Annotated in this window: 102 protein-coding genes, 5 tRNA genes, 1 other RNA gene and 1 pseudogene (1 of these 109 cut by a window edge); 70 read left to right on the top strand and 39 right to left on the bottom strand. The window is 49.3% G+C overall.

The features are described from left to right. Window positions 1-11: 11 nt before the first annotated feature. Together EZMO1_RS10920 and EZMO1_RS10925 are read right to left on the bottom strand one after the other, a co-directional pair. Complete coding sequence (locus tag EZMO1_RS10920) at window positions 12-704, bottom strand: hypothetical protein (RefSeq protein ID WP_034873222.1); 693 nt, start codon at window positions 702-704, stop codon at window positions 12-14. Between the two features lie 136 nt (window positions 705-840). Continuing rightward, window positions 841-1701: a universal stress protein gene (locus EZMO1_RS10925; RefSeq protein ID WP_034873223.1), complete on the bottom strand. Its 861-nt coding sequence runs from the start codon at window positions 1699-1701 to the stop codon at window positions 841-843. Window positions 1702-2164: 463 nt separating this feature from the next. Here EZMO1_RS10925 and EZMO1_RS10930 point away from each other — a divergent pair, with 463 nt between their 5' ends. Further along, a complete protein-coding gene (locus EZMO1_RS10930) occupies window positions 2165-3955 on the top strand; it encodes a hypothetical protein (RefSeq protein WP_034873224.1) in 1791 nt (596 codons plus the stop codon). A gap of 170 nt (window positions 3956-4125) precedes the next feature. Beyond that, window positions 4126-4770 (top strand): MiaE family protein, encoded by a 645-nt coding sequence (locus EZMO1_RS10935; RefSeq protein ID WP_051789455.1) that lies wholly within the window; start codon window positions 4126-4128, stop codon window positions 4768-4770. Window positions 4771-4814: 44 nt separating this feature from the next. Here the strand turns inward: EZMO1_RS10935 and EZMO1_RS10940 are convergent, their stop codons facing one another. Together EZMO1_RS10940 and EZMO1_RS10945 are read right to left on the bottom strand one after the other, a co-directional pair. Beyond that, window positions 4815-5534 carry a UDP-2,3-diacylglucosamine diphosphatase gene (locus EZMO1_RS10940; protein WP_034873225.1) on the bottom strand — a complete coding sequence of 240 codons (720 nt, stop codon included), beginning with the start codon at window positions 5532-5534 and terminating at the stop codon, window positions 4815-4817. Beyond that, complete coding sequence (locus EZMO1_RS10945; protein WP_034873226.1) at window positions 5535-6026, bottom strand: peptidylprolyl isomerase; 492 nt, start codon at window positions 6024-6026, stop codon at window positions 5535-5537. A gap of 307 nt (window positions 6027-6333) precedes the next feature. Here EZMO1_RS10945 and EZMO1_RS10950 point away from each other — a divergent pair, with 307 nt between their 5' ends. The 3 genes from EZMO1_RS10950 (at window position 6334) to EZMO1_RS10960 (ending at window position 10484) form a co-directional block, all read left to right on the top strand. Next, window positions 6334-8004 carry a glutamine--tRNA ligase/YqeY domain fusion protein gene (locus EZMO1_RS10950; protein WP_034873227.1) on the top strand — a complete coding sequence of 557 codons (1671 nt, stop codon included), beginning with the start codon at window positions 6334-6336 and terminating at the stop codon, window positions 8002-8004. An 86-nt stretch (window positions 8005-8090) separates the two neighbouring features. Then, window positions 8091-9473 (top strand): cysteine--tRNA ligase, encoded by a 1383-nt coding sequence (cysS, locus tag EZMO1_RS10955; protein ID WP_244886747.1) that lies wholly within the window; start codon window positions 8091-8093, stop codon window positions 9471-9473. A 423-nt stretch (window positions 9474-9896) separates the two neighbouring features. Continuing rightward, window positions 9897-10484, top strand: coding sequence for a hypothetical protein (locus tag EZMO1_RS10960; RefSeq protein WP_034873229.1), 588 nt, complete (start codon window positions 9897-9899; stop codon window positions 10482-10484). A 96-nt stretch (window positions 10485-10580) separates the two neighbouring features. Here EZMO1_RS10960 and folD read toward each other — a convergent pair whose 3' ends face one another. Further along, window positions 10581-11435: a bifunctional methylenetetrahydrofolate dehydrogenase/methenyltetrahydrofolate cyclohydrolase FolD gene (folD, locus tag EZMO1_RS10965; RefSeq protein ID WP_034873230.1), complete on the bottom strand. Its 855-nt coding sequence runs from the start codon at window positions 11433-11435 to the stop codon at window positions 10581-10583. Between the two features lie 371 nt (window positions 11436-11806). Here folD and EZMO1_RS10970 point away from each other — a divergent pair. From EZMO1_RS10970 to EZMO1_RS11015, 10 genes are all read left to right on the top strand, one after another. After that, a tRNA-Pro gene (locus EZMO1_RS10970) sits at window positions 11807-11883 on the top strand. A gap of 112 nt (window positions 11884-11995) precedes the next feature. Then, a tRNA-Arg gene (locus EZMO1_RS10975) sits at window positions 11996-12072 on the top strand. Window positions 12073-12117: 45 nt separating this feature from the next. After that, window positions 12118-12193, top strand: a tRNA-His gene (locus EZMO1_RS10980). Between the two features lie 97 nt (window positions 12194-12290). Then, window positions 12291-12375 (top strand) — tRNA-Leu (locus tag EZMO1_RS10985). Window positions 12376-12645: 270 nt separating this feature from the next. After that, window positions 12646-13989 carry a trigger factor gene (tig, locus tag EZMO1_RS10990; protein ID WP_034873231.1) on the top strand — a complete coding sequence of 448 codons (1344 nt, stop codon included), beginning with the start codon at window positions 12646-12648 and terminating at the stop codon, window positions 13987-13989. 234 nt (window positions 13990-14223) lie between these two features. After that, window positions 14224-14859 (top strand): ATP-dependent Clp endopeptidase proteolytic subunit ClpP, encoded by a 636-nt coding sequence (gene clpP, locus EZMO1_RS10995; protein WP_169740810.1) that lies wholly within the window; start codon window positions 14224-14226, stop codon window positions 14857-14859. A 295-nt stretch (window positions 14860-15154) separates the two neighbouring features. After that, window positions 15155-16465, top strand: coding sequence for an ATP-dependent protease ATP-binding subunit ClpX (clpX, locus tag EZMO1_RS11000; protein WP_034873232.1), 1311 nt, complete (start codon window positions 15155-15157; stop codon window positions 16463-16465). A 743-nt stretch (window positions 16466-17208) separates the two neighbouring features. Then, window positions 17209-19626, top strand: coding sequence for an endopeptidase La (gene lon, locus EZMO1_RS11005; protein ID WP_051789457.1), 2418 nt, complete (start codon window positions 17209-17211; stop codon window positions 19624-19626). A 585-nt stretch (window positions 19627-20211) separates the two neighbouring features. Beyond that, complete coding sequence (locus EZMO1_RS11010) at window positions 20212-20487, top strand: HU family DNA-binding protein (protein ID WP_034873233.1); 276 nt, start codon at window positions 20212-20214, stop codon at window positions 20485-20487. A 258-nt stretch (window positions 20488-20745) separates the two neighbouring features. Beyond that, window positions 20746-22650, top strand: a complete 1905-nt coding sequence (locus EZMO1_RS11015) for a SurA N-terminal domain-containing protein (protein ID WP_034873696.1) — start codon at window positions 20746-20748, stop codon at window positions 22648-22650. Between the two features lie 115 nt (window positions 22651-22765). On the opposite strand, the gene EZMO1_RS11020 is transcribed toward EZMO1_RS11015, so the two are convergent. The 3 genes from EZMO1_RS11020 to EZMO1_RS11030 form a co-directional block, all read right to left on the bottom strand. Next, window positions 22766-23326, bottom strand: coding sequence for a tRNA-specific adenosine deaminase (locus tag EZMO1_RS11020; protein ID WP_034873234.1), 561 nt, complete (start codon window positions 23324-23326; stop codon window positions 22766-22768). Window positions 23327-23395: 69 nt separating this feature from the next. Beyond that, the gene (locus EZMO1_RS11025) at window positions 23396-24097 is read right to left on the bottom strand and encodes a class I SAM-dependent methyltransferase (protein ID WP_034873235.1); all 702 of its coding nucleotides are present in this window, start codon (window positions 24095-24097) and stop codon (window positions 23396-23398) included. Between the two features lie 77 nt (window positions 24098-24174). Then, window positions 24175-24642, bottom strand: coding sequence for an Lrp/AsnC family transcriptional regulator (locus EZMO1_RS11030; RefSeq protein WP_034873236.1), 468 nt, complete (start codon window positions 24640-24642; stop codon window positions 24175-24177). A gap of 362 nt (window positions 24643-25004) precedes the next feature. Here EZMO1_RS11030 and hppD point away from each other — a divergent pair, with 362 nt between their 5' ends. From hppD to EZMO1_RS11050, 4 genes are all read left to right on the top strand, one after another. Continuing rightward, a complete protein-coding gene (gene hppD / locus EZMO1_RS11035) occupies window positions 25005-26105 on the top strand; it encodes a 4-hydroxyphenylpyruvate dioxygenase (RefSeq protein ID WP_034873237.1) in 1101 nt (366 codons plus the stop codon). Then, window positions 26105-26899 (top strand): phenylalanine 4-monooxygenase, encoded by a 795-nt coding sequence (gene phhA, locus EZMO1_RS11040; protein WP_034873239.1) that lies wholly within the window; start codon window positions 26105-26107, stop codon window positions 26897-26899. The genes hppD and phhA overlap by 1 nt, the downstream gene beginning before the upstream one ends. A 130-nt stretch (window positions 26900-27029) precedes the next feature. Beyond that, on the top strand, window positions 27030-28349 hold the full coding sequence (locus EZMO1_RS11045; RefSeq protein WP_034873241.1) for a YfiM family lipoprotein: 1320 nt from the start codon (window positions 27030-27032) through the stop codon (window positions 28347-28349). 123 nt (window positions 28350-28472) lie between these two features. Further along, window positions 28473-29318 carry an alpha/beta hydrolase gene (locus EZMO1_RS11050; protein WP_051789461.1) on the top strand — a complete coding sequence of 282 codons (846 nt, stop codon included), beginning with the start codon at window positions 28473-28475 and terminating at the stop codon, window positions 29316-29318. Between the two features lie 240 nt (window positions 29319-29558). Here EZMO1_RS11050 and EZMO1_RS11055 read toward each other — a convergent pair whose 3' ends face one another. The 5 genes from EZMO1_RS11055 to EZMO1_RS11075 all read right to left on the bottom strand — a co-directional run bounded on the left by EZMO1_RS11055 (window position 29559) and on the right by EZMO1_RS11075 (window position 35254). Further along, window positions 29559-30314, bottom strand: a complete 756-nt coding sequence (locus tag EZMO1_RS11055) for an IS5 family transposase (protein WP_034873242.1) — start codon at window positions 30312-30314, stop codon at window positions 29559-29561. A gap of 287 nt (window positions 30315-30601) precedes the next feature. Beyond that, window positions 30602-31353, bottom strand: a protein-coding gene (locus EZMO1_RS25510; RefSeq protein ID WP_413783203.1) for an IS5 family transposase whose coding sequence is annotated in 2 segments (ribosomal slippage) — window positions 30602-31027 and window positions 31030-31353 — 750 coding nt in all. Because the reading frame shifts where the segments join, the coding sequence is not laid out codon by codon here. A gap of 22 nt (window positions 31354-31375) precedes the next feature. Continuing rightward, window positions 31376-32737 (bottom strand): hypothetical protein, encoded by a 1362-nt coding sequence (locus EZMO1_RS11065; RefSeq protein WP_034873246.1) that lies wholly within the window; start codon window positions 32735-32737, stop codon window positions 31376-31378. Between the two features lie 83 nt (window positions 32738-32820). Continuing rightward, a complete protein-coding gene (narL, locus tag EZMO1_RS11070; RefSeq protein WP_034873247.1) occupies window positions 32821-33456 on the bottom strand; it encodes a two-component system response regulator NarL in 636 nt (211 codons plus the stop codon). Continuing rightward, window positions 33449-35254: a histidine kinase gene (locus tag EZMO1_RS11075; RefSeq protein WP_051789463.1), complete on the bottom strand. Its 1806-nt coding sequence runs from the start codon at window positions 35252-35254 to the stop codon at window positions 33449-33451. Before EZMO1_RS11075 ends, narL begins: the two co-directional genes overlap by 8 nt. 248 nt (window positions 35255-35502) lie before the next feature. Between EZMO1_RS11075 and napF the strand changes: the two genes are divergently transcribed. The 15 genes from napF (at window position 35503) to serS (ending at window position 48423) form a co-directional block, all read left to right on the top strand. Continuing rightward, window positions 35503-36024 (top strand): ferredoxin-type protein NapF, encoded by a 522-nt coding sequence (gene napF / locus EZMO1_RS11080; RefSeq protein ID WP_051789465.1) that lies wholly within the window; start codon window positions 35503-35505, stop codon window positions 36022-36024. Next, window positions 36021-36299, top strand: a complete 279-nt coding sequence (locus tag EZMO1_RS11085) for a chaperone NapD (RefSeq protein ID WP_051789466.1) — start codon at window positions 36021-36023, stop codon at window positions 36297-36299. Before napF ends, EZMO1_RS11085 begins: the two co-directional genes overlap by 4 nt. A 34-nt stretch (window positions 36300-36333) precedes the next feature. Beyond that, on the top strand, window positions 36334-38838 hold the full coding sequence (napA, locus tag EZMO1_RS11090) for a nitrate reductase catalytic subunit NapA (protein ID WP_034873248.1): 2505 nt from the start codon (window positions 36334-36336) through the stop codon (window positions 38836-38838). Window positions 38839-38899: 61 nt separating this feature from the next. Beyond that, window positions 38900-39361 (top strand): nitrate reductase cytochrome c-type subunit, encoded by a 462-nt coding sequence (locus EZMO1_RS11095; protein WP_145912568.1) that lies wholly within the window; start codon window positions 38900-38902, stop codon window positions 39359-39361. A gap of 10 nt (window positions 39362-39371) precedes the next feature. Next, window positions 39372-39959 (top strand): NapC/NirT family cytochrome c, encoded by a 588-nt coding sequence (locus EZMO1_RS11100; protein WP_034873250.1) that lies wholly within the window; start codon window positions 39372-39374, stop codon window positions 39957-39959. 52 nt (window positions 39960-40011) lie between these two features. Beyond that, window positions 40012-40683, top strand: coding sequence for a cytochrome c biogenesis heme-transporting ATPase CcmA (gene ccmA, locus EZMO1_RS11105; protein ID WP_051789467.1), 672 nt, complete (start codon window positions 40012-40014; stop codon window positions 40681-40683). Next, a complete protein-coding gene (gene ccmB / locus EZMO1_RS11110; RefSeq protein ID WP_082211663.1) occupies window positions 40683-41399 on the top strand; it encodes a heme exporter protein CcmB in 717 nt (238 codons plus the stop codon). Before ccmA ends, ccmB begins: the two co-directional genes overlap by 1 nt. Window positions 41400-41405: 6 nt before the next feature. After that, window positions 41406-42167 carry a heme ABC transporter permease gene (locus EZMO1_RS11115; protein ID WP_034873251.1) on the top strand — a complete coding sequence of 254 codons (762 nt, stop codon included), beginning with the start codon at window positions 41406-41408 and terminating at the stop codon, window positions 42165-42167. Between the two features lie 5 nt (window positions 42168-42172). Next, entirely contained in the window at window positions 42173-42376 is a 204-nt protein-coding gene (gene ccmD / locus EZMO1_RS11120; protein ID WP_034873253.1) for a heme exporter protein CcmD, read from the top strand. Continuing rightward, on the top strand, window positions 42373-42816 hold the full coding sequence (ccmE, locus tag EZMO1_RS11125) for a cytochrome c maturation protein CcmE (RefSeq protein ID WP_034873255.1): 444 nt from the start codon (window positions 42373-42375) through the stop codon (window positions 42814-42816). The genes ccmD and ccmE overlap by 4 nt, the downstream gene beginning before the upstream one ends. Beyond that, window positions 42813-44807, top strand: a complete 1995-nt coding sequence (locus tag EZMO1_RS11130; protein ID WP_051789469.1) for a heme lyase CcmF/NrfE family subunit — start codon at window positions 42813-42815, stop codon at window positions 44805-44807. The genes ccmE and EZMO1_RS11130 overlap by 4 nt, the downstream gene beginning before the upstream one ends. Further along, window positions 44804-45337: a DsbE family thiol:disulfide interchange protein gene (locus EZMO1_RS11135; RefSeq protein ID WP_034873256.1), complete on the top strand. Its 534-nt coding sequence runs from the start codon at window positions 44804-44806 to the stop codon at window positions 45335-45337. The genes EZMO1_RS11130 and EZMO1_RS11135 overlap by 4 nt, the downstream gene beginning before the upstream one ends. Further along, on the top strand, window positions 45334-45807 hold the full coding sequence (locus EZMO1_RS11140; RefSeq protein ID WP_086936409.1) for a cytochrome c-type biogenesis protein: 474 nt from the start codon (window positions 45334-45336) through the stop codon (window positions 45805-45807). The genes EZMO1_RS11135 and EZMO1_RS11140 overlap by 4 nt, the downstream gene beginning before the upstream one ends. Beyond that, a complete protein-coding gene (ccmI, locus tag EZMO1_RS11145; protein ID WP_034873257.1) occupies window positions 45804-46985 on the top strand; it encodes a c-type cytochrome biogenesis protein CcmI in 1182 nt (393 codons plus the stop codon). Before EZMO1_RS11140 ends, ccmI begins: the two co-directional genes overlap by 4 nt. 157 nt (window positions 46986-47142) lie before the next feature. Continuing rightward, a complete protein-coding gene (gene serS / locus EZMO1_RS11150; RefSeq protein ID WP_034873258.1) occupies window positions 47143-48423 on the top strand; it encodes a serine--tRNA ligase in 1281 nt (426 codons plus the stop codon). Window positions 48424-48561: 138 nt separating this feature from the next. Here serS and EZMO1_RS11155 read toward each other — a convergent pair. From EZMO1_RS11155 to EZMO1_RS11165, 3 genes and pseudogenes are all read right to left on the bottom strand, one after another. After that, window positions 48562-49624, bottom strand: a pseudogene (locus EZMO1_RS11155) (IS701 family transposase). After that, a complete protein-coding gene (locus EZMO1_RS11160; protein WP_034873261.1) occupies window positions 49621-50337 on the bottom strand; it encodes a cupin domain-containing protein in 717 nt (238 codons plus the stop codon). The pseudogene EZMO1_RS11155 and the gene EZMO1_RS11160 overlap by 4 nt, the downstream one beginning before the upstream one ends. 137 nt (window positions 50338-50474) lie before the next feature. Next, complete coding sequence (locus tag EZMO1_RS11165) at window positions 50475-51881, bottom strand: MATE family efflux transporter (protein WP_034873262.1); 1407 nt, start codon at window positions 51879-51881, stop codon at window positions 50475-50477. 384 nt (window positions 51882-52265) lie between these two features. Here EZMO1_RS11165 and cysG point away from each other — a divergent pair, with 384 nt between their 5' ends. Beyond that, the gene (gene cysG, locus EZMO1_RS11170; protein ID WP_034873263.1) at window positions 52266-53660 is read left to right on the top strand and encodes a siroheme synthase CysG; all 1395 of its coding nucleotides are present in this window, start codon (window positions 52266-52268) and stop codon (window positions 53658-53660) included. A gap of 356 nt (window positions 53661-54016) precedes the next feature. On the opposite strand, the gene EZMO1_RS11175 is transcribed toward cysG, so the two are convergent. The 3 genes from EZMO1_RS11175 to EZMO1_RS11185 all read right to left on the bottom strand — a co-directional run bounded on the left by EZMO1_RS11175 (window position 54017) and on the right by EZMO1_RS11185 (window position 57379). After that, window positions 54017-54520: a glycine zipper 2TM domain-containing protein gene (locus EZMO1_RS11175; protein WP_034873264.1), complete on the bottom strand. Its 504-nt coding sequence runs from the start codon at window positions 54518-54520 to the stop codon at window positions 54017-54019. A 221-nt stretch (window positions 54521-54741) separates the two neighbouring features. After that, window positions 54742-56019, bottom strand: coding sequence for a peptidoglycan DD-metalloendopeptidase family protein (locus EZMO1_RS11180; RefSeq protein ID WP_034873265.1), 1278 nt, complete (start codon window positions 56017-56019; stop codon window positions 54742-54744). 211 nt (window positions 56020-56230) lie between these two features. Further along, the gene (locus EZMO1_RS11185) at window positions 56231-57379 is read right to left on the bottom strand and encodes a pyridoxal phosphate-dependent aminotransferase (protein ID WP_034873266.1); all 1149 of its coding nucleotides are present in this window, start codon (window positions 57377-57379) and stop codon (window positions 56231-56233) included. Between the two features lie 310 nt (window positions 57380-57689). On the opposite strand from EZMO1_RS11185, the gene uvrB reads away from it, so the two are divergent. The 5 genes from uvrB to EZMO1_RS11210 all read left to right on the top strand — a co-directional run bounded on the left by uvrB (window position 57690) and on the right by EZMO1_RS11210 (window position 63820). Continuing rightward, complete coding sequence (uvrB, locus tag EZMO1_RS11190; protein ID WP_034873267.1) at window positions 57690-59696, top strand: excinuclease ABC subunit UvrB; 2007 nt, start codon at window positions 57690-57692, stop codon at window positions 59694-59696. 74 nt (window positions 59697-59770) lie between these two features. Continuing rightward, window positions 59771-59847: transfer RNA gene (locus EZMO1_RS11195), tRNA-Val, on the top strand. Between the two features lie 506 nt (window positions 59848-60353). Beyond that, window positions 60354-61661, top strand: coding sequence for a class I SAM-dependent methyltransferase (locus EZMO1_RS11200; protein WP_034873268.1), 1308 nt, complete (start codon window positions 60354-60356; stop codon window positions 61659-61661). Between the two features lie 277 nt (window positions 61662-61938). After that, window positions 61939-62994, top strand: coding sequence for a glycoside hydrolase family 18 protein (locus tag EZMO1_RS11205; protein ID WP_034873269.1), 1056 nt, complete (start codon window positions 61939-61941; stop codon window positions 62992-62994). Between the two features lie 139 nt (window positions 62995-63133). Then, window positions 63134-63820 (top strand): NYN domain-containing protein, encoded by a 687-nt coding sequence (locus EZMO1_RS11210; RefSeq protein WP_034873270.1) that lies wholly within the window; start codon window positions 63134-63136, stop codon window positions 63818-63820. A gap of 51 nt (window positions 63821-63871) precedes the next feature. Here EZMO1_RS11210 and EZMO1_RS11215 read toward each other — a convergent pair whose 3' ends face one another. The 4 genes from EZMO1_RS11215 to EZMO1_RS11230 all read right to left on the bottom strand — a co-directional run bounded on the left by EZMO1_RS11215 (window position 63872) and on the right by EZMO1_RS11230 (window position 66957). Continuing rightward, window positions 63872-64276, bottom strand: coding sequence for a hypothetical protein (locus EZMO1_RS11215; RefSeq protein WP_051789472.1), 405 nt, complete (start codon window positions 64274-64276; stop codon window positions 63872-63874). Between the two features lie 341 nt (window positions 64277-64617). Then, window positions 64618-66168 (bottom strand): transposase, encoded by a 1551-nt coding sequence (locus EZMO1_RS25515; RefSeq protein WP_082211531.1) that lies wholly within the window; start codon window positions 66166-66168, stop codon window positions 64618-64620. Window positions 66169-66225: 57 nt separating this feature from the next. Then, window positions 66226-66603, bottom strand: a complete 378-nt coding sequence (locus tag EZMO1_RS11225) for a metal-dependent hydrolase (protein ID WP_034873718.1) — start codon at window positions 66601-66603, stop codon at window positions 66226-66228. An 87-nt stretch (window positions 66604-66690) separates the two neighbouring features. Continuing rightward, window positions 66691-66957, bottom strand: coding sequence for a hypothetical protein (locus tag EZMO1_RS11230; RefSeq protein WP_034873271.1), 267 nt, complete (start codon window positions 66955-66957; stop codon window positions 66691-66693). Window positions 66958-67129: 172 nt separating this feature from the next. Between EZMO1_RS11230 and EZMO1_RS11235 the strand changes: the two genes are divergently transcribed. After that, window positions 67130-68167 carry a LacI family DNA-binding transcriptional regulator gene (locus tag EZMO1_RS11235; RefSeq protein ID WP_034873272.1) on the top strand — a complete coding sequence of 346 codons (1038 nt, stop codon included), beginning with the start codon at window positions 67130-67132 and terminating at the stop codon, window positions 68165-68167. A 38-nt stretch (window positions 68168-68205) separates the two neighbouring features. Here the strand turns inward: EZMO1_RS11235 and EZMO1_RS11240 are convergent, their stop codons facing one another. After that, window positions 68206-70617 (bottom strand): ATP-dependent helicase, encoded by a 2412-nt coding sequence (locus tag EZMO1_RS11240; protein ID WP_034873273.1) that lies wholly within the window; start codon window positions 70615-70617, stop codon window positions 68206-68208. A gap of 280 nt (window positions 70618-70897) precedes the next feature. Here EZMO1_RS11240 and EZMO1_RS11245 point away from each other — a divergent pair, with 280 nt between their 5' ends. The 5 genes from EZMO1_RS11245 to EZMO1_RS11265 all read left to right on the top strand — a co-directional run bounded on the left by EZMO1_RS11245 (window position 70898) and on the right by EZMO1_RS11265 (window position 77065). After that, window positions 70898-72325 (top strand): transposase, encoded by a 1428-nt coding sequence (locus EZMO1_RS11245; RefSeq protein WP_145912468.1) that lies wholly within the window; start codon window positions 70898-70900, stop codon window positions 72323-72325. Between the two features lie 248 nt (window positions 72326-72573). Further along, window positions 72574-73122 carry a hypothetical protein gene (locus EZMO1_RS11250; protein WP_034873274.1) on the top strand — a complete coding sequence of 183 codons (549 nt, stop codon included), beginning with the start codon at window positions 72574-72576 and terminating at the stop codon, window positions 73120-73122. Between the two features lie 206 nt (window positions 73123-73328). After that, a complete protein-coding gene (locus EZMO1_RS11255; RefSeq protein ID WP_051789474.1) occupies window positions 73329-73778 on the top strand; it encodes a putative signal transducing protein in 450 nt (149 codons plus the stop codon). A gap of 358 nt (window positions 73779-74136) precedes the next feature. Further along, window positions 74137-75387 (top strand): NupC/NupG family nucleoside CNT transporter, encoded by a 1251-nt coding sequence (locus EZMO1_RS11260; protein ID WP_034873722.1) that lies wholly within the window; start codon window positions 74137-74139, stop codon window positions 75385-75387. 232 nt (window positions 75388-75619) lie between these two features. Next, window positions 75620-77065, top strand: coding sequence for a hypothetical protein (locus tag EZMO1_RS11265; protein WP_034873275.1), 1446 nt, complete (start codon window positions 75620-75622; stop codon window positions 77063-77065). Here the strand turns inward: EZMO1_RS11265 and EZMO1_RS11270 are convergent. Next, entirely contained in the window at window positions 77010-77687 is a 678-nt protein-coding gene (locus tag EZMO1_RS11270) for an NrtR DNA-binding winged helix domain-containing protein (protein WP_051789476.1), read from the bottom strand. The genes EZMO1_RS11265 and EZMO1_RS11270 overlap by 56 nt on opposite strands. A gap of 179 nt (window positions 77688-77866) precedes the next feature. Between EZMO1_RS11270 and EZMO1_RS11275 the strand changes: the two genes are divergently transcribed. After that, entirely contained in the window at window positions 77867-78535 is a 669-nt protein-coding gene (locus EZMO1_RS11275; RefSeq protein ID WP_034873726.1) for a nicotinamidase, read from the top strand. Window positions 78536-78540: 5 nt separating this feature from the next. After that, a complete protein-coding gene (gene pncB, locus EZMO1_RS11280) occupies window positions 78541-79785 on the top strand; it encodes a nicotinate phosphoribosyltransferase (RefSeq protein WP_201772141.1) in 1245 nt (414 codons plus the stop codon). A 53-nt stretch (window positions 79786-79838) separates the two neighbouring features. Here the strand turns inward: pncB and EZMO1_RS11285 are convergent, their stop codons facing one another. Further along, the gene (locus EZMO1_RS11285) at window positions 79839-82610 is read right to left on the bottom strand and encodes a M60 family metallopeptidase (RefSeq protein WP_034873276.1); all 2772 of its coding nucleotides are present in this window, start codon (window positions 82608-82610) and stop codon (window positions 79839-79841) included. 296 nt (window positions 82611-82906) lie between these two features. After that, window positions 82907-84031 (bottom strand): ISAs1 family transposase, encoded by a 1125-nt coding sequence (locus EZMO1_RS11290; RefSeq protein ID WP_034873277.1) that lies wholly within the window; start codon window positions 84029-84031, stop codon window positions 82907-82909. 278 nt (window positions 84032-84309) lie between these two features. Between EZMO1_RS11290 and ffs the strand changes: the two genes are divergently transcribed. The 4 genes from ffs (at window position 84310) to recR (ending at window position 87940) form a co-directional block, all read left to right on the top strand. Then, window positions 84310-84406: signal recognition particle sRNA small type (gene ffs / locus EZMO1_RS11295), an RNA gene on the top strand. A gap of 382 nt (window positions 84407-84788) precedes the next feature. After that, window positions 84789-86942 (top strand): DNA polymerase III subunit gamma/tau, encoded by a 2154-nt coding sequence (dnaX, locus tag EZMO1_RS11300; RefSeq protein ID WP_034873278.1) that lies wholly within the window; start codon window positions 84789-84791, stop codon window positions 86940-86942. 53 nt (window positions 86943-86995) lie between these two features. Next, window positions 86996-87322: a YbaB/EbfC family nucleoid-associated protein gene (locus EZMO1_RS11305; protein WP_034873279.1), complete on the top strand. Its 327-nt coding sequence runs from the start codon at window positions 86996-86998 to the stop codon at window positions 87320-87322. Between the two features lie 18 nt (window positions 87323-87340). After that, on the top strand, window positions 87341-87940 hold the full coding sequence (gene recR / locus EZMO1_RS11310; protein ID WP_034873280.1) for a recombination mediator RecR: 600 nt from the start codon (window positions 87341-87343) through the stop codon (window positions 87938-87940). A gap of 310 nt (window positions 87941-88250) precedes the next feature. Here the strand turns inward: recR and flhA are convergent, their stop codons facing one another. The 8 genes from flhA to EZMO1_RS11350 all read right to left on the bottom strand — a co-directional run bounded on the left by flhA (window position 88251) and on the right by EZMO1_RS11350 (window position 95419). Further along, window positions 88251-90359, bottom strand: a complete 2109-nt coding sequence (gene flhA, locus EZMO1_RS11315; protein WP_051789478.1) for a flagellar biosynthesis protein FlhA — start codon at window positions 90357-90359, stop codon at window positions 88251-88253. A 13-nt stretch (window positions 90360-90372) separates the two neighbouring features. Beyond that, a complete protein-coding gene (gene flhB / locus EZMO1_RS11320; protein WP_051789479.1) occupies window positions 90373-91530 on the bottom strand; it encodes a flagellar biosynthesis protein FlhB in 1158 nt (385 codons plus the stop codon). Next, on the bottom strand, window positions 91527-92294 hold the full coding sequence (gene fliR, locus EZMO1_RS11325; protein ID WP_034873281.1) for a flagellar biosynthetic protein FliR: 768 nt from the start codon (window positions 92292-92294) through the stop codon (window positions 91527-91529). The genes flhB and fliR overlap by 4 nt, the downstream gene beginning before the upstream one ends. A 3-nt stretch (window positions 92295-92297) precedes the next feature. After that, window positions 92298-92567: a flagellar biosynthetic protein FliQ gene (locus EZMO1_RS11330; protein WP_034873282.1), complete on the bottom strand. Its 270-nt coding sequence runs from the start codon at window positions 92565-92567 to the stop codon at window positions 92298-92300. A gap of 63 nt (window positions 92568-92630) precedes the next feature. Beyond that, window positions 92631-93326 carry a flagellar type III secretion system pore protein FliP gene (gene fliP, locus EZMO1_RS11335; RefSeq protein ID WP_051789551.1) on the bottom strand — a complete coding sequence of 232 codons (696 nt, stop codon included), beginning with the start codon at window positions 93324-93326 and terminating at the stop codon, window positions 92631-92633. A 137-nt stretch (window positions 93327-93463) separates the two neighbouring features. Beyond that, window positions 93464-93883: a flagellar biosynthetic protein FliO gene (gene fliO / locus EZMO1_RS11340; RefSeq protein WP_222842223.1), complete on the bottom strand. Its 420-nt coding sequence runs from the start codon at window positions 93881-93883 to the stop codon at window positions 93464-93466. A gap of 5 nt (window positions 93884-93888) precedes the next feature. After that, window positions 93889-94230: a flagellar motor switch protein FliN gene (fliN, locus tag EZMO1_RS11345; protein ID WP_051789482.1), complete on the bottom strand. Its 342-nt coding sequence runs from the start codon at window positions 94228-94230 to the stop codon at window positions 93889-93891. 142 nt (window positions 94231-94372) lie between these two features. Then, complete coding sequence (locus EZMO1_RS11350; protein WP_034873283.1) at window positions 94373-95419, bottom strand: FliM/FliN family flagellar motor switch protein; 1047 nt, start codon at window positions 95417-95419, stop codon at window positions 94373-94375. A 528-nt stretch (window positions 95420-95947) separates the two neighbouring features. Between EZMO1_RS11350 and EZMO1_RS11355 the strand changes: the two genes are divergently transcribed. From EZMO1_RS11355 to EZMO1_RS26200, 10 genes are all read left to right on the top strand, one after another. Beyond that, window positions 95948-96784 (top strand): MotY family protein, encoded by an 837-nt coding sequence (locus EZMO1_RS11355; protein WP_082211667.1) that lies wholly within the window; start codon window positions 95948-95950, stop codon window positions 96782-96784. 70 nt (window positions 96785-96854) lie between these two features. Next, window positions 96855-98276 carry a sigma-54-dependent transcriptional regulator gene (locus EZMO1_RS11360; RefSeq protein ID WP_082211669.1) on the top strand — a complete coding sequence of 474 codons (1422 nt, stop codon included), beginning with the start codon at window positions 96855-96857 and terminating at the stop codon, window positions 98274-98276. Between the two features lie 265 nt (window positions 98277-98541). Beyond that, entirely contained in the window at window positions 98542-98799 is a 258-nt protein-coding gene (gene fliE, locus EZMO1_RS11365; RefSeq protein ID WP_222842224.1) for a flagellar hook-basal body complex protein FliE, read from the top strand. A gap of 18 nt (window positions 98800-98817) precedes the next feature. After that, window positions 98818-100428: a flagellar basal-body MS-ring/collar protein FliF gene (gene fliF / locus EZMO1_RS11370; protein ID WP_145912570.1), complete on the top strand. Its 1611-nt coding sequence runs from the start codon at window positions 98818-98820 to the stop codon at window positions 100426-100428. Further along, window positions 100428-101450 carry a flagellar motor switch protein FliG gene (locus tag EZMO1_RS11375; RefSeq protein WP_034873285.1) on the top strand — a complete coding sequence of 341 codons (1023 nt, stop codon included), beginning with the start codon at window positions 100428-100430 and terminating at the stop codon, window positions 101448-101450. Before fliF ends, EZMO1_RS11375 begins: the two co-directional genes overlap by 1 nt. Before the next feature lie 46 nt (window positions 101451-101496). Further along, on the top strand, window positions 101497-103014 hold the full coding sequence (locus EZMO1_RS11380; protein ID WP_034873286.1) for a FliH/SctL family protein: 1518 nt from the start codon (window positions 101497-101499) through the stop codon (window positions 103012-103014). Window positions 103015-103095: 81 nt separating this feature from the next. After that, complete coding sequence (gene parM, locus EZMO1_RS11385; RefSeq protein ID WP_034873287.1) at window positions 103096-104082, top strand: ParM/StbA family protein; 987 nt, start codon at window positions 103096-103098, stop codon at window positions 104080-104082. A gap of 181 nt (window positions 104083-104263) precedes the next feature. Beyond that, the gene (fliI, locus tag EZMO1_RS11390) at window positions 104264-105622 is read left to right on the top strand and encodes a flagellar protein export ATPase FliI (RefSeq protein WP_034873288.1); all 1359 of its coding nucleotides are present in this window, start codon (window positions 104264-104266) and stop codon (window positions 105620-105622) included. A gap of 61 nt (window positions 105623-105683) precedes the next feature. Then, a complete protein-coding gene (locus tag EZMO1_RS11395; protein WP_034873289.1) occupies window positions 105684-105977 on the top strand; it encodes a TIGR01212 family radical SAM protein in 294 nt (97 codons plus the stop codon). A gap of 110 nt (window positions 105978-106087) precedes the next feature. Continuing rightward, window positions 106088-106270, top strand: coding sequence for a hypothetical protein (locus tag EZMO1_RS26200; RefSeq protein WP_145912571.1), 183 nt, complete (start codon window positions 106088-106090; stop codon window positions 106268-106270). A gap of 206 nt (window positions 106271-106476) precedes the next feature. Here the strand turns inward: EZMO1_RS26200 and EZMO1_RS27295 are convergent, their stop codons facing one another. Continuing rightward, window positions 106477-106626 (bottom strand): hypothetical protein, encoded by a 150-nt coding sequence (locus tag EZMO1_RS27295; RefSeq protein WP_222842225.1) that lies wholly within the window; start codon window positions 106624-106626, stop codon window positions 106477-106479. 196 nt (window positions 106627-106822) lie between these two features. Here EZMO1_RS27295 and EZMO1_RS11405 point away from each other — a divergent pair, with 196 nt between their 5' ends. From EZMO1_RS11405 to EZMO1_RS11425, 5 genes are all read left to right on the top strand, one after another. Then, on the top strand, window positions 106823-108319 hold the full coding sequence (locus EZMO1_RS11405) for a WD40 repeat domain-containing protein (protein WP_034873291.1): 1497 nt from the start codon (window positions 106823-106825) through the stop codon (window positions 108317-108319). Between the two features lie 391 nt (window positions 108320-108710). After that, complete coding sequence (locus EZMO1_RS11410; protein ID WP_061509462.1) at window positions 108711-110036, top strand: WD40 repeat domain-containing protein; 1326 nt, start codon at window positions 108711-108713, stop codon at window positions 110034-110036. Between the two features lie 205 nt (window positions 110037-110241). Then, on the top strand, window positions 110242-111510 hold the full coding sequence (locus tag EZMO1_RS11415) for a WD40 repeat domain-containing protein (protein ID WP_034873294.1): 1269 nt from the start codon (window positions 110242-110244) through the stop codon (window positions 111508-111510). Between the two features lie 249 nt (window positions 111511-111759). After that, window positions 111760-111942, top strand: coding sequence for a hypothetical protein (locus EZMO1_RS11420; RefSeq protein ID WP_034873295.1), 183 nt, complete (start codon window positions 111760-111762; stop codon window positions 111940-111942). Next, window positions 111920-112351 carry a flagellar export protein FliJ gene (locus EZMO1_RS11425; protein WP_034873296.1) on the top strand — a complete coding sequence of 144 codons (432 nt, stop codon included), beginning with the start codon at window positions 111920-111922 and terminating at the stop codon, window positions 112349-112351. The genes EZMO1_RS11420 and EZMO1_RS11425 overlap by 23 nt, the downstream gene beginning before the upstream one ends. Window positions 112352-112384: 33 nt before the next feature. On the opposite strand, the gene EZMO1_RS11430 is transcribed toward EZMO1_RS11425, so the two are convergent. From EZMO1_RS11430 to flgA, 3 genes are all read right to left on the bottom strand, one after another. Continuing rightward, complete coding sequence (locus EZMO1_RS11430; RefSeq protein WP_034873297.1) at window positions 112385-112870, bottom strand: flagellar protein FlgN; 486 nt, start codon at window positions 112868-112870, stop codon at window positions 112385-112387. Between the two features lie 33 nt (window positions 112871-112903). Next, window positions 112904-113188 (bottom strand): flagellar biosynthesis anti-sigma factor FlgM, encoded by a 285-nt coding sequence (gene flgM, locus EZMO1_RS11435; protein ID WP_051789487.1) that lies wholly within the window; start codon window positions 113186-113188, stop codon window positions 112904-112906. A gap of 148 nt (window positions 113189-113336) precedes the next feature. After that, the gene (flgA, locus tag EZMO1_RS11440; RefSeq protein WP_034873298.1) at window positions 113337-114128 is read right to left on the bottom strand and encodes a flagellar basal body P-ring formation chaperone FlgA; all 792 of its coding nucleotides are present in this window, start codon (window positions 114126-114128) and stop codon (window positions 113337-113339) included. Between the two features lie 332 nt (window positions 114129-114460). Between flgA and flgB the strand changes: the two genes are divergently transcribed. The 3 genes in view from flgB to EZMO1_RS11455 are tightly spaced (at most 35 nt apart) and all read left to right on the top strand, a layout consistent with a single transcriptional unit that may run on beyond the window. Next, complete coding sequence (gene flgB, locus EZMO1_RS11445; RefSeq protein ID WP_034873299.1) at window positions 114461-114850, top strand: flagellar basal body rod protein FlgB; 390 nt, start codon at window positions 114461-114463, stop codon at window positions 114848-114850. A gap of 35 nt (window positions 114851-114885) precedes the next feature. Further along, window positions 114886-115296 (top strand): flagellar basal body rod protein FlgC, encoded by a 411-nt coding sequence (gene flgC / locus EZMO1_RS11450; protein WP_034873300.1) that lies wholly within the window; start codon window positions 114886-114888, stop codon window positions 115294-115296. Continuing rightward, window positions 115296-115343, top strand: the 5' end (the start) of a protein-coding gene (locus EZMO1_RS11455; RefSeq protein WP_051789489.1) for a flagellar hook assembly protein FlgD. 891 nt of this gene lie beyond the right edge of the window; the window shows 48 of its 939 coding nt (coding positions 1-48); its start codon is at window positions 115296-115298; the stop codon falls past the right edge of the window. Before flgC ends, EZMO1_RS11455 begins: the two co-directional genes overlap by 1 nt.

Raw genomic sequence — 115343 nt, forward strand, 5'->3', positions numbered from 1 at the left:
AGGGTTTGTTGTTATAAGCCGATTTGTGCAATCTTTGATTTGGTTACTATTTGGGATGTTTGTGTATCTATTGTCGCGTGATAATCTACACCTTGTTGCTCGTAGATGACGACCAGCTGATTGTTATTGAGAAACTTATGCCCATGAAGCTTATTGATATTTGTTTCAATTTCTTTGTACTTTGAGCCATCAGGATCAGATAAAGCAATCGTTTTGATGTCCTCATCAGTGATAAATCCATCATCGTTTGTGTCTGCTTTTGCAATGGTAAAAAATATAGCTTTAACAATACTTTTACTATTATCCGCTTCCTTGTTTGAAAGCAGTCTGTAGTCTGTTATTAAACTTTCATTATCATTAAAGAGCCAGGAAGATGAGTTTTTTCCAGCGTTTATGAAAAGCATATTTCTCTGTGAAGAAGATGATTTGTTGTAATATGATTTTGTATAACTTTGTTGTGAAATTAATGGCGCAATAAGATGATCACCATCATTGATATCCTCTATGTACCCAATCATGAAGCCTTCACCGGTTACCTTTTCGGAATCAGTTTTTACAACATTGGTGATGGATCTTTCAACAACAATTTCTTTAAAAACTTTATAGGAGATAAATGACAGAACTGCTATTGCCAACGTGCTTGCGACAGCCAGTACCAGTCCATTATATTGCCAGATAACCCTGAAAAATTTACTTTGCTGCACAATATCTCCACTAGTTCAGAACTGTCTTACAACGATACAAACTACCCAGCTTAAAAAGTAGACGGGATTGCCCGGAGTGCAAGGCGAGGCAGGGTAAGGGGAACCGCCTTCAGAATTGGGGCGGTTCGTGAGGTGGTCAACGTTCCAGTTCGCGTTCCAGCGGAATCATATGGTGTCGGGGCTGTACTACCAGCAAGTCGGTATCAATGTCTGAAATCAGCTGTTCTGCGGTGTTGCCAAGGGCTACGGCGGGCAGGCCGGTTCTGGCCTGGGTGCCCATGACCAGCAGGCTGACCTGCAGCTCGCGACTTAATTCGGGTATCAGTGATTCGGCCGGCCCCGGACGGACGTGGATGTCTTTGGGCATGATGCCGTAATTTTTGGCGTATTGCTGGCAGTGACTGAGGTAGCGGTCTTTGTCCGTAGTGCCATCGCCCTGATCCTGAATGGCGAGCATAGTGGTTGGATGAGCGGTGGACAGATGCAGAGTAGCACCGTACACGTCGGCACTGATTCGGGCGTTTTGCAGAATAGCCTGATTCAGCTGATGATGGTGTTTGTCGTCCGGATCACCGTTAACCGCTGCAAGCATATGAGAGCCGTGATAGGTGCGGTCATGGCGAACCAGTAGAACAGGCACCCGGCACTGGCGCAACAGGTTCCAGTCATCGGGGGTGGAAAAAGCGCTCAGCAGCCCCCCCTCGGGTTTGTAGTCTTTGATGACCAGATGGCAGCGTTCCATCTGGCGTACATGGATGATGGTATCCACCAGAGTCTTGGACCACTTTTCCTGAGTGTGGACTTCAATACCCTGATCCCTGATTCTGGCGGAAAAGGCTTCAAGTTTTTCTCTGGATGCCTCCGATGGTTTTGGATTAGCTGACAATACGTGGAGCTCTGATCCTGTTGCCTTTACAATATCTACGGCACGATTCAGAGCGATCTGTTTTTTCTTGCGCGTATCAATCACAACAAGAATTTTGGCGACTCCCCGCATGGTTCTGACACTCCATTTTCTGTTATTTGACTCTGATCTTACCCAATAAAAAAAGGCAAACGATTGATCTGTGTCAATTAAAATGTCGGTGATTAGGAGTAGCGACGGCGAGTTGCAATGGTGTAACCAGAACTTATACCAATTCCCCTTTCTAAACATGAATTGTGCAGCCATTCTGAATCACGGGAGCTGCATTGGAACTCCTCGCAATCCCCAAAGAGCACAAGTAGCTCGCTATTACTCGTCGTTCCGCCTTTATGCCCTTCAGGGTATTGTCCCGCGACCCGGAATGGCTTGCTCATGGTCATATTTAGAAAGCGGAATTGGTATTACACCAGCCATGGGTTGTCACGCTTGCCCGATAGACGTCTGATCAATTTCAGGGTTATGAATGAACAGGATTTGACATGGCAGGATCTTCACCAATACTTGAGCTGGTTTCAGCTTACCCTGTGAACGACCTATGGCACGCTTTCTGATTAGTGTTATAAAACTTCTGGCGTTTATCAGTTCTTTTATTCCGGTGTCGGGTTATAGCGGGTCTGGCTCCTATACGCACAGCTGCCCTGACGATCAGGAAGTGCGTCTGGTTTTGCTGATAACCGGGAGCTTCGAAACGGGCAGGGGGCTGCAGTCTCAGCTTGCTGTTGGCCTTTCCGTCTCGGGTGACTTGCCTGATAACAGATTCTCTCGTCTGGTTTCTGGCTGTGATGAACTGTGGGGCGATCGTTCACCGAGTATCTGTCACCTGTATCTCAAAGACCCGTTGTGGTTTGGTCTCGGGAACATGCCCTGCCCGGTATCATTTGAAAATACCGATAGAACCCTGAAAATCGGCTGGTTCAGCGGTGAGGTCCAGAAAGAAATGACAATCCATACTGGTCAAATCTGGATACCGCAGGGACTCAGGCTTATGGTTGGTCTTTCCACTGCCGTTGCTGAAAAGTCTTCCGCTGATACAACTGATACAACTGATACAGGCAATAAACCAGAAGTTGATAGTCACCTGACCGCTACGAATGACAATCACTTTCCGCCCGGGGACGGTTTTGCAATGATTGACAACACGGTTTTCAACCGTCTGCCCTCTGCAGTTGTCAATAAGGACTCAACCCTTGACGGGCTGGATATTTTTTCTTTGTCCCGGTTTCAAAAAGGTTTAATACAACGCGGAGTTGACGCTGGAGCTGGTGTCTTTTTGTCTGGGCAGCAAAAGCAAATACCTCACAGGTTGCAGTGGTTATTAGAGTTAAGGCGTTCAAGCTTGGGGGGAACGTTGGTGAGCTACATGTATCCGGGTAGTTCGTCAGATGCTCCCGGCTTGGATCAGTTAGCTGAAGATATTGTCAAGATTTTAGGTGAAAGCATGATACAGACCATTGCTGAAAATTTTGATTTCCCGGGCGCAAGTGCTTTAGGGATCGTAAAGCATTTACTGGTGGAAAATAATCATGATAAGAATCTTGTTTTGTCAATTTTTCAGGATGTTGGTACAGACCAGAGAGAGGCAGAGCCACAGGGAGCGTGTGGTGGCTCGTATGAACCAGGTATTGATAAACTGGTCAGTAAATATGGGGAGAACCTTGAAGAGATTGTTAAACGGGGGTCAATCTGGCCAAAAAATACGCCGGTAAGCGAAATCATTATTCAACTTAAAAAGTCCTTTAGTGGTTCATTGACAGCCGTTGAAAGCTATCTTGAAGACGAGTTTTCTAAACCGGATGCATCTGAAGAAGATGATCCTTTCAGACGAGAAAACACCGAAAATCCATCATTATCCAGTGACTTGGGTGGGAACCTTCTTGATAGGAGAGGAAAGAGAGAAATGAGGAAAAGGAGGAGAGGGAGGAGAGGGAGTGAAGAAGAGAGGGAATCAGACGATGAGTTCTATCTTTTACCAAGTGAGTTTGCAAATTTAGGCTTTGAAGACGTGCCTAAGGTCTTGCCCGAGGAAGACATGAAAAAGCAGGCATATGAAATGTTGCTTGGGGCTCAAGGAAGTAAGGATATTGATGCCACTATGTTTGCACAAGGTTTTTATAAATCTTGGCGCCTCTTTCTGGAACTTTTGCCAGAGGATGAGGATGTGAGGGGAGTTTTTTCTATGAGAGAAACAGGTGAAATGGATGAAGAATTTATGACCATTCTAGTGATCAATAACCTTAAAGAGATCATTAGATATCTGAAGACTCAGCAAACTCATGACCTTAGAGAGCTATTACTTAAGATTATTAAAAAGAATAACTTGTATTAACCTGTTCTGTGCTTTCAAACATTCCCAGAAAAACCGTTAACAGCATTGCATGACCCGATAAGCATGACTATAGAGTCTGGCTGGACTGGGTTACTATAGCAGTCTTTGAGCCATTATCAGTGCATCGACCGTCGCTGGTCTGATAATAAATGCAGTATGGGAATATAAATATGTTAAGAAATAACCTGTCAGCTCCTTTGTCGGACCTGTTTCCGGATCTGGCGGCTTTTTTAGGTTGCGGAACACCGGGTGAATGGATAGAAAAAGCATTAGAAAATTCAGATATCTTATTGATTGATCATGCAAACTGTGAAAAAAAGGCGGCCTCTACAGCATTAAATCTGATGTTCAAATACATTCATCATGAAGATCTGCTAAACAAAATGTCGCGGCTGGCACGGGAAGAGCTGCTGCATTTTGAGCAGGTGCTGGCCCTGATGAAGAAAAGGAATGTCCATTACCGGCCGTTATCGGCTTCCCGCTATCCGGGGTTGATGCGAGAGCAGGTGCGTCCCCGGGAGCCCGGGCAGTTGGTGGACATTCTGGTTGCGGGTGCGTTTATTGAGGCTCGCTCCTGTGAACGGTTTCACAAACTGGCCTTTCATGTGGACGATGAGCTGGCAAAATTCTACCGCTCACTGCTGTTGTCGGAAGGGCGGCATTTCAAGGATTATTTGATGCTGGCTGAAAATATTGCCCAAACGGATATCTCCGATCGGATTGCCGTATTTGCTGCCATTGATCAGCAGGCGGTTGAATCAGACGATCAGCAGTTTCGTTTTCACAGTGGCAAGCCTGCGTTGAAAATCTGCTGATTCTTCTGTGTGAAGTGGCTCGCGAGCCGGGCGCTGTTAAGTGGTCAGAGGCTGAACCGTTCTTGAAGCAAGCCCTTGTCACTGGGCAGAACCCAGCCAAACTGATCCCAGTCTCCCAGAACAATGCGCTGACCAGTGCCTGCTGATAATGGCACGGTGTGGGTGTCCGGACGGTGTGTATGTCCGTGTATCAGGGTTTTTACCTGATACTGTTCCATGACCCGAATCACTTCGTCATGGTTAACATCCATGATCTCCAGACTTTTACCGGTTTTCGCTGCCTTACTATTAGAACGGATGCGAGCCCCCAGCTTTTTGCGATAGCTCAGAGGAAGCAGGCGTAAGAATCCCAGTACCAGCGGATGGCGAATCCGTCGTCGATACTTCTGGTATTGTTCATCATCGGTGCATAACAGATCGCCATGCATCAGCAGGATTTTTTCACCGTTCAGCTCAATCGTGCAGGGGTCATTGAGCCAGCGAGCTCCGGTCCGTTTGAGGAACTGACGACCTACTGCAAAGTCACGATTGCCGGGCATGAAGAACAGTTGGTGGCCTGCGTTGGTATACTGCCTGAGTTTGTCGGCAATGTTCCGGTGGAACGGCTCCATGGCATCATCCCCGACCCAGTACTCAAAGAAATCGCCAAGAATGTAAAGTGCGTCGGATTTGGGTGCCTGCTCATCCATAAATCGCAAAAACGCCCGGGCAATGTCCGGGCGTTCGGGCGTCAGGTGCAGGTCGGAAATGAACTGCGCCTGCATTTAGACCAGTTCCGCAGACTCAATAACAATGTCTTCAGCCGGTACATCCTGATGGCCGGCACGGAATGTGGTTTTGGCGCCTTTGATCTTGTCAACGATCTCGGTACCTTCTGTCACCTTACCGAATACACAGTAGCCCCAGCCATCCTGGGTTTTGGCGGAGTGGTTCAGGAAGCCGTTGTCAGCGACGTTAATAAAGAACTGACAGGAGGCAGAGTGAGGATCCATGGTACGAGCCATGGCGATGGTGTAACGATCGTTCTTGAGGCCGTTGTCGGCTTCGTTTTCAATGGCGGCATTGGTGGACTTCTGAACCATGCCCGGCTCGAAGCCGCCGCCCTGAATCATGAAGCCGTCGATGATGCGGTGAAAAATAGTGCCGTCGAAATGACCGCTTTTCACATACTCTTCAAAGTTTGCAGTCGTTTTAGGCGCTTTTTCAGCGTCCAGTTCCAGCTTGATGTCGCCGAAATTGGTGTGCAGTACAACCATGTGGTTACCGTCGTTTCAATGGATTGTTTCAGTAAATAACTGTGCCCTGAGAACATCTACAGGGTTCAGGGCAGGAGAGTCAGCCATTTTAGGCGTTTATGTCGTCGGTGTAAAAGCCGTTGGTGGCGTCTTTGGTTATCTGGTTGAACCGTCAGTGATTATAATGGTAGTCTCGCATGTTTGAAAAAGTTTCATGAATTTGATGCTGGGCTACTCTCCATTAGTTCTGAGCTATCAGAACTGCACCATTAGAACTGCGAGAGCATCGTGAGTAGTCGGGTATCTCCCTCCCAAGATACTGGTTGCAATGAGCACAACAGACAAACCAAGTAACTTTCTGGAGCAGATCATTGAAAAAGATCTGGCCGAAGGTGTAGTAACTTCTATCCATACTCGTTTCCCGCCAGAGCCGAACGGCTTTTTGCATGTCGGGCACGCGACTTCCATCTGTTTAAACTTTGGTCTGGCCGAGAAATTCGGTGGCCAGTGTAATCTGCGTTTTGACGACACCAATCCTGAAAAGGAAGAGCAGAAGTACGTTGACAGCATCCAGGAAGATGTGAAATGGCTTGGTTTCCAATGGAGTGGCGAGGTTCGCTATGCCTCCAGCTACTTCGATACCTTTTATGAGTGGGCTGTTCACCTGATCAGGGAAGGCAAGGCTTACGTGGATCATCAGGATGCCGGGTCCATGGCCCGTAACCGTGGTGACTTTAAAACTCCCGGTGTGGAAACGGCTGACCGCAAACGCTCTGTCGAAGAGAATCTGGCCGAGTTTGAAAAAATGCGTGCCGGTGAGTACGAAGAAGGCAGCTGCAGTCTGCGTGCCAAAATTGATCTGCAGCACCCGAACATGAATATGCGTGATCCGGTGCTGTACCGTATCCGCAAACAGAGCCATCATCAGACCGGTGATAAGTGGTGCATTTATCCAAGCTATGACTTTGCCCATGGTCAGGAAGATGCTATCGAAGGCATTACGCACTCTATCTGTACCCTGGAGTTTCAGGATCACCGTCCGTTGTACGAATGGTTTATCGAGAATCTGCCGGTGCCCCATAAGCCGCGCCAGTTTGAGTTTGCCCGTACCAACCTGAACTACACCATTACCTCCAAGCGCAAACTGAAGCGTCTGGTGGATGAAAATTTTGTGACGGGTTGGGAAGATCCCCGCATGCCAACGGTCTCCGGTATGCGTCGCCGTGGTTACACTCCGGCCTCTATTCGCAAGTTCTCCGACATGGTGGGCGTTAGTCGTACCGATGGTATTGCCGACATTTCCATGCTGGAACACGCTATTCGTGACGATCTGAACCAGAATGCACCGCGTGGTATGGCGGTACTGAATCCATTGAAAGTGGTCATTACCAACCTGCCCGAAGGTGAAGTGCAGGAGATGACGGCGCCGATGCATCCGAGTAAGGAGTTGGGCGAGCGTACTCTGCCGTTTACTCGTGAGCTTTATATTGACCGTGGTGACTTCACCGAAGATACGACCTTGTCCCGCAAAAAGTTCAAGCGTCTGGTCAAGGGTGAATATGTTCGTCTGCGCAGCGCTTACGTGATTAAAAATGACGAAGTGATTAAAGACGAGAACGGTGAGATTGTTGAAATTCACTGCTCCTATGTGCCGGGTACCGTGGGTGAGAATCCGCCGGAAGGTGTTAAGCCACGCGGAGTGATCCAGTGGGTATCAGCCTCCCATGGCAAGCAGGTTGAACTGCGTATGTACGATCGTCTGCTCACGCACGAAGCACCGGACAAGGGTGAAGAAGACTTTATCACCCATATTAACCCGAACTCTCTGGAAGTGAAGCAGGCCTGGGTTGAACCGGGTCTGGCGGATGCTGCGCCGGAGCAGGGCTTCCAGTTTGAGCGTGAAGGTTACTTTGTGGCGGATCGTTACGATCACAGCCCTGAGCACCCGGTATTCAACCTGACCATCGGACTGAAAGATACCTGGGCCAAGAAGGTCTGAGGATAGGATGCACAGCAGCCTTCAGTCATTAATGGTGGCTGTGGGTTGCAGAAACTGCCTGAATGACAGGCTACAGGACATTGAAAGTGCTGCAGATTTACAACACCCTGACGCGTAAAAAAGAGCCGTTTCAGCCGATTGATGAAAACCATGTTCGCATGTATGTGTGTGGCATGACGGTATACGACTTCTGTCATATTGGTCACGCCCGTACTGTGACCGCGTTTGATGTGGTAGCCCGCTACCTTCGGGCGAAAGGTTACAACCTGACTTACGTGCGTAATGTGACTGATATCGATGACAAAATTATCAGGCGTGCCATTGAAAATGGCGAGACCATTGATGTACTGACCGATCGAATGATTGCTGCCATGCGTGAGGACTTTGAACGTCTGGGTAATCTGCCTCCGGACCAGGAGCCACGTGCAACCGAGCATGTGCAGGGCATGATCGATATGATCAGCGGCCTGATTGAGAAAGGCTTTGCCTATGCGCCGGGTAATGGTGATGTTTACTACCGTGTGCGCAAATTCGAGGGTTACGGCAAGTTGTCAGGCAAGGTTCTGGAAGAGCTGGAAGCCGGTGCCCGTATCGACGTGGATCAGAGCAAGGAAGATCCTATGGATTTCGTGCTCTGGAAAGGCGCTAAAGTAGGCGAACCGTTCTGGTCATCCCCGTGGGGCAATGGTCGCCCTGGCTGGCACATTGAGTGCTCTGTGATGGGTAAGTGCTGCCTGGGTGATACGTTCGATATTCACGGTGGCGGTTCTGACCTGAAGTTCCCGCACCATGAAAATGAAATTGCCCAGTCTGAAGCACACAACGGTGCAACCTTCGTTAATACCTGGATGCATTCCGGGGCGATTCGTATCGACAATGTGAAGATGTCCAAGAGTCTGGGTAACTTCTTTACCATCCGCGAAGTGCTGGAGCAGTTCCCGGATGAAGTGGTGCGCTACTTCCTGATCTCTTCGCACTACCGCAGTCCGGTGAACTACTCTCAGGAAAGTCTGAAGGAAGCGGCTGTCCGCCTGGAACGTCTGTATACGGCCTTGAAAGGTCTGAAGCTGGATGGTGTTGAAGCTGTGGCTGGTTCCGAGTTCGAGCAACGTTTCTTTGCAGCCATGGATGATGACTTTAATACGCCGGTGGCTTTGGCGGTTCTGTTCGATCTGGTGCGTGAGCTGAACCGGGTTCGTGCCGACGATGAACAGCAGGCATTGCCGCTGGCGGCATTGCTGGTGAAGCTGGGTGGTATTCTGGGTATTGTTCAGGGAGAGGCTGAAGCATTTTTGAAGTCAGGCAGCGATGTGGATGAAGCCTGGGTCGAGACTATGATTCAGAAGCGTGCCGATGCCAAGAAAGCCCGTGACTTTGCGGAATGTGACCGCATTCGTGATGAGCTGGCTGCGCAGGGTATTAGCTTGCAGGATGGCCCTCAGGGAACGACCTGGCGAGTGGAGCGCTAAGTCAGTCATTAACGACATTTGTTGTTTCTTAAACGCCTGTGAAGTTTTTTGCAGGCGTTTTTTTATACAGCTTTTCTGGTTCTGTGATTTTGCGCGTTAATAATTGTTAATTTAAGTCAAAGTTTGTGGGTTGCTTTTGTGGTAGGTTTTGATCCAGGGGGTGAAGGATTGCCTCAGAAATGGTTAGAAGCTGTTCACGATCTTATTGAGGGCTGCAAATGTCGATAAATTGCCCCTGCTTTTTGATCTCATTCGTTGCGTAGCACCACTACGCGCCTCATGAGATCAAAAAGCAGCAACAATTTCTCACCATTTTCGCTTTCCTCAAAAGATCATGAACAGCTTCTTAGAAAAAAGTGGGTATAAGATAACGTTATTCTGAATTGATTTGGCTGTAGCAGGCCGGATAGGGGGAAAGGGTCTATGAGTGGGGGGTTGCAGTTGCCGGTTCTTCTGCTCAACAAGGCAGATTTTAAATCGACGATTTCTATTCACAACAAACGTTGGCACTGCATTGATATCAGCCCTGTTACCTGTATGCCGCCGGGTATTCTGGTGGTGAGGATGACCTACCGCAATAATTTTAATTTCAAAATATACGCTTACAAAACCTACAATCTCAGCAGTGACCGGCACTATGAAGTGAAAGCCATTAACGCTCTGGCAGGTTACGAGTTATATCGTTTGACTTCCCAGGTGGCGACTCGATGTCCGGTGAATTATGTGATGTCTTATCAGGTGTTGCTGGAAGACGAAGGTCTGAAGGCTGTGCTTGACTCGTCAGAGAAGACGGAAAATTACTACAAGCTCACTCATATTAATGAGCGTGTAACGGTCTTTCTGCCAAAAATCTCCATTGATGTTGTCAGGGAAGTGGGAAAAACCGGCGGTAAGGATGTTTCTACGCTGGGTGGGCTGATTAATAACACTGAAGGTTTGCATCAGTTGGATGCCATGTTGTCAGAATATAATGCAGCCTATGCCGAATGGAAGAACAGTCTTTCCGCTTGAACTTGTTTACTCATTGCGGGGAGAAGGGCAGCGACATCAATGAGGATATTCGCTGCCAGCAGTAGCCCTGGGAGGCTGTCCGAGAAGATGCATGCATCAGTCGTGAAGATGCTCGGCGGCGTACAGGGTATTTTCCAGTAAGGTGGCGACGGTCATCGGGCCGACCCCTCCGGGAACGGGCGTAATCCAGCCTGCTTTCTGGCTGGCGCTGTCAAATTCAATGTCGCCCACCAGTCGGCCGTCGTCCATGCGGTTAATGCCGATATCAATGACAATCGCACCGGGTTTAACCCATTCTCCTTTAATAAGACCCGGTTTGCCCACCCCGACAACCAGAATGTCAGCCTGTGACACGACTTCCTCCAGATTACGGGTAAAGCGGTGGGCCGTGGTGGTGGTACAACCTGCCAGCAGAAGCTCCATGGTCATCGGACGCCCGACAATGTTGGAGGCACCAATAATGACTGCATTCTTGCCACGGATCGGTTCGCCAGTGCTTTCCAGCAGGGTCATTACACCTTTAGGAGTGCAGGGGCGCAGTAGCGGGATGCGCTGTACCAGTCGGCCAATATTGTAGGGGTGGAAACCGTCCACATCCTTGTCAGGGCGTATGCGTTCAATCACCAGATCGGTATTAATGTGTTCCGGGAGAGGGAGCTGTACCAGAATGCCGTCGATGGTCGGGTCATCGTTCAGTGTATCGATCAGTTCCAGCAGTTCGCTTTCCGAGGTGGAGGCCGGCAGGTCGTGAGAGACGGACAGAAAGCCCACCCGTTCACAATCTTTTCGCTTTTTGCCCACGTAGACTCTTGAAGCAGGGTCTTCACCGATCAGAATAACAGCCAGCCCCGGTGCTCTGAGGCCTTGTCCGGTTCTTTCTCTGACCTGATCAGCAATGGTCTCGGTCAGCGTATTGGCAATGGATTTGCCATCAATAATTGTCGCGGTCATGTTCGTCATGTTTAACGGATTTAGTCTTATCAGCAGACAAGTGCATCATTTTAACAGCCGCGGGCAGTGTTAGGCAGAGTTGTTGGCAGAATAATTGCGGTTGTTTACAACTAAACGACTGTGTAAGATTGGCGCGTCTTCTCAACAGGTACTTTTGTTGTGAGCATTTGTTGTGAGTAGTGGCCTGATTATCTGGATGATTGGTTTTTACTGAATTATCAGAAGGTTAACCCAACAGGTTGCAGGCAATGGTCTGGATAAAAGAGCATTGACGGCAAGGTCTGATCTGGGTAACATGCGCCGCATCACTGACAAGCGACAGCGCGAAAGTTGATCCGCTGTTTTGCAGGCATGTTAGGTTGATGATGTATCGGGGTATAGCGCAGTCTGGTAGCGCGCCTGCTTTGGGAGCAGGATGTCGGGAGTTCGAATCTCTCTACCCCGACCATATTTTTAAAGAGTACTTCAGGTCGGAGTGTTCTTGAGCGATTTGAAGATCGTTCGGAAATAAGTCGGTTGATTTAATTTTCTGGTTCGGTATTGTTTAAAGCGTTCAGTTTGCGCCCGTAGCTCAGCTGGATAGAGCAACGGCCTTCTAAGCCGTCGGTCACAGGTTCGAATCCTGTCGGGTGCGCCATACCTTCTTAAATTAAGATGTGATGGCGAAGTTAAAAAGTTAATGGTGGGCATAGCTCAGTTGGTAGAGCTCTGGATTGTGATTCCAGCGGTCGTGGGTTCGAGCCCCATTGTCCACCCCAATTTAAACTACATATAGTCTGTAGTAACAATCAAATGTGTATGTCTATCAGTATGCATTTGTACAAAGTTAGATAGCAGCGCAGTAAAGTGCTCTATGCGGATGTGGTGGAATTGGTAGACACGCTGGTTTTAGGTACCAGTGCCGCAAGGCGTGAGAGTTCGAGTCTCTCCATCCGCACCAGTTGACTATACGGGGATAAGCTTGCTTATCCCCTTTTTTTGTATCGGAGAAATGCCCGGTTACCAGACGGGTGGTATGGCTACCGCTAGTCCGTTGTTTCACTATTGAAAGGCCTCAACAGGGAAATGGCGTGAGAGTGTAAAAAGATGCGTAAAGGTGTCGGTGTGCGTGCTTCTTTTGTGCGTATCTGGTGCATCGGTTGCGGTCTTTTGCTAGTCTATGCCGCTTTATCGCAAATTCGGTAATCAGGTCCAGTATTGAGGAACACAAATGCAAGTCTCCCTTGAAACGACTTCCGGTCTGGAACGTCGCCTGACCATCGTCATTCCAGCTGAGAAAGTAGACGGTGAAGTCGCCAAGCGTCTGAACGATATGTCCCGCCGTGTGCGTCTGGATGGTTTCCGTCCGGGTAAAGTACCTGCCAAGGTAATGAAGCGCCGTTACGGTCTGGGTGCTCGTCAGGAAGTTCTGGGCGAACAGATGCAGCAGGCATTTGTTGAAGCAGTGACTCAGGAAAAGCTGAACCCGGCTGGTGCGCCGACTGTTGAGCCAAAGGCTGACGAAGAAGGCAAGGATTTCGAATTCGTTGCGACCTTCGAAGTTTACCCTGAAATCGCGCTGGGTGACTTTGCTTCCATTGAAGTTGAACGCCCTGTTGCTGATGTTAAAGACGCTGACATCGACGAAATGGTTGAAACTCTGCGTAACCAGAGCAAAACCTTTGAAGACGTTGAGCGTGCTGCTGAAAACGGCGACCAGATCGTATTCGATTATGTTGGCACCAAAGGTGGTGAAGAGTTCGAAGGCGGTAAAGCTGAAAACTCTACACTGGAACTGGGCTCTGGCCGCATGATTCCGGGTTTTGAAGACGGTCTGGTGGGTGTTTCCGCTGGCGAAGAAAAGACTCTGGAACTGACTTTCCCTGAAGAGTATCACTCTGAAGAGCTGAAAGGTCAGGCGGTTGAGTTTGCCTGCAAGGTACACAAGGTTCAGGCTGCTTCCATGCCAGAACTGAACGACGAATTCTTCGCTCGTTTTGGTGTGAGTGAAGGTGGTCAGGAAGCGTTCCGCGCTGAAGTTCGCAAGAACATGGAGCGTGAACTGCGTCAGGCTGTTAAAGGCAAGGTGAAGAACCAGGTAATGGACGGCCTGCTGGCAACCAACGAGATTGAAGTACCTTCTCCTCTGGTGGCTCAGGAAATCGATCGCATGCGTGAGCAGGCGGTTCAGCAGTTTGGTGGTGCGCAGGGCGGTTTCGATCCTAAGCAGCTGCCAGCAGAGCTGTTTGAAGCAGACGCCAAGAAGCGTGTTGCCCTGGGCCTGATCGTTGGTGAAGTGGTTAAGCAGCGTGAAGTGAAGGTTGACGACGACCGCGTTCGCGCCATGATCGAAGAAATGGCTTCCGCTTACCAGGAGCCTCAGCAGGTGATCGACTGGTACTACAGCAACGAACAGCAGCTGTCTCAGGTGAAGTACGTGGTACTGGAAGAGCAGGTAGTTGATACCGTTCTGGAAAATGCCAAAGTATCTGAAGCTGAAGTGAGCTACCAGGACGCTATCAAGCCTGCTGCTCCGGAAGCCGCTGAAGAGCAGGAAACTGCTGAAGAAGCCTGATCTCCGGGCTGCGATTTAGGAAAAGTTTCTGGTGGTCTGTAAAAAAGCTTTTGAAACAGACCGCCGGTTTGAGGCATTCTTAAATCAATACGGCGTTGTCCGGAAAGCAAACACGGAATGTTGAGTTCTGTTTTCTAAGGTTGTAGCGGTGATTGCCGTTTAAACTAAGACAGCGTCATGCGACCCGCACTGCGGGTCGCTTCTCTTCGACTTGGCAAGGAGTTACGACAGGATATGTCCAGACTGATTGAACCATCCTCCATGGCCATTACCAACTCTGGCCTGGTACCGATCGTTGTTGAACAGTCCGCCCGCGGCGAACGTTCATACGACATCTATTCACGTCTGCTCAAGGAACGGGTAATCTTCCTGGTAGGTCAGGTTGAAGACCATATGGCAAACCTGATTGTTGCCCAGATGCTGTTTCTTGAGTCGGAAAACCCGGACAAGGATATCCACCTCTATATCAATTCACCGGGCGGCTCGGTGACTGCAGGTATGTCAATTTACGACACCATGCAGTTCATCAAGTGTGATGTGTCAACCATGTGTATTGGTCAGGCCTGCAGCATGGGTTCCCTGCTGCTGACGGCGGGTGCAAAAGGTAAGCGTTTCGCGCTGCCGCACTCCCGTGTCATGATTCATCAGCCACTGGGTGGCTTCCAGGGTCAGGCGTCCGATATTGCGATTCATGCCCAGGAAATGATGACCATCAAATCCCGCCTGAATCATGTGTTGTCCAGTCATACCGGACAGCCTATTGAGGTGATCGAGAGAGATACTGACCGTGATAACTTCATGAGTGGTGAAGAAGCGGTTGAGTACGGTTTGATTGACAAAGTCCTCACGAATCGGGCAGCGGCCGAGTAAGTCGCATTGTATCCGGTGGGTGGATTTGTCAGGCAGCCGATTTCAGGTCATCTCTTCTGGCAGCCATCTTTTCTGGCAATAATAGTATCAGGCAGGCGTGTCACCCGGGGTGACATGCCTGTTTTACGTTTAGACAGTTATGAATCAGCGGACTGGCGGCCTGACTTCAGGGGCTGGTCATCCGGTAAGAACCGAAGCGGTTTTTTACAGACTTTTCCGGACAGGGACTTGAAAAAGCACCATAATGCCTGCATCTTGTTCCTATTAGGTGCTGTTTCTACATCAGGGTAATCGAATGACCGACGAAACAAGCGGTAAGGGAGAGGACAACGGCAAGTTGCTGTACTGCTCTTTCTGCGGAAAAAGCCAGCATGAAGTGCGCAAGCTGATTGCCGGTCCATCCGTATTTATCTGTGACGAGTGCGTTGACCTGTGCAACGACATTATTCGGGAAGAGATTCAGGACAGTGATACCGAAACCTCTTCCGACCAGCTGCCGACACCTCGCGAGATCAAGGCGATTCTTGACGAGTATGTTATCGGTCAACCGCGGGCCAAAAAGGTACTGTCGGTAGCTGTTTACAACCACTACAAGCGCCTGCGCTTTGGTGATGATAAAGCTTCAGAAAGCAAAGACAAAAACAAGAACGATGTAGAGCTGGGCAAGAGTAACATCATGCTGTTGGGTCCGACCGGTAGTGGTAAAACACTGCTGGCTGAAACTCTGGCGCGTCTGCTCAACGTACCGTTTACCATGGCAGATGCCACGACTCTGACCGAAGCAGGTTATGTGGGTGAAGACGTTGAAAACATCATCCAGAAGCTGCTGCAGAAGTGTGACTACGATGTAGAAAAAGCCCAGATGGGTATTGTCTACATTGACGAAATTGACAAGATTTCCAGAAAATCGGATAACCCGTCCATCACTCGTGATGTCTCCGGTGAAGGTGTTCAGCAGGCTCTGCTGAAGCTGATTGAAGGCACCGTGGCTTCCGTTCCGCCGCAGGGTGGCCGTAAGCATCCACAGCAGGAATTCCTGCAGGTGGACACTTCAAATATCCTGTTTATCTGTGGTGGTGCTTTTGCCGGCCTGGATAAGGTGATTCGTGACCGTACCGACAAGACCAGTATTGGCTTCTCGGCGGAAGTGAAGAGCAAAGATGACAAGAAGGATCTGGGTGAAACCTTTAAAGAGGTTGAACCGGAAGATCTGGTGAAATTTGGTCTGATTCCTGAGTTCATTGGCCGTCTGCCTGTGATCGCCACTCTGGAAGAACTCGATGAAGATGCTCTGGTGCAGATTCTGACCGAGCCGAAAAACGCCCTGACCAAGCAGTACCGAAAGCTGTTTGAAATGGAAAGTGTAGACGTCGATTTCCGTGACGATGCCCTGCGTGCGGTTGCGAAAAAAGCCATGGAGCGCAAGACTGGTGCTCGTGGTCTGCGTTCTATTCTGGAAGGTGTTCTGTTGGATACCATGTACGATATTCCTTCAGAAGACACCGTTTCCAAGGTCGTGATTGATGCGTCTGTGATTGAAGGTAAATCAGAACCTCTGCTGATTTATGAAAACACAGAAGCTAAAGCGTTGCCTGATAACGGGTAATGCCGCTCGCTGAGCAATGGGCTGTGTTTTGCTCCTTGCTTTCAGAGTTTGTCGAATAAAGCCGGGTAGTGGCGTTCTTCTTTGAAGGCGTTTACTGTCCGGTTTTTTTATCTCTTCTATTTTGTATTTCTTTCTGGTTCGTTTCTCTACCTGTAGTCAAAACAACCATATTTCTCATGGCTGTATGAAAATACCGTCAGTAGTATTCAATAAAAATTACCGGAATGGAAAAAACGACGACTGACCTGTTATTATACCAATTCCGCTTTCTAAATATGACCATGAGCAAGTCATTATGGGTCACGAGACAATGCCCTGAAGGGCATAAAGGCCGAACGACGAGTAATAGCGAGCTACTTGTGCTCTTTGGGTATTGCGAGGAGTTCCAACGCAGCTCCCGTGATTCAGAATGGCTGCGCAATTCATGTTTAGAAGGTGGAATTGGTATTAGTCCGCTGCAGATAAAAGCATTGTAGGCAGGGTCTCGTGTCTGATTAGCTTCATATTAAATGAAACAGGTGGTTCATAGAGCTGAACCACTTTAAAAAGCCACGGTCTAAACGGTGCGGACTATTGTAATTTCACAAGAAAACCCGCATCTTTGCAGGTAAGAGCCTGCCGATTTGTATGATGGCTCAATCGCTGCAGGTACTTGCTGACTGTTTCACCCGCCTTGAATCTATCAAGTGCCGGTCAATTCGGGTCAGCTCACGTTGTGAAGCCGTTAATAGGGGAGCTGAATCATGGATAATAACGATACTGTACATTTGTCAGAGCCCTTCGATCTGCCGTTGCTGCCATTGCGGGATGTAGTTGTTTACCCGCATATGGTCATTCCTTTATTTGTCGGGCGTGAAAAATCCATTCTGGCTCTCGATGAGGCAATGTCGAAGGGCAAGAAAATACTGTTGTTAGCCCAGAAAAACGCACAGGTCGATGATCCTGCCGAATCCGAATTGTTTTCAGTAGGAACGGTAGCCAGTATTCTTCAGTTGCTGAAGTTGCCTGATGGCACCGTAAAAGTGCTGGTGGAAGGTGAAAAACGAGTCAATGTCGAAGAGCTTTATGATGTTGACGGTTATGTGATGGCTTCCATTCAGATGACCACAACACCTTACATCAGCGAGCGTGAAGGTGAAGTACTGATTCGTTCACTGATGTCCCAGTTTGAGCAGTATGTACAGCTGAGCAAAAAAGTTCCCAATGAAGTCCTGACTTCGTTGTCCGGTATTGATGAGCCCTCCAAGCTGGTGGATACCATTGCGGCTCACATGCCCATGAAGATCGAAGACAAGCAGAAAGTGCTGGAAATCGAAGATCTGGGTGATCGTCTTGAATACCTGATTGGTATCATGCAGGGCGAAATGGACTTTATGCAGGTTGAGAAAAAAATCCGTGGTCGCGTGAAAAAGCAGATGGAACGCAGCCAGCGCGAGTACTATCTCAACGAGCAGATGAAGGCGATTCAGAAAGAGCTGGGTGATATGGATGAAGCACCCAACGAACTGGATGAGCTGAAAGAGAAAGTTGAAATGGCGGGAATGCCCGCTGAAGCCAAAGAGAAAACACTGGCCGAGCTGAACAAGCTGAAAATGATGTCGCCGATGTCTGCCGAGGCAACGGTGGTGCGTGGTTATATCGACTGGATGATCTCTGTGCCCTGGAAAAAGCGCAGTAAGGTTCGTCACGATATGAAGCGTGCCCAGGATATTCTTGAAAACGAACACTTTGGTCTGGAAGAAGTCAAAGAACGTATTCTGGAATACCTCGCGGTTCAGAAGCGGGTCAAGAAGATCAAAGGGCCGGTTCTGTGTCTGGTCGGTCCTCCGGGTGTGGGTAAAACCTCTCTGGGTGAGTCCATTGCCCGGGCGACCAATCGTAAATTTGTGCGAATGGCGCTGGGTGGCGTTCGTGATGAAGCTGAAATACGCGGTCATCGTCGTACTTATATTGGTTCCATGCCGGGCAAGCTGATCCAGAAAATGTCAAAGGCAGAAGTGCGTAACCCGCTGTTCCTGCTGGATGAGATCGACAAGATGGGTTCCGATATGCGTGGCGATCCTTCTTCCGCCCTGTTGGAAGTACTGGATCCGGAACAGAACAATTCGTTCAACGATCACTATCTGGAAGTGGATTACGATCTGTCGGATGTAATGTTTGTCTGCACCTCCAACTCCATGGATATTCCGGCACCCCTGTTGGATCGTATGGAAGTGATTCGAATCCCGGGTTACACCGAAGATGAAAAGGTGAATATCGCGATTCGGTACCTGGTACCCAAACAGATCAAAAACAGCGGTCTTAAGACCAAAGAGCTGACGTTTGAAGATGATGCCCTGCGTGACATCATCCGTTACTACACCCGCGAAGCGGGTGTGCGCGGACTGGAACGCGAGATTGCCAAGATTTGCCGTAAGGCGGTGAAAGATGCCACTTTGTCTGTAGAAGATCGTCTGGATGTGGTGACACCGGAAGCCCTTGAGTACTTCCTGGGTGTGCGCAAGTTCACGTTCGGTCGGGCAGAAGACCAGGATCAGGTCGGGCAGGTAACCGGATTGGCCTGGACGCAGGTGGGTGGCGAGTTGCTGACCATTGAATCCATGGCGGTATCCGGTAAAGGTCAGATTACCAAGACCGGTTCTCTGGGTGATGTCATGCAGGAGTCGATTCAGGCGGCATTGACGGTGGTTCGCAGTCGCTCCAAATCTCTGGGCATCGATCCGGAATTTCATCAGAAGAATGATATCCACATTCATGTGCCCGAAGGTGCGACGCCGAAAGACGGGCCCAGTGCCGGTATTGGTATGTGCACCGCGCTGGTGTCTGTACTGACAGGTATTCCGGTCAAGGCTGAAGTGGCTATGACGGGCGAGATCACCCTGCGAGGACAGGTGCTGGCCATCGGTGGACTGAAAGAAAAACTGCTGGCTGCCCACCGGGGCGGTATCAAGAAAGTGGTGATTCCAGAGGAAAACCGCCGCGACCTCAAGGAGATTCCTGACAACATCAAGGAAGATCTGGAAATAATCCCGGTTCAGTGGATCGACCAGGTGTTGGAAGTGGCTTTGCAATACACCCCGGCATCTCTGCCAGAACCGTCCGAGTCGGTAAAAGCCGAAATCAAATCCGAAGAACCTGACAAACTGATCAAAACTCACTGATTGACTGTGTGCGTCAGTCCCTGTTTTGGGGCTGACGTGCAGTAATGACGCGGGTTTGCTTGTTGACAGAGCCACAAAGGCGTTGGTATAACAAGCCGCTACCTCAAGCCGCAGACCGAGATGTCCTGTGTGAAAGGGCTACTGTAACCATATTGTCACAGTTACGGGTAACCTTTTTAGCAAGTTTTTAGTATTTTCAGGCATTTAGCCCCGGAAAACAGGCGTTATCTAGTACGTTGTTCTATTGCATTGCACCAGTGCCTCGTATTAAGGTGGATGTCGGTTTTTTGCAGTCATACTGTCTGCAGTACTGGACTCTCATCTGTTTGGAACAGGGTTCAGTCGTCCTGCCTGCCGTACTTGTCCAATTTTTATCATCAGGTTGCGACAGACAGGACAAAAATGACGGTGAATCGCATTGTCACGGGTTTTTGCTGAGTATCGTCGGGTGTATCTGCTTGTGTTTTCAGCAAAAATCGCGCAGCATAGCGAAACACTTATTGGGTCAGGCATTCGGGACGTTTGCGTTTCTGATTGTCTCTAGCCAAACGGCTACAAAGCATCCTACAAAGAAGGGGAATTCGAGTGAACAAGTCCGAGCTGATTGATTCCATCGCGGCATCTGCAGACATCCCAAAGGCGCAGGCTGGACGTGCGCTGGACGCTATGATCAACACGGTTACCGATGCACTGAAAAACGGTGAGCAGGTTGTTCTGGTGGGTTTTGGTACTTTCGCAGTTAAAGATCGTGCGGCCCGTACCGGTCGTAACCCTCAGACTGGCGAGCCTATTGAAATCGCTGCTGCCAAGATCCCTAGCTTTAAGGCTGGTAAGGCTCTCAAGGACGCGGTTAACGTTTAATTCGCGCTGGGTAGAGGCCTGTTTTCAGGCTTCGCAGAACCTAAACACCGGATGCTGGCAGAGATTGGCATTGACACTGTCTTTGAATATAATCTCAGTTACATCCAAAAAGGCGCATCAGTCGATGCGCTTTTTTTTTAACTCGAAGGCCAGTGGTTTACCTGTGCCTGTTCGGGGCGAACAGTAAACTTGGGCGTCTGGCCGCACTACTCAAGTCTCAGACAACAGCCCACAACGAGCTTGGAACATGAGGTTGATATGCTCCAAACAATGAGGGAAAAGTCGAAAAGCTGGATCACCTTTGTGGTGGTCGGCGTGATCGCCTTTATGATGGCCATAACCGGCCTCGAAACGCTTGCACCTAATCCTAATAGCAGCGATGTTGCCAAGGTCAACGGTGAAGAAATCAGCCGTTTTCAGCTGAGTCAGTCGGTTGACCAGCAGCGTCGTGCCATGATTCAGCAAATGGGCGATCGCTTTGACCCGGCCCTGATTGACGACAAGGTTTTGCAGGAAAGTGTCCTGAATAACCTGATTGAACGCACACTGCTTCTGCAGGCTGCCAAGTCTGGCAAAATGGACGTGAGCGATACGAGCCTTGATCAGCTGATTCTTTCTATTCCCGAATTTCAGCAGGACGGTCAGTTTAATCAGGAACGTTTCCAGATGGTGCTGCGCAGTGTGGGTATGACGCCTCTGCAGTTCCGTTCCGTGCTGCGTGAAGATATTCTGATGAACCAGATGCAGTCTGGCATTGCAGGCAGTGAGTTCGTCACCGCAGCGGAAATCAGACAGCTCAACAGTCTGGAGCGTCAGACCCGAGATATCGCCTGGCTGACCCTTGAAGCTGAAAAGGTGCGTAACAGCATCCAGCCTTCTGAAGACGAAATCAGCACTTATTATGAAGCCCATTCCGAACGTTTCATGACCGATGAGCAGGTGGTGATTCAGTATGTGGAAATGAAAAAGGCTGACCTGAAAGGTGATATTGCGATCAGCGATCAGGAACTTCGTGATGAGTATCACCGCTATACGGATCAGCTGAAAGAGACCAACCGTGACAAGCAACAGGTTTCTACCATTCTGATCGAAACCGGTGACAAGCGTGATCTGGCTGCCGCTGAAGAGCGTGCTGCAGAAGTTGAAGCCAAACTGGCTGCCGGTGAGTCTTTTGCCGAGCTGGCAAAGACCTACTCGGATGACCCGATTACTGCTCAAAAGGGCGGTGATATGGGCATGGTTGAAGCAGGCTTCTTTGGTGATGCATTCGATGATGCCCTTGCTGAACTGGAAATCGGTCAGGTGTCTGAGCCGGTTGAAACCGAGTTCGGTTTACAGATTCTGACGGTGACTGCTCGCGAAAAAGCCACTATCCCGGCTTTTGATGAAGTGAAAGCACAGCTGCTCAGCGATATGCAGGCTCAGGAAGTGGACGTACTGTTTCTGGACCAGAGTCGCCTGCTGGCGGATATCAGCTTTGAAGCATCAGACCTGACTCAGCCTGCGGAACAGCTGGGACTGGAGATTAAAGTCTCTGAGCCCTTTGGTCGTCAGGGCGGTAGCGATGAAATTACCTCTAACGCGCGAGTGATTGCAGAAGCGTTTGACGAGGAAGTGCTGGATCTTGGTGCGAACAGTGAGCTGATCGAGATCAATCCGGAAGAGGTACTGGTGCTGCGTGTGAAAGATCACAAACAACCAGAACTGAAGCCTCTGGATCAGGTTCGTGACAGCATTGTTCAGTCCCTGAAAGAAGAGAAAACCCGCGAACAGCTGCAGGAGCAGGCTGAACATCTGATTGTTGAACTGCAGGAAGGCATGGACAGCAAGAAAGTCGCTGCTGATGCCGGTCTGGAATGGTCCGAGTCTGACAAGGCTGCCCGTAATCAGCCGGGTGTTGCCCGTCAGCTTCTGGTCACTGCGTTCAAGATGCCGCATCCGGCTGAAGGTGAACAGTCTTTTGACCGTACCGAGCTGCCTAATGGTGATGTTGCCGTGATCGCTCTGAACAGTGTGCATCCTGGTGAAGCTGCCATTGATGATGAAGATCAGGCACGTATGATGGCGAGCTACATTGCTGCAGGTAATGGTCGGGTCGTGTTTGACCAGTACGTTCGCAGTCTGAAAGATGATGCCAAGATCAAAATCTATGAAGATGACTGATCATCAGGCACGCTGATAAAGCATCATTTTGACCAGATAACAAAAAGCCGGACATGTTCCGGCTTTTTGTTGTTTGCACGTTCATTATGTTCAGGTGACGTGTTCTGCTTTGCACCTATTCGACTGGATCATCAAGATCCAGCAGCCAGTCACCTGCCATCCAGTAATCGTCCAGATCCAGTGACATGACCGGCGTATCGCCTTCTTCCTTCAGTTCCCTGCCTTCACGGAATGACTCCAGACAGTCTTCTTCAATAACCTGACCGATAAGTTCGGGTCTGTGCTCTTCAGTGACCGACTCAAGCATCTGTTGTGCAGTAAAACTGAAATCGCAATCCCAGATCTGTTTAATGCCTGCTCTGGATGCACCGTAGATAATGCGGGAAATGTTAATACCACTGCATCTGGCCCAGATAATGGCAGCCATGGCACCGGAATCCGGTTCGGCATTGGTCACCAGAGTCAGTTTCTGTTCCGGCTTGCAGTGGTAGTTACCTGCCAGCATATGCATAGCCAGTCCTTCAGCCGTATACAGAGGGCTGATGTGCATGGCATTGGCAGCAGTCACCAGAATTTGACCGCAGGGGTCAATAATGCAGCAGGCAAATGGGCAGACCGGGTTAGCGGTTATGCCCAGCTCGATCAGCTCACCCATCAGCTCTTCATATTCTTGCATGGTTTCTCTCACTAAAAGTCCACAGAAAGTCAGAGACAAAGATAGTTCAGAAACGCTGGCCGGTATGGGTCAATCGAGCTTTTTACATTCGAAGAAGATAAAGTTTGGATGGGTGGACAGGTAGGCATAATCCTCCGGATGCTGTTCTTTCATAGCTTCTGAGGGCTTTCCTTCTTCAAGATTGGCAACACATAGGCCGGCTTTTTGGATAGATTCAAACAGTTCGGTCAGAGAGCGTCGGTAGAACTGAACCGTTACAGGCTTGCCAATGGTGTCCCACTCCTCGGTGACCAGTTCCCGTTTGAAATAATTGCCGGATGGCGAAGCGCTGAAATCAACCATCGGGTGATGAGTCGAGAAGAAGAAAGAGCCATTGTCTTTTAAAACCCTGCGAACCTCGGTAAACAGTGGTAGCAGATCTTCAAGGTAATGGATGGTGAGCGGGCAGACAACGATATCGGCTGACTGATTCTGCTCCTGTGGTAATCCGTGGTTAAGGTCTTGTTGGTAAGCGGTTAGGGTATCGCCGAATTGTTGCTGAACCAGTTGTACCATTTCGGCTGAAATGTCTGTGGCACGAACAGTGGCACCGTGTTCAATAAAATGTTTGCAGTAAGCTCCCGGGCCGCAGCCTAGATCAAGGACGGCCTTGCCGCCCAGTTCAGGCAACATTGATAACATGGAAGGGCGCTCAAGCAGGGCATTGTATATGTTCTTCTGAATCGCCCGTGCATAATCCTCTGCATGGACGGTATACATTAAGTCTTTCATATTGGTCGATAATCATCGGTCGTTCAAAAGGGCGGCGTAGTATATCAAATAGCCGAATGGGTATTAGCCTTTACTCATCAGACAATGGGTAACCGGGTTGACGATTTAATAGAAGACAGTGCCAGAGCAGTTTTTACCTGGCTGACACCGGGAAGGTTCATCAGCTGGTTCATAATGAAGTCTGTCAGTGCCTGGCGATTGGGCGCAACCACTTTCAACAGGTAGTCACCGTCGCCGGTAATGGCATGGCATTCCAGAATGGTATCCAGAGCGTTGATCGTGCTGTTAAAGGTGTGAGTGGTTTGTTCGTCGTGTTTTTCCAGCTGGATGGTAATAAAGGCTTCAACATCCAGCCCCAGTGCCTGTGGGTTTAACAGTGTCACCTGACTGCGAATATAGCCCTGTTCTTTCAGACGACTGATTCGCCGTGAACACTGGGATGCAGAGAGGCTGACCTTTTCAGCCACTTCCGACAATGATTTTGCATCCCCGGTTTGCAGTGCATCCAGAAGTCTCAGGTCGTATGAATCAAGCTGTTCAGGCATCAATCTGCTTATCCTCTTGAAGCGGCCTCTGAAGTAATGATTAACCAGAAAGTCGCTTTATGCATTGCTTTTATCTGCAAGGCTGAAAAATACAAACGCCTTGCATTATCGTGCTTAACTACCACTCAGTTCGCAACCCTTTTGTATCGGTTGGCCGATATACTGCTATTAAGTGCTCTGGCAAAAACGATAGACAGCAGCCCTGTTAAATCCCTCTGCTATGCTAATCGTTGTTTGTTTTGCCTGTTTGGTATTTCTGGCACCTGCCTGATGTCATTTCAATCGACGGGATGCGAAATAACAAAAAGAATGCGACAACAGCATTTAACGTTACGGGTATCCCGTTTCAGTGAGGGTATTTCATGAAGGAATCGAACCGAACGCAGTTAATTACTGACACTAATCCCATGGGCACGGATGGCTTTGAGTTTGTCGAATTTGCTTCTGCCAATCCACAAGATCTTCACCAGCTGTTTCGTAGTTTTGGTTTTGTGCCTGTTCGGAAGCATAAATCCAAAGACGTCACGCTGTATCAACAGGGCGATATCCGCTTTCTTGTTAATGGTGACCCCGAACTGTTTGGGCGAGCGTTTTTTGAACGTCATGGTCCCTGTGCCTGCAGTTTTGGAATTCGGGTAGCCGATGCCGATTATGCCTTTGAGCGGGCTATTTCGCTGGGAGCCGAGTCCGGAGAGTCTGAATTCAGTGTGCAGGGACGGTCAGTGCCCTGTATCAAAGGCATCGGTGACAGTCATCTTTATCTTGTGGATCGTTACGGAGACGATGGCTCTATTTTTGACGATGAGTTCGAGCTACTGGGATCTGCTGAAAACGTTGACGCCGGTGTCGGTCTGGACATACTGGATCACCTCACCCATAACGTTGCCAAGGGCGATATGGATAAATGGGCTGGTTTCTATGAACGCCTTTTCAATTTCAGGGAAATCCGTTTTTTCGATATTGAAGGCAAGTTGACCGGCCTGAAATCCCGTGCTTTGACCAGCCCCTGTGGCAAGGTAAAAATTCCCATCAACGAATCGTCTGACGACAAGAGCCAGATTGCCGAGTTTATTGAACAGTATAACGGCGAAGGCATTCAGCACATTGCCCTGACCAGTCGCAACATTTTCGACACTGTTGACCGTATGAGGGAACTGGGTACCGGATTTATGCCATCGCCGCCGGATACGTATTATGAAATGCTTTCCGAGCGGCTGCCCTGGCACGATGAAGATGAAAGTGCATTGCATCGCCGTGGTATTCTGCTGGATGGTGGCCAGACTAATGCTTCAGGCGATGGTTTACTGTTGCAGATTTTCACGAATACGGTGATTGGCCCGATTTTCTTTGAGATTATCCAGCGCAAGGGCGATGAGGGTTTTGGTGAAGGTAACTTCAAGGCGTTGTTTGAAAGTATTGAGCGAGACCAGATTCGTCGGGGAGTTCTCAGGGACGAGCCATAATGAAATATTCAAAATACACCGCTAGAAAACCTGACGACACAGGGTTTATTCATTACCCGAACGAAGAGCACGAAACCTGGAAGATTCTGTATAACCGACAAATGGAAATACTTCCGGGACGTGCCTGCGACGAGTTTATTGAAGGACTTGAGCTGTTAGAACTGTCAGCGGATAACATCCCGCAGCTGCCGGATATTTCGAATGCGCTGGCGAAAGTGACCGGGTGGGGCGTGGCGCAGGTGCCTGCCCTGATCTCGTTTGACCGTTTCTTCCGTTTGTTGGCAGATTGCCAGTTTCCGGTGGCAACGTTTATCCGAACCCGTGAGGAGCTGGACTATCTGGAGGAGCCGGATATTTTCCATGAAATCTTTGGGCATTGCCCATTGCTGACCAATCCGGCTTTTGCTTCCCTGACCCAGACCTTTGGTAAAGTGGGTGTGGGAGCCAGTAAAGAAGAAAGGGTTTATCTGGCAAGGTTATACTGGTTTACCGTGGAGTTCGGATTGCTTGGCGGCTCCGGTAAACACCGGCAGGGTCGTCGAATTTATGGTGGAGGGATTCTTTCCAGCTACAAGGAAACCCTTTCCTGTCTCGGTTCAGAGCCGGTACACCAACCCTTTGAAGTAAACCGGGTGCTTCGGACACCTTACCGAATTAATATTGTGCAACCGGTTTATTTTGTCATTAATGCACTGTCTGACCTGCAGGTTCTTGGAGAGTCTGATCTAATAAGTCTGGTCAGGGAAGCCATGAAGCAGCCGATGTATGAGCCTTTGTTTAAAGCATTAGACTGAGTTGTTCCCTACATTTCTCATTATTTGTTCAAGCCGGGTATGAATTCGTCGTGCCTGGTACTTTCCCGCTAAAAACGGCCGATACCTTCAACAGAAGTAACGTATAAACGTTAATTGTCGGGAGCCGGTTATGGGTTACCTTTTTAAAGCCATTGCTGGATTGTTGCTTTTATTGCTGCTTTTACTGCTGCTTTTGTTCGGGGCCACTTTTGCGTCGCTGATAATGATCCTTGAGGCTGAACCGTCTGTACAGGGGTGGAAAGGTTCTTCACCTTCCATTGAAAGGGCCGAGCACTGGATTGCACAGGTTCAGTCGGATATGGACTCGAACAAACTGTTTCGTGCCGAGATCAATCAACAGGATCTTCGCTCACTGATTTTTTACTCGTCCAGCCGCCTGAATCAATATGGCCGCGACAGAGCCAAAGTATACGGCGCAGATACGATGTTTACCGATGATCGGCTGGTTGTGAGGATCAGTTCACAGTTCGACATTGATAAGGCAAGGTTTATCAATGTCGAACTGGTGTTTTCAGATCATGAGGGACTGCCGCGCTGGGAGTATATGATGGTGGGTAATTTTACTCTGGCTGGTGAGTCTATAAGCTGGCTTTGGAGCGAATTGCTATTACCTCTGTTACCGGCAAAACGTGAGCGCTTGTGGCAAACAGTGACGGGGGCTATTAAAGAGTTTGATATTCTGCCTGACAAAGCGGTGCTGGTTTACCGCTCGAATAAAGAACTGAAAGAGACCCTTAAAGCCCAGGCCGCAGAACTGATTCTCGGAGATGAAGACGAGAGGCAGGCTATTGAATTGTATCTTAGTGTTCTGGCAGCTTCAGCGGCACAATCTTCCCTTTCTGATCTACCTATGTCGCATTTGTTGCGTACTCTGGTTGGACTGGCGGTAGCGCGAAGTGGGCAGAGCAGTGCGGTGGATGAAAATCGTCGTATGATTCGGGCGTTTGCGATTCAGGTGGCGGACTCGTCAGTACGGTCTTTACTGGGCCCCGGTATCAAACCGCAGCAGCTTGATCGACCCATTGTGCTTAGAGGGCGTTTTGATCTTGCCCAGCATTTTATGGTGAGTGCAGCACTGGCATTGACACTGGACGAACAAACGGCTCTGAACATTGGCATCGACAAAGAGAAGAAAGATGCCAAAGCCGGTGGTAGCGGCTTCAGTTTTTCAGACTTGATGGCTGACATGGCGGGCATCCGTTTTGCTTCTGCATTGACTGGCAGTGAAGAGCAGGCCAGGAAAGCACAACAGTTTCTGCTAAAGAATCGTGGTGAACAAACCTTTATGCCGGAAGTGTTATGGCTCCCGCAGGGGCTGACAACGGCAGTGTATTCCGACCTGATTCGTCATCCGCTTTACCCTGCGATGCTTGATCGTATTGTTCAGCGTTTACAGAGTCTGCCACTGCTGGTGGCTGTTGGCGAATAAGAGCGAATGGCTCACACCTGACTCAACACTCCTGACATAGCCCTTCAGCTGTAATACACTAATGCGCTTTGTTGATGATTAAGAAGGTTAAGCCGTTGAACAATTGGCTGACAGGAGTGTGCTATGCAGCCCAGAGAGATTGAGATCAATACGGGGCGAATGGTATTTTCCGGTCTCGAATGGGGTGATCCTGAGGCAAAGCCGGTGCTGGCTTTGCATGGCTGGATGGATAATGCAGCCAGCTTTACCCCTGTTGCTCCGCTGTTAAAAGGTATTCGGCTGATTGCTGTTGATATGGCCGGACATGGCCGTTCACAGCATCGTCCGGCTGATATGGACTATTGTATCTGGAATTATGTTGAAGACATTATTGATATTGCAGATACACTGGATTTACAGAATGTCAGCCTGATCGGTCATTCACTGGGAGCAGTGGTTTCGGTGATGGTCTCAACAGTTCTGGAATCCCGGGTTGAGAAACTGATTTGTATTGACGGATTGTATCCATGGCCGCGCAAAGCGGAAGACGCTCCGACGGTTCTGTCAGACTATATCGAACAACGAAGAGCCTTTCGTAAAGGTAAAACACTGAATCGTTTTAAAACCATGGAGCACGCTGTTCGAATCCGTTCGTTCGGGCAATTCCCCGTCAGTCGAGAATCTTCAGCGATGTTGGTAGAACGGGCACTCTATCTGGATGGCGATGCCTGGACCTGGCGCACTGACCCAAGGCTGACGCTGTCTTCACCTCTGCGTTTTACACCAGAACAGGCCATGTCGTTTGTGGACGCCCTGAGGTGTGAGGCGCATATGTTTTACGCAGAGAAGGGTGTTGTTGATTCTATTGTCGGCCACAGCACCGAACGATTCCCCAATGTTTGCTTCCACTCTGTTGAAGGCACTCATCATTTTCATATGGATGGGTCAACAGAATTTGTAGCCGAGCGGGTTAATGATATTTTGAATTAACTTCTGACTATTTCGCATGTAAAAAAACAGACACCCGGCGAATAGCTTTCGAGTGTCTGTTTTAAGAAATATCAGCTCTCATCCATCAAGAATCAGAATCGTCTATACACCTCTCTGACTACGAGTAGCATCATTACAGTTGTTGATTTTGATAGTGCCTGCCTGTTGCTTGCACTATCAGCTCTTTTTTCTGTGGTGGCGACAGCATGGTTTTTAGCAGGCTTAGGTTCTGTTGACGTTTCATCGTAGCCACAACATGATAGCTACGATGGCCAGCATTCCTAAATAGTTGATGGCTTTTTTCTCAAAACGACTCGATACACGGCGATAATGCTTTATTTTTCCAAACATACACTCAACACCATGCCTCTCTTTGTATAGCCACCAGTCACAATCATGTGGCTCTCGACGATTTGCCTTTGGAGGTATAACTGCCTGTATATTTCGCTCTGCAAGCCACTGGACTAAGTAATCTGAATCATAGCCTTTGTCGGCAAGCAAAGCTTCTGTGCTGATGTTTTCCATAAGAGGTATAGCCTCTTTGATATCTGCCGCCTGACCTGGAGTAATGATAAACCGAACAGGTAAACCCAATGCATCAGTCAAAGCATGGACTTTACAGCTAAAACCGCCTTTTGAGCGACCCATGGCTTCATCTTCAGCAGTACTGTTTTTAGCCCCGGCAGCACAGGCATGTGCGCGGATAACAGTGCTATCAATTGAGACGTGCTGATAGTCTGCATCTTGTGCAATTGACTCTAAAAGCCCCGTCCAGATTCCATAGCCACACCAACGGGAGTAGCGTTTAAAAACAGAGTTCCACTGTCCTCTTTCTTTTGGTAACTGTCGCCATTGTGCACCCGTTCTGAGTATCCAGAGAACAGCTTCAATAAAAGCCCGACATTTGTCATGCTGACCAATGCGTACTTGAGGGAAGCTGCTGAGTAGAGAGAGGATATTAAGCCACTGATCGTCCAGTAATCGAGTTCTGTCCATGCCAAAAAGCGTGACATTCTACTTCCATCTGGCTTATGTCAACAGAACCTAAGGCTTGACCAGTAATTTTTATAGGCATTACTTTTTTTTTCAGGTGGGCACCCAATACCTAAGATTCTTGTAGGTAAACCTTTTTTTAGGTTAGAAAGAAGCTCTGTTTCTTTAACTTCAAACTTTATTTTATTTTGGCTTGTTAAGTTGATATTTTGGAAGTGACTATCCCAGCTGCCATTCGAATCAATTAAATAACCACTCAAGTTACTTGAGTCATTAGGGGGCGTTCTCAATTACGCCAACCAGACCAAAGAAGCTGTCAACTGAAGCATTCCCAAGTAATTTCGACCCAACCGTTCGTATCGGGTTGCGATTCTCCGGAAGTGCTTCAGCTTTTGAAATAACCTTTCTACAAGATTGCGCTCCTTGTAAAGCTCTCTGTCATAGAGCCTTGGTTGCAGCCTTCCTTTTCTCGGCGGGATAACCGGTTCAGCCCCTATACAGCCGATAGTCAGAATGAATGCATCTGAGTCATAGCCTTTATCTGCAAGAACATAATCTGCAGAAAAAGCCTCTATTAATGCATTTGCCTGACCATATTCTGATGCTTGACCTGCTGTCAGTATTAAGCGAACCGGATTTCCCAGAGCATCTACAGCAGAATGGATTTTAGTCGTCAGACCACCTCTTGATTTGCCAACGGCCTCATCATCTTGAGCTGTTTTTTTGGTGCTCCATGCTGATGAACTCGAGCAATACTGCCGTCTACCATCAGATACTCAAGATCCTTATCCTTGGAAAGCTCTTCAAAGATGTCGCCCCACGTTCCCTTGTGGCACCAATGGTTATAGCGAACATAAACTCTGTGCCAATTTCCGAAAGATTTTGGTAGGTCTCTCCATGGTGCTCCAGTTCTGGCAATCCACAGAACAGCTTCGAGAAACTTGCGATTATCCTTGGCTGTTACTCCACAGTCTGATGATTTTCCTGGCAGGAGGTCTTTGATTCGATTCCATTGATCATTGCGGAGAACTGTACGAGGCATAGTGAACCAAAAAAGCCGCAAACTATACCTCAAACATGCATACTTGAGCTAATTGAGAACGCCCCCTAGCTGTAAATGGTATTATTTTTTTAGGTGTCAGTTTTTTTTGTCGATCATCCACCAGAACAATATCTTTATTAATAGTTTTAAACTGCTTTAATAAAAGTCTGAGTGTATTATCCGGCAGATTATCTCTGATAATAAGCTGCTTGCACCCTTTTGCCAGTTCTTCCAGCGGGTTGTACGAAATGACATTTCCATTGTCGTCCAGTACTGTTTTGTTATGCAGTAATTCAATTTTGCTTTTATCAATCAGTGCATACGTTGAGTTGGGAATATATTCACCGGTCAGAGCCTTGAGTTCGGCTTCCATGCATTCGTGAGATGAGTTAACGCGGAACAGCTTCAGTGATGGTGGTAAAGAAATCCACTGACCGTTTGCTTCATAACCGCCGCATCTAAGTGCTTCTGATAACTTTTCAGTCAATGCCGGATTGTCCCAGGGGGCATCTTTTATAACCAGTTGTCTGTTTTCTTTAACAGTAGCCATAATGCCATCGATATACCGGACTTCTCCCTTTTCATCCGGAGCAAAGCCGCCAAACAGCTTTTCCTGAAAGTCATCATTATCAAAGCATTCAATCACCGATTCTTCATGGTATGAGTTGCCTTCTGAAAGCACGGGTATCTTGCTTTGAAGGAGTGCGTTGTTATCGGTTGCCGGGGAGGGTGTCACCGGAACCGATTTCAGGTTAAAGCGTTTAAGTCGGCGCCAGCAGTCCGGTCCGACCATTCGTCCGGTGCTGTCATCCATTAACGCAACAATACGAATGTTCTTGCCTATAGGCTTACCTCGAAATTTGGACGGTACGGCCAACAGTTCGTTCAGGCCAGCAATTTGCCCAGCCGTCATGGTGGTCAGGTCAAGCACCACGGTGACGGGCTCTTGTTTGTAAAGTCGTCCTGTTTCTTTTCTGATAGAACCATTTTCTGATATCAGGGTATGAACCAGTCTCTGATCTTCCAATTGTGCCGGAGAGCTGATGTAGAAGACATTTTTCTGATTTTGACTTTTGTATTGATTTCGAAGGTTATCCAATAGGGTTTGACGGTCTGAGTCATTTTCAATAAAGACCAGAGTACGAAGTTTATGGCGAAGGCTATTAATCAAGCTTTTTAGTGAGCGGGAGGCTGGTTTTGCAGCCGCTGGAGTCGTTACTTCATCAAGACGGTCTGAGCGGGAAGCAGGCGAAGCGGCTTGATTCACCTGAACACCCGGTGAATACTGAATATTTCCCTGTATGGATGTAATGCCGCTGTCCATATCAAACACTGCCTTGCTTTCGTCTTCCTGATCAAAACTTTGACCGGAAAGGCAGGGCAATGTTGCACTTTAGACAGTAGACCTGCTGACAATGTAGTTAGTTATATTGACCAGCAAGAGAAGGTTTCAAGTATTCAGAGCGCTTACTCTACATGATTAATAAACCAGACCGCAGCTTCCACCCGCGACCGGCATCCGAGCTTGCGCAACAGTCGCTTAACATGAACCTTAACGGTACCTTCACTGATCGCCATTTTTCGTGCAACGACTTTGTTGGTGTCTCCTTCAGCGATAAATCGCAATGCTTCCTGTTCTTTTGGTGTCAGCAGATCCAGCTTGTTGTTCATTTCGGACTGCGGGCGCAGAACCGATGCCAGAATCTCTGCCAGCCGGTCATCCACGGCCAGCTTGCCGGATGCCGCTTTGGCAATGTTGTCCAGCAGGTCATCCGGTTCCATATCTTTTAGCAGATAACCATCGGCTCCGGCACGAAACATGGCCGCCACATCATCCTTATGTTCCGATACCGTCAGCACCACGACTTTTGTGAAAATATTTCGTGCCCGCATCAGCTTCAGGGTTTCCAGACCATCCATGCCTTTCATGTTCAGATCCAGCAGGATCAGGTCCGGTGCCAGAGTGTCTGCCAGTTCAATGCCTTCTGCACCATTGCCTGCTTGACCGACCACTTCCAGCATGTCTTCGTCGTTGATCAGCTGTGCAAGACCCTTTCTCAGCAGAGGGTGGTCGTCTATCAGCAATACTCTGGTTTTAGTCATTAGACGTTTCCTTGTTGGCAAATTGCAGTTTTACCCGGGCACCGCCTGCGGGTGACGTTTCAAACGTCAGTTGTCCGCCTAATGTCATGGCGCGTTCCTGCATAATAGTGGTGCCATAATGACCGCTGTGACTGGCAGAAGGGGTTTCACGGAAGTCAAAGCCTTTGCCATTATCGTCTATGACGACATGCACTTCCCGATCCTCATGGTTTTTACAGGTTATTTTTACATCAGTGGCCTGGGAGTGTTTGATGGTATTCACCAGGGCTTCACGAATAATCTGCAGGATATGAATTTGCTGATGGGCGTCCAGTGGCAAATATCGAAGCTGATAATCAAGATGGAAATGGATGGTATCAGAACGCTTCTCAAATTCGGTCAGCGTGCCCTGAATGGCTTCTTCCAGACTCCCCTGTGAAATATTCAGGCGGAACGTGTTAAGCAGCTCTCTCAACTGGCGGTAAGCGCTGGCAATGCCTTCTTTGAGTTCATCAACAATGCCATCAATGGCCTCAGTGGTATGGTGCTTTGATAACTGGCGCTGCAACCGGGCGACCTGAATTTTCTGGAAGGACAGGGATTGCGCCAGCGAGTCATGGAGTTCCCGGGCAATTACCGAACGTTCTTCCATCAGCAGCAACCGGTGTTCCTGAACCTGATAGCTGCTGCGATACAGTGAACTGGCAACGATGTCACAGAAGGTGGTCATCCATTGGCAACTGTCGTTAGACAGATTTTCCCGATCACTGGCAATGATGCGCAGGTAGCCGTACTGCCTGCCCTTGAATCTCAGAGGAAATTGCTGGTCGTCAACAGACGACGGATGACACTGATGACATTGTTTCTGCTGACAGCATGCATTGTCGGGATTATTATCAGGATCAATACGACGCAGGCTGATTTTTCCGGCATTGCTGTTGATGCACAGGTAACAGCTTCTGAGATTCAGCAATGTTTTCCACTGTGACAGATGGGACTCAAGGGTTACCCGGTCATAGGGGTTGATGCCAATGGTCTGTGACGCATCATAAAGTAGCTGCAGGGCGGTGTTTGACACTTCCAGAGATTGGGTCTTCTGCCTGACCTGTTCTTCCAGTTGACCGTACAACTGGTCGAGTTCATTTGCCATGTTGTTAAACGTGCTGGTCAGCTGCCCCAGTTCATTCGGGTTGTTGTAGTTGAGTGCCACAGCATCGAACTGCCCTGTACGCACTCTTTCCGCAGCAAGGCTCAGTGCTTCAATAGGCAACAGCAGGTGTTTACCAATATAACGGATGGCAACGATACCAATGCATAACATGCCGAACATTGACAGCAAGGTATAAATAAACAGCGTTCTCAGTTTTTGCTCGGTGTCGTTTTGTAAGGCAAATACCAGCGCATCAATCCGGTCAACATAATCCGGCACATAACGAATAAACTCCGGGTGTGAGTCCAGAGACTCCAGCAGTGGCCGCATATGGCCGAACCACTCCTGCCTTAGCAACCGATAACGCTTTCCCAGTTGATTATTAAGCTCTGCCAGCACGGTCAGAGACGGGTTGTTGATGCTCTTGTCGTAGATATCAATCAGCAAACCCAAAGATTCGGTATCAGTCAGCTCAGGGATGAGGATCTGTTCAGACAGTCGCCAGGATTGCATGCGCAGAGAACCGGAAACATTAATGGCTTCGGCATCCGACTTGGTCGCCAAGGCAAACCAGAGAGAGGCCATGACGCTGGTGAATCCCAGCAGGCCAACACTGATGATGACAACCAGTGCTTTGGTTCTGAGAGGGTGAGACGACAACGGGTTCATACTTCCAGGCTAAAGAGTGGTTGGTCAAAATTGATTCAAGTCAATAAACGGTCAATTTGTTGGCCGTACCTCTAATAACCCTGTCCACAGGCTATCAGAAAGCATAAATAGCATGACAGCTTCGTGTATCAAACCCAAGCCGGATTGATAGTGGCTTTTATGTACCTCTAAAGAGGTATGGCTGGGTATTACCCCCTATGTATGGCGCGCTTTTCAGGGCTTTTATGGTGTTTAAAACTTATTAATATATGAACAAAATGTTCAGTATCAACATCATGAAGTCACAAGCCAGTCTGTCCCGTCGCCGGTTTTTACGAGGCAGGTTTAATCACGAACAAACCGTTCGTCCACCCTGGAGTATCAATGAGGCAGCATTCCTCGATACCTGTACACGGTGCACGGAATGTATTGAACGCTGCCCGAATGATTTGTTGAAACAAGGCAGTGGTGGTTTTCCGGAAGCCGACTTTTCAAGTGCTTTCTGCAGTTTCTGTGGTGAATGCCAGCAGGCTTGTCCGGTGGGGGCTTTATCCGATTCTTCAAACAGTCCATGGGCACTCAAGCCTGTGATCGGTGAAAGCTGTCTGGCGACAGCCGGTGTTTATTGTCGTACCTGTGCAGAAACCTGTGACTACGAAGTGATTGAGTTCCGGCTGCGTGTGAACGGCATGGCTGAACCTGATGTTAATCCCGATTTATGCCGGGGCTGTGGTGAATGCTCATCATCCTGTCCGGTTATTGCCATTGAGCTGAAACAACGACACCCATGAAGCACTCTACTATCGATCCGGTCAATGACAAGGCTTTCACCATCGCAGGACTGGTGGTTCATACACTGCCAGGTTGCAGTGCCAGTGTTGCAGACACTCTGAATGGTTTTGCCGGTGTCGAGGTACATCAAGCGGATCCAACGGGAAAGCTGGTGGTCACTGTCGAAGAGCAGGCTGGCGAGAAAACCATGATCGATACGATCAGCCGTATTAACCAGACGCAGGGTGTGATGTCAGCCGCGCTGGTGTATTCCCATCAGGGAACTGAAGACTGAATTCTAAATAACGTCACTGCTCAGGGAGTGAAACATGAAACAAAGTCGTCGTGACTTTATTAAAAGCAGCGCCGTAGCTGCTACCGCTGCGGCGGCCGGGGTCAGTGTACCGGCTTCTGCCAGCCAGCTGATTGCCAGCAGCAAGGATTCTGAAGTTAAGTGGGACAAAGCGGCGTGCCGTTTCTGTGGTACAGGTTGTTCGGTGCTGGTGGGTACCCAGAATGGTCGGGTAGTGGCCACTCAGGCTGATCCCGAATCTCCGGTTAACCGGGGTATGACGTGTATCAAGGGTTACTTCCTGTCCAAAATTATGTACGGCAAGGATCGTATTGAAACCCCTTTGCTGCGTATGAAAAACGGCCAGTTCGACAAGAACGGTGACTTTACACCGATCAGTTGGGATCAGGCGTTTGATATCATGGCCGAGAAGTGGAAAGCCGCTATCGCCAAAAACCGTAATTCTGACGAGATGCCAGCCGTTGGCATGTTCGGCTCCGGACAGTGGACGGTCTGGGAAGGTTATGCGGCTGCCAAGCTGATGAAAGCGGGCTTCCGTTCCAACCATATTGATCCTAACGCACGACACTGTATGGCTTCTGCCGTGGTGGGCTTTATGCGCACCTTTGGCATGGACGAGCCGATGGGTTGCTACGACGATTTTGAGCACGCCGACGCCTTTGTGCTCTGGGGTGCCAATATGGCAGAAATGCACCCGGTACTCTGGGCGCGTCTGACCGCCCGTCGTCTGGGTCATCCTCATGTCAAAGTAGCGGTAATGTCTACCTACAAACACCGTTCTTTTGAACTGTCCGACAACTCCATCATTTTCACCCCGCAGACGGATCTGGCCATTGGTAACTACATTGCCAACTACATCATTCAGTCCGGCAGCGTGAACGAAGCGTTTGTTAAGAAGCATACGCACTTCCGCCGTGGTGTCACCGACATCGGTTATGGTCTGCGTCCGGATCATGAGCTGGAGAAGAAAGCGGCTAATCCGGGCAATGGTGATTCCACACCGATGTCGTTTGAAGAGTATGCCGAGTTTGTCAGTGAGTACACCGTTGAGAAAGTCTCTCAGCTGTCTGGTGTTCCGGAACACAATCTGGAAGAACTCGCCAAGCTGTATGCCGACCCGAAGGTAAAAGTGGTGTCTCTGTGGACCATGGGCGTTAATCAGCACACCCGGGGTGTGTGGATGAACAACCTGATTTACAACATCCACCTGCTGACCGGCAAGATTTCCGAGCCGGGTAATGGTCCGTTCTCCCTGACTGGTCAGCCTTCTGCCTGTGGTACAGCCCGTGAAGTCGGCACTTTTGCCCATCGTCTGCCAGCGGACATGGTGGTGAATAACAAAGCACACCGTGATATGGCCGAGAAAATCTGGCAGCTGCCGGAAGGTACTGTACCGGGTACTGTGGGTTACCACGCGGTGCTGCAGAACCGAATGTTGAAAGACGGCAAGCTGAATGCTTACTGGGTGATGTGCACCAATAATATGCAGACAGCGCCCAATATTAACAATGAAAGCCTGCCGGGCTATCGCAACCCGGACAACTTTATTGTGGTGTCCGACCCTTACCCGACCGTAACCGGACAGGCTGCCGACCTGATTCTGCCAACCGCCATGTGGGTTGAAAAAGAAGGCGCCTACGGCAACGCCGAGCGCCGTACCCAGATGTGGTACCAGCAGGTGCAGGCTCCGGGTGAATCCCGTTCTGACCTGTGGCAGCTGATGGAGTTCTCCAAGCGCTTCAAAGTGGAAGAGGTCTGGTCAGACGAACTGCTGGAAAAAGCGCCGCACCTGCGTGACAAAACCCTGTTCGACGTGCTGTTCGCCAACGGTAAGGCCAATGAGTTCCCGTTGGATGAAATCCCTGAAGAACGTCTGAATCAGGAATCCCGTGATTTTGGTTTCTATGTCCAGAAAGGTCTGTATGAAGAGTACGCGACTTTTGGTCGTGGCAAGGCGCACGATCTGGCGGACTTTGAGGTGTATCACCAGACCCGTGGTAAACGCTGGCCGGTAGTGAATGGTGAAGAAACCTTATGGCGCTACCGTGAAGGTTACGACAGCTATGTGAAAGAAGGCGAAGGCGTTAACTTTTACGGCAAGCCTGATGGTAAAGCATGGATCTTTGCTCTGCCTTACGAGCCGCCCCATGAATCTCCGGATGAAGAATATGACCTGTGGTTGTCTACCGGACGAGTGCTGGAACACTGGCATTCCGGTTCCATGACCCGTCGTGTACCGGAGCTGCATCGTTCCTACCCTGATGCACAACTGTTTATGCATCCTGATGATGCTGCAGAGCGAGGCCTGCGCCGGGGAGAAGAAATCAAGGTAATTTCCCGCTATGGCGAAGTGCGCACCCGTGTAGAAACCAAAGGGCGTAACCGTATGCCAAAAGGTCTGACCTACATGGCGTTCTTCGATGCGAAACAACTGGTGAACAAGCTACTGGTGGATGCTACCGATCCGTTGTCCCGGGAAACGGACTTCAAGAAAACTGCCGTGAAAGTGGTAAAAGCCTGATTCAGGGAATTTGGAAGACTTCCATTGTCGTAAGGCCGGAAGTCTTCGCAGAAGATCAAGAGTGAAACAGACAATGAAAAAACTATTGAGTATCGCACTGGCAACAGCGATCAGCAGTATGGCGGTGGCGGATTTTGTCAACACCGATGAGCTGGGTGGTCTGGAATCCCTGCGCAGTGTCAATATCAGTGAAGAAGCGCCTGCAGAGCCTATGGCAAAAGTGATGGAAGGCAAGCGTTACGATCTGGAATTTGTGGAAATGCCACCGCTGGTACCGCATCAGATTGATCGTTCCCAGACCGATCTGAATGCCAACACCTGCCTGCAGTGCCACAGTTCCAATAATGCCAGCAAGTGGGGTGCAACCCGTGTTGCAGTGTCTCACTACAAAAACCGTGATGGTGAACAGCTGTCGGCTGTATCCCCGGATCGTTACTTCTGTCTGGCCTGCCACGTGCCTCAGCATGACTCGAAACCATTGAAGGAAAACACCTTCGAGCCGGTTCAGTCACTCAAGCCGTAAGGAGAGATTCATGGCAAAGGAATCGTTGATAAAACGTTGCTGGACTCTGCTTCGCAGCCCGTCCAGTAAAATCTCCATGGGCGTACTGCTGGCTTTCGGTTTTGTGGCTGCGCTGGTGTTTCAGGGCACCTTTACTGCGGTGCTGGACTACACCAACAGCATGGAATTCTGTGTCAGCTGTCACACCGATGACGCTTATCCGGAATTTCAGGCGACTGCCCACTATAGCAATGCTTCCGGTGTTCAGGCAGATTGTGCCAGTTGCCATATGCCGGCTGACTTTGGTCCGGGCATGCTGCGCAAAGTGCAGGCCAGCAAAGAAGTCTGGGCGCACCTGACCGGCAAGGTAGACACACCGGAAAAGTTCAACGCTCATCGTCGTACAATGGCCGAGCGTGAATGGGATCGTATGATGGCAAATGACTCCCGGGAGTGCCGTGCCTGTCATACCGAGAGTGCCATGGACCTGTCGCTGCAGTCGCTGGTGGCCCAGGACGCCCATACCCGCGCTCAGGAAACCGGTGAAACCTGTATCGAATGCCACAAAGGCATTGCCCACGAGCTGCCGAATATGAGCGGTGTACCGGGCTGGGATTAATCTGTAAATCGTCAGGGCGAATTTTCGCCCTGCACCCTTGAGGTAATTCAACGTGCTTGACGTGATCAACCTGTCAGCAGAGCGGGATGACCGTGTACTGTTCTCGAACCTTTCGACGTCTCTGGCAGGGGGTGCGTTACTGCAGGTTGAAGGGCCCAATGGTGCCGGAAAAACCACACTGCTGAGAATGCTTGCGGGTCTGTCAAACGACTATTGTGGCGACATACTCTGGTGTGGTGAACCACTCAGGCAGCGTTACAGCGAGTTCAGGCTGAACAGTTTTTATTTTGCCCATCGTCCTGCGGTAAAAGCAGAGCTGACGGCAGTAGAAAACATCCGCTGGCGCGCGGCATTACGTAATGAACATTATTCTGATGATGACGTGTATCAGGCTCTGAACCATGTTTGTCTGTCAGGCTTTGAAGATGTGGTCTGTAGTCAGCTGTCGGCGGGGCAGCATCGTCGTGTTGCACTGGCTGACCTGTCTTTAAGCAATGCGGCACTGTGGATTCTGGATGAACCGTTTACTGCCATAGACATTGATGGTGTGGCATGGCTTGAAACCCTGCTGGCTGAGCAGGTTGCCAGTGGCGGCAGTGTCATCATTACCAGTCACCAGAAGCTGTCATCCCTGTGCGGATCAGTATCCCGTATTAACCTGTCTGATTATCAGCACCTGCCTGACCGTGAAGCATCCGAACAGGAATCCGGGCTGTTTTTTTGATGATGTCGTTTAATTTCTCCACACCTTCCGAACCTTCACTCAAAGGTGGCAAAGCCTTTGTGACCCTGTTGAAAAGGGACCTGACACTGGCATTGCGCTCTCCCGGTCAGACCCTGAACCCGATGGCTTTTTATCTGATGGTGGCGAGCCTGTTTCCCATGGGTATCACCCCCAATCCACAGACACTGGCGCAGCTGGCAGGAGGCATTGTCTGGATTGGCGCACTGCTGGCGGTGTTGCTGTCACTGGATTCACTGTTTAAGTCAGACAGTGATGACGGTTCGCTGGATCAGTTATTGCTGTCGCCGCACCCTTTGCCTCTTCTGGTGCTGGCAAAAGTCACTGCTCACTGGTTGACGACGGGTGTCGCTTTGATTGTAATGGCGCCAGTGCTGGCACTGATGCTGCATCTGCCTGCTCATGCATTTTCTGCGCTTTGCCTGAGTTTGCTGCTGGGCACACCGCTGATGAGCCTTGTGGGTGCCATTGGTGCGGCACTGACCGTAAAGGTTCAGCGCGGAGGTGTTCTGCTGACCCTGTTGTCAATGCCACTTTATATCCCTGTTCTGATTTTTGGTACCGGAGCGGTTCGGGCAGCTATGGACGGATTGCCTTACTTCGGGCACCTGTTATGGCTGGCCGCTTTGCTGGTTCTGGCCTTATGCCTTGCACCTCTGGCTATTGCCGCGTCGTTAAGAATTCTGGTGGACAGTTAAGAAAGTATGAGTTCAACCTTGATTAAAAAATGGTTTCACAGCATTGCCTCGCCCCGGGGTTTTTATCAGTTCAGTGGTCGTCTAATGCCTTGGCTGGCAGCCATTACCGGTCTGTTAATGGTCACTGGCCTGGTATGGGGCTTACTGTTTACCCCGCCTGACTATCTGCAGGGCAACAGCTACCGGATTATTTTTATTCATGTGCCCGTGGCGTTTCTGGCCTCGGCGGCGTATGTGATGATGGCTGCTGCCGGAGCCGTTACCCTGATCTGGCGCATTAAACTGGCTGATGTGTTGTTAAAGGCAGCAGCACCTGTTGGCGCCTCTTTCTGTTTTCTGGCGCTGGTGACCGGTGCCATCTGGGGTAAACCGACCTGGGGGACCTGGTGGATCTGGGATGCGCGCCTGACCTCGGTACTGATTCTGCTGTTTCTTTATTTCGGTGTCATCGCCCTGCGCGGAGCCATCGCCAGTGAGCACAGTGCTTCCAAAGCCTGCGCTGTACTGACGCTGGTGGGTGTGGTGAATATTCCGATTATCAAATTCTCGGTGCAGTGGTGGAATACGCTGCATCAGGGCGCGACCCTGACACTCACTGAAAAGCCGTCGATGGCTCCCGAGATGCTTTATCCGCTGCTGATCAGTATTGCCGGATTTTATCTGTTCTTCCTGCTGGTACTGTTGCTGCGAATGCGCACTGAAATTCTGAACCGTGAGCGTCGTACTCAATGGGTTCAGACGCTGACTGGCAACGGACTGGAGAAATAAACACGATGTATTTTGATAATTTAGCCAGCCTGCTGCATATGGACGGACATGGTTTGTTTGTCTGGTCCGCCTACCTGATCAGTCTGGTGGTTGTGCTCTGGAATCTGGTCAGTCCATTAGTTGCCCACCGACGGGTACTCAAAACAATCAAACGACAAAAATTGTTGACTAACCGTCGTCCAATAAGGCTTCAGGGAGAGATGTCATGAATGCTATTCAACGTCAGCGACTGGTTCTGGTCGGCTTATTGGTGGCTGGTGTCACCGTGGCAATAACACTGGTTTTGTTTGCCCTGAGTGAAAATATTAATCATTACTACTCACCGGCCCAGATGGCTGCCGGTGAAGCGCCGGCTGGGCAGCGTATTCGTGGTGGCGGCGTGGTGGTAGAAGGCTCGGTGCAGCGCGCGGCGGATGGCCTGACGGTGTTTTTTGACATTACCGATGGTGCGGCCACCGTCCCCATGGAATTCACCGGACTGCTGCCGGATCTGTTCCGTGAAGGGCAGGGGGTCGTAGGTACCGGACACCTGAACGAAGCAGGACGATTTGTTGCCGAAGAACTGCTGGCACGACATGACGAGAACTATACGCCGACGGAAGTGCAACGGGCACTGGACGAGGCCGAGTCTCAGGAGGCGCTGCAATGACGCCCGAGCTTGGCTTATTTGCCCTGATAATTGCCACCTGTCTGGCCGTTATCCAGAGTATTGTACCGCTGGTGGGCAGTTATTCCGGCAATGCCCGCTGGATACAGTCAGGGCGCTCACTGGCTACCGGACAGTTTGTGTTCGTGCTGCTGTCTTATGCGGCGCTGGTACACGCCTTTCTGACCAACGATTTTTCGGTCGCCTATGTGGCCAATAATTCCAATACCTTGCTGCCAACCGTCTATAAAGTCACTGCCACCTGGGGTGGGCACGAAGGTTCTCTGTTGTTCTGGATGCTGACACTGGCTGGCTGGGGTCAGATTGTAGCGTTGCGCAGTCATCGTTTGCCGAATGAACTGTCGGCGAGGGTGCTGGCCGTTATCGGTATGGTCAGTGTTGGTTTTCTGTTGTTTATTCTGCTGACATCCAACCCGTTCGAACGCATTCTGCCTTACCCGCCAGTGGATGGTTCAGACCTTAACCCGCTGTTGCAGGACTTTGGCATGATTCTGCATCCGCCGACTTTGTACATGGGTTATGTCGGCTTTGCCGTTGCCTTTGCCTTTGCTATTGCTGCCCTGTTGGGGGGCGAGCTGGACAGTGCCTGGGCGCGCTGGGCCAGACCCTGGACGACAGTGGCATGGTCATTTCTGACGCTGGGTATTTCTCTGGGCAGCTGGTGGGCTTACTACGAACTTGGTTGGGGTGGCTGGTGGTTCTGGGATCCGGTCGAGAATGCCTCGCTGATGCCATGGCTGTCCGGAACGGCATTGATGCATTCACTGGCCGTGACTGAAAAACGCGGCCTGTTTAAAAGCTGGACCCTGCTGCTGGCAATCTGCACCTTCTCCCTGAGCCTGTTTGGTACATTCCTGGTGCGATCCGGTGTACTGACTTCGGTGCATGCTTTTGCCAGTGATCCTACCCGTGGACTGTTTATTCTGATTTATCTGGTGGTTGTCGTTGGTGCCTCGCTCACCCTGTTTGCTTTCAGGGCTCCGGCAGTCAGAAGCAAAATAGGTTTTCGACTGTTGTCCCGCGAAACCATGTTGTTGCTTAACAATATATTGTTAATGACCGCCTGTGCGACGGTTCTGCTGGGTACTTTATTCCCGCTGATTCTGGATGCGCTGGATATGGGCATGATTTCTGTGGGACCGCCGTATTTTAATGCGCTGTTTGTGCCACTGTCTCTGCTGCTGGCACTGACACTGGGGCTGGGTATTGTTTTGAACTGGAAACAAAACCCAGCCCGGTGGCTGATGGCGCAGGTGCGCTGGATTGTTCCGGTTTCAGTACTCGGCGGGGTGTTGATCAGTGCTCTGTATGGAGAAGTGTTCCTGCTTATTGAAGCAGTCGCCATGGCACTGGTGCTATGGATGATGCTGACCATTGGCAGGGATATCAGAAATAAAACCCGTCATGCCGGATTCGTCGCCGGACTGAAAAAGCTGAAGCCGGCCTGGTACGGTATGCATCTGGCGCATTTTGGTCTGGCAGTGACGTTTATTGGTGTGGCTTTAAGCGCCGGTTATTCTCTGCAGAAAGATGTGCGTATGTACCCCGGTGATACGGCACAGCTGGGCAACTACACCTATCGTCTGGACGATGTTGTGGTCAAGCAGGGACCGAATTATGTCTCCGATTTTGGCTACATCACCGCACTGAAAGACGACAAGCCGGTGGCTGTTCTGAACCCTGAGAAGCGCCTCTATCTGGTGCAGAATATGCCAATGACCGAAGCGGGCATCAGCCCAGGTCTGACCCGCGACTTGTATGTGGCACTGGGTGAACCTCTGGGTGATGGCAGCTGGGCGGTGCGTTTGCATGTGATGCCGTTTGTACGAATGATCTGGCTGGGTTCCATTTTTATGGCACTGGGTGGCTTCCTTGCCATTGCTGACCGGCGCTACCGGGTGCGAAAAACCCGACGCGCCGGAAAACGACAACACGACAATGGTTCTAATCAGCCTGCAGGAGCCATGGCATGAAGCGATTTATTCCTCTGCTGGTCTTTGCTGCGCTGGCGGTACTGTTGTATGTCGGGTTGCAGCAGGACAATAAATCGGTACTGCCAACCGCTCTGTTGAATCGGCCGATGCCTGAATTCAGTTTGCCATCGCTGCTGGAGCCAGAGCAGACGTTAAGCCTTGCTGACATGCCCGATGAATCATTCTTGCTGAATGTCTGGGGCAGCTGGTGTCCGGCCTGCAAGGTTGAGCATCCTTATCTGGTGGAGCTGGCGGGACAGGGTGTTCCTATCGTTGGCGTGAATTATAAAGACGATCGACAGGATGCCCTGCAATGGCTTGAGCGGCTTCACGATCCTTACCGGTTCAGTCTGGTAGACGCCGATGGACGTTTTGGTATCGAACTGGGTGTGTATGGCGCGCCCGAGACTTTTCTGGTAGACCGTAAGGGGATTATTCGCTATCGCCATGTTGGCGTGGTGAACCGGCAGGTCTGGGAACAGGATCTCCTGCCGCGCATAAAGACTCTGGAAAAGGAGCATGATCAGTGATCAGGACGTTATTAAAGACTTTGGGCGTATGTCTCTCGCTGTTTTTTAGCGTATCTGCCGTGGCGGCGATTGGTGTTTATGATTTTGATGAGCCGCAGCAGCGCGACCTGTTTAACCGGCTGAATGAAGAACTACGTTGCCCAATGTGCCAGAACCAGTCACTGGCGGATTCCAATGCGCCCATTGCCCGGGATTTGCGTCAGGAAGTGTATCGACTGATTACCGAAGAACAGGCCGATGAACAAGGTGTCATTACGTTTATGCTGGATCGCTATGGCGATTTTGTCCTGTATCGCCCGAGACTGGATAGCAGAACCTTACTGCTCTGGTTCGGGCCACTGCTGATTTTGTTGATGGCGCTGTTTGCACTGATTCGCATTGTCAGGAACAGCAAACAACCTTCTGATGAGGAGCCGCTGGATGATTGTCATCAGCAAGAGCTCGACAAGTTGCTGGGTAGAGAGAAATGATGTTTGAACTCTGGCTGATGATTTTCATTCTGGCATTGGCTGGCATGGGGTTTGCGCTGTATCCCATGCTGGGTCGTATTAAACCGGTGTCGGATGTCTCCAGTAAAGAATCCAATGTCGCCTACTTTCGGGAGCAGGAAGCAGAGCTACAGGCACAGGTAGAGCAGGGGCTGCTGACGGAAACGACAGCAGAACAGATGCGTTCCGAGCTTGAGAAAAAGCTGTTGAACGATGTTTCAGGCAGTGGGCAAAGAGCAGGGCTTGAACTGGGCAACAGCAAAGCCATTGCATTGTTTCTGGCGGTACTGATGCCGCTGACAGCTGTACCTTTATATATGAAACTGGGCGCGACACCTGAACTGAAAATCAGTCAGCTGATTCAGCAGTCGGGTGTCCCTTCCGGCGAGCTGGTGGAAGCACTGGAACAGTGGCGTGAAAAACGCCCGTATAATTCGCAGGCACTTTATATGCTGGGCAGTCGTTATCTGTCTGCGGGTGACACTGACAGGGCGGTTGACGCCTTTCAACAGCTTTATCTGGCAACCGGTGGAGCGCCTCAGGCGAGTGCCGAACTGGCCCAGTCGCTGTATGTCGCTGCGGATTATCAGATGACCGATGAGGTGCGTCGTTACTATCGGGAAACCCTGCACAATGATGACAACAATGCCATTGCTCTTGGCCTGAATGGTATCGATGCGTTTGCAAACGGAGACTACAACGAAGCCATTAGAGTCTGGAACCGGGCGTTGGGCGTTGAAGCCGATGTCGGTGTGCGTCAGTCCATTATGGACGGCATTAGCGAAGCGCGTGCCAGATTGGGCATGCCGTCACCGGAAGTGCGTATCAATCTTTCATTGGCTCCAGAGTTAGGTGAGGAGCTGGGTGAATTACCGGCGGACACCCGGGTGTTTATTTTTGCCCGTGAAAGCGATGGCAGTTCCCATCCGGTGGCTGTGATTCCCATGAATGTGGCAGACTTGCCGGGTGAATTTGTACTGGATGACAATGCCACTCGTATGATGGGCGGTACTTCGCTGGCAGGCATCAGCCATCTGGACATTATTGCCCGGATCAGTTTATCCGGTGATGTGTCGCAGGGTGATTATCAGGCTGATGCAAGGGCGGTTGACGTGTCTTCCGGTGAAACACTAGAACTGGTACTTCAGCCTCTGGGTTAGCGATTGTCATACAGGCACCTGCCAATATCGAATGTGACGCTGGCATGGTGTATTATCCCGCTTTAATGCTTAATTCTGATCAGGGTTGAATACCATCAACCCTCTGGTTTCTCTGGATAGAGCATAATTTCATTGAATATTGAAATTAGGATTAGAGATGTTAGATCCCAAGTACGTTCGTAGCAATCCTGAAGAAGTCGCTGCGATATTGCGTAAAAAGCACTTCGAGCTGGATGTGGAACGACTGACCGCCCTGGAAGAGCGTCGGAAGTCCCTGCAGGTTCGCACCGAGCAGCTGCAGAGTGAACGTAAGTCGGGTTCCAAGGAGTTCGGCAAAATCAAGGCGCAGGGCGGTGACATTGCCGAGCTGAAAGCCAGAATGGACAAAATTGCTGCGGAAGTGAAAGAGTCCGAACAGGAACTGGCTTCCCTGCAGGTAGAAATCAACCAGCTGCTGCTGGAAGTGCCTAACCTGCCGCACGAATCCGTGCCGGAAGGCAAGGATGAAGACGATAACGTTGAAGTTCGCACCTGGGGTACTCCACGTACATTCGACTTCGACGTTAAAGACCATGTGGACCTGGGCGCACCTCTGGGGCTGGATTTTGAAACCGGCACCAAGCTGTCTGGCGCGCGCTTCACCCTGATGCGTGGTCAGATTGCCCGTCTGCATCGTGCCATCGCCCAGTTCATGCTCGACGTTCAGACCTCTGAACACGGTTACGAAGAAGTGAATACGCCAGCACTGGTACACGATACGGCTCTGCTGGGTACCGGTCAGCTGCCTAAGTTCAGTGAAGACCTGTTCCGGACGGAAGTATCTGAGGACGGGCAAAAGCCGTTCTACCTGATTCCAACTTCTGAAGTGACCCTGACCAACATTGTCAGCGATTCCATTGTTGATGTGGATCAGCTGCCCCTGCAGTTCACGGCGCATACCCTGTGTTTCCGCAGTGAAGCCGGTAGTCATGGTCGTGACACCCGTGGTCTGATTCGTCAGCATCAGTTCGAAAAAGTTGAAATGGTGCAGGTAGTGCATCCGGATCAGTCTTTTGATGCTCTGGAAAAGATGACCGGTCACGCTGAAGCCATTCTGCAGAAGCTCGAACTGCCTTACCGTGTGGTGGCTCTGTGTGGTGGTGATCTGGGTTTTGGTGCCACCAAAACCTACGATCTGGAAGTGTGGGTGCCAGCCCAGGAGAAGTACCGCGAGATTTCTTCTGTCAGCAACTGCATGGATTTCCAGGCGCGTCGTATGAAGGCTCGTTTCCGCAATCCGGAAACCGGCAAGCCGGAACTGCTGCACACCCTGAACGGTTCAGGTCTGGCGGTAGGTCGTACGCTGGTGGCGGTGCTGGAAAACTATCAGAATGAAGACGGTTCCATTACTGTGCCGGAAGTATTGCGCTCTTACCTTAAGGCAGAATTACTGGCTTAAAACGCTGTTTGAGAAGCGCCTGAAGCAGCTAATGCTGCTTCAGGGGCAACCAGCCGGCATCATAGAGTTCTCTTGTGTTTTTTATTATTGGCACTTGGCTGCGCTTTAAGTAGCCTTGTGGAGTACCAAATATATAACTCATGTTACGCACCCCTTCATCGACTGAAGTTTCTGGAACGATGATTTCAATGCAGTGAGATAAAGCTTTGCCCGCAACTCAAAATGGTTTAAATCAAGCTTATTAGCCAGCACCTCGAGACGAAATGCCGAATATATCGACATAAACAGATGATTACTCTGCGTCAAAACTGTATAAGTCGGTGACTTGGCCATTGACGCATTAGATTTGAGTGTTTTATGGAAGACTTCAACTTTCCACCGTTTTTTGTAGATCGCCTTCAAAGCCTCTGCGTCACACTCAAGATCACTGCATATCAGATAGAGAATGCCCTTACTGCCTCTTGTTTGTAAAGACCTGCCGGAACAGCAGAACGGGGAAGTCCACGCCTGCAATCCAGCCTTTGATAGGCTTTTCTTCTGAGAAATCAATGGAATCTATGCGCTGTGAGCGCCCCCGACTTTTATCTTCCTCACTCAGCGAAACCTTCCGGTTTGACTTGCTGGCCATGACAAAATGCTTATCGCATTCGTGTCGTATATACAGCATGTTGTCGTTAGAACAGAACCAGCTATCTGCCAGCACGTAACGAAATTTGAGCTGATTATCACAGCAAACTTTCAGCATCTCCCGAAAGTCTTCGTTCTTGGTGGTTTCAGCCTTGCGTTTAACTTTTTTAGTTTTTACGTCGGAGTATTGAATAGGCTTTTCGATAAGCTTGTAGGCCACGGGAATAGAGATATCACCGACATGGTAAACAAAGTTGAGAAGGTTGATACCTTTTACCGAACGACCAAAGGTGTGATCAAAGTGCCATGCAATCAGGTCGTTCTCATCAGTGTAGAGTTTCTCCTGAATAGTGTCGTCGGCAATAAGTACTCCATCATCGCGCTCTTCCTGACGCACAACGGCTTTAACATGGTGCCAAAGAGTCTTACTGTCGAAGTGATTACGGGACAGAAGGCGTGTTACCTGATCATGGCTGTATGCGCCGTCCAGCAAAGATGACAGCTGTGTAGCTGTCGTTTTGCCGAATGAGGACAGCAGGTAATCGCTATACAGCTCAAACAGCTCTGTGTTCATGCTCTAAAGCATGGCAGATTTTTCTGGGTGCGTAACATGAGTATATAAGAGTAACTGTTGGTGTATATCGAAAGAAAAATGGTACCTTCGTTTATTGTGTGGAGTTCGTGCAAATTGTCTTTTTTTACACCAAAGTAAGACACCTCACCTTCACTTAGCCACATGTCTTTAGTTTTTTGAATAACCACTTTTGATAGATTGGGTAATGAAATAATATCGAAGTTCAGGCTTCTTAGTTGGCCTTTAACAATAACTATGACAGCATTGCTATTCAGATGATTATGAAGAACCATCTTGTCATTAGGCGGTATATAGAAAAAACCGGCAGCCACATGATCATTTTTAAGGCCGTCAAGACCAAAATCTGACAGGAACTCCTCACTCAATCCATTAAGGATTTTAGCGCAATATGGTTGGCTGTTAATTTTATTGTCAAGACTCTCCTTGTCATATTGTTCACATTGCGTAGTTTTTTTCAGATGCTCAAAATTCTTCACTACTGCTCTCATGTCTGGATGCCCAACAAGCCCACTGGACAGATGGGACAGTCCAGTCAGGTAACCGGTCTCCATATCAGGGTTAAGATTATACCCTGTAAAAAGCTGATCCATACCCTGCATGAAGCTTTCAGGTGTTACTTCCCCAAAGTTGTAAGCAAACACTGAATTACTCAGTAGCAACAGGCAGGATAGCTTCCATTTCTTGATATTCATATCAATTGCTCTTTAGTTACTGACATGATTCTCAGACTTTCACTGTGGTTGGATTTGGTTACCCAGTAAAGGAGAATGACTTTTCGAGCTTCTGAGAAAGTATACTTTTATGGCCTTTTGTCAAATTCGTAGCAGCTTTAGTCATGAGCAACCAGCTCTGTTGGTGCTTTATCCTGAATAAGGTTATTCAGCCATTTTTTCGAAACGACACGTATCAACACCAGAATGGATTTGGTGATTTCTTCACCAAGGCTACAGATAAAGACCAGAAGCAGCGGCCAGTGCCACCAGTTGGCAGCGAAGTAGGCCAAAGGCAGGCCTACGCCCCACATACCAACGATATTAATATAAACAGAGGCTTTTACATCGCCGCCAGAGCGTAACAAGCCAATGATGCCGGTGAAATTGATCACTCGTAATATCAGCGCCAGACCGGATGCAATCATGACATGGGCTGCCATCAGCATGGTGGACTCGTCAAAGTCGCCGAACAGGCTGACGATGTCATACCGGAAGAACACCATGAGTAAACCAATAGACAGCGCCGTCAGCGGTGCCAGCGTCAGCATAAGCAGGCCTTGTCGCCAGGCTCGTTGAAACTGGCTTGCGCCCAGATCCTGACTGAGGATGATTGATCCGCCAATACCGAATCCGATAAACAAAGACATCAGAATGGCTTCAATGGAGGATATGGCACTCATAACGGCCAGCTCATTGACGCCCATGCTCGCATAAATCAGGTTATAAAGAACGACACCAAAAGCCCAAAGGCCGTCCTGCAGAATAATCGGTATTGAAATCTGGTAGTAACGCTTCAGCTCGGTTTTTTTCATTGCCTGACGAATGTCGTCCAGTGCAGGTATGAGAAAAGTACGCTTGTGGCGGATATAACCGACCAGTAACAGTGTCTGGAACAAACGGGAAAGTGTTGTGCCCCAGGCCGAGCCTGCAACGCCCATGGCAGGAAAGCCCAATGCGCCGAAGATCAGAACATAGTTCAGGGCAATGTTGACCAGTATGGCGTAGAAGCCAATCCGGGTAGGGGTCTTGGCATCGTTGGCTGCACGCAGCGCAGACTCTAATGGAACGACAATCGCTGCACAGATAATAGAAGGCGCGGTAATCAGCAGATAAGTACTGCCAAGCTCCAGCAACTCGGCGTCACTGCTGGCAAGTCCCAGAATTTGTTCAGGGAATAACATGTACAAGACGATGAAGGGCAGGCTGACAGCAAGAGAAGTCAGTATTGCCTGACTCAATGTACGACGAAGTCCGCCTTTATCACCTGCACCAATGAATTGCGATGCCAGTACGGTCATACCACTGCCCAGTGCAGCAGTCAGAATCAGGTTGAAGAAGAAGATACGGTTGCCCAGGCCGACGGCGGCTACCGCTGTTTCACCCAGTCGGCCGACCATCATGATGTCGATCAGGCCTAACAGTGAAAACATCATGGCCTGAATGGAGACAGGAATGGCAAGATTCCAGAGTTTACGGAAAAAGGCTTTATTTTCAGCCGGATGTGATGTGAATGCCTGAATCATGCAGATCCTTCGCAGGTTGCCCTGAGTGCTTCCTGAAGTGTTATTGGTCGTTTTAATACAGCGATTAATCCGTAGGGCTGGGTGCGTACGGATGGTCGCACGGACAATGATTGTCGGCGGGTATTATAAGAACTGGAGCTGAATTAATAATCTGGTTGCTTGCCGCAGAATGTGTGGTGTTATCCGTATCCCTCAGTTTTTGCATGGACAGAAGGTTATTTCCTTAAATCGATATTTCATTTCTACAGCAGGTGGTGTACTGATACACTGCCGCCAGTGTATTGATGGATCGAACACTTTCGCTCGTCTATTCGCCTGAGCCTTTGTTGGTAAAAAGTGATAATAGTTGGCAGGAAGTGATAATAATAAAGAAGAGGTACCCCCTTGGATTACCTTCCCCTGTTTCTGGAGGTGCGACATCGCCGTTGTTTGATTGTTGGCGGTGGTGATATTGCACTGCGTAAAGCCAGGCTTCTGAAGAGTGCCGGAGCTCATATCCGTATGGTGGCACCTGACATTCTGCCAGAGTTATCTGAACTGCTGGCTGAGCCTCATCACCAGCTGGAGAAACGCTGGTATAAGACCGATGACCTGAACGACGTTTGTCTTGTGATTGCGGCAACGGATGACAAAGCCATCAACACCAGAGTGGCTGCCGAGGCCAATGCACGAAACCTGTTTACCAATGTTGTGGATGATGCCGATACCGGTTCAGCAGTTATGCCTGCCATTGTTGACCGGTCGCCGGTGATGGTGGCGTTTTCTACGGGTGGTAAAGCACCCGTTCTGGCAAGGTTATTGAGAACCCGTCTGGAAACATTGCTACCTGCCGGTTATGGGCGGTTGGCAGAGCTGGCTGGCGAATTCAGACGGGCGGTGGGTGAACGGTTCAGTCATATTAATGATCGTCGTTATTTCTGGGAAAAAGTGCTGGAAGGCCCGGTGGCTGAAAAGGCTCTGGCGGGTGATCTGGAGAATGCCGGTCAGTTGCTTCTGGATGAATTGCAGGCCAGTGAACCGGCACAAACGGGAGAAGTCTATCTGGTGGGCGGAGGTCCCGGAGACCCTGACCTGCTGACGTTTAAAGCGGTTCGTCTGATGCAGCAGGCCGATGTGGTTCTGCATGACCGGTTGGTGTCTGAAGGCGTACTGAATTTGTGCCGTCGTGATGCGGATTACATTTATGTTGGCAAGAAGCGTGACCGTCACACGTTGCCACAGGATGATATCAATCAGCTGCTGGTGGAACAGGCAAAGCAGGGAAAGCGTGTGCTCAGGCTCAAGGGTGGCGACCCGTTTATTTTCGGGCGCGGTGGTGAAGAGATTGATACCCTGGCACAGGAGAATATTCCGTTTCAGGTGGTGCCGGGCATCACTGCGGCCTCCGGTTGTTCTACGTATGCCGGTATTCCCTTGACGCATCGGGATTATGCCCAGTCTGTTCGCTTTGTAACCGGTCATTTAAAAGACGACTCTTATAGTCTTAACTGGCAGGAAATGCTTGATCCGGGTCAAACGCTGGTGTTTTACATGGGGTTGATGGGTTTGCCGCGTATTTGTGAAGAGTTAATCCGGCATGGTCGTGCAGAGGATACTCCAATTGCGCTGATTGAGCAGGGTACGACTCAGAACCAGAGGGTGTTTACGGCAACGCTGAACAGTATTGTTGATGAGTTGAAAGAGAAAAGAGTCAGGGCACCGACGCTCATTATTGTTGGTGATGTGGTCAGGCTGCATGAAAAATTGCGCTGGTATCAGCCGGAAAAAGCCGTGGTGTAATTCAGAGTTTTCAGAGTTTTCAGAGTTTTCAGAGTTAAAGGTATCGAAAAAGGGGTCACAGGGATTGAAGGGAAAGTGCCCCTTTTTCGATATGAACGACAGATTGCATGGACGTAATACCTCTTTGTTCCGGTTTCTGGTATCAATGCTGTCAGCATAACGCAGTGACTGCAGTCCGTTGCAAGCCAGGTTGCAAGGTTTAGCCTGGTTATCCGGTCCTGGATAATCACCTGACGTTCACTACGTAAGACCGGAAGGTAAGGGCAAAGTTGCACTGTGATCCGCTGCTAAAGCGGTTTGTCAGGGATACTGACATTTTTTTCCGGTCTTGTTAGTGACGCTGTGCATTTTTCATCTTATCCGCTGGGTGTGATGTTCACATTCACGCGCAACGTATCACCGGTTGGCCTTTGAGACGTTCTCCAGGAAGACTGTCGTCCATTGTAATCGTAGGTCACTTTGTAGTGGTCCAGAACGGTACGGTTTTCGGTGTTATATTCTGTACGGCACTGGTTGACGGTTTGTGCCGAACTGGTGGTGTTGCTACTGGACTGAGAACCAATGGCACCGCCTAATGCTGCACCGGCAGCGGTCATGGCTGTATTGCCCGAGCCTTTGCCAAACTGGTTGCCTACAACACCCCCTACAATGGCACCTGCAACGGTTGATACAGGACTGGAGCCGGTTCGCTCCTCAACAATGATCATTTTTTCTTCGCAAACCTGATAAGGCGTGCGAATGGTTTCGGTGCGAAAAATTTCGTCAACGGAGACGATTTTGGCGGTATCTGAAAAGCTGCTGGCCAGTACAGCATTGGAGGCTAACAGGCAACAGCCAAGGGCGATAATGGATTTTTTCATGGTATATCCTTTTTAACGTTCTGCTTGATCGACAACCCTGGTTTTTCCTGTGCAGGGAGAAAAAAGGCATGTGATGACGCATATGTATCAAAAAAATCCATTGTTGGTGTGAATTTTTACGATCATTTACGTCGTCAGTTGTCTTCTGCGTGGTGGGATATCCGCTGCTGATAGTAACCGGTTGACGTCTAAAAGGTTCAACATGGCTGTCTCAGGCTGTATTAATTTGTATCATTGGCAGCCAGCAAGCTTTGACCTGAACCTGACTGAAGTTGCGCCAGCCGGTTTTGGCTGTGTCTTCTGAAACGTTGTAATGATTGACCTTTCAGCTGTTTCTGGTCCGGCAGTTTTGCGGTGGTGACATCTACAGCTTCTCCGTCGATATACAGTTCGAAATGCAAATGCGGGCCCGTAGACAGGCCGGTGTTTCCGCTATAACCGATGACTTCACCCTTTTTTACGGTGTCGCCACTGGCGACCTTAAGGCGATCAAGGTGCAGATACCGGGTCACATAGCGTCCGCCGTTTTTCAGTTCGATGTAGTGGCCGGCTGCGGGATGTCCCTTTACGGCGTGTTTAACAACACCGCTGGCAACGGCATAGACCGGTGTGCCTATGGGTGTTGCCCAGTCTGTACCAAGGTGAGGTCTCTTTATGCCAGTAATGGGGTGGATGCGATTCAGATCAAATCCGGAACTGATGGGTGCATTGTTGCGAAGCGGGCTTCTGGAAAAGGTACCGCCGATTAGCTGACCTGTTGGCGTATAGTAGTGCCCGTCGTCGTTCAATAAGGCGGTGAGCGACTGGTTCTGTTGTTTAAATTCTGCAGCCACAAGAGTGCCTGTGCCTTGAAGGTGGCTGTCGTTTGACTCAAGCAATAGGCTAAATCGGTCGCCGGGCTGAATGTCCCGGTTAAAATCGATGTCCCACTGAAAAATAGCGGAGTACTGTAAAATAATATCTGTACTGAGACCTGACTGCTTTGCACTTCTGTAGAAACTGTCTGATATTTCACCGGTCACCCGATGATAGAAGACCTGCGGTTGGTCACTCTTGTTATTGTTGTGGGCGGTTTCTGAAACGGTCATCAGAAACTTGCCCTGATAACGTTCAAACAGGATGGTTTCTCCTGTTATCCGGTCGAGTTTGAATTGTTGCAACCTGTGCTGTTCATCAATTTGATAAAAGACAGTGGGTGATCGTTCCAGTTGTCCGAGATATTGTCCTGCACCGCTGACACTGAACAGGTCGATCAGGTCGAATTCGGACAGCCCTTCGTGTTTAAACAACGTCCATATATTGTCGGTGTCTTTTACGGTGTAGGTTTGCCATTCAGAAGGGAAGTGATGGTCAACGTCTGTCAGGGATTCCTGTTTCGGTGCACCAAGTGCCTGATGATTGTGCAGGTCGTAGTGAGTGTCAGCGGCTTGTGTGCAGGCGCAGTACAGAAATAGCCCGGCAGTAAAAGGCCGCAGTGGTCGTGTTATTTTGTTTAGCATGTAAGCATCAGGTGTCAGTCATCTTGGTGCAGTTGGAAGATTGCAATTCAGTATCACAGTTGGTGTGACTGATCAGTATTGATAATTACACGGATGATAATGCGGGTAAGGCAGCATTGAATGCGGGGAACGCTGTCACGTTCCCCGCGAAGTTGTAGTGATACCAATTTCACCTTCTAAACATGAATGGGTATCAGTCTGAAAGCTACTGTCAGGACAGGGCTTCCTGAAGACGATCAAGCGCTGTTTCCAAAGCTCTGTCGCTGGTAGCAAAGGACAGTCGCATACAGCCCTCTGAACCAAAGGCAGAACCGGGCACCAGTGCTACGCCTTTTTCCAGCAGCATTTCTGCAAAATCGGTGTCTTTTTCAAAGCCCAGTGTCTTAATGGCTTCACTGAAATCCGGGAAGGCATAAAAGGTGCCGTCGCTTTCAATGGCCGTTACGCCTGGTAGTTCATTCAGGCGACCCACCACATAGTCGTGGCGTTTCTTGAAGGCTTTGAGCATGACCTCTACGCATTCCTGAGAACCATCCAGAGCCTCGGTGGCTGCAGCCTGGGCGATAGAGCACGGATTGGACGTACTCTGGGACTGGATTTTTTTCATATTCTTGATCAGCCAGGCCGGGCCACCGCAATAACCGATACGCCAGCCGGTCATGGAGTAAGCTTTGGACACACCATTCAGTACAATGGTTCTGTCGTACAGGTCAGGGCAAGCCATCAGGATGTTGCAGAACGGTTCATCGCTCCACAGGATATGCTCGTACATATCATCGGTAGCAATCAGTATGTTCGGGTATTTTTTAAGAACATCACCCAGAGCTTCCAGCTCCTGACGGGTGTAAGCAGTTCCGGTTGGGTTGGAAGGGCTGTTCAATACCACCAGTCGGGTTTTGTCGGTAATGGCCGCTTCCAGTTGCTCCGGTGTCAGTTTGAAACGGTTTTCCAGCGTTGCCTTGACAATAACCGGTTTACCTTCTGCGATAGCAACCATATCAGGGTAGGAAACCCAATAGGGTGCAGGGATGATCACTTCGTCACCGGAGTTGATCAAAGCCAGAGCCAGATTGAAGAAGCTCTGTTTGCCACCACAGGACACCAGAATCTGGTCGGCGGCATAGTCAATATTATTATCGCGCTTGAATTTGCTGATAATGGCCTGTTTCAGTTCCGGCGTTCCGTCCACGGCGGTGTATTTGGTTTTACCATCCGCAATGGCTTTCAGGGCAGCGTTTTTAATATGTACAGGTGTGTCGAAATCAGGCTCTCCGGCACCCAGTCCAATAATGTCTTTTCCGGCAGCTCTTAATTCGGCGGCACGCGCTGTAACCGCAAGAGTGGGGGATGGCTTGACCATTTGAACACGTTGGGAAGGTTGACCAGTCACGATGATCCTCGTTTATCGTTGTAAAAATCGATGTGGAAAGGTGTGGTAGCTTTTATAGAGCACAGGTGGAATGTGCAGGTGGTTTTTATCCGCTACTGACGTTAGGCATCATACACAACCCTTGCGGGGTATGTCACGACCTGGTTCTGCATAACTATCTATGCGGTTGGGTTGTTATGCGTTTGTGCCCGTTTGGGGCATTTTATGTTGAGTACTTACGATCATTTGCTCCGTATAATAGGCACAATGATATAACGCAGCTTCGTACAGTCGGGTCTATATGGGAAAAGCATTTACAGTTTCGTCGGGGTTCAAGCCTGCAGGCGACCAGCCGGAAGCGATCAAAAAACTGGTGACGGGCATTAACTCAGGACTGGCGTGCCAGACTCTGCTCGGCGTTACCGGTTCCGGTAAAACCTTTACGGTGGCCAATGTGATCGAGCAGATCCAGAGACCCACCATTATTATGGCGCACAACAAAACACTGGCTGCCCAGCTCTATGGTGAGTTCAAGGAATTTTTTCCGGACAATGCCGTTGAGTACTTCGTCTCCTACTACGACTACTATCAGCCAGAAGCCTATGTGCCCAGCTCTGACACTTTTATCGAGAAAGACGCATCGGTCAATGAACATATTGAACAGATGCGTTTGTCTGCGACCAAAGCGCTGATGGAGCGGGAAGATGCGATTATTGTTGCCACTGTGTCGGCTATTTATGGATTGGGTGATCCCCAGTCGTATAAAAAGATGATGATGCACCTTGATCGTGGCGACCAGATTGATCAAAGGCAGGTATTGCGTAATCTGGCAGAGCTGCAATACACCCGTAACGACACAGAGCTGAGGCGTGCGACCTATCGGGTGCGTGGTGATGTGATTGATATTTTTCCGGCAGAATCGGAACGGGAAGCAGTACGGCTGGAACTGTTTGATGAAGAGCTGGAAAGCATCAGCCTGTTTGACCCGCTGACCGGCGAGGTATTACAGAAACTGCCCAGGGTGACTATCTACCCGAAAACTCATTATGTGACCCCGCGACAGACCATTATTGATGCCACTGACGCCATTAAAGCCGAGTTGAAAGAGCGGCTGGAGGTGCTGCGCAATAACAACAAGCTGGTAGAGGCACAGAGGCTGGAACAGCGCACTCGCTATGATCTTGAAATGATGCTGGAGCTGGGTTACTGCACAGGTATTGAAAACTATTCACGACACCTGACCAAGGCTGAACCGGGCATGCCCCCGCCGACATTGTTTGACTACATCCCTGACAATGCTTTGCTGGTGATTGATGAATCCCATGTTACGGTGCCTCAGATCGGCGCCATGTATAAAGGCGACCGTTCCCGTAAAGCAACGTTGGTAGAATTTGGTTTCCGGTTGCCATCGGCGCTGGATAACCGGCCATTACGGTTTGAAGAGTGGGAAGACCGGCGGCCACAGACCATATTTGTTTCAGCGACACCCGGCAAGTATGAAGAAGAACATCAGGATCAGATTGTCGATCAGGTGGTTCGGCCTACGGGGCTGGTTGATCCAGTCATTGAAGTACTTCCGGCGACCACACAGGTGGATGACCTGTTGTCCGAGATCAACAATACGGTTGAAAAGGGCGAACGGGTTTTGGTGACTACGCTGACCAAGCGGATGGCTGAAGATCTGACCGAGTACCTGAGTGAGCATGGTGTACGGGTTCGCTATCTGCATTCCGACATCGACACCGTTGAGCGGGTTGAAATTATTCGGGATCTGCGGATCGGTGCCTTTGATGTACTGGTGGGCATTAACCTGTTGCGGGAAGGCCTGGATATGCCGGAGGTCTCGCTGGTGGCTATATTGGATGCCGATAAAGAAGGTTTCCTGCGCTCGGACCGTTCCCTGATCCAGACCATTGGTCGGGCTGCACGAAATGTAAACGGTCGTGCTATTTTGTACGCCGATAAGGTGACCGGCTCCATGGATCGGGCGATGAAGGAGACCGAACGTCGCCGCAGTAAACAGTTAGCACATAATGAAAAGCACGGCATTACACCCAAATCGGTGAAGAAGTCGGTGGCTGACATCCTTGAAGGCGCAGTGACACCGGGTAAGAAAAAAGGCGCCAAGGCAAGGAAAGTGGCCGAACCCGCAGCCAGTTATGATGTGGCTCTGACACCGGAAGCCATGGCGAAAAAGATCAGCGAGCTGGAAAACCAGATGATGGAGCACGCCCGTAACCTTGAGTTCGAAGAAGCAGCCTCCTTACGGGACCAGATCAGCCGTTTGCGGGATAAGGCATTGAAATAAAAGCCATGAATGTACTTTTTAGCATCATCAGGGGTTGCTATTTTCATTCCTGTTGATAAGATACACCCAACTTCAGGCGGTTAGCTCAGTTGGTTAGAGCGCCACGTTGACATCGTGGAGGTCACCAGTTCGAATCTGGTATCGCCTACCACTATCTTATTGATAGTCCTGAAAAAAAAGCTCGCTAATAGCGGGCTTTTGTCGTTTTTAGGGAAAATTTAGGGAAAATTCTTATTAAATCTCTAGCCCGCTTAACTTGAGTCCTGCCTCAACTTCTTCGTATTTTATCTCATGTCCCTCCCGATCATCAGTTGTCATCTTGACAGCTAGTGTCACTTGGGCAGCCTGACGTACAACCCGCCATTCCAGATTGGTTTGGGGATCTGTTGACGCAGGTTTTGCTGCACATGTTGTATATCTGGGAGATGTGCAATCTGTTCATGGTTTCCAAAGATCTTTTTTTGTGACGAAGTGATTCCAGCTAATTTCTATTTTTTTGCATTGTTTATTTTGCCTGCAAAGGGTTTATTGAGTCGCTGCGATTTTTTAGATGACTTTACAATGATCAGGTCAATGGGTTGCCTTGAGTCTCAAAATTACTGCATCATGAAGGATAGGTATCGAGAGAATTAAATAAATTTGTCACCGGAAACAATAATGACTACAAAAATTAAAGGTGTGATTCATAAAGCAAAAAGAATTCTGAATGCGAGCGTAAATCGCCCGATCAAATTTTCACAAGAAGAGGGCGATGCGCTTTTGAAAAAATTTGAGAATGGGGTTGGGGGTGATGATTACGTTGCTTTGTGTGAGGTGAGGTATTGCCACAAGTTAGTGAGTAAGTTAAAAAAAATAGATCCATTCTCAAAAGAATATCAAAGTGCTGTTATGGAAATCTATCGAGATGTTCGAGGTAAAGAATGTATTGAATATGCCCCCGAGAAAGACGAGCAAGCGGTACTACCAGAAGGCTCAAATCCACATATAAACTCATCTGTATGGGAAATGCAAAATACCAACCTGGTGTCTGAGTTTTTCCACAGTTGGGGGCAGATTCTCAAGCATCTTGATGCTCAGCCAGGGCATAAAGTCCTTGAATATGGTCCAGGTACCGGGCAAATGCTTTTGTTTCTTGCTCGATGTGGAGTAAAGGCTTACGGGGTAGATGTTAACGAAAGTTATTTGAATTTGATACGTCAGCAATCAACTGATTTACGGTTAGATGTTAAAACAGACAAGGGTGTTTTTGGGGAAGGGTTCGAGGGTGAAAAATTTGACCGGGTGTTGTTTTTTGAGGCATTTCATCATGCATTTGATTTTGAGACTTTATTATTGAAATTGCACGATCGCTTAAACCCGAATGGGAAGATTGTTTTTTGTGGTGAGCCTATTCTGAAAGGGAATGATAATGCTGTTCCATACCCTTGGGGGTTAAGGCTTGATGGATTATCGGTGTATTGTATCCGAAAAAATGGATGGATGGAGCTTGGTTTTCAGCATGATACATTCATAGAAGCTCTCAATCGTTGCGGTTGGAGTGTGACATACCACCCATTCCATGCTGTTGGACGTGCAAATGTTTACGTCGCAGAGCCTGTTTGGGATGGTTTGGATATGTCGCGCCCTATTGAGTTCGGGAAGTATCAGTCCGAATGGAATGAGCCGGAAGCTAACTTTCGATGGACAAAAGGAAAGGCTGAATTTTTCTTACCAGTGGCTGTGACTAAGGAAATTAATATCACGGTTGAAGTATCCAACTACACAAGGGCTGAAAAACGTATTGAATTAAGCTGTGGTCGCTTGTCTGAAAGTGTGACTTTGGTTGCTGGGGCCTCGGGTTCAATTACGCTAAATCATTGCAAGGCGTCATCTGCAGTCATAAAAACCAATACAACTATTGAGCCTGGCGATAATAGAAAGCTTGGTATCGCTGTGCGTAAGATTATGATGAAATCAGTGAACTAATGAATGTTAGCTTGTATAAGATTATTTCGTCCTAATGCAGGTGTTCAGTGAAGGTCTGTTAATTAGCTCTCGAGACTCCTGCATTTATGATTTCTGATATTTGTCTGATTGTTTTGCTGTTCGTCCGACTATTTTTTTGTGATGAATCGTTTTTTGTCAAAGTGGTAAACGACAGTTACTTTGTTGTACTGCTGTTTATCTAAAATCGTCGTCTATACTGAATTCTCGTTCTATAAAACCTGATAGGCCAGAGATGTTTAGAAAGTCTTTACTGGTAATGACGGCGACCCTGTTACCACTAGTCAGTTCAATGGCTTCTGCTGTAGATGAGCACGATCATTTAGCACTGGTAAAATCTGATTTTGAGCCGTTTGTTGATCTGAACGAGCTGACATATCAGAGGAAAGACTTGCAGCTTGACAAAGTCTTCCGGGATCTGGGGCTTGGGCATTTGGCCCTGGCTTATGTGACATCGGATCCCTGGGAGAAAGGAGATCAAAGATGCAGTCCAATGTGGGGTGGTCAGCTGCCTTATAATGTTGCCGACTTCACGTCTATCTTGAACAATGAACAATTGGGGCAGGCTGGAGTTATCAGGGTGTCGTTCGGAGGTGGCGAAGGGAGCGCTTTGGCAGATGTTTGTGGTAATGCTGAAAAACTCAGCGAAGCCTACAAGAAATTTGCTGATTTGGGAGTGAGTAAATTTGACTTCAGCTTTGATCAAACCATTTTTGTTAAAAAGGATGTTTTAGAAACTCATATATCCAGTATCGAGTTATTACGCGATAAAGGTGTTGAGCTGGATATTCAATATACCTTTTTGCTTGAAGAGAAGGGTGTCAGTGATGCGGCACTTGGTTTTATTGGCATGCTGATTGATCAGAAAGTTGAGGTGTCCAGATACAACTTACTGGCTAGCAAATTGAAAATAAAGCGTGAGACAGGCACCGTTGGCAGGAATATACAGCTGGCAGTAGAAGAGACAGTCAGAAAGATACATGAACTTTATAAACAAAAGAAGAAGGATAAATCAGAACGTGATGTTTATGAACAGACAGTTATTGCTCCTATGATTGGCCTGACGGATGCTGAAGGCGTTGTTTTCAAGCTTGCTGATATCGACGAATTGATTGGATTTGCAAGAGCCAATCATGTTAATAGCTTTTCCATGTGGTCGCTTAATAGAGACAGACGTTGTAAGGGAGATACTAAAGAGCCAGAGCCTTACTGTTCAGGTGTTGATCAGGAAGATTATGCTTTCAGCACAAGATTTAACAGCTATAGACATCCCCAAGATGGGCATGGGCATCAGCACGATGGAAGTGACCTGTAAAGGTTAGGTTGTTGTCAACAGAAGCCGGTGGCTGTTCTCCAACATCCTCCGGTTTTTTGATGTGAATAGGGAGAGTTAGAGGAATAAAGCAGGCATAATAAAAAATTGTTGAGGACCAGATCTGACAGGATGTTGATGAATGCGGGAACATCAAATTCAAGCCAATCTTCACCAGAAGCCAAAAACAGCCATTCTTTTTGATGCAGAAAATATCTCCTGGCAGCATGTAGAGCAGGTGCTCTCTTTAGCCAGTATTCACGGTAAGCCGATCCTCAGGGCTTATGCCGATTTCTCCAGACCGGAAACCAAAGGGTGGCAGGAGCCTGCCCTGACGCACGGTATCAGAACAATTCACCAGTTCAGTTATAACAGCAAGAACAGCAGCAGTGATTTTCTGATGATGCACGACGCTTTCAAGCTGATTCACAGTGGCAAAATAGACACTTTTGTGATTGTGACAAACGACAGTGATTTTGTGACGCCTATCCAGCTGTTACGTCAATCCGGAGCGTATGTGCATGGTATGGGTAATCATGGGCGTGCCCAAAAGCTGCTGGTGCAGTGTTGTAATCAGTTTAGTTGGCTGGGGTTGGGCGATCAGGCTACTGATAAGGAGTGTTCAGGGATTCCCGAGGCTACTGTCAACAGGATACTGAAAGCCTATGAAGGCATGGAAAAAAGCGATAATGGTGCGGTTTCTGTGGGGCAGCTGAAGGTTAAGTCCAATATTGCCCTGAGTAAGAGCGCCAAGTTTTCTAAATTGCTGGCGCAAACAGGTCGTTTTGAGCTGTTGGAGAATAATACTCTGGTCAGGTTGTCAGCCTGATTCGGCACAATCAAACCACCTGTTTATGCGCAAGTGGTTTGATGTATTGCACTATCGCTTGTGCGAAGTGCATAAACGGCAATTGCCAAAGAGTGGGTCGATGTTCTGGTTGCCGGCAAGTCGATCCAGCATTTTATCGACATTTGTGTCCATGGTGATTCTGCCGATTCTTTGTGGCGTGACAGACTGCCACTGATGATTGCTGTCTCGTTGGGCAAACTGGAATTGAAAGGCGAGGTTGTCTGGCATACCCAGTCGCAAATCCGAAACAATCAGTTTGTCCCCCTTAATCTGGTAGCGGACGAAATCGTGAGTAAAGTTCTGGAATTCTTGCAGGCGTTCCGGGGTTCCTGCCAGAGGCCAGTGTCCCCGCTTCTGCGGTATAAAACGAACCTCACGTTTGCTGTCCAGTAGTGAGGCTGTGCCTTCCCAGTATGTATCTCCATCCAGTACCACAATGCGCCAGAGAATGGTGTTCAGTGGTGTAGGTGTTATAAATACGTCGTGTTGCGGTATGCCCAGTGCCTGAAGGCTTTCATGTGTGCGTTGCTCTATGATCTGTTTGGCGATCAGGCTCCAGCCCAGATAGGCGGTCGATACTATCAGGGCAATGCTGCATAGCTGTGCTGCCTGCTGTCGCTTTGCCAGGCTGAAGCCAAGGGCTATCAGTAGCGGCAGGGTATAGAGCGGATCAATGATAAAAATACTGGATAAACCTAAATTCAGCAGTTGAGCGATTACCCACCGCGCTCTAAGAGAGCAATGCCAGCTACTATCCTGCTAAACCTTGCTTTCGCTTAACTTGAGTTAATAAGCTGGACAGGCGTAATAATTTCACCTTTTGTTAAAAATTTCGACACAGCCCTCGTTAATATTCGGCACCAGATATCAATTGGAGTCAACTGCGCTGCAGTCTTCTTAATGGCATCAAAAAATACACAGAGATCTTCCTGCATTGTTTGGATCTTTTTTATCAAATTATGCTGACTGGTAATCGTTATTTTTTTCTTACGCCCACTCTCTGTTAACTTGCCAATAGCACTCATCAATAATGGCCTGCTGGTTATTGCTTCTTTATGCGAATCAGGATTGCTCAGTCTTACAAACAAAGTCCACCAGTTATATGCCAGTGCAACCATCCTTGATAGAATACGACATCGCTTTATATCCTTGGTTGTGTAACCTCCCCATCCCCAGTGATTTTTGATTTCATCAAAATTATTTTCACAGTCAGCTCTGTCTCTGTAATGATCTATGATGGATACAACGTCATTATCAAGACTGGTCACTAATACTGAGTACTCAAAGAGTTTGATGTTTTCAGGGTCTGAGATAAAAGCGATTTCTTTTTGCTTCTTATTATTCTCTTTCTCCAGCAACAGAGAATCACCTGATAATCTTCTTCGAACAATAATGATTCGTCTTGATTTCTCCCAACCACCTAGTTTTAATTCTGACTCCTTGCCTTCCCAATATCTGTTGTAGCGAACCCATCCCCCGCTACAGTGCGCATGGTATATGGACTTTTTGACGTTGGCTGTCTTCTTTACTTTGAATAGATAACCACAATTTGCTTGTTCGAGTTCTGACATCACTCTGTCACTGCCCCAGTCACAATCACCTCGAACAAATTCAGGCCAACACTCTTTTGGTAGACGGTTTAATAGATTTATTAAACCGGGCAATGAATGCTTACTGTTTCCTTTATCACCGGGCTGAACTTCAACATCAAGAACCAGCTTTAAATTAGCCATCATGTAAGAATGATAAGTATGTGAAGGACGCCCTTTCTTATGAGGGTTATAACCTGTTTCTGCTCCTTCCTGACTTCCGTAAATGGTTTTTATCGTAACGTCGACATCTAATATCCATGGTAACTTTAATAAGGGTTCATAGCATTCCTGCAAATGATGCTGCATCCATTCAACACCTTCTTTCTCATCTATTTTGAGTAAACCCCGACGAGCAGAATCATCACTGACTACCTTTGTCATACCCAGTAATTTGGGATTCACTCCATCCCCGGTTAACGTTCCAATATGAGCATAACGTTTGTGACCTGAGAGTATTGAGAGAAAAAGGGAACCTATTACATTAACTTTTTCAGGTGCGTTATTGCTTTTGTAAGTTAAAGGGCAATCTTCAACCCATGGTTCAAATCTACAACCTGTTTTTAAAAACTGAATAAAAAAGGGTAACTGCCCCATTGGTGTGACTGATGCGCCAGGTTCCCACTCAACATGGATTTTTCCCTCAAACGTGTCCACTTCAAGAGAGGTCGTTGAGCACTTTTTGCTGAGTTCTTTAAGTTCACCTTTTGGGTGAACAGATTTTGGTGGAAAAATCATCTGTATCCCTCTTCGCAGATGGGGTTACAGTTTAGTCGGGATTCTCAAGTGATGAATTTAGGATAAAGAGTAGTAGCCGGGTATCGGCCATGTCAGCTGGGTGCCATAACTGGTGAAATAATCCAGTAGCGGGTGGGTGATGAGAACGGTGGCGATTAAAAGCCAGAGTCGTTTGAATGACCAGTCCGGTAGTGGTTTAAACCGATGGATAAGCCATGCGAGCAGCAAAGAGAAGGGGAAAAGTGTCAGCAGTGAGTGAGAAAAGCCCCGATGTTTAATCATGTTGCTGATGTCGTCACCGTAATTGATGACAACGTCCAGATCGGGCAGGGTGCCGAGGACGGCACCTGCCAGCAGTACTTTACCCGAGCATCGCCTGCCGGCTATGGCACCGGCAATCGTTGCTCCCAGGGCTGCCTGTGTAATTGAGTCCACAGCGTGTCTCTTGCATTAAATGTGTATTCTGCAAGGGTAGCGGATTTGAGTACTGAAATGCCACAATTGTGAATTGCTGAAAAGGCTCTATTCCTCGGCCCATGGAAGTTCAGGCAGCGTATCGAGGTACTGACCGTAACGGTTTTCATTGAAGCTCATTCCGTCTTCGACAACATGGGTCATTTCCTGACCCAGGGCGCAGGCTATGTATTCCAGGGCTTCCTGCTCGGAATAGCCGGTCATGCGCAGTCGCATCAGGGTTTCTTTTACTTTGAGAGGATTGCCTTCGTTTAGCTGGTTTTTCACCACTTCGATGAGCATGTCGCCGGTGAAAAGGGCTTGATTGTCTGTCATGTTACTTACTGTCCGGATAGGACTGTGAAGTATATCAGTTCATCGCAATAAATAATTCTGAATTACACACTGATTGTACGAATTAGCTTTTTTTGTTTCGGGTTATTGAATGAAAATTGTCAAATAATTCAAAAAAACAAGAGGATAAATTCACGATTGCCTATTAAGCTGCATGACCGGTAAAACTGTATTTATATTTGATCTGATTGAGATGGCTAAAACAGTAGATGAAATCGCAAGAATGGCAGGGGTTTCAGTCACTTCGGTAAGACTGGTAATCAGCGGCCAGGACAAAAAGTACAGAATCAGTGAGCGTACCCGGGCGCGTATTCAGTCCATTATTGACGAGTATGGTTATTCAATTAACCAGACAGCCAGAAGTCTGAAGTTGCAGAGAACGCTGACTTTGGGGTTAGTGGTACCTCATTTGACTAACCCGGTTTATTCGCAGTTTGCAGAAGAGTTGGAAGCTTGTTGTCAGGCCAATGGTTATCAGGTAATTGCCGTTTGCAGCGATGATAATGAAACCGTAGAGGCGGAAATGACACAGAGTCTCATTAACCGGGGTGTTGATGGGTTATTTGTGGCTCCGCCCAGCCGGGAGAGGCAAAGAGCACTTCTGGAGGACAGAACCAAGCCCATTGTTTTTATTGATCGTGACTTTGGTTTTCCCAGTTGTATTTCCACGGTATCTGATGGTGAGGGAGCCGGTGTTTTATTGGGCAGGGCGCTTTCGGGTAAATTATCATCCGATGTTTATGTGTTGGCCGGAGATGATTCTCTGCCAACGGGTGGGAGTCGCATGCGTGGTCTGGTCAGGCAATTGGGAGAGTCGGGTCATCAGCTTGCTGATCACCAGATCAGACGGTCGGCCGATTGCACGGATGCTGCCGGTTTTGACCTGATGGCAGGAGTCTGCAGGGAATTGAATGCGCCTCCGAAGGCTCTGGTGACATTGGCGCTGCCAATGCTTGAAGGTGCAATGAGATGCCTGAAGCGGGGGTGCGGCTGTATTCCGGATGATATGCTGATTGGCTCATTCGATCATCATTCGATGCTGGACTTTCTGCCCAATCCGGCCTTTTCCGTGCGGCAGAATGCCGGGTCGATGGCGGAAATGGCTTATAAACAGATGAGTTCTCTCATTGCCTGTACCGAGCCTGATCAGGTCAAGCAGGTAGTTGATGTTGAGCTGGTCAGGCATTTTTGAGCGCTGAATGTTTTAAAAGAGCTTGTGAGTCATGGACTCTAAGCTATTTCAAACAGATGCCTGACCTGATCTGTCCGTGCAAAGCGTTTTACGCCGTACTGCTGATCGTCGAAGAAAATGACAAAGTTACTGTCGTTCACTTCAATAACGCGACCGGAACCAAAGATGCTGTGGCGAATACGGGCGTTTTTTTGCCATGGGGCATGACTGTCACCGGTTGCGTTCGTGTTCAGGGATGAAAGCACGACCTGTCGGGCGGGATGCGATCTGGCTTTGTGGTACGAGTGCTTTTTCTCCTGACTCAGAATATCTTTTCGGGAAGGCGCTTTTGAAATGCTTTCTGCCAGCTCCGGACGTACGGCTTTCAGGTAAAGCCGGCTTTGTCGGCTCAGCCCGTTTTTTTCTATGGCTTGCAGCAGAGCGGTGTCATCATTGTTGTGCAAGTGTTGGCTGAAGCTGATCGCGGCTGGTAGTGACATTTCTGCCAGAAACCGGCTAGGCGTCACCTTTTTATCCTGTGCCCAGTTTGCAGACGGGGTGTTTATATCGCCAGCGCAGGTAAACAGGTGCAGTGTTTTTCTGGCTCTGGTCATGGCAACGTACAACAATCGTCGTTCGGCTTCCAGATTGTTGCCGGTGGAATTAGCCAGCTCATCGTCACGGACAAAAGGCCAGTATTTGCCTGTCAGTCCGGGGATAAAAACAACCGGCCATTCCAATCCTTTGGCGCGGTGGCTGGAGCTGAGGGTGATGATCTGGTTGCCGGCACGGTTTCGGGAACGTTCCCGGCTTTTCTGTTTTAAGGATGTGATGTGTTGATAGCATTCAGTCGGTGACGAATTTGTTTGCCTGATATAAGCCATCAGTCCGTCAATTGCCAACAGCTGCTCTTCTGTGCGCTGGTCGTTGAGGCTCATGGATTGCAGGCTGTCGCGCAACTCTGTCTGAATGATGTAGTTGTTCAGTAGTCGTGAGGCGGTTTCACTGTCGCCGTTTTTTTCCAGATAGCTCCAGACCTTTCCCCGTGCTGCCAGTTTTTTGCGCTGGTAGTCTGAAATACCGGTAATTTTTTCCGAATACTGTGACAATACCTTGCCATAGTCGCCTTCCAGAGTTTTCAACTGGTTGATTAACTGTTCTGTCAGGTGATGTTTCAAACCGATATGGGGCAGGGTCAGCAATCGTTGCAGGCGCTTCTGTCTCTGGTCAATGTTCATAAAATGAAGCTGGCTGCTGGATAGTTCCAGTGCGGCTATCAGTGCGTCGATTTCCGGGCGCTCAAACAGTGATGGACCGTCGGAATGATAAGCAATCCCCCGCTCCAGCAAGCTCAGTTCGATCGGGACGGCTTGTGCCCAGACCCTGACCAGTACGGCTAGAGACTCTGGCTCCGGCTGTTGCAGATGTTTGATCAAAGCGTTGATCAGGCTGTCGGTTTCATTCTGACTCTGGGTGATTTCAATGTTTGAAGGTTGATTGTTGTTGTGCGCCAGGCAGATAACATTTTTTCGCGCTTTGTTTTTCGCTATCAGGTGACTGGCGGCCATGGCAATGCTGTGACCATAGCGAAAAGTATGGGGCAGGGTTAGCTGCGCAACATTCGCCTGTTGCCCGAAGTCCTGTTCAAAGTGATTCAGAATGTTGTCAATGTTGGCTCCGGCGAACTCGTATATGGTTTGGTCCGGATCGCCCACTGCCACCACCCGGGCTCTCTCTCCGGCAATCATTCGTGTGAACTGGTGCTGCAGGGTGGAGGTGTCCTGATACTCGTCCACAATAATGTAGTCCATTTTATTGCTGATGCGTGGCAGGTACTCCGGGTGTTGTTGAATCAGACAGACTGTGTCGTACAGCATGTCGGTAAATGTGATTCGGCGGTGCTGGTGGCGCCATTGCTCAAAGGCGTGGAACACCTGCTGATAAAAACGGAATTCGTCAGGGTAGTGATTGTCTTTAAAAAACTGCTCCGGTGTGGTCAGGTACGACTTAACAGAATCGATAAATTGAATGACGCTTTCAATGTATTTGGCGGTATCGCTTTTCAGGCGGTCTTTCATGCCATCCGGAGCAAGCTTGAAGATCAGGTCTTTGATCAGCAGTTCCGTTTCCTTTTCCCCCATGGGCTGTCTTTCGTAAGGGGGTCTGAGTCCCCACTGTTCCAGAGACTTTAGTAGTCGCAGGCCTGTTGAATGGTAAGTTCTGACTTCCGGAACCGCAGTGGCTTCTGGTAATGATGCCCTAATCAGTGACTGCAGCTTTTCGGAGAAGTCCAGTTGTGCTGATTTGTTGAACATCATCACCATGGCACGTCTGGTGTCGGCGCCGGAGTGCAACAGGTTCTTGATGAGGTATGCGAGCGTGGTAGTTTTGCCGGAGCCTGCCACGGCAATGCAGAGGGCGTGTCCCTCCTGATAACGGGCAACGGTTTGCTGGTGAGGCGTCAGTTCCATAGATGGTGATAGCGATTGGTGGTAAAAACCAGAGTAAAATCAGTTGGGTGGTGTGATTATTCTAACAGAATCCTTGGATTAGCGTTATCGCCGGGATGACAAACTAACACTCGATGCTGCAGTTTTTGATATTTGAGGGAGAGCAGGAAATGGCAGGGTGGCATAAGAGCAGACTACTACTGCAGCTCCGAATTCAAGCCTTGCGAGATTCCATCATAGCCACAGCAGCAGGTTGGAGGTAAGATCTCATAGGAACTTAATAACCGTCAAGTGTCGTATCTTGCTAATTCGCCCATTACCCGTTGTCACTGCCTTTCTGGATGCTTTGAATGATTCGCTCAAGTCCATCAATTCCTCTGCGCAGTTGAGTAGATCCCAGAAAGTGGCACTGGGCGTTTTTATCATGGGAATCGTGGTAACTAAAACTATTAACTGGGCTGCTTTTGAGCGCAGAAGCTTAGGCAGATTCAAAGCGACCCGTCTGTGCTGGATGTTTTATCAAGCAGAAATTGCATGGCAAAGCCTGCTACAGGCCAGCGTCAGAAATATTCTTCTACGCTATGGAATACAAAGTGGAACCCTTGCTATCGACGATACAGGAAAAAAGCGCACTAAAAGGACTTCAAAAATCGACGGTGCCCATAAGATAAAAGACAAATCAACAGGTGGTTATTTTAATGGGCAGGAACTGGTGTTTATGGTGCTCGTTACTGAAGTAGCTACCTTTCCAGTAGGGTTTCGCTTTTATATTCCTGACCCTGAGTTATCTGCATGGAGGAAGAAAGACAAGGCGCTCAGGAAGCAAGGCATTCAGAAAAAAGAACGACCGAACCGTCCTGAGCCAGATCATGTTCGTTACCCCACCATGCAGTCGTTGACGCTGGTTATGCTGCAAGAATTTGTTGATTCGTTTCCCAACATTACGATCAAAGCAATTCTCGCTGATGCACTGTATGGCACAGGAGACTTTATGGATAAGGCTGCGGAAATAACAGGCGGAGCCCAGGTTGTCAGCCAACTGCGCTCGAATCAGAAAGTATCCAACCGAAACCACTCGGAAGCGACTCTCAAAGCTTACTTTTCGCGCCAGAAAGGCGCTGAAACTCAACTCATAATACGCGGTGGCAAAGAAGAGCAGGTCACGATGCTGGCTGCTCGGCTGTATGTTAAGGCTCATGGGAAAAGACGTTTTGTTATTGCCCTGAAGTATGAGGGTGAAGAGGATTATCGCTATCTGGTGGCTTCAGATATGTCATGGCGGCATACCGACATAGCCAGGATTTACACCTTGAGGTGGTTGGTCGAGGTTTTCATTCAAGACTGGAAAGCTCATTGTGGCTGGAACAGGTTGAGCAAACAGCAAGGTGCTGACGGATCGCAGCGCGGCGTGATCCTGAGCCTGCTGTGCGAACACATGCTGTTACTGCACCCTGAGCAATTCGTCCTACTGAAAAACAAACAGGCCGGAATGCCCGCAGGCTGTCTGATCGAACGCCTCAATGCAGAAGCCTTGCTTGCTACGGTGAAATCAGTGGTTGAATCGGAAGATCCAGATACCGAGCTTAAGGCTCTGGCCTTAGCCTTAGAGCATACTTTGCCCAAGCGGGAGTCGAGCAGGCATATGGCTGGTAGAGACCTGGGAGAACAAAAGGCAACTGACTCACTCAAAGCACACGCCCGGAAGTTTAAACTTTTAGATGCAGCTTAGAATCGAGATAAATACGTTACTTGTTTAGGTAAAACTGCAGCATCGAGTAACAGCACAGTGAAATAAAAAATAGCTGTACATATTTTTTTGTAATTAAAAGTGGTCTGCTGCACTGATTTTTATTCGCAACAGCAGGGAATGTCATAGTATTAGGTTTATTGACCAGGATTGCCTGATATTGCCTGCCATGCTGGATATGCACTCCATGGGGGCAATGGTTAAGAAGTACGGAGCAGGGAGGCTCAGAAATGAAACAGCATCATTACCTGTTAGAAGACCTCAGATCGGCAGAAAATGCCGTGATCACACTGGAAAATGCGGGTGTGCAACCCAAGCAGATCCATGTCTTTCACCATGACCATCTTGCCATGCAAAAGCGTCACCTGAATGATGCCAGCTTTATCAGTGAGCTGGATATTTTGCATGCAGGTGAGCGCGGTTTGCTGGTGGGTTTGTTTGCTGCCGGTTTGGTGGCATTTGTTGTCTGGGAGCTACTGGCCGGGCACGAAGTGGTCGCAATGATCAGTGTTTTTGCCGGTTTGGTGGCGATGGGTTTTTGTACCTGGCTGGGTGGCATGATTGGGGCCAGTAGCGATAACTATCGCATCCAGCCGTATCATGATCACATCCAGTCTGGCGGCAGCGTCATCATTGTTGATGTTGATCCGGGCAAAGAGCTGTTTGTTCTGGATACCATGCAAACCATGCATCCAGAGGCGATGCACAAGGGACTGAGCTCTTCCATTGATAATCCCATGGCGGGTGATTTCTTCCTGCGCAAGCACGCTGAATGGTAAGAAGCTGTTCACGACCTTATTGAGGGCTGCAAATGTCGATTAATTGCCCCTGTTTTTTGATCTCATTCGTTGCGTAGCACCACTACGCGCCTCATGAGATCAAAAAACAGCAACAATTTCTCACCATTTTCGCTTTCCTCAAAAGATCATGAGCAGCTTCTAATAAGCCGCTACAATAGCACCGGGTAATCGAGGAGGTTTGCCTGATGCTTGTCGTTGTTGCCCGTTATTCATTCGCCTACGAAGCCTGGCTGGCCAGAGGGTTGCTGCAAGGTCATGGCATTCCTGCTTTTATATTCGATGAGCATCTGGTCACTATGAACTGGCTGTATTCGGATGCTATTGGTGGCGTCTGTCTGCTGGTGCCTGAGTCTTTTCTGGTCAGAGCGCAGGCACTCTTGTCGCAGGATTGCACCATTGATTGCACCATTGATTGCATCCTTGATTGCAACGAGGAGCGTTATCGCTGTCATCGTTGTGGCAGTGATAATACCGAAATGCAGCTTTCGGGTAAGCGCTGGGCTTTCGTTCTCTTTTTGGTGGTTCAGTTTCCATTATTTCCCGTCAGGGAGTATTACCACTTTCTGAATTGTGGCTGTCAGAGTCGGCGGGTATCAAGAATGCCCGGATGTTACCCTGTTCCTCCCCCTGTCTGATGTTTGCATTGAGTTGCAGGCGATGAACGTATTTGGGTTTTAATGTTGCACAAAATGCAGTCAAAGCTTCGCGTAGCTGCTGATCAGGCTGCGCTGAAGGTGGGTGAAGATGCTATTCTGATTCGGGTTAATTGTTGAGTGGTATCGGTAATGAACATCTCAGGGTCGGTACTACGTACGTGAACATTTTCTAACATGCGAAAGATTGACGATGATGCCTGCAGAGGACTGATTTTATTGAATGTTCGAAGCGTTTGAATGTGCTGTCACGCCATTCGGAAAGTACTTTCTGTTCAATTTTGATCCTCTCAGTATAATGCGCAGCCAGTTCTGCCCTCCTTCAAGGTGTTTTTTCCCCATGCAAGTTCTGATGAGTCTGGTCGGTATGGTAGCGATACTCGGTATTGCTTATCTACTTTCCGATAACCGTAAAGCTATTAACCTTCGTACCGTTGGTGGTGCCTTTGCCCTACAAGCACTTATGGGTGCCTTTGTTCTTTATATTCCATTTGGTCAGGATGTTCTGTCCGGCATGACGAACGGAGTTCAGGCTGTACTGAACTATGCCAGCGATGGTATTGGTTTTGTGTTTGGTGATCTGGCGAATTTCAAAGTCGGCTTTATTTTTGCCATCCATGTTCTGCCGGTGATTATTTTTGTAGCGGCTCTGGTTGCGGTTCTTTACCACCTGGGCGTTATGCAAAAGGTGATTGGTGTCATCGGTGGTGGTCTGCAGAAACTACTGGGCACCAGTCGTACAGAATCCCTGTCGGCAGCGGGTAATATTTTTGTTGGTCAGACGGAAGCACCGCTGTTGGTTCGTCCATACATTGCCAAAATGACACAATCTGAACTGTTTGCCGTGATGGTGGGTGGTTTGGCATCGGTTGCCGGTGCGGTGATGGCGGGTATTGCCAGCATGGGTGTTGATCTGCAGTACCTGATTGCAGCGAGTTTTATGGCCGCACCGGGTGGTTTGTTGATGGCAAAAATGATCAAGCCTGAAACCGAAGTGCCGGATGACTCTGCAGAAGCATTGGAAGATACTGACGAAGAGAAACCTGCGAATCTGTTTGATGCTGCAGCGGGCGGTGCCGCTTCCGGCATGAAGTTGGCGGCGGTCATTGGTGCGATGCTGCTGGCGTTCATTTCCCTGATCGCTATGACCAATGGCATTATGGGCTGGATTGGTGGCTATATTGGTCAGCCGGATCTGACCGTTGAAATGATTCTGGGCTACCTCTTCTCACCACTGGCCTTTATTATCGGTGTGCCATGGTCTGAAGCCCTGAGTGCCGGTTCTTTCCTGGGTCAGAAGATCGTTCTGAATGAGTTCGTTGCTTTCTCTAACTTTGCGACCTACGTAGATCCTGAAGCAGCAATGGCTGCGGGTGTCCAGGTGTTCTCCGAACATACACAGGCGATCATGACCTTTGCTCTGTGCGGTTTTGCAAACCTGTCGTCTATTGCGATTTTGCTGGGTGGTCTGGGTTCCATGGCACCTAATCGTCGTGCCGATATTGCCCGTTTTGGTCTGAAAGCAGTAGCTGCCGGCACGCTGTCTAACCTGATGAGTGCGACTATTGCCGGTCTGTTTATTGCTTTGTAATCAGGCGTCGGTTCTGCACACAAAAAAGGGTCGCTTAATGCGGCCTTTTTTGTGTGGTGCGAATCAGTCCGTTTTGATGTGTTGATTCGGATCTGTAAAGAATGGCTCCTAGTCGGAAATGTTCTAAATAAAGCATCCTTTTTGTCGGTGATTTGTCTATTTTAGATAGCTAATAAGGAGCATAATTCTTCCTTCAAAAGATGTATCCAGCCAAAGATGTATCCAGCCAAAGATGTATCCAGCCGTTTATAACAAGGCTGGAATACGTGCAGTTGATAATAATTTTGCTTTCTTGACGTGCTTTTATTCGGTTTTTGAGTGGTTTAGTGAAGTCTTTTGGCGTGTACGTTTGATAGAAGCATATATTTCAGCATTTATCTTGCCAGGTTGGTTTCTTCCGGTTTTAGTTCACAAAGGACTGTTTGCACCTTTATTGCCTGTCATAAATGGCGAAGGGTGGGTATTCGTTTCAGGGTTTCCATGTGAAGGAGTTGTCGTGAAAACACTTCGTGTAATCGAGGCGTTGTGCCGTTTTGTCTTTTTGTTTGTTCTGTTCTGTCTACTGTCTTCTGTTACGAGGGTTGCGAAGGTTGCGAAGGCTCAGGATCAAGTGCTTCACCTTGAAACTGGCACTGCAAAAATCAGGATTAATATAGAACTGGTTGAAAATGAAGGGGATTGTTCTGCGTCTTCCGCTTTTTGTTTGTTGAGGATGATTCAGTCTTATCCAGCGGACTCACCGCCTCATGATCAGGACAGCGATTCTATTCCAATGCGTGGCATGGAAGATTGTTATGGGGGATCACCTGTCTGCGCGGAAGGAAGAGGCAGGTTGCTGGAAGATCGTAATGATGAAGAGGGTGCAGCAGCATGCCCGAATCCTCGCGGTTCTGATACAGTTTCATGGTTGGATGTCGGGGTGAGGCAAGGTGTCGCTGAAACTTGTCAGCCTTCGGCAGCAGAGGCTTGCCCTGGGTCTGGTATTCCAACAGGAAGAGAAAATACCATGGCCTGGCTTACAGATAGAACGCCAGAGGATGGCGAGCAGGTTTTCAGGATTCCGGCGAACCGTCTGGAAGCCTTTGTTCGTATATTGGTCAGCCTTATTAGTGGAGAATCTGGTCAAATATGTGGCCGGCGACCGTATTGTCGCTGTGGGAATTATGTGTTTGATTCCGAAGTGAACCGTGGCTGGACTAATGGGCGAATCGTTGTTCCGTCTTTATTGTTTTTAACTGCAGCGGGTTCCGGGGCAGCCTTTGGGTTGGGTGCTCCGGCTGTTGGAGCCGGTTGTCTCACCTCCGGGCTTGTGTGCTCTCCGTTCAGTACCTGGTTGTTCGGGTATACCCGCTTTAACCGCTTTCAGGTTGGCTTCGCATTCGGCTGGAATGATGTTCATGTCAGTTGGGCAGAAGTCACCCACTTGCAGAAGGTTGTTAGCATGCTGCAGTGTACGGGTGGGTATGATCTGGAGACGGCGTCCTTTAACAGGCTGACTAAGAGGCAAGCGCTGACATTTAATGTCAGGGTTCCCGATACAGTGGATGCCGATCAGTTGAAAGCCTGGCTTGACACTCAGAATCAACAGTTTGGTCGCCCTTTCGAAATCTGGATTTCTTCCGTTAAAGAGTTGAAATGTACAGACGATCAAACAACCAGGCTTCAGAATGTTGATTAACTTTATAAAGGGCAGCAGGTCGGTTGCTCCCTCTTCGCAGAAGCCCTGTATCAATGAGCAGGTCTCCCTGTAGAAAGCGGTTACGAATGGATCGCATGGGCGGAGCTTTGTCCAGCACGGCGGAAAATACGCTATGGATTTCAGACAGTGTAAACGTGTCAGGTAGTAGATAGACGGGCAGTGACGAATATTGAATTTTGCTTTTCAGGCGGTCAAAAGCCTGCTGTACCAACCGGCTATGATCGTAGGCAAGTGGTTTGCTCACGTCGTCTTTGCTGACGGGGAGCCAGCAGGCATCCGGATGAAGCCGCTCACTGTTGCTGCAGTCAATCAGGGCATAGTAGACCACACTCAGTGACCAGCCCCTGGAATCGCGCTGACTGTCGCCAAGGGTGGCCACCTGTTCCATATAACCCGGTTTTTTACTGGTCAGACGCTCAAGCTGGCGATAAGCCGTATCGTCCAGGCTCTGGTCATTAATCGGGTCAATTTTGCCGGCGGGCAACATCCATTGTTCATTGTTTGTCTTTGTCTGTATTCGTTGGGCAAGCAGGTGGAGTTTGCCGTTCAGTAATCGGAATGCAACAACATCGACTGAAATGAGCGCCGTATTCAGGCTCATATGAATTCCTTTGGTATCAACAGATTAACAGTCATTCGTCGGTATCTTATACCAATTCAGGTTTAGAAAGTGGAATTGGTATTACCTGAACCAGCCTGAGAGTTGTTGGCTTGACAGGATAGTGAACCTAATTCACTATGTTAGTGAACTCTATTCATTTTGTCACCCTGAGGTTGTTCATGGTTGAAATTGACGCTTCTGACATCATTGCTGCCTTCGATGTGGATGCCCAGAATTGTTTCACTCCGCTTTGTCCCGGTGAATTGCCGGTTCCGGAAGGGCACTCCATTGTTGGTGCTTTGAATGCGCAAGCTGAGCTGGCGCACTGGAGAGTCGGTTCAAAGGACGCGCATCCGGAGTCTGCTATCTGGGTAGCCAGTGAGCACTGCCCCCAGCTGACGCCCATCAAAGGGCAGGCCAATTCCGATATGTACTGGAATCTTCACGCTGTTCCCGGGACTCGTGGGTTTGAACTGCTTGAAGGCTTGCCGGCAGTGATGGACTACGACTTCTTTGTCTGGAAAGGCGTTGAACCTGATCTGCACCCGTATGGTGCCTGCTATCACGATCTGGCCGATACTCGTAGCACGGGTGTGATTGAATTTCTGCGAGACCGTCATACTGACACCGTGCTGGTGGGTGGGCTGGCGCTGGATTTTTGTGTGAAAGTGACGGTGTTGCAGTTGCTGAATGCGGGCTTCAGGGTGATTGTTAATTTGTCTGCAACACGAAGCCTTACTGAAGAGACTGAGCGTCAGGCGATGGCGGCTATGCGTGATGCTGGGGCTGAGTTTATTAACAGTCTGGATGAGCTGGTTTTCAGTTCAGATCCAGCAAAGGAAGCCTGAAACCGATGAATGATTACACTGCCGGTGCTGTCTGGCCATTGACGTCTAAAGCGCCAATAGTGACCCGCGCAATGGCAGCCGATCCGATCATTAACTCTCTGCTGGATACTGACCTTTATAAGTACACTATGCAGCAGGTGATGTTCAGTTGTTACCCTGATGCAATGGGAAAAATGAGCTTCCGCTGTCGTTCAGGTCAGTTGAATCTGGAGCTGGATGAACTGCGTGCTCAGATTGATGCGTTGGGCGATCTCTCTCTTTCAGAAGATGAATTAACCTGGTTGGGTAGTCTGTCTTTTATCACCCCCGAATTTGTCAGCTGGTTGCGTACTTTTCGCCTGAATCCTGCAGCGGTTCATCTTGCAGAGTCCGATGGGCATCTGGATATCACTGTGACAGGTAAATGGGCGGAAATTACCCACTTTGAGATTTTTATACTGGCGATCGTCAGTGAGCTGCATTGTCGGCGAGCGTTTCAAGGGCAGCCGGAGCGTGCCGGAGAGCTCAGGCTGCACACGAAAATTCAGCAATTGAAGGCAGGGCTGGGCTCAGGGGATGGATTTAATCTGGTGGATTTTGGCACCCGTCGTCGTTTTTCGCGGCAGTGGCAGGAGTATGTGGTCCGAACGTTACAAAGAGAGCTTCCTTCGACATTTGCCGGTACCAGCAATCTTCACCTTGCCCGAACGCTTGGGCTGAAACCGGTGGGTACCATGGCGCATGAATGGTTGCAGGCGCATCAGGCATTAGGTGAAACCCTGTCGGATTTTCAGCGCGATGCACTGCTTACCTGGCTGGGTTACTACGAGGGGCAGCTGGGTGTTGCGCTGACCGACACTATTAGTATGAAAGCTTTTCTGCAGGACTTTGACCGGGAGTTGGCGATGGCCTATGTCGGTATCCGTCATGATTCGGGTGACCCGGTTGACTGGGGCGAGCAGGCTCTGTCTCATTATGCCAGTCTGGGTATTGATGCCCGTGACAAGCAGTTTGTGTTCAGTGACAAGCTGGATTTTGATACTGCCCTGATGCTTTACCGGCACTTTTCCGGTCGGGTCAAGGTCAGCTTTGGTATCGGTACCTACCTGACCAACGATATGGGAGAGGCGGCACCCAATATTGTGCTTAAGCTGGTCGAGCTCAATGGCCAGCCTGTTGCCAAGCTATCGGACAGCCCCGGCAAAATCATGTGTGAAGATGACGAGTACATAGCCAGACTGCGAGCTTCCTTTCGCAAGAAGGCTTCATGAGGCTGTGGTGAGAGCTGCTTCAGTAATAATCAATGTCGCTAAAGGCTCGGCGGCTAATGCCGCCAAGGTCGCTTCAGTAAACCCATTTTGTGAAACTTGACAGCAAGCACGGATGCAAGAATCACAATTGCCCCACCTTGAAGCAAGAGAGCACATGTAAAGGTGGTTTCATTGTACTGTTTGTTTTTTTGCACCAAGTTATCTTTTTGCAGTTGATGAAGATCTTTTTTTAATGTGTCCCTTTCATTTATTAAAGACGAGTAATCATTCTTTAGTTTGTTGGTATCTTCTTTCAATGAAATATATTTCAGGCTGATTTCTTTGTATTTTTGTGCTGAATCCGGTTTCCATGGCTGAGATAAAGATATTATAAAATCTGGTTTGGGCAGATGCTTTGTGGAATCTCTGGCTGAGTCAGATACTATAATTCCCCAAGTATTGAAATGGTCTTCAAGATTGTGTCCGACTACCTCAGATGCTGTTCTAAAGAAAATATCAATGGCTTCTTGAGGTTCATAATATAGACGATAACCCTCCTTTCCTAAAAAAGCAGCTCTCTCTTTTCTATTTACCTCAGGAAAGAGTTTCCAGCCGACTTCAGGAAATGAATAAACAATCTGTAATAAAAAAATCAATTTTTCATAATGCACCCTAACTATATCAGTATAATGTGGATAGAGATTTCTGTCTTTATTTTTAATTCTTTGAATCATGGTTTCAAATAATTCCATTTCTTCAACTTTTGAACGTTTTTGTAGTGCCAGTTGAGCATGAAGAGTGTAAGTATTAACACTGGTTTCTGTGCCAAAAGCCCTGTGCCAACCAATGCCTTGATATGAATGCCCCAGTTCATGGGCAATTCCCCAGAAGTCCATCTTGTTTTCATCTGTCAGATGCCAGCCTGGCATCACGGGTATTAGTGAACCACCGTGTCCGTAACCGGTTGTTATTTGTGTGTCCTGCACGAATATATGTTTTGGGTGTTTTTTTGCCTGAGTAATGTCATCGGGTTCCATGCCCCATAATAATTCATGATGTTCAACAATCTGGTCATAAATATTCATTAGGGATGTGAAGTTTTTAACTGTCTTTAGCTCATCTGTAGGAACGATGAGGGACGTTCTTTCACCTTGAAGTACAGCCCAGGGAGCCAGTAAGTGAGTATTATTTTTAATTGCTTCGCTGGAATATAATGGGTTGTTTACTATAAACATAGGTGCGTCTACTGCATTGGATACCTCTATATCCACCACTTCAGAAGAAGAGTCCCAAGATGCAAATGCAATAGTGCCACCATAAGGGGGGCGAATTCTGTTTATACCATTTCTTAGGCGATACAGAACACTTAATCGAGGCGGTCTATTAAAAAAGCCAGAACTTTTCACATTGGGGGAATCAGACGTCAGCACATCGGTATGTAGGTTGATTAAAACATATATAGGTTCGGGGTCGAGGATGGTTCGGCTGGAAACATTAATAATGATTTCTTCAGAGGGGCGTGCATATTTGTCGGTAATTAAAAGGTTATATGGAGGTTCTTCCCAGTAAGTAAAAACATTGTTGATAACCTGTCTTCGCTCGATATTCAAATCAAACAAAAAATGGCTGCTCTTTTTATTAGGTAAAATATCCGTAGTGCCAACTTCCTTAGTGGGTGAGGGAACTGTTAATCTTTCGGGGAGGTACTGGATAAGATTAAAACGTAATAATTCATTAGTAATTGTTTTAGTGTCATCAATGCTGTGTGGATAAGAAATAGCAAATTTATTAAGCAGGCTGGGTAAGTAGTGGGCAATGTAGATTGATGAAATAAAATGTACACGGCTTGCATATTCACGCATTGCGTGCGTTTGTACTTGCCCTGTATCGCTAATGCCCATCATCGTGCTCAGACTCTCATCATAGATGTAACCATTATAAAGGTTTATCTGATTAGTAATATTCTGTATTTTACTCACCCTATAGTGATTTTTATTATCCAATGTCAGACCGTATCCGGGTTTTGATTTTGGATAAAGCATACTGCTTTTTGAAAAACACCATTTTTGATAGTTTGCACCTGTACAGGTTTCAAAATAAACCTGCCCCTGATCGTGAGACAAGCAGAAAAACAGTGATGCTTCTGCCGCCAGCATGAAGTCGGAGCAGTTTTTCGGTTCTTCCCTTTCTGGTTCGAGTATACTAAGAATAACCCGTTGTTCACTCCAGTGGGCTTTTTGTAAGCGAAAGGTTTGTTGGTAAAGAGGGTGTACTCTGGAAGTCTGACGTTTGTAAGAACGTGTTGAAACCGTTAATCCAGATGACTCAGGCTTGTTGGTAGAACTCTTGTTCTCAACGAAAAAATTATGCCGGCTCAGGCTGCTTAAACCATATGCATTTCTGATCGTATTGATATCAATGTTCAGGATTTGATTAATATAAGTGTCAGCAAAAGATCCATAACCCTCCCCGGCGTGTTTGAACAAGAGCTCCTGATATTGCTGGAGTTTGTTGGCTGGCGTGACGAAAAACAGTATTACTTTGGTGTGACAGTATAAAGGCATTGAAAATACCTGATCTATAGAGGAATCCTGATCTCCAGCTTTGCTTGCGATAGTATTTTTCAGTGCAAAAAGAAGGTCTTTTGCAAATTGCTTGCGGTCGCTCTCAGGGAAGTTTTCAGTCTTGATCGGGTTGCAGGCCATAAAGTCTGTGATGAAGTTCGTCAGGAAGTCGAGCGTTTCTGGGCTGTTTAGACTTCTATCTGTCATTAGATAAGTATTTTTTTTCGGGGATAGCTCGTGCACGCCCGATTCCCAGCGGTTCAATTCGTCAGAGGCGGTCATTTTTGTATTTACAGCTATTAGTAGAAGGATATTGAGCGTTACTGTTATGAAACGGTTGCTTGGCATGAGTGTGCTCGCTGGAGTTTTATGAAGCAGGGCTTACGCATCAAATTTGAACGACTGTACTTAATAATTGCCCAGGTTTTTCCTCCTAAATTAATCAGTTGAGCTTTTGCGAATTGGCTAAACCCTATGCGACAGTATGATTATATCAGATTTCAGTATTAACCCATTGGGTGAATGGGCTAAAACGCTAAACATTTACTGCCGCAAGGCTGTTAGCGGATATTCAGGTTTCAACTGATTAATTTAGGTTCATCATTCCAGCCAGCAGCCAGACGTTTCAGCATGATACTTCCTTTGGTTGTAGTGTCTTGCGTGTGAATATTGAGACAGAGCCTATTAAGAATTGATAGATTCTCTATGGCATTGCTGTTAGTCGTCTTGTTCTGGTCTTCATGAAAACTCACATCAAGCCGCCAGTGCAACTTGCTTTCGACCTCCCAGTGCTTGCGTGCAATATCCAATAGTTCTGCGGCGCTTTGTTGCTGGCTCATGATGTAGTAATGCACTTCCGTTGTAACTATGTTGTCTATTTGGCGATCTCGCTGAATCATTCCGATTTGCTGTAGACCTTGCCATTTCTTAGCTTCAGGTATATCTGGCAGGTCTTCTATTACCCAAACCATGCGCAGCTCTTTCCGTCCATGTCCGGTTTCCCGAGTTTCTGCATAATGGAAGCTGGAGGAAGATTTTGGATTGCTCTCCCAAAATTTATCAGCAACTGCCGAGATTTGTTTGTGCAGATTGGGTTGATTTCTCTTGACTGGCAGCAAGTAATTCCCACCCTGATTTACACAGGCTTTTACAATTACCTTTTGGCAGTTGAGGGCATCGGATGTAATCAGGCACCCTTTCAGACAAATTGATTTCAATAACTCGGGAACAGCTGTAATTTCGTTAGACTTCCCATCCACTTTACGTTGGCAAAGAACGATTCCAGATCGCACACTCCAGGCACTGACCAAATGGATAGCCTTTTTTGATCTGCTCCTTGAGCCACGCAGGCACTTGCCATCAATGGGAATAATATCCAGCCCGTCACCGGTAAACTGCCTCAACGTATCTGAAATCCAGCGTGTAAAGCACCCTTTAAATACCTCCGGGTTTAGCAAACAGAAAGTTCGATAAAACGTGTCGTGAGAGGGAATGCCATGAGGAAGCTCAAGGAATGTTGATAACCAAGCCTGCTTTCGGCGACCGAACTCAGCCATGCCCTTCCAAGTCTCAACGCCACAGAATACAGCGCATATGGCTATGACAAGAATATCGATAAAATTGTGCCAGCACATAGCCTCGCAACGAGGATCAGGGATGGTATTGATGTATTTGACCAGGGTATTGTTTTGACAGGATTTCATAGCAGCGTACTCGGAAAGACTACGCTATGTATGGTTGAAATGAGGCATTTATGCCAGTCGATGATTTATTAGAACATTTGTTCCTAATTGATGCGTAAGCCCTGCTGTAAAAGTTTACTTCGGACAAACTATAAACCTTTCGTAGATTAGCGCTTGTCATAAATAGTTATAACTTTTGGTTGACGGGGCAGGCTAAATATGGAGAATACGCAGCATCAAGACGACGGGGCGATTCGCTGAAGCGGCAAACCGAACCGGACTTGTTTTATGGTGGACCCTGTCGGTCCCCCCGCAATGATCAGCTGTCAACCCCGCCAGGCCCGGAAGGGAGCAACGGTAGCAGTGACATCATGTGCCGGGGTGTGGCTGGCAGGGTTTGCCTCCAATCTCGATTTGATCCCTTCTCTGCCTTCGGCTTACTCATACGTTAGAATGTTTGTCTTATAAGTGTTGTTGCTGATTCCTTAATGGTGCCTGTTTCTGGCGATGAAGCCTGCTGAATGCCTGATCCTGTATGCTCGTAAGTACTCAGCCATACGAAATCGAATATTTCTGGCTTATTGGACAGGTGCTTATGCAAGGCGCAACGACGGGAGCATAGCAAGCTATGTGACCAGAGTTGCAACGCAGTCATAGTGCTTGAACAATGAGTCAGAAAATATGATTTCGTATGGTTGAGTACTTATAGTGCATTCTTGTAGCATCTTCGTTAGCATAGGTTTCACACATTTCTATTACTGGGTATTGACGCTTTTCAATGAGCTATCAGGTTCTTGCTCGCAAGTGGCGACCTCGTTCTTTCAAAGAGCTGGTGGGGCAGACGCATGTTCTGCAGGCTCTGGTGAATGCACTGGACCAGGATCGTCTGCACCACGCCTATCTGTTTACCGGTACCCGAGGGGTAGGTAAAACCACCATTGCCCGGATTCTGGCAAAGTGTCTCAACTGTGAAGAGGGTGTCAGCTCTACGCCATGTGGGCAGTGTGCCGCCTGTCATGAAATTGATGACGGCCGTTTTGTTGATCTTATTGAAGTCGATGCGGCTTCCCGTACCAAGGTGGAGGACACCCGAGAGCTGCTCGATAATGTTCAGTATGCCCCGACCCGTGGACGCTACAAAGTCTATCTGATTGACGAAGTGCATATGCTGTCTGCGCACAGTTTTAATGCCCTTTTGAAAACGCTGGAAGAACCACCTCCCCATGTTAAATTTCTGCTGGCAACGACAGACCCGCAGAAATTACCTATTACTATTTTGTCACGCTGTCTGCAGTTCGGCTTGAAGAATATGACGCCCGAACGCATTGTCGGTCATCTTGAAAATGTACTGGGCAGTGAGCATATACCCTATGAAACCTCTGCGTTGTGGCAGTTGGCGCGGGCTGCTGATGGCAGTATGCGCGACTCGCTCAGTCTGACCGATCAGGCCATCGCCTTTGGTAATGGTCGGGTGTCCGAAGCTGAAGTCAGCTCCATGCTTGGTACGATTGATCAGGGTCAGGTGATGAAAATGGTGCGGGCCCTGTCTACTGCTGACGCTGGCAGTATTCTGAAGGCCGTGGCTGAACTGTCAGAGCATTCACCGGACTATATGGCTGTACTGAATGATATGTTGTCGGTGCTGCATCGCATCGCCATTGCTCAGGCCGTGCCTGATGCGGTGGATAACAGTCAGGGTGACCGTGAGCAAGTGCTGCAGCTGGCAGGAGGCATGCGTGCCGAAGATGTTCAGCTGTATTATCAGATCGGTCTGGTGGGCAAGCGTGATCTGCCTCTGGCGCCTGAGCCCAGAAGCGGCTTTGAAATGGCATTGTTGCGAATGCTGGCTTTCAGGCCGGAGCCTGTTCGAATTGAAGCTGCTATGTCTGGGTCTGGTGGTTCCGGCGTTGATGCTTCGGCAGTGATGGCAGAGCAGACGGAAGCTGCAGAACCTGAACCTGAGCCTCTTGTTAATGAGGCTGAGAGTGCTGCTGTTGATGTCGTTGAGTCTTATGAAGCGCTTACGGCTGAAGTCGAAGGTCCGATCCAGCCGCCAGAGTCTGTGCAGCAGGCTCAGTCACCAGCAGTCAATCCTTTGCCGGATGACTTTTCACCGTCACCGGCTCCGGAGTCCGAACCGATTGGTAGTGCGAATGCGTTGCCTTTGTCGTCTGAAACGGTTCCTGTGGTTGAGGCTCAGCTTGAGCCTGTAGCATCCTCGTTAGTTAATGTAGAGATTGAGCCTGAGCCTGAGCCTGAGCCTGAGGTTGAACCTCTGCAAGATGAGTCGCCGTTTGTGTATGAACAGGCGGGAGATCCGGGCTTTCAGGCTGAGTACGTACCTGCAGGTGCAGTCGATGTTGAGCCGGCAGATCGTGAAGACGACGATGTTCCTCCACCGCTTTCGACGTATGAAAGCTATGCCGCCAGTATGGATTTGCAGAATCTGCCTGTACCAGGGTCAACCGTGACTGTTCCGGTGGCTGACGAATCGCCGGTATTGCCTGATCCGTCCGAACGGGTCTGCCTGACAGATCTGGATGCCCGCAGCTGGATTCCTGTTTATCGTAGTTTGCCCCTGGGCGGGGTGACGCGAACCATTGGCTCTCATTGTGAATACGTTGCCCACAGTAGTGGTCGCATAAATTTGCGTCTTGATGAGCAGCGAAGCACGCTATACAACGATACCCATCGGGAGCGTATTGAAGCGGCTTTGTCTGAGTACTTTCAGCAGCCGGTGCGTCTGCAGGTTGAGGTGGGCGTGGTGCAGACAGAAACGCCAGCGGCCTGGCGTGAGCGCAAAATTGCCGAACGATTACAGCAGGCTCGCGACAGTATTTACAGTGACGCAAACGTACAGTCACTGGTTGATCAATTCACTGCTGTTGTTCTGGACGACAGCATTCAGCCCGTCGGTAATGTCATTAAGTAGCTTCTGGCTACTGTCGCGGGCTTTAATTAAACGAACCTGGATAAGGAGTTAATATGTTCAAGGGTGGTATGGGCAATCTGATGAAGCAGGCCCAGAAAATGCAGGAAGATATGCAGCGGGTTCAGGAAGAACTGGCCAATGCCGAAGTGGTGGGTGAATCCGGCGCTGGTATGGTCAAGGTCACCATGACCGGACGTCACGACGTCAAGCGCGTTGAAATTGATCCGGGTCTGATGGAAGAAGATAAGGAAATGCTGGAAGACCTGCTGGCTGCGGCAGTAAACGACGCAGTTCGTAAGGTTGAGAGCAACAACAAGGAAAAAATGTCCGGCATCACAGCGGGTATGAATTTGCCTGACGGCTTTAAAATGCCGTTTTAACCGAGAGGCAGGTCATCTATGTTTAGCCCTTTGATCAAGGAATTGATGGAGAGCCTGCGTTGTCTGCCCGGGGTGGGGCCGCGTTCATCCCAGCGGATGGCGCTGCACCTGCTTGAACGTGATCGCGAAGGAGCGCTGCGGCTGGCAAAAGCTCTGGGTGAAGCGGCTGAAGGCGTTGGGCGTTGTCGTGATTGTCGCACCCTGTGTGAAGATGATCGCTGTGATATTTGCGCTCATGCCGGACGTGATCAGACAATGCTTTGTGTGGTTGAGAACCCTTCCGACGTTATGGCATTTGAGCAGGCGGGCGGATACCGTGGTCGTTATTTTGTTCTGATGGGGCATCTGTCGCCCATTGATGGCATCGGGCCGGATGATATTGGTATTACAGAGCTTCTGCAGCTGGTCACAAAAAATCAGGTGTCTGAAGTGATTCTTGCTACGAACCCTACGGTTGAGGGTGAGGCAACGGCCCATTATATTGCCGAAGAGCTGAAGCGTAGAGATGTGGAAGCAACCCGCATTGCTCACGGTGTGCCATTAGGTGGTGAGCTGGAGTACGTTGATGGTGGTACTCTGGCTCATGCGCTGGCCGGGCGTCGTAAGCTGGTGACCTGAACGGGCTATCAATGTTGGTGGCGCTCCTTTCATTTTAATGTCGGGAGGTCGCCACATTCCCTTTACGGAATCTGAGTAGAAAACTATTCACACGGCTTCTGTTGTCCTTAAATCAAGTTTCAAGCTATTGTTCTGACTCAGTCATCGTGCTGGTTATATGAGCCAGAAGCTTATGCTCATCACTTAGGATTTGTCTGAAAATAAGTTCCGTATTTCACTATCGCTTACCTCAAGCCATTACTGGCTGATGATTGCAGTAAATCGGGAAGTTATTTTTAGACGATTCCTTAGTAGTATGACTCTCCGCTTCTCAGCCCAGATTGATATCCACAACAATCTGTCGGTTGTCGGGTATCTCGTTGTAGGAGAGCACTGCCAGCTCGGGTGAACACAGTCGTGCAAATCGTGCCAGTAATGGACGCAGTTGCGGAGCAACCAGCAGGATTGGGGTTTTTCCTGTGTTTTGCATGGTCTGGGTTACATCCGGCATGTGTTTCTGAAGCTGCTCGGTGACATTAGGTTCCAGCGGGATAGCATCGGGTGCAAATTGACCGCCGCCCTGTTGCTGTGTCTTCTGAAAGGCCTGCAGTAATAGTTGTTCCAGTGGCTGAGCCAGTGTGGCTACCGGAATCAGGCTCTCCATACCGACCAGATTGTCAAGTATCGTTCGGCGCAGGGCAATACGAACTTCCTGTGCCAGAGCGATGGGGTGAGTGTGGCGATTACTGGCATCGAGGAGTGTGCCACCAATGGTGCGAACATCGGTCAGCGGAATGTTGTCCTGTAACAGGTGCTGAAATACCTGTTGTATCGTATTGACGCTAAGCTTCGACGGGGTAAGTTCGTCGCAGAGTTTGGGGGCGATTTTCTTCAGGTTATCAATCAGCTGTTGTGTTTCTTCATAGCCCAGCAGTTCATGGGAATGGTCTTCCATGATTTTGCTGATGTGTGTGGCAATAACGGTTGAAGGGTCTACCACGGTATAGCCCAGTGCCAGGGCATTGTCCCGCTGATCTTCATCAATCCATACTGCTGGCAGTCCATAAGCGGGGTCAGTGGTTTTGCTGCCTTCAATCTCTCCGTAAACCTCACCGGGGTTCAGTGCCAACAGCTTGTTGACATGAATAGTGGCTTCTGAAATACCCACCCCTTTCAGGTTGATTCGGTAATCGGTTGCCTGCAGCTGCAGGTTGTCGCGAACGTGAACGGAAGGAATCAGGAAACCGGTAATGGCTGACAGGTTTTTACGGATACCTTTGATTCGATCCAGCAGTTCGCCGCCGCGTTTTTCGTCAACAAGCCCAACCAGTCGATAGCCCAGTTCCAGACTCAGGGTATGGACAACAGGTACATCATCCCAGCTGAGTTCACGCTTTTCCGGTTGTTGCGGGTTGATGTTTTCCTTCAGGTCGTTAGTGACTTTTTCAACAACTTCTGTCGTTTTCTTACTGCGTGACATCATCCATGCTGCAAATGCCGCAACGGAGCCAAGACTCAGAAAGGCGAAGTGAGGCATGCCGGGCACGATGCCCATAATAATCAGTACGCCGGCAGCGACAGCAAGAGCTTTGTTGGTACCAAACATCTGTCGGGTAAGTTGGGCACCCATATCTTCAGAGTCGCTGACACGGGTGACCATGATGGCTGCAGTGGTAGAGAGCAACAATGATGGAATCTGGGCCACCAGACCGTCACCAATGGTCAGTAGTGCATAGGTCTGGAACGCCAGACCGAACGAAAGGTCGTGCTGCAAGACACCAATGGCAATACCGCCGATAATGTTTATGAACAGAATCAGGAGGCCGGCAATGGCATCACCGCGGACAAATTTACTGGCACCGTCCATCGAACCATAGAAATCCGCTTCCTGTCGTACTTCTTCACGACGGGTTCTGGCTTCATCCTGAGTGATCAGGCCGCTGTTGAGGTCGGCGTCGATGGCCATCTGTTTGCCGGGCATGGCATCCAGAGTAAATCGGGCGGTCACTTCCGAGATGCGACCACCACCTTTGGTGACCACCACAAAGTTGATAATCATCAATATGGTGAACACTACCAGACCCACCACATAGTCGCCGCCTATCACTACATTACCAAAGGCTTCAATCACTTTACCGGCAGCGGCTCCGCCATTGTGGCCGTTCAGTAGTACGATACGGGTTGAGGCGACGTTCAGAGCCAGTCGCATCAGGGTGGCAATCAGTAGTATGGTGGGAAACACCCTGAAATCCAGAGGTCTTAAGGTGTAAACGGCCACCATCAGTACCACCAGTGCCAATGCAATGTTAAACGTAAACAGGGCATCCAGCAGTAGTGGTGGAATCTGCAGGGTGACCATCGCCAGCAGTGCCAGCAAGAGCAGAGGAGCCCCCATATGGTTGCCGGAGGGCAATAGTTTCTTTGCGGATAGGGTGTTCATAGAGACTCCGTAATCAGCTCCTTTCGTGGGTGGGTTTGCGTTTGCCGTTTGCCTGATAAGAATCGGGTATGTCCAGGCTTGCCATGACCGGTGCGGAAGCCGCAGCGCCCTGACGGAATTGTCTTAACTGGTGGACATAAGCAAGTACCTGGGCAACAGCCAGATAAAGATCGTCAGGTATCTCCTGATCAATCTGGGTTGAGTAATAGATTGCGCGGGTCAGCAGCGGTACTTCAACCAGTTGTACTTCGTGGTGTTTCGCCACTTCACGCATTTTCAAGGCGATTTCGTCTACACCTTTTGCCAGCACGAACGGTGCGCTGGCACGTCCCTGGTCGTATTTGAGGGCTACCGAATAGTGCGTCGGGTTGACAATAATGACATCAGCTTCCGGAATTTTCTGCATCATCCGCTGGTTTGCCATTTCACGCTGTAACTGTCGTACTTTCTGTTTGATCTCCGGTCGCCCTTCGATGTCTTTGTGCTCGTCCTTGACTTCCTGTTTGGTCATTTTCAGACGTTGATTGTGGTCGTAGAGCTGAAAGGGTGCATCAATGGCGCTGATCGCTACGACACACAATGCATAGGCAAATAAAGCGTTGGCAAGGGTGGTGAGTCCGACTTCGACGGCGGCATAAAACGACAGCCTAGACAGGTTCAGTAGCTGAGGATAGTTATGCCACAGCAACCAGATCAGGCAGCCGATAATCAACAGAATTTTAAGAACCGATTTCACCAGTTCGACAATGCCGCGTTTGGAGAAGACTTTTTTGATCCACTGTGTCGGACTCAGGCGACTGAGTTTGGGCATAAGAGAATCGCCGTTAAACAGCACGCCACCGAGGATGATTTGCCCCAATGCGCCAGCCAGAGCGATGATGCCCAATGTCAAAGCAACAATAGGAGCGACATTGGTTAATGCAAACTGCAGCTGTCGTGCCATTGTACTGCTGTCAAAAATCGCTGCACGATCCAGGGCAAAGCTGCTGTACAGTACGGTACCGATCTGGTTGCCCACCGGGGCCGCCATAAAACGCAGAATAAGGCTGGATACCAGAAATATCAGGGCTGTACTCAGTTCCCGGGACCGGGGAACCTGGCCTTTTTCCCGGCTCTTTTGTAATCGTCGGGGGGTGGGGTCTTCGGTTTTTTCCTGATCAGTTTCGCTCATCGCATCTGCATATAGCTGCGCAGTGCAGCCAGAGCCAGTTCGGTCATGTCGGTGAAGACGGCCGGAATGTTAATAAAAACCAGGAACAGGGTGATCATCCCGAACATCATGGTCATGGGGAAGCCCAGTGCAAAGATATTCAGTTGGGAAGCCGCCCGGCTCATGACGCCAAAGCAGAGGTTCACCAGAAGCATGCTGAAGATGGAGGGAATAGCCATCAGGAATGCGCCGCTGAACAGCCAGCTGCCCATCAGGGTGAGATCAAGAAAATCATTGGCAAAAAGCCCTCCGCCAATCGGCAGGGTGTGAAAGCTTTCCAGCAGAACGGTAAACAGTACCAGATGACCATCCATTGCCAGAAACAACAGAAAGGTCAGTGTCTGCAGCCAGGTGCCCAGTAATGGGGTGGAACCACTGGATGGATCGTTCATAACTGCCATGGCAAGACCCATTTGCATGGACATCATCTGACCTGCCAGCGTAAACACGGTAAACAGCAGTTTGATGATGAAGGCAAAGCTTAAGCCGATGACTATCTGCTCCACAGTGATCATCATGCCAGCAGGCGACAGTGGGTCCACCTGTGGCAGGCTGTGCAGTTGTGGGGCGATCAGGAAAGCCAGAGCACCCGCCAGTGCCAGACGACTGTGGCGAGGTACGCCTTTACCGCCAAAGATAGGCAAAAGCCAGAGCGCGCTGACGATCCGGAACATGGGCCATAGCAGCTGGCCGATCCAGCTGGTGAGTTCTGCACTGCTCAGCACGGGTTACCCAATGTTGACTGGTATGTTGAAAATAATGGACGTAGCCAGTTCCATAATCTGCTGTAACAGCCAGGGGCCGGCAAATACGATAGTTAGCAGCGTGGTGAGCAGTCTTGGCAGGAAGCTCAGTGTTTGCTCGTTAATCTGTGTGGCAGCCTGAAATACGGCGACCAGCAGGCCGACCAGCAGACCCGGGCCAATGATGACGACGACCATCATTACAATGAGGAACTGCGCCTGACGAAACAGGTCGAGAGCGATTTCCGGTGTCATAGTTTCTCCGTCGTACGTCTGTTGTTTATCAGTCCGTGTCTGGTAAATAGTGCTTGTGAGGCGTTAAAAACTGGCTGCCAGAGTGCCGACAATCAGGGTCCAGCCATCGATGAGGACAAACAGCATAATTTTGAAGGGCAGGGATACCACCAGTGGCGACAACATCATCATACCCATTGCCATCAGGACACTGGCCACCACCAGGTCAATGACCAGAAAGGGAATAAACAGCATAAAGCCGATTTGAAAAGCGGTTTTCAGTTCGCTGATCACAAAGGCGGGTACCAGTACGCTCAGGGGCATCTCGTCAGCGTTGTTTGCCAGAGGTTCGCCGGAAATATCCGACATCTGTTGCAGGGCTGGTGCATGGGTTTGCTCTAGCATGAATCGCTTGAACGGTATGGCAGCTTCTGTAACAGCTTCGTTGAAGGTCAGTTCTTCTGCGACCCATGGTTCAACAGCTTGTTCCCATGTGCTGGTAAATACCGGTTGCATAATAAACAGGGTCAGGAACAGGGCCAGACCGATCAGTACCGGGTTGGGTGGTGACTGTTGCAGACCGATAGCCTGTCGTAACAGGGAAAAGACGACAATGATCCGTGTAAAGCTGGTCAATACCAGCAGCAGTGCCGGCAGAAATGACAGGGCACTCAGCAGAAGCAGGATTTGCAGGGTGGTGCTGTATTCCTGAGAGCCGCCACTGTCAGTCATGGTGAGCAGTGGAATATCAGGCATCGCCTGACTGACGGCAGGCAGCATGGCCAGTATCAGAGTGATAACGGGCGCAACAGTCAGTCTATGGTAGTGCTTGCCCTGAAAGCGGATGCTGTTGGCAGTCGTTGAACTGACGAGTTTAAACATAGACAGAAAGGCCTGGTTGATCATCATGCAGAGTGTCACTGAGTGTTGCTCTGCAAAAACTGTTGGGCCCATTTCCAGGCCTGATTTTTCGGGTCTTCAGCGGTTGTGGTGTTAACCTGTTCCAGTGATTCCAGCGTCTCCATCAGGGTGATCTGCTGGCTGGTGACTCCGATGACTTTAAAGGTTGACCCCGCCTTGATAATGCAGATTTTCTCATTGCGGCCAACGGGTAGGGATTCGATCAGCTGCAGTGACCGACTTCGTCTGAAATGACTTGTCTGAAGTCGTCTGGTCAGCCATGCCAGCCCGATAAAGCAGGCAATAACAACCGCCAGCATGCCAGTAGTGAGCAAAATACTGTTTGCCAGCTGGCTGTTCTGTGTGCTGTCGGCTGCTGCTGCACCCGGTAGCAATAATGCTGCCATTAGTGCAGCCAGGTGGCATGGTCTGATCATAATCATTACAGCAGGGAGTTCAGACGATCATTGCCGCCTGCAATATCAATGATTCGGATACCGTATTTGCCCTGGGATTCTACCACTTCACCACGGGCGATCAGCGTGCCGTTGACTTTTACATCCAGTGGTTCGCCGGCCTTTCGGTTCAGTTCGATAACAGAACCCTGCGCCAGTGCCAGAATCTGTTCTACGGTTTGTTCGGTGCTGCCGACTTCCAGTGAAAGCTGTACCGGAATGTCGAGAATCATGCTCAGGTCAGGCCCTGCAGGTTTGCTGTCGAGCTGGGTTGCCTCTTCCAGTTCAACGCTTTCGGTTGCTTCTGTTTCATTGGTCACGGTGGACATAGGTAACTCCGAATAATTTTTTGGTGCAATAATTTGCAGGGAAAGCAGTCAAACTTCTGGATAAGGTTTCGTGCTTTCCGCTATCAGTGTTGGCTTGTGCTACTTAAAGGCGCTATTTAAAGGCGCTACTAAAAGGCGCTATTCAGGTTGTTACTTTTTCAGCTGCATTTTGTTTGTCGCGGCTTCGGCTTCGGCTGCGTCTGCGGCTTCTTCTTGGAGTCATTTCGCCAGTGTCGTTGTCAGACGAACTTCCCTCTGCGTCCGTAGCTGTCTGTTTTGTTTCCAGTGCAGGCTCGGATGCAGATTTGCTGCTGTCGTTCAAATCCGCATTGTCGCTACCGGCAATCTTGAGTAGCAACTTGTTGTTGTCTGTCATGACCTGTGCTTTGCAGAACAAGCGGTCGCCAACAAAGACGTCAGCGTCGATTGGGTTAAACAGTGGTATGATGTCGCCCGCTTTGATTGAGAGCGCTTTTCTTAATGTGGTTTCCTGTTGACCCAGTTTGGCAGTCATTGGAATTGAAACGTCCAGCATTCGATGCTCAAGTTGTTGTTTCATTTCCTTGCGATTCACAATCGCTTTGGTATCGCCCATTTTGGTCAGGCTGTTTGCCGGGAACAGTAGCTGAACAGAACCGGAAATGTCGCCGATGGAGATAATAAAATAAATGCAGACGACAAAATCCATCGCAGAACGGTCAAGCTGTTCTGCGGCAGCGTCCTCTGACTTGTTAGTCATCCGGAATTTGACGGGATTGATGGACTCAAAGGACTCTTCAAAACTTCTGAATAAGCCTTGCATCAGCTTATAAGCCATGCGTCTGTCGCCCATGCTCGGGGCAACGTTTTGTGTTTTATCAGGATATTCGCCGTTGCCTCCACACATCAGGTCGAGACAGGCGGTGATGATGCCTCTGTCGAGGGCAACAACAGAAAGGTCCATAGGGTCTTCATTATTGATGACCCAGGTGCGTAGAAAACAGTCGTCATGGTTGGCGTGCAAAATCATCTGCTCGACTTCAACCACCGGCATTACGCTAATTTCTGCATTTAGGGTATGACTGAGCATAATCTGGAACTTATTGGCGCATTGCTCGGCAATTTTTTCCAGAAATGTTGTCAGACCATGAACAATATTACCTGCAAGGTACAGGTTGAATGGCTCATAGGAATCGTCTTCTTGTGTCATAGTCGGGCTAGAAATTAGTTGGCGTAATACGGGAAGTTCAGGATTATAGACATCTGACGTTTGTTGGCTATATACGTACAAACCTCGTAAATTTATCGCTATTAAATAGATAAATATTCATAGTTGCGAAATTGATTGTTGTTGGTGCAGGCGAATGATTAATATTTGATTTGTGTTAGTAAAATGTAACCTATGTTATTGATAATGAACAAAATATATATTCTCCACTTATTAACTCCCGGTTTTCTGAATACTTATGCATGCAGACTTTTGGGTAATTAATGAATAGAATTGCTTCATTAGTGAATAATACGTATGTAGGTGGCGTGGTTGGTTTGTCATTATGTGGCGCCTGCACAGTACATCAGTGGTATTAACTTTCTATTAATATTTTGTCGTTGTCGTATTATTCGAATGATCCTTTTTGTTCTTTGTGCGGCGATGTGGCTTTAACATCTGTTGCTGTTTGTTAATCAGGCTGATGTTTCCTGATGGCAGGTTGTTGATTTAAAAATAATCGGGAATGGCATGTTGACTCGAGTGCTTCTGGCTTTGTTAATGGTTTCTGCTTCTGTGGGTGCGTCGGTGCGCTCGTTTGACGGAGTGGAATGGAAAGTGGAATCATCCCGCTATGATGCCACGTTATACTGGCAACTCGAACCCTCGGTTATTGTTAGTTTTTATAAGCAGGCCGGACTGCCTGTTGAATTCAGATTGTTGGCACCGAACCTGATTGAAAAAGCCGATAATGCCTCTCTCTTCATTATGAGTTCCCCTCTCAAGCCTTATAAAAATAAAGAGCCGGTTGGCGAAGTGCTTAAATCAGGACGCCGCATGTCCGATGGACGTCAGATTGAGTTCGTGGGTGAAGTACCAAAGCTGCTGGACGCCATGTCAAAGGGCGACTGGGGCGTTGTTGAGCTCCAGATGCCTTCCGGAGTGCAGAATGTCCTGGAAGTGCCGGCCATAGATTTTCTGAAACCACTTCAGGCATTTAATGACAAGCGAAGTGTGCTTCCTTTGCTGGGCTGGGAGCAGGGGAAAGAGACCACACTTCATTTTGATGTGTCCGAATACCGTTTGAATTCGAAAAACAGACAGGATTTACAAGATCTGGTTGGTCTGATTGCCTACGATGGCGAAGTGACTTCAATAGAAGTTGATGGTCATACGGATCTGACAGGACACCGCTTGAATAACCTGACACTGTCCCAGCAGAGAGCCAGGGCTGTTCAGGACTATCTTATGGAGCTGGGTATTGATGAAGAACTGATAACAGCGGTTCGTCATCACGGCCAGCGATACCCTGTTCCTGATGCTTCTCACCAGGAAAACCGACGAGTAGAAATCAGGTTGTTCCGATAATGAATGTATTTCTCAGTCCTGTAAGGCTTTGTTCTGAAAACGTCTGCTGTCAGTTAAATGGTTTTTCATCATGATGTCAGATAAAGAAGTATTGGTTGTTGGCATCGATGAGTGTGCGGATGCGTCACTGTTGTCGGCAACAGTGGCTGATGGTTGGAAAGTGTCGTTTACTGACGAACCTGACCTGAATGATATCAATGCTCAGGGCCGGCCGGATGTTGCGATTTTATCGGTCAGTCCTTCAGGTTGTAGCCGGCTGGTGCTGAACCAGTTCATGAAAAGACTGCCGGGTGTTGCGGTTATTGTTATTTCGCCTGTTGCTGATCGTCAGCAGGCTGTGGAGCTGATTTCTGCCGGTGCAGCCGATTATCTGGTCAGTCCGGTAGACCCGGAGGTTCTGGCCTCGAAAATCAATCAACTGCGTAGTATTGCCGGTGCCGATGGTTTTATTGCTCATTCGCCTTCTACCCATCATACGGCACAGTTGGCCAGACGGGCGGCTGTCACAAATGCCGCCATTCTGGTGGGTGGTGAGTCCGGTACGGGCAAGGAAGTGCTGGCCCGGTTTGTCCATGGCAGTTCGCATCGTACAGCGGGGCCGTTTGTCGCAGTCAATTGTGCAGCGATTCCCGAGTCCATGCTTGAATCCATTCTTTTTGGTCATGAAAAAGGTGCTTTCACCGGTGCTGTCAGTCGTCATGCGGGTAAATTCGAGCAGGCGAGTGGTGGAACCTTGTTTCTGGATGAAGTAGCAGAAATGCCTTTGGAGCAGCAGGCAAAGCTGCTGCGCGTGTTGCAGGAAAAAGAAGTAGAGCGACTGGGCGGAACCGAACCGGTAAAAGTCGATATCAGGGTTATTTCAGCGACCAATCGTGATCTTGCCGAGTGTGTGAAAGAAGGGCGGTTCAGGGAAGACCTGTATTACCGGCTTAATGTCTTTCCATTGCATTTGCAGCCACTCAGAGAGCGGGTTGAAGATATTCTGCCTCTGGCGCAGTTTTTCCTGCATCGATCCAGTGGTCAGACCGGACAGCCTGCGCCGGAACTGAGCCCTGAAGCGGTGTCTGCCCTGCAAACCTATCACTGGCCGGGCAATATCAGGGAGCTGGAAAATGTCATTCAGCGCGCCTGCGTTCTTAAACGTAGCTGGGTTGTACTTCCCGAAGATCTTATGTTGCCTGGTCAGTCAGTGGTTTCACGTAAGACAGATGTCGCTAACGTGGTCGGTATCAGTGACTGGCAGTCGGGTGATCAGAGTGAAAACAGCTCTGACCCGGATCGCGTTGTTTTGGAAAGCTATCCGGGACCAGCCAGAAAACATCAGGAATGGCGACATGTTCTGGAAGTCCTGAAGCGTCATGGGGGGCATCGCAGTCGTTCGGCTGAAGAGTTGGGAATGACCACGCGCATGTTGCGTTACAAGCTGGCTCAATTGCGTGAATCAGGCATTGATGTCGATTCCATTATTGCCGGTTCGGTGATGGCGTCCTGATTCAGTGTGTTTTTTATGAAGTTAACAGCAACACAGGTTGGCTTCTTCGAATTGGTGTAAAGCCCGGGGCAGGTCATTGGGTCATGTCCGGGCTTTTGTCGTGGTTATGTGCAGATACGGAAAGCCGTTAATGGTCAATGTCCATTAAAGGGCTCCATCGATAAAAGAGTTAAGTGGTTAAATGCAGCCAATACATAATTTTGCGGGTGTTGTTCAGCAGCGTATAACGCTTCCGGGGGCAACCGATGTACAAGATACCAGAATCATGCCTAATGACACCGGGCGTCTTCAGGACAATGCTAAGGTGCAGTTCTCAGAGGTTCTGGATGATGCGCTGCAACACGTCAGTAACCTTGAGCATGGCGCAGACCAGATGCGAACAGATTACGAGCTGGGTCTCGGTGATGACCTGGTAGGTGCAATGATTGCCAGTGAAAAAGCATCATTGTCTTTTCAGGCAGTGGTTCAGGTGCGTAACCGGGTAGTCTCTGCTTACGAAACCGTGTTTAACATGCCGGTGTAACGGTCGGGGAGAACGAGAGTGAGTGCATCGGTAAAAATGGACCCGACTGCGGCCATGCAGCGCATGCGAGAAGGGGTGTCGTACATTTCATCCAGGGCTGGCAAGGATTTTTCCGGCGTTGTTAAAAAAAATCCGGCACTGGTGGCAGTCAGTGTCGCGCTGTTGTTCAGTCTTCTGGTCGTCACCGGCTTGTGGCTGACCAGTGGTGATGATAGCGACAACTGGCGTCCGCTTTATGGTCGTCAGGAGCTTTATGATGTCGCTGCCGTGGTGGAAGCGTTGGACGCTGGTCGTCTGGATTATCGCTTGCATCCGACCAGTGGCCAGATTCTGGTGGCGGCTGATGAGTTGAATGCTGCCCGTATGCATCTGGCGACAGCCGGTATCAAGCCTGCGGCCTCTGCAGGAATGGAATTGCTGACCAGTGGTGGTCAGCTGGGTCGCAGCCAGTTTGTTGAGCGTAAGCAGTATTTGAAGGGGCTTGAAGGTGAGCTGGAGCGAACCATCGCCAGCCTGCGCCCGGTGCGCACTGCCCGTGTGCATCTGGCTGTTCCCGAACGAACTGCCTTTTTGCGTGAGCAGGTCGAGCCTGCGGCTTCTGTTTATCTGGATCTGTATCCGGGTATTCGCATGGAAGGTCGTCAGGTGCAGGGCATTATCAACCTGCTGGCTGGCAGCTTCCCTGATCTTAAGCCTGAACGTATTCACGTTCTGGATCAGAACAGTAATCCTCTGACGGCGGATGAAAATGCGCCCAGCCAGACTGATCAGCAGATGCAACATCGTCGTACGGTTGAACAGCAGTATGTTCAGCGCCTGACGCATTTGCTGGAACCTGTGGTGGGTGAAGGCAATTTACGGGTGGCGGTGAATGCCGACATCGATTTCAGTTTTGAAGAGAGCTCCCGTGAAGGGTATGACCCGGAGAATTCCGTGCTGCGCAGTGAAAGCTACAGCGGCAATACAGCCCCGCAGGGTGCAGGTGGTGTACCCGGTGCCGCTTCCAACGTAGAGAATCTGGATGAAGGTACTGGTACTGGCGATGAAAACAGTGACGTCAATGTCAGCAGTATCCGGAATTACGAAATGGGCCGGACGATGAGTTATCAGCGTCAGGATGCTTTCCGGATAGCCCGAATTAATGCCTCTGTCATTCTTAATAGCCGGATCAATGGTGCTGAAGCCGATTTCACTCTGTCAGCCGTCGATGATCTGGTGCGCAATGCAGTGGGAATAGATCTTGATCGTGGTGACCGTATTACTGTACGTTCACTGCCGTTTTATGATAGCGGTGCTGCAGAAGACGATCCAATGTCTTCTATGGTGATGGCTGTGCGTGAGGGGGGTTCGATGATGCCGTTGATGATCGGTCTGCTGATTTTGTTTCTGATTCTGGTGGTTGTGGCGGTTATTTATTACAGCATACGTCTGCATCGTCAGCGCAATGAGCAGGCGGCGCTGGCTGCCGAGTTGGCATTGCTGGATGCCGGTGCCGGTAATGAAGAGTCTGAAGAAGACGCATTAAGCAAAGTGGATGCGACGGCGTCGGATCGTGTCAGGGATCTGGCAGTGTCCAGTCCGGATCAGATTGCAACCATTCTTGAACGCTGGATTAAGGAGGCGGACTGATGAGTTCAGTAATGTCACCAGACGATAATTCTGCTGCTGTTAATCGCAGCAAGCTGGAACAGGCTGCGATTGTGATTCTCGGGTTGGGTGAAAAGGCGGCGGCACGAGTGCTGCGCCTGATGTCGGCAAAAAACGTTGCCCAGCTAATGCAGGTGATACCCAGGGTACACGGCGTTGTTGAAAGTGAACTGGAAACCATCATGGATTCCATGGCGACAGAATGTAACGATGCGCCTTTGTTCAGTGACAAGTCCGGCATTGATCAGGCATTGCGTAAAGTGCTTGGTGAAAAGCGTGCCCGCGATCTGCTGCAGTCCTCTCAGGGGGATCAGTTTGGCGAAGTGTTGGAAAAGCTGCTGATGCTTGATCCGAAACTGGTGGCCCGACTGATTGCCAATGAGCATCCGCAGTTGCAGGCGATTACCCTGGCTTGTATCGAGCCGGCCAAGAGTGCCCATATTATACAGAGCTTTTCTGAGCAGCGACAAAATGATCTGACCGAGCGGATGGCGAACCTCAGCTCGGTTCCTACCTCTTCCCTGGAAGCGATTGCCGGTTTGCTTGACAGTCTGACCCAGCAGGAAGTCAGCACTTATGCCGTTAATGGTGTCGGTCAGCTGGCAGAGGTGCTGAACCATATGGATGCTGAATCCGGCGATGACCTGCTGGATAATCTGCGTACCAGAGATGGTGATCTGGCCGATCAGGTGGCCTCCCTGCGCTTTACCTTTGAACATGTGCTTGAGCTTGAGCTCGATTCCCTGCGTGTGGTGTGTGAAGCCGCTGAGAATGAAATGCTGTCCATCGCCCTGCGTGGTGTGGTGCCTGAGCGTCAGGAACATGTTTACTCCTGTATGGGTAAACGTGCAGCAGCCATGCTTCGTGAAGAAGTGGAGTCCGGTGTCAGTATGCGAGCCAGTCGTGTCAACGAGGCGCGTGTTCAGCTGACTGCGCTGGCGCGTAAGCTGGCGCGTGAGGGGCAGATTGAACTGGTTTCTTCAGCCGATGAGCTGGTTGGGTGAGTGCAGATGATGATGACTCATAAGTCTGCGCAGCAGAAGGTGGCCTGTGAACAGTAATGAGCAGGTCAGGCCATTTGCATTTCCCGGGCCCGGCAAAGGGCTGAAGCCGTCGGTAAACATTGAACGCGCAGAGCCTGAGTTGCAGGTTATGGCAGGCCGGAGCCGACGAAGACAGAAGGATTCAGGCTGGAATGACGGTGATAAAGGGCGGCTACGTCAGTTTGTCACCAAACGACAACCGGAGCCTGATGAATCCGGTAATGTTGCCTTGCGCCCGGCGTTTGCAGTCGCTGTGGAAGGTGAAGGCGCTAAAGAAAACCGTAAGCCGATGGCTCGTCTTCGACGGAAAGGATCTGAAGCGTTATCGGTTAGCGTCGAAAATGCGTCTGAGTCTGTTCCTGACGGCAAAGAGTCTTCAGAAGCTTTGTCTCAAAACGCCTCCGGTTCTGATCTTCAATCCGCCAGTGATGATGTTGAGTCGGTTGAGGAGTTGAGAGCGCCAGAAGCAAAGGAGGTTCCCCATCAGGCTGATGTGGATGAGGAGCCTGATGTTGAGGCGACTGTAGAAACAGACTCAACCGGGATTTCTGCTTCGAAGAATGAAACGCCTTCAGACCTTGCAGCTACAAATTCAGACATTGACCAGTCCACTGAAGTGGCCGGAAAAGCGGCACCTTCAGTGCCACCATCAACCGCTGCTGCCGCACTGCAGAAAGCGATGGACGACATGTTTCAGAAAGGTCTGGAGCAGGGGCGGCAGGAAGCGTTAAATGATCAGGCTAAAGTGGTTCATCAGCAGGCGTTCGATCAGGGTGTTGAATCGGGTCGTCAGACTGGCTACGAAGAAGGTCTGCAGCAGGGATTGTCGGCAGCGGCTGATGAACTGAGTCATCGGTTTGCCGGTATAGAAGCACTGATTCATGAAATGGAAGAGCATCGTCGTTTGCTTTCCCGTCAGCAGGTGATGGGAGCAGCGCGATTGCTGGAAAGGCTGGTGATCGAGGTGGTGCGTACCGAGTTGCGACATTCACCGGAACAGATTCAGGCGGTGGTTGAAGAAGCGGTACACCTGCTTGACCGGACAGATCATGAATCTATTGCTCTGCGTGTGCATCCGGACGATGCGGCCTGGTTGCAGGGCTTTGTTCAAAACAGCAGTGAAGCCTTTGTTGTGCGCCCTGATCCGGCAATTACCCGGGGCGGCTGTCGAATTGAAGGACGTCTGGGGCATGTGGATGCGACGCTGGAAGAACGTCTGACCGATTGCATTGAACAGTTGCGTACCTGCTTGCTGGAAGATCCTCTTGAGGCGCCACCGGTTGATATTTCTCCGGTTTACGACCGTATTCAGCCAAAGAAAGAGGTGCATTCGGGTGCTCATTCAGTAGCTCATTCAAACGCTGTGACAGCATCATCAGGCAGGCTGAGCCCTGAGCCTGAATTGCCGTCGGCAGAATTGTCAGCAGTTGCACAAAGGCCTGCTGTACCAGCCAGCGATTCTTTCTTTGGTTCAGAGGCTTCCGGGCAGTCTGGGCTGGGTGCCTGGGGTGACCTTGGGCAGTAATACTATTTTTTAGATAAATATCACCAATGCTTCTGATGCTGCTAAAAAGGCGGATGTCGTATTGGTGATCTGGAGTGATCTATGACCTCTCTGGTCGTTATTGATGAAGGTTCTGCCCAGGCAAAGGCAACGTATCGGGCTGAAAACGGCGCTATTGTGACTCATGTTGTGCCATCCCGCGTAGCCGAGCAGGCCAAGGTGGATATCAATGGTTATTCCGGGTCTGCCTACTTCACCGAGGAAGGTGGCGAGTACACGGTAAATGGCGATTTTGACGACATTATTCGTACAAACATCCCTTCCTACCAGACATCCGAGGCCAACCGTGCGCTGGTGCATGAAACACTGCGTCAGAGTGGCTTTGCCGGCCGTCCGGTGCGCGTGGCGGTCACCCTGCCAATGAATCAGTTTTTCTCAAAGGTGCAGGGTGCGCCTATCAATCAGAAGCTGATTGCCAACAAGAAGCGTAATGTGCTGGGCGGTATTAAATCGGCTGCAGGACATCAGCTGGCAGAAATTATCGACTGCAAGGTCTATCCGGAAGGTATTCCTGCCCTGTTTGATACCATTCGCAACGACGATGGCTCCCTTAAGCCCGGTTTCGAAGAAGGCATGAAAATTCTGGTGGTGGATATCGGCGGTACGACAACAGACGTATCGGTCGTCACGCCTGATGGCACCATTGAGTCTTACGACAGCTTTAGTACAGGTGTCTTGACGGTGGTCGAGCGTTTTTCTGAACTGGCAGCCCCGGAATTTGGCCTGAAACGTATCCCTCGTGCGCTGGCTGAAGAAGCGGTTAAAACCGGTCGCCTGAAAAACATGAACGTTTCCGAACTGATTCAGCGTGCCAGCCGCAATGTGATGCAGACCATTTTGCGCGAGCTGGAAGCCATGGTGTCTACGCCTTCACTGCTGGACAAGATCCTGATGGTTGGCGGTGGTGCTGCGTTGATGGGTCGTGACCTTGCTGAAGCAATGGGTGTCGAGGTATTGATTCCCGAGCAGCCGGATATGGCCATTTCCCGTGGTATTTACAAGCTGGAAATGCTGAAGGCCAGAAGCTGAGGTTTCTGTAGACAAGGTAGGTTGGTGCGAGCGGTACACGATCTTCCTACACGGTTGGTCAATTTTCACCGCTGGTTCACAGGTTTTTATTTAGTCACCGTGTTGGGAGGCGCTTCGCTTGTCCCAACCTACATTCCAAATGTGAAGCGTTGCCGGGTTCTTATCTCCAGGATAAACGACGATGAAAGAAGCAAGTTTGTCAGACCGGCTACAGTCTGCAGGCAAAAAAATGCATGTGCCAGCCGGTAAGGTGTATGGCCGTTTGCAGCGCGTTAAAGGGTTGTGCCTTGAGGCTTCGGGCTGTCGTCTGAGTACCGGACAACGTTGTCTGATTGAACGACAGGATGGTTCTGCTCTAGAGGCAGAAGTAGTCGGCTTTGAAGGCGGTCGTCTGTTTTTGATGCCGCTGGAACAGCCCGCCAATCTCAGTAGTGGTGACTGGGTTCGGCCTATTCATACCGACACGCGCATACCGGTGGGTGAGAATCTGCTGGGGCGGGTAATCGATGGAGTAGGGCGTCCGCTGGATGGTAAAGGTCCGCTGGATGCGGATGACAGTACCTCGCTGGAAGGTGAGTCGATTAATCCGCTGAAGCGTCGCCCTATTGCTGAACCTCTGAATGTGGGTATTCGTGCCATTAACAGTCTGCTGACGGTGGGTAAAGGGCAGCGTCTGGGCCTGTTTGCGGGCAGTGGTGTTGGTAAGAGTGTTCTGCTGGGCATGATGACCCGTTATACCAGTGCCGAGATTACCGTGGTGGGTTTGGTCGGTGAGCGTGGCCGGGAGGTGCAGGAATTTATCGAGCACAGTCTTGGCAAAGAAGGTATGAAGCGTGCGGTTGTTATTGCTGCGCCTGCAGACAGCTCGCCGGTTATGCGACTGCGGGCGTCCAGATTGTGCCATCGTATTGCCGAATATTTTCGGGATCAGGGTCGGGATGTATTGCTGCTGATGGATTCTCTCACCCGTTTTGCCCAGGCGCAGCGGGAAGTGGCGCTGGCTGTTGGTGAACCGCCTGCAACAAAAGGTTATCCACCTTCGGTGTTCAGCCTGCTCCCGACACTGGTTGAGCGTGCCGGTAATGGTGAAAACGGTCAAGGTTCCATGACCGCATTTTATACGGTGTTGTCAGAAGGTGACGATCAGCAGGATCCAATAGCTGATTCGGCGCGAGCCATTCTGGACGGGCACTTTGTGCTGAGTCGCGAGCTGGCTGAATCCGGCCATTACCCTGCCATTGACGTAGAACAGTCGATCAGCCGGGTGATGACGCAGGTGACCAGTGACGAGCATCAGAAACTGGCGCGACAGTTTCGCCAGACTCTGGCGCGTTATAACAAGAACAGTGAAATGGTCGCGTTGGGTGCCTACCGCAAGGGTACTGATCCAATGATTGACCAGTCTATTCAGATGTATCCGGCGATGGCCGGATTGTTGCAGCAGGGCATTCATGAGGCAGCGGATTTTCAGCAATCGCTCGATAGTCTGCAAAATCTATGGCCGAATGTCCGGCGTGATACCCGCCCTGTTCAGTCATAGTACGTTGTCGCACTTTTGTAAAAACTCCTTGTAAAAACTCCGGGTGCCCTCTTTTGTGGGCATGACACGATTTGTCAATACCTTTGGAGGCTATCTGCGTGCCAAATACGGTGAAAAGGTCCACAAAATTTCCGTCAATGCTTCGTTCACCTGCCCAAACCGCGATGGCACAAAAGGTATTGGAGGCTGCACGTTCTGCAACAACGCTTCGTTCAGCCCTGATACGACCAATGCCGGAGACATCACTGCCAGGATTCAATCTGCCAAAGATAAAGTACCTAAACGTACCGGAGCGGGAAAATTCATCGCTTACTTCCAGTCATACCGTAATACTTATACCAATTCCGTCTTCTAAACATGAATTGCGCAGCCATTCCAAACCGCTGGTTCGGCGTCAGAACTCCTCGCAATAGCCAGCTATTACTCGTCGTTCTTCCTTGCCCGGCGATTTGGATTGGCTTGCTCATGGTCATATTTAGAAAACGGAATTGGTATTACGGCTCTGTTGATGACCTGAGACGTTATTGTGACGAAGCATTGTCTGATGCCGATGTCATTGGTCTGGCCGTTGGCACTCGTCCAGACTGTGTGCCGGATCCGGTTCTTGCTTCTGATTTGCACCCGTTGCATCACACCCATTTGACATGACCTCTAAAGTGGTCTTAAGTATACGCCGACTGACAAATATAACTGGGCAGAGTCTTCAGGTTTTCTGTTTCCTCTTATGGCCACGGCAATCTGGAAAACGGTTCGAGGTATCAAAACCAGTGCAGCCAGGTTTTGATATCCATACGGTTAGTCGTCATTTCCGCTTTCGAGGCTGTCGCAAAAGACAAAAAAACAGGATATACCCCTTACCGTGTCATGCCCACGCAGGTGGGGGATATCCTGAGAGGCTGTCCGGGAATAGTTTGGGGAATAGTTTGGGGAATAGTCTGCCCTGCCGGCAACTGCTCCTGCGTTTCCCTGGCTCCGGCACCCATGCCGTCGTGCGGTCGTAGCAAGTAGCAAATTAGTCTAAAAATCCACTTTTTTCGCTGAATAGCTTGCTATTCACCTCTCAAAACCGAATTTTTATCCTCAATTTTCTACGATCCTTGCTACGGGCACTATCCCCGGACAGCTTCCCGGGTTGCTCTGCGGCAGTCGACTTTACGGGAAGTGGGATGGTGTTTTTGTCCGGGACTTTGGAGAAAAGCAATGAGTATTATTGAAAAGAGCTGGGCTATTGCGGGCCTGGTTATTTCACTGGCAGCCAGCTGTTTACAGGCGCAGGCTCAAACAACCCCCAACGCTCAACAGCCAACAGAAACGGCAATTCGATTTCTATTAGAGCATGTGATTCCTGTAGATCCGAATCGATTGCCAGAAACAGTCACATCAACCCCCGCGCCCGCAGGCAGTAGTGTCCTGATACAATCAATCCCCACGCTCAATGGCAGTAGTGTCCTGATACAATCAATCCCCACGCTCAATGGCAGTAGTGTCCTGATACAATCAACCTCCACTCCCACCCCCACCCCCACCCCCACGACAGGAAGCATCCCGACAAAACGTTATGATTGTGATCCTGACGTTCTTCCTGTCACTATGAGTATCTCATGGGGTAGGAAATATAGGGAAAATATCTTGGCTGTGGCAATAAGTTCCGGCGGTTTTATAGGATGTAAATCTTCTAATTTTGGTGTCGTTCAAATCTTTACTTTGGGGGGGAGAAGGGAACCCAAACTCGAACACACCGAACATGTAAGTCAGTGGATCTATGGCGTTGACTTCAACAACGGCCAGCTGGCATTCGGGGGGCATAATAAGCAGATCAGCGTTCTCGACGACAGCTCGTTCGCCCACCTGAAAACCCTGAATACAACAATGAACATAGAGAGCGTTGTCTACAACCACGAAGGCACTCTTTTGGCCGCCGGAACGGATGACAGCGATAAAAATGAGGTCATAGTTTATAACGTGACGGACTCATACTCCATTCTGCACCGCTTGAGGAATAATAGGCGAGGCAGTGTAGGTGTTCTTGAGTTCAACAAAGACAGCACCGAGCTGGCATTTGCGGAGGATGGAAATGAAGTCTGGATTTATGACGCGACGACTACCGCATTTTTGCAAAAATTGGACGCTGAGTCAGCTACTGTAAATGACCTTGACTACAGTGACGACGGTAATTATCTGGCAGTTGTGGGGGGGGATCAAATTCTAAGGGTTTATTATAAAATGGAAAGCGACCCTTCGTTCTTTACCCTCACTCACGCCTTGTTAGTCGGTCACAAGTTAGCTTCCGTTGTTTTTAGTCCCGGTAGCACCTGGCTTGTAGTAGGGTTGTCTGATGGATCGGTCAGGTTTTATGATCCGGAGGATCTAACCATTCCTCCGCAGATCATCAGCCATAAGCAAGCCGTGGAAGGCCGTTTATATGACCTTCAATTCAGCGACAGCGGCACTATGCTGGCAGTCGCCAGAAATGATGGAATCAGTATTTATCGGATCGTCAGAAAAAACACTACAGACGTATATAATGATTTGGCTTCTACAACTCCGGAAGTATATGATTATTGGACTTCTACAACCCCGGAAGTACATGATTATTCGACTTCTACAACCCCGAAAGTACATAATGATTCGACTTCCACAACCCCGTTAGTCGCACTATTCATGGCTGTTCTTGGAGGAGGGATGCTGTTGCCATGATGTCGTTGTTGGGCTGGCGTTATACCAATTTCGCCTTCTAAATATGACCATGAGCAAGTCATTCAGAATCGCCGGACAATACTCTGAAGGGCATAAAGGCGAAACGACGAGTAATAGCGAGCTACTTGTGCCCTTTGGGTGTTGCGAGGAGTTCCAACGCAGCTCCCGTGATTCAGAATGGCTGCGTAATTCATGTTTAGAAGGTGAATTGGTATTAGTCGTTCTGATTCTTCTGTGTTTTCTGATTCTTCTGTGTTTTCTGATTCTTCTGTGTTTGAGGGTGCCTCCGGATAAGGCAGACTATTCCCGGACAGCCTCCCGGGTTGCTTTGTGGCAGTCGACGTTACGGGAAGCGGGATGGTGTTTTTGTCCGAGGTTTTGGAGAAAAGCAATGAGTAGTATTGAAAAGAGCTGGGCTATTGCGGGCCTGGTTATTCCACTGGTAGCAAGCTGTTTACAGGCGCAGGCTCAAACAGCTCCCAACGCTCAACAGCCAACAGAAACGACAATTCTATTAGAGTATGTGATTCCTATAGATCCGAACCGGTTGCCGGAAACAGTCACATCGACCCCCATGCCCACAGGCAGTAGCGTCCTGACGCAATCAACCCTCATCCCCACCACCACCCCCACCTCCACCTCCACCCCCACGACAGGCAGCAGCTCGCCAAAACGTCATTGTGAGCCTTACATTCCTTTTAGCATCTCATGGGGCAGGAAGAATGGGGAAGATATCTTGGCTGTGGGAATACGTTCCGGCGGTTTTAAAGGGTGTCCAAAAACCGGTGCCCTTCAAATCTTTACTATAGGGGTCGGAAGGGAGCCCAAGCTCCAACACATCGAACATTCAAGTCATTGGGTGTCAAGCGTTGACTTCAGCAACGGCCAGCTGGCATTCGGGGGGTATGATAAGCAAGTCAGGGTTCTCGACGACGGCTCGTTCGCCCACCTGGAAACCCTGAATACAACAATGCGGATAAAGAGCGTTGTTTTCAACCGCGAAGGCACTCTTCTTGCCGTCGGAACGGATGACGGCGATAACACCGGGGTCATGGTTTATAACGTGACGGACTCATTCTCCATGCTGTACCGCCGGATGAATAGGCTATTTAGTTTAAGTGATCTTGAGTTCAACAAATACAGCACCGAGCTGGCAGTTGCGGAGGGGAATACGCAAGTCACGATTTATAACGTGACGACTTTCGACCTTTTGCAAACCTTGGCCGCTGCACCAAGAGCTATATTAGACATGGACTACAGCGACGACGGTAATTATCTGGCAACTGTGGGTGTGGATCAAATTCTCAGGGTTTATAAAGTGGAAAGCGACTCTTCGTTCTTTACCCTCACTCACGCCTTGTTAGTCGGTGACCAGTTAACTTCCGTTGTTTTTAGTTCCGGCAGCATCTGGCTTGTAGTAGGGCTGTATGATGGAACGGTCAGGTTTTATGATCCGGAGGATTTAACCATTTCTCCGAAGATCATCAGCTATAAACAAGCCCGTTTATATGACCTTGAATTCAACGACAACGACACTGTGCTGGCAGTCGCCAGAAGTGATGGAATCGGTATTTATCGGATCACCAGAAAAGACACTACAGAAGTACATAATGATTCGACTTCTACAACCCCAAAAGTACATAATGATTCGACTTCTGCAACCCCGTTAGTCGCACTATTCATGGCTGTTCTTGGAGGAGGGATGCTGTTGCCATGATGTCGTTAGTTATTGGTATTAGTCGTTCTGATTCTTCTGTGTTTGTAGATGCCTCCCGATAAGAGACTATTCCCGGACAGCCTCCCGGACAGCCTCCCGGACAGCCTCCCGGACAGCCTCCCGGACAGCCTCCCGGATTGCTTTGTGGCAGTCGACTTTACGGGAAGCGGGATAGTGTTTTTGTCCGAGGTTTTGGAGAAAAGTAATGAGTAGTATTGAAAAGAACTGGGCTATTGCGGGCCTGGTTATTCCACTGGTAGCAAGCTGTTTACAGGCGCAGGCTCAAACAGCTCCCAACGCTCAACAGCCAACAGAAACGACAATTCTATTAGAGTATGTGATTCCTATAGATCCGAACCGGTTGCCGGAAACAGTCACATCGACCCCCATGCCCACAGGCAGTAGCGTCCTGACGCAATCAACCCCCACCCCCATCCCCACGACAGGCAGCAGCTCGCCAAAACGTCATTGTAAGCCTTACATTCCTTTTAGCATCTCATGGGGCAGGAAAAACAGGGAAGATATCTTGGCTGTGGGAATAGGTTCCGGCGGTTTGAAAGGGTGTCCATATTCTGGTGCCGTTCAAATCTTTACTGTAGGAGCCGGAAGGGAGTCCAAACTCCAATACGCCGAACATTCAGGTAACTGGGTACCAAGCGTTGACTTCAACAACGGCCAGCTGGCATTCGGGGGGGATGATAAGCAGGTCAGGGTTCTCGACGACGGCTCGTTCGCCCACCTGAAAACCCTGAATGCAACCATGCCGATAAAGAGCGTTGTCTACAACCGCGAAGGCACTCTTCTTGCCGTCGGAGCGGATGACCGCGCTCACACCGAGGTCATGGTTTATAACGTGACGGACTCATTCTCCAGGCTGTACCGCCTGATCGATAATCGGGTAAGCGGTGTAAATGATCTTGAGTTCAACAAATACAGCACCGAGCTGGCAGTTGCGACGGGGGATACGGACGTCTGGATTTATAACGCGACGACTTCCGACCTTTTGCAAGACTTGTCCGCTGCGACAGGAATTATATACGACATGGACTACAGTGACGACGGTAATTACCTGGCAACTGTGGGTGTGGATCAAACTCTCAGGGTTTATAAAGTGGAAAGTGACTCTTCGTTCTTTACCCTCACTCACGCCTTGTCAGTCGGTAACGGGTTAACTTCCGTTGTTTTTAGTCCCGGCAGCATCTGGCTTGTAGTAGGGTTGTCTGATGGAACGGTCAGGTTTTATAATCCGAAGGATCTGTCCATTTCTCCGCAGATCATCAGCTATAAGAAAGCCTATTTATATGACCTTGGCTTCAACCCCGACGGCACTAAGCTGGCAGTCGCCAGGAAAGATGGAGTCAGTATTTATCGGATCGTCAGTAAAGACACTGAAGTACATAATGATTCGACTTCTACAACCCCGTTAGTCGCATTATTCATGGCTGTTCTTGGAGGAGGGATGCTATTGCCATGATGTCGTTGATAAACGATCCCGGGCAGGACTCAAAACTGAAAGGTTATACCAATTCCACCTTCTGAACATGAATTGCGCAGCCATTCTGAACCACGGGAGCTGCGTTGGAACTCCTCGCAATATCCTAAGGTCACAGGTAGCTGGCTATTACTCGTTGTTCCGCCTTTATGCCCTTCAGGGTATTGTCCCGCAACCCGGAATGACTTGCTCATAGTCATATTTAGAAAGCGGAATTGGTATAACGAGTACATGATTGTTGCCGCCATTGCCAAACAGCAGGCAATTGATTTTGGCGATAGCAAGAAAACCGGAAAAGAAAAAAGAAATGCCAGAAACGCCATCCGCTTCTGGGATCGCTGGTATGCGACCAGCGATAATGTCGCAAAAGCTTTTTATAAGGTAAAGTTGTATGAGAAAGCGTCGTCAGCTTGATAAATTGAAGGCACTCAGGGAAATGCAGTGTCAGCAGGTAAAGCAGGAGCTGGCCGAGCACCAGGGTAAACTGGTGCAGGAAGAGACTCGTCTTCAGCAGCTTGAAGACTACCAGAAAAACTATGTCTGGGATGAGGCGCGACAGGCCGATGGCCTGCTGCTTAACAGTGCCCAGATGATGGCTCAGTCGGTACACAATGCGGTACTGCATCAGCGTCAGCAGGTCGATGTGCAGCAGGCGCAGTGTCGTGCAACTCAGCATAAGTACACTCATGAACGACTAAGGTTGCGTACGGCTGAGGCGTTGTTTGACAGTCATCAGAAAAAGCTGGACAAGAAGGCTGCCAGACAGGAACAGAAGATGTTTGATGAAGCGTCTTCAGTGATGTTGCGGGGGCAGCTGTTTTAGCTGCCTTTTTGGTCTCTGGCGTCTTGCCGGATGTCAGGCTTGGGTGTTTAGAATGGAGCGGCTGGATGGCTGCTCTACACCTGTGCTGGAATAGGTTTTGCTGTTGCTGCCCTGAACCGGAAGCTGGCTGAGTATTTTTTCGGCCGCTTCATTTTGCAGTTTCAGTGCCTGATCATTGATCTGATTGATGGCTTTGCACTCTTCAACCAGTTCCATCAGTTCCTGCCAGTCTTCGGTGACTTCCTGTTTTTCTGTTGCAACCAACTGCTCGAGAAAGCTTTCCATACCTGAGCGCGAGTTGATCAGGCCGATTTGTTGCATGGCCTGTGAGCGTTTTGCCCGGTTTTCTCTGGCATTGAGCATCACGGAGGTAATGGCTTTTGCCGACTCGGCCAGTCCCTGGTGATCCCTGTTCAGAATAAATGCCTGCTGTTGCTCCAGAAGTCCATGCAGGTCGTTGTACAAATCGAGATCCTGATGGATGGTTGCAATAACAGACTGTTTATACGGGTTTGCCATTGCGGGGGCTTGTTGGAAGGAACTCATGCTAACTCAGTCATCAAATAGTGTGAGTTCGAACTCAAGCATTTTTTGTGCCAGCTTTTGATGATCAATGGCCATCTCGCCATTTTGAATGGCCTGGCGAATGGACTCTACTCTGGCTTCATCAATATCCGGCGCTGAATACGCTTTGTCTTCCGCTTCGCTCAAAAGGGTTGAGGTGGTACTGATGGACAGGTCGCTACCGGCCTCACTTGCAGTCTCTTTATTCTGGCTTTTTTTCCGACTGGTGCTGCTCACCAGTTGCAGAGAGTTAATGTCAGTAATTGTGGTCATAGAATCGCTTGGTCTGTCCAGTGCACAGCAGACAGTTTACAGGTTGCATGGGGTTGTCTCAAAAAACAGACAGATCGGATGTGCCGTTTTTCGTCATTGCCTGTTTCCGGAAACGACCGGTTTGCGGAAATATTAAGCGCGATTGTTATTACAGCACTTTCACTTCATTGTTTCCGGAAACCATGCCACGAACCGTTTTGCCGCTGGAAAGGTTGCGAACCCTGATCTGCTGGTTCAGTCGCCCATCTTCCAGCGCCTCGCCGGGCATGCTGATGGTGAAGTTGTCGTTGCTGGCAACGATGGCAATGCGGTCGCCCCGTCGAATCAGGTGGGCTTCCTGCAGCGAATGTGGCGTCAGCACGTCCCCTGCCCGAACTCTTCGGCTCAGTTGTTGGTTGGCAAAGTGATCCGTGTTGATGAAATAACCCCGGCGCAGCTGGCTGATGTCCATTTCCCTCAGTGTAACGTCGTTATCGTTGATCGGGTCGCCCCGGTTTAATGTGCGCGTTGCAACCAGCACCGGTACAAACAGGCTGATGTGCCCTCTGGCGTAAAGCGACCAGCGGTTGGGTGTGGCGCATTCTACTTTGATTCGCTGACTGCCGGCCTCCATTGCAGTCAAAAAAGTAATGTCGGGTTTTGACTCGCAATGGGCAAAGGGAAGGGTTGGCAGGCTGTTCAGGCTGATGTCGTAATGGCTGTTAGTGATCGTATGGGTAAGAGTCTGTGCCTTTTCTTCCAGAGCCTCGTAAACCCAACGGTTCAGTTGTTGCTGTTGTTGCTCTTCTTCTTGTTTTTTGCTGGTTTCAGCGAACGCCGGGCAAGTGGGGGCGGCAATGGCTGCGATCAGCATCACTATACGGGTCAGCTGTACGGCTTTAGTCGTAAAAAAAAGGCGTTTGTTATTGTCGTGAACCTGAATGTTTATGCGGAATGTCATGGTGTTTGTGCAAAAGGGGAAATAGATTTCCGCTGTTTATTCATTATGCGGGTTTGTGTTTGGTCAGCCAATGATGGGCTGACTTTCATCGGATGATACCAGTATTGCAGAGAATGGCTATTGAGTGGATTTACATAGCTGCAGAGTAAGCAAATTATTTTTTCAGTGGGTGTTTGCCGAGCCTGGTGGTGTTCTGGATAGGGTTATGTACGTAGAGGTGGCTTTTTGGCATAACGATTGCTTTTAATGAACGCTGGTTATATCAAATCGCTGCAAATGCATCGTTAAACCGGAACCGATTTCCCAAGCAAGATTGTCTATCCGAGGCTGACATGGCTATTAACTTTGAGAGTGCGTTGGGTGTATTGCCCGACACATTGCAATATCGAACCCGGCGGGCAGAGGTGCTGGCAAGCAATATTGCCAACGTTGATACGCCGGGCTATCAGGCAAAAGACCTGAGTTTTGATCATATTCTCGGGCAGCAACAGGCTCAGATGCGGTTGCAGCAGACCAGTAGCCGTCATATTACTTTGCCGGGTACAGAGCAGGAAGCCTCAGTGGTTGAGCGGGATATTCGACAGCCTTCAAGTGATGGCAACTCGGTAGAACTGGGCGTCGAACAGGCTGCCTACATGCGCAACAGTATGGAGTTTCAGACCAGCTTTGCGTTTTTGAACATGAAAATGAAAGGTCTGCAGCGCGCCATTAATGGTCAGTGATAAGCGCCGGATCGATTGGAAGTAAGTAATCGTTTATGTCCCTGAATAGTATTTACGACATTGCCGGGTCCAGCCTGAATGCCCAGACCCTGCGACTCAATACCATTGCCAGCAACATGGCCAATGCCGAAACTGCAGCCGCTTCACCGGACGCAGTATACAAAGCCCGTCGTCCGGTGTTTTCCGAAGTGATGCGGTCAGCACAGATGGAGCTGGGCAGTCAGGTAGAAGTCCGGGAGGTGCTGCAAAGTCAGGCAGACCCTCTGATGCGTTATGAGCCTAATAACCCGCTGGCGAATGAAGACGGCAATGTTTTCTACCCGAATGTCAATGTGGTGGCGGAGATGGCCGATATGATGAGCGCCACCCGTAACTATCAGACCAGCGTTGAAGTGATGAGCAACGCCCGTCGTATGCAGGAGCGCCTGCTGAGTCTGGGGCAGTGATGGCTGGTTTTATTAAACAAGCTCGTCAGATCACTGCTGGCTTACTA

The organism is Endozoicomonas montiporae CL-33 (assembly GCF_001583435.1).
In the GTDB taxonomy this organism is placed as follows: domain Bacteria; phylum Pseudomonadota; class Gammaproteobacteria; order Pseudomonadales; family Endozoicomonadaceae; genus Endozoicomonas_A; species Endozoicomonas_A montiporae.

Coding starts and splice junctions, on each gene's coding strand:
- EZMO1_RS10925 (WP_034873223.1), bottom strand. CDS start 1,701: ATGCGGGGAGTCGCCAAAATTCTTGTTGTGATTGATACGCGCAAGAAA.
- EZMO1_RS10930 (WP_034873224.1), top strand. CDS start 2,165: ATGGCACGCTTTCTGATTAGTGTTATAAAACTTCTGGCGTTTATCAGT.
- EZMO1_RS10935 (WP_051789455.1), top strand. CDS start 4,126: ATGTTAAGAAATAACCTGTCAGCTCCTTTGTCGGACCTGTTTCCGGAT.
- EZMO1_RS10940 (WP_034873225.1), bottom strand. CDS start 5,534: ATGCAGGCGCAGTTCATTTCCGACCTGCACCTGACGCCCGAACGCCCG.
- EZMO1_RS10945 (WP_034873226.1), bottom strand. CDS start 6,026: ATGGTTGTACTGCACACCAATTTCGGCGACATCAAGCTGGAACTGGAC.
- EZMO1_RS10950 (WP_034873227.1), top strand. CDS start 6,334: ATGAGCACAACAGACAAACCAAGTAACTTTCTGGAGCAGATCATTGAA.
- EZMO1_RS10960 (WP_034873229.1), top strand. CDS start 9,897: ATGAGTGGGGGGTTGCAGTTGCCGGTTCTTCTGCTCAACAAGGCAGAT.
- folD (WP_034873230.1), bottom strand. CDS start 11,435: ATGACCGCGACAATTATTGATGGCAAATCCATTGCCAATACGCTGACC.
- tig (WP_034873231.1), top strand. CDS start 12,646: ATGCAAGTCTCCCTTGAAACGACTTCCGGTCTGGAACGTCGCCTGACC.
- clpP (WP_169740810.1), top strand. CDS start 14,224: ATGTCCAGACTGATTGAACCATCCTCCATGGCCATTACCAACTCTGGC.
- clpX (WP_034873232.1), top strand. CDS start 15,155: ATGACCGACGAAACAAGCGGTAAGGGAGAGGACAACGGCAAGTTGCTG.
- lon (WP_051789457.1), top strand. CDS start 17,209: ATGGATAATAACGATACTGTACATTTGTCAGAGCCCTTCGATCTGCCG.
- EZMO1_RS11015 (WP_034873696.1), top strand. CDS start 20,746: ATGCTCCAAACAATGAGGGAAAAGTCGAAAAGCTGGATCACCTTTGTG.
- EZMO1_RS11020 (WP_034873234.1), bottom strand. CDS start 23,326: ATGCAAGAATATGAAGAGCTGATGGGTGAGCTGATCGAGCTGGGCATA.
- EZMO1_RS11025 (WP_034873235.1), bottom strand. CDS start 24,097: ATGAAAGACTTAATGTATACCGTCCATGCAGAGGATTATGCACGGGCG.
- EZMO1_RS11030 (WP_034873236.1), bottom strand. CDS start 24,642: ATGCCTGAACAGCTTGATTCATACGACCTGAGACTTCTGGATGCACTG.
- hppD (WP_034873237.1), top strand. CDS start 25,005: ATGAAGGAATCGAACCGAACGCAGTTAATTACTGACACTAATCCCATG.
- phhA (WP_034873239.1), top strand. CDS start 26,105: ATGAAATATTCAAAATACACCGCTAGAAAACCTGACGACACAGGGTTT.
- EZMO1_RS11045 (WP_034873241.1), top strand. CDS start 27,030: ATGGGTTACCTTTTTAAAGCCATTGCTGGATTGTTGCTTTTATTGCTG.
- EZMO1_RS11050 (WP_051789461.1), top strand. CDS start 28,473: ATGCAGCCCAGAGAGATTGAGATCAATACGGGGCGAATGGTATTTTCC.
- EZMO1_RS11055 (WP_034873242.1), bottom strand. CDS start 30,314: ATGGACAGAACTCGATTACTGGACGATCAGTGGCTTAATATCCTCTCT.
- narL (WP_034873247.1), bottom strand. CDS start 33,456: ATGACTAAAACCAGAGTATTGCTGATAGACGACCACCCTCTGCTGAGA.
- EZMO1_RS11075 (WP_051789463.1), bottom strand. CDS start 35,254: ATGAACCCGTTGTCGTCTCACCCTCTCAGAACCAAAGCACTGGTTGTC.
- napF (WP_051789465.1), top strand. CDS start 35,503: ATGAACAAAATGTTCAGTATCAACATCATGAAGTCACAAGCCAGTCTG.
- EZMO1_RS11085 (WP_051789466.1), top strand. CDS start 36,021: ATGAAGCACTCTACTATCGATCCGGTCAATGACAAGGCTTTCACCATC.
- napA (WP_034873248.1), top strand. CDS start 36,334: ATGAAACAAAGTCGTCGTGACTTTATTAAAAGCAGCGCCGTAGCTGCT.
- EZMO1_RS11100 (WP_034873250.1), top strand. CDS start 39,372: ATGGCAAAGGAATCGTTGATAAAACGTTGCTGGACTCTGCTTCGCAGC.
- ccmB (WP_082211663.1), top strand. CDS start 40,683: ATGATGTCGTTTAATTTCTCCACACCTTCCGAACCTTCACTCAAAGGT.
- EZMO1_RS11115 (WP_034873251.1), top strand. CDS start 41,406: ATGAGTTCAACCTTGATTAAAAAATGGTTTCACAGCATTGCCTCGCCC.
- ccmD (WP_034873253.1), top strand. CDS start 42,173: ATGTATTTTGATAATTTAGCCAGCCTGCTGCATATGGACGGACATGGT.
- ccmE (WP_034873255.1), top strand. CDS start 42,373: ATGAATGCTATTCAACGTCAGCGACTGGTTCTGGTCGGCTTATTGGTG.
- EZMO1_RS11130 (WP_051789469.1), top strand. CDS start 42,813: ATGACGCCCGAGCTTGGCTTATTTGCCCTGATAATTGCCACCTGTCTG.
- EZMO1_RS11135 (WP_034873256.1), top strand. CDS start 44,804: ATGAAGCGATTTATTCCTCTGCTGGTCTTTGCTGCGCTGGCGGTACTG.
- ccmI (WP_034873257.1), top strand. CDS start 45,804: ATGATGTTTGAACTCTGGCTGATGATTTTCATTCTGGCATTGGCTGGC.
- serS (WP_034873258.1), top strand. CDS start 47,143: ATGTTAGATCCCAAGTACGTTCGTAGCAATCCTGAAGAAGTCGCTGCG.
- EZMO1_RS11160 (WP_034873261.1), bottom strand. CDS start 50,337: ATGAATATCAAGAAATGGAAGCTATCCTGCCTGTTGCTACTGAGTAAT.
- EZMO1_RS11165 (WP_034873262.1), bottom strand. CDS start 51,881: ATGATTCAGGCATTCACATCACATCCGGCTGAAAATAAAGCCTTTTTC.
- EZMO1_RS11175 (WP_034873264.1), bottom strand. CDS start 54,520: ATGAAAAAATCCATTATCGCCCTTGGCTGTTGCCTGTTAGCCTCCAAT.
- EZMO1_RS11180 (WP_034873265.1), bottom strand. CDS start 56,019: ATGCTAAACAAAATAACACGACCACTGCGGCCTTTTACTGCCGGGCTA.
- EZMO1_RS11185 (WP_034873266.1), bottom strand. CDS start 57,379: ATGGTCAAGCCATCCCCCACTCTTGCGGTTACAGCGCGTGCCGCCGAA.
- uvrB (WP_034873267.1), top strand. CDS start 57,690: ATGGGAAAAGCATTTACAGTTTCGTCGGGGTTCAAGCCTGCAGGCGAC.
- EZMO1_RS11200 (WP_034873268.1), top strand. CDS start 60,354: ATGACTACAAAAATTAAAGGTGTGATTCATAAAGCAAAAAGAATTCTG.
- EZMO1_RS11205 (WP_034873269.1), top strand. CDS start 61,939: ATGACGGCGACCCTGTTACCACTAGTCAGTTCAATGGCTTCTGCTGTA.
- EZMO1_RS11210 (WP_034873270.1), top strand. CDS start 63,134: ATGCGGGAACATCAAATTCAAGCCAATCTTCACCAGAAGCCAAAAACA.
- EZMO1_RS25515 (WP_082211531.1), bottom strand. CDS start 66,168: ATGATTTTTCCACCAAAATCTGTTCACCCAAAAGGTGAACTTAAAGAA.
- EZMO1_RS11230 (WP_034873271.1), bottom strand. CDS start 66,957: ATGACAGACAATCAAGCCCTTTTCACCGGCGACATGCTCATCGAAGTG.
- EZMO1_RS11235 (WP_034873272.1), top strand. CDS start 67,130: ATGACCGGTAAAACTGTATTTATATTTGATCTGATTGAGATGGCTAAA.
- EZMO1_RS11240 (WP_034873273.1), bottom strand. CDS start 70,617: ATGGAACTGACGCCTCACCAGCAAACCGTTGCCCGTTATCAGGAGGGA.
- EZMO1_RS11250 (WP_034873274.1), top strand. CDS start 72,574: ATGAAACAGCATCATTACCTGTTAGAAGACCTCAGATCGGCAGAAAAT.
- EZMO1_RS11255 (WP_051789474.1), top strand. CDS start 73,329: ATGCTTGTCGTTGTTGCCCGTTATTCATTCGCCTACGAAGCCTGGCTG.
- EZMO1_RS11260 (WP_034873722.1), top strand. CDS start 74,137: ATGCAAGTTCTGATGAGTCTGGTCGGTATGGTAGCGATACTCGGTATT.
- EZMO1_RS11265 (WP_034873275.1), top strand. CDS start 75,620: ATGTATCCAGCCGTTTATAACAAGGCTGGAATACGTGCAGTTGATAAT.
- EZMO1_RS11270 (WP_051789476.1), bottom strand. CDS start 77,687: ATGAGCCTGAATACGGCGCTCATTTCAGTCGATGTTGTTGCATTCCGA.
- EZMO1_RS11275 (WP_034873726.1), top strand. CDS start 77,867: ATGGTTGAAATTGACGCTTCTGACATCATTGCTGCCTTCGATGTGGAT.
- pncB (WP_201772141.1), top strand. CDS start 78,541: ATGAATGATTACACTGCCGGTGCTGTCTGGCCATTGACGTCTAAAGCG.
- EZMO1_RS11285 (WP_034873276.1), bottom strand. CDS start 82,610: ATGACCGCCTCTGACGAATTGAACCGCTGGGAATCGGGCGTGCACGAG.
- EZMO1_RS11290 (WP_034873277.1), bottom strand. CDS start 84,031: ATGAAATCCTGTCAAAACAATACCCTGGTCAAATACATCAATACCATC.
- dnaX (WP_034873278.1), top strand. CDS start 84,789: ATGAGCTATCAGGTTCTTGCTCGCAAGTGGCGACCTCGTTCTTTCAAA.
- EZMO1_RS11305 (WP_034873279.1), top strand. CDS start 86,996: ATGTTCAAGGGTGGTATGGGCAATCTGATGAAGCAGGCCCAGAAAATG.
- recR (WP_034873280.1), top strand. CDS start 87,341: ATGTTTAGCCCTTTGATCAAGGAATTGATGGAGAGCCTGCGTTGTCTG.
- flhA (WP_051789478.1), bottom strand. CDS start 90,359: ATGAACACCCTATCCGCAAAGAAACTATTGCCCTCCGGCAACCATATG.
- flhB (WP_051789479.1), bottom strand. CDS start 91,530: ATGAGCGAAACTGATCAGGAAAAAACCGAAGACCCCACCCCCCGACGA.
- EZMO1_RS11330 (WP_034873282.1), bottom strand. CDS start 92,567: ATGACACCGGAAATCGCTCTCGACCTGTTTCGTCAGGCGCAGTTCCTC.
- fliP (WP_051789551.1), bottom strand. CDS start 93,326: ATGCTGCCTGCCGTCAGTCAGGCGATGCCTGATATTCCACTGCTCACC.
- fliO (WP_222842223.1), bottom strand. CDS start 93,883: ATGATCAGACCATGCCACCTGGCTGCACTAATGGCAGCATTATTGCTA.
- fliN (WP_051789482.1), bottom strand. CDS start 94,230: ATGTCCACCGTGACCAATGAAACAGAAGCAACCGAAAGCGTTGAACTG.
- EZMO1_RS11350 (WP_034873283.1), bottom strand. CDS start 95,419: ATGACACAAGAAGACGATTCCTATGAGCCATTCAACCTGTACCTTGCA.
- EZMO1_RS11355 (WP_082211667.1), top strand. CDS start 95,948: ATGTTGACTCGAGTGCTTCTGGCTTTGTTAATGGTTTCTGCTTCTGTG.
- EZMO1_RS11360 (WP_082211669.1), top strand. CDS start 96,855: ATGATGTCAGATAAAGAAGTATTGGTTGTTGGCATCGATGAGTGTGCG.
- fliE (WP_222842224.1), top strand. CDS start 98,542: ATGCCTAATGACACCGGGCGTCTTCAGGACAATGCTAAGGTGCAGTTC.
- EZMO1_RS11375 (WP_034873285.1), top strand. CDS start 100,428: ATGAGTTCAGTAATGTCACCAGACGATAATTCTGCTGCTGTTAATCGC.
- parM (WP_034873287.1), top strand. CDS start 103,096: ATGACCTCTCTGGTCGTTATTGATGAAGGTTCTGCCCAGGCAAAGGCA.
- fliI (WP_034873288.1), top strand. CDS start 104,264: ATGAAAGAAGCAAGTTTGTCAGACCGGCTACAGTCTGCAGGCAAAAAA.
- EZMO1_RS11395 (WP_034873289.1), top strand. CDS start 105,684: ATGACACGATTTGTCAATACCTTTGGAGGCTATCTGCGTGCCAAATAC.
- EZMO1_RS26200 (WP_145912571.1), top strand. CDS start 106,088: ATGGTCATATTTAGAAAACGGAATTGGTATTACGGCTCTGTTGATGAC.
- EZMO1_RS11405 (WP_034873291.1), top strand. CDS start 106,823: ATGAGTATTATTGAAAAGAGCTGGGCTATTGCGGGCCTGGTTATTTCA.
- EZMO1_RS11410 (WP_061509462.1), top strand. CDS start 108,711: ATGAGTAGTATTGAAAAGAGCTGGGCTATTGCGGGCCTGGTTATTCCA.
- EZMO1_RS11415 (WP_034873294.1), top strand. CDS start 110,242: ATGAGTAGTATTGAAAAGAACTGGGCTATTGCGGGCCTGGTTATTCCA.
- EZMO1_RS11420 (WP_034873295.1), top strand. CDS start 111,760: ATGATTGTTGCCGCCATTGCCAAACAGCAGGCAATTGATTTTGGCGAT.
- EZMO1_RS11425 (WP_034873296.1), top strand. CDS start 111,920: ATGAGAAAGCGTCGTCAGCTTGATAAATTGAAGGCACTCAGGGAAATG.
- EZMO1_RS11430 (WP_034873297.1), bottom strand. CDS start 112,870: ATGGCAAACCCGTATAAACAGTCTGTTATTGCAACCATCCATCAGGAT.
- flgM (WP_051789487.1), bottom strand. CDS start 113,188: ATGACCACAATTACTGACATTAACTCTCTGCAACTGGTGAGCAGCACC.
- flgA (WP_034873298.1), bottom strand. CDS start 114,128: ATGACATTCCGCATAAACATTCAGGTTCACGACAATAACAAACGCCTT.
- flgB (WP_034873299.1), top strand. CDS start 114,461: ATGGCTATTAACTTTGAGAGTGCGTTGGGTGTATTGCCCGACACATTG.
- flgC (WP_034873300.1), top strand. CDS start 114,886: ATGTCCCTGAATAGTATTTACGACATTGCCGGGTCCAGCCTGAATGCC.